The sequence below is a fragment of the Hymenobacter bucti genome, from assembly GCF_042681145.1.
GTDB lineage: Bacteria > Bacteroidota > Bacteroidia > Cytophagales > Hymenobacteraceae > Hymenobacter > Hymenobacter bucti.
The window spans coordinates 159,097-272,944 of record NZ_JBHUFD010000002.1; the positions used below are offsets into that span (position 1 = coordinate 159,097).

A 113,848-nucleotide genomic window follows, 5' to 3' on the forward strand; every position below is an offset into this window, starting at 1 on the left:
TGGTGGGGAATACCCGGCGAACGCGAACTACAAAGTTCGCGCTACTGCGCGCTACCCGCGGCGGGCGGTTGTAATTTGGCCGCTCCGGCGGCGCATTAATTCGCCACTTTTCTCGTTTGGATTGCTATGAAAGCCGTTCTTTTTGCCAGCCTATTCGCACTTACGGCGCTGCCCATGTGCAAGCCCGACACCGCCAAAACCGCCACCGACACCGCCGCCGCTGTTAGCCCAGCCTCGCCCGCTGAGGTACGGGCCCAGTTCGACATCCTGCGCGACTCGGCCGATGCCAACTGGCAGCGCATGATGGGCAGCGACGACCAGAAGCTAGCCGAGGTGCGCGGCCTGGTGCAAGACCTCAAAAAACAGCCGCGCCTCAACACCGCCCAGCTCCGCGCCCTAGGTGAGCAGGCGGGCCGCCTCAAGCCGCAGCGCTACGACCGCCAAAGCATGGCCTCGTCCGAAAGCATCGACCAGTACGACGCCGCCCAAGACTCGGTGCTGAAGCCGCTGGTGCGGCTGGCCGCCCCCGAGGGCAACGCGCCCACGGCTCGCATCCGCGATTACGTCGAGCACATTATGCTGGCCGACGCCAACGTGGTGAGCTACCGCGCCCACTACGACGCCGCCGCCAAAGCCTACAACAACTACCTGCGCCTGCACCAAGCCGAGCTGGCCCAGATGGGCGACCAGTACGCTCGCCTGCGCCCATTGCCCCTATTCGAGCTAAGCCATTAGGTAGTGTTTAGTGGTTAATTATTAGTGAGTAGTGATTGGGTGTTAATCACTACTCACTAATAATTAACCACTAAACACTAGCATCGCCGGGATTCAGCTCGCGCACGTCGGGGTGCTGGTAGTTGATGATGATGACCGAGAAAGCGTGGGGCTCGCCTTCGCGTTTTTCGAGGCGTAGGGCGCCGGCATCGCGCAAGTGGCTCAGCAGCTGGCGGCGTTCCCAGTCGGGCAGCTCGGGCAGCACATCGGTGAGGCGGCGCAGAAAAGGGCTAGCCCAAATTTCGGGCGTGCCCTGGTTGCCGGCGTAGCGCTGGCCCTGCTCCAGCAAAAACTCGAGGCAGCGGCGCTCGTCCGAGCGCGTGATGCGCTGCGTGGGCGCGAACGTGGGCGCCGGCTCTGGCACTTGCTCGGCTGGCCCGGTTGGGCGGGGGTAGGGCCGGGCGCCCTCCTCGCCGGCAGCGGGCGCGGCGGCTTCGCTGGCGGCCGGCGCTGCTTGCGTGGCGGCGTCCAGAGCCGCCTGGCGCGCGGCAGCCGACTGCACCGGCAGGCCTTGCTCGCGCAGGCGCCGCAGCTCGCGTAGCTCGCTGCCCTGCCTAATGCGGCCGGCCCGGTGGTCTTCTAGCGCCTGAAGGCGCTCGGCGGGCAGCAGCTGGCGGGCATCAATGTAGTGCTCCTGGCCTAGCATGAGCAGCAAATCGCCCGATACGCTCTCGCGGAAGCCCACCACCTTCACCTGCCGGGCCTGCCGGCGCAGGTGCTGCAATACCGGAATGTAGTCGCGGTCGCCGGCCACCAGCACGAAGGTGCCAATGTCGGGCCGGGTGTAGAGCACCTCCAGCGCATCGATGCAGAGCTGCATGTCGGCGGCGTTTTTGTGGTCGGTGCCGAGCACGTTGCGCGTGTCTACGCCCATGAGGTAGAGCGGGCCCTGCGGACCGCTGGGCAGCTTATCGAAGTCAGCGTAGGCGTAGAGCACCAGCGAATCGAGGCCCTGCTCGCGCTTGAGGGTATCGCGGAGGGCGCGTACCAGGTCCAGGGCGTAGTCGTGGGGGTCCTGGGGGTCGAGGTAATGATTTTTAAGAAAGTAATAGACGTTCTCAAAATCAATAAATACCGCGGCGTACGGAGAAGTAGCCGCCGGCGGGGTAGCCAACGAAGTAACCATGCTGTCTTACTTTAGAAAAAATAGGTAGAAAGGTGCTGCCCCAAAAGCGAAGTGGAGTAGGTAAGCATAGGAAAGAGCGACAAAGTAAAGGTCGTGGCTTTTACCCGTTAGCCATTACCTACGCTACGCCTTTCCTGGCGCAGCGCTCGGCTTAGCACCTTATAATTAGGCCACTTAGCATTCTGACGCCCGCAGCCGTGCCTCAAGCGCTGAACTACCCTAGGTCATCTGCACCCTCATTCTCTCCGGCTGTTCCACTGATAATGCTCAAGTTATAAGATAGCAGTGGGCTACAACGCAAAAGCGCCCACTGATAACTCAGCGGGCGCTTGCTCATTAGGGAAAAGCGGCTTATTAAGCAGCCGAAACTTCGGCCATCAGTGCGGCGAGGGCCGCTGCCTGATTGAGGTATTTGGAGGCGTAGCCCGCGTTCGACTTATTCAAGAACAGGCAGCTACCACCGTGTACCGCGTCGATAATCTGCGCGTACTGGTCTAGCGGCAGCGCGGGGCACCCTAGGCTGCGGCCCAGGCGACCGTTCTGCTTGATGAAAGCTTCGCTCACGTAATCGGCACCGTGCATCACCACCGAGCGGGAAGCGGCGTTGGTGTTAAAACCCTCATCCAAGCCTTGCAGACGCAGCGAGCGGCCGTGCTTGCCCTGGTACTCGTGCCCAGTCACATAAAAGCCGAGGCTACTCATGTTGCTTTGGTCGGTGTTGGAGAAGCTAGTGGCTTCGTTTTCACCCGAGTTATGCCCGTGAGCAACCAGGGTGTGAAACAATATCTTACGCTCCGACAAGTCCAGCACCCACAGGCGCTTTTCGGTCGAAGGCAAGTCAAAATCAATAACCGTGAGGCGCTGCTGGTGCTCGGAGAGGCGACCAGCTTGCTTGAGGTTGAGGTAGCCCGTCAGGGCCTTCTCAAACACCTCAAAGCGCAAGCCCTGCTGCTCGGCACCTATGCTGGTGTAGAGGTCGTGCGTCGTGCTTTCGAGGCGCGTAAGAGGCGCCACCATCACCTTGGGCATCGGTGCTGGTTGGGTTTTCGCCAACGAGCGGGCTACCGGGCCCGCCAGTGGCGTAGCCAGAAACAAGGAAGCCACAAACGGCAGCACCCGCCGCATGAGGCGCTGTGACCGCCGCGCGCCGCGCTGGCGCTGCACTACGCTAGGATGATGATGCGGGTGATGCGTTGTCATATCTTTTCTTGGGAAATAACCGACGGGCCAGGGGTTGAGGCCAACCCGTTGCTTAATAACTAAAGCAATATACGCAAAAGCTTGCGCCAAGGTCAATGAGAACACCGGGCGCCACAAAATAATTCCGAGCTGGCCTAGCGCCAGCCGCGCCGGGCAAAGCGCCGGCCCGCCGCCGGCCCATCGAGCCAGCGCGAGGCTAAACCGGGGCCGCTCAGCAGCAGCAAGCTACCCGTTTGCACGGTGCTAATAATCTGCTTGTACTGCTCGGGCGGCAGGGCGGGGCAGCCGCGGCTGTAGCCCAGGTGGCCGTGCTGGCGCACGTATTCGGGGCTGGCGTAGTCGGCGGCGTGCAGCACCACGTAGCGGTCAAAGGCATTCATGTTCTGGCCTTTATCGAGGCCCTGCAAGCGACGTGAGTAGCCATGGATACCGCCGTACGTGCCCGACGTGCGGTAGAAGCCCAGCGAGGTGCAGGCCGATTTTTCGGCATTAGAAAACCGCCGCGCCCGCAGGTGGCCCGAGCCCTGCCCGTGCGCTACCAAGCTGCGATGCAACACTCTGCGCTGTGCCAGGTCGATTACCCACAGGCGCTCGGTGGTGTTGGGCAGGTCCATGTCGGCCACGGCCAGCAGGCCGCCCCGCTCGATGCGGCCGGTGGGGTGCAGCGTGAGGTAGCCCACGCAGGCCTGCTCCAGCACGGCGGGCCGCAGGGCGGCCGCGGCCGGCCCTAGGTCGCGGTGCAATTGGCCGATGGCCTGGCGCAGGGTGTCGGGCAGCTCGGCCACGGCCGGCACCGGCGTGAGGCGCAGCGAATCGGGCAGCGGCGCAGGAGCCGGGGACCGGGCCGCCTGGTGCGGCGCCGCGTAGGCCAGCGGCGCCGACTGGCAGCCCGCCAGCCCCACCAGCGCGCCTACGCAGCAGGTCAAAAGAGTCAAAAACTGACGCATGGGCCAAATATAAGGGCTGCGGGCTACTTAAGAAAGCGCCGCTATGGCTGTAGCGCGGGCGTGGTAGCCCCGGTCACAGCCCCACAAAGGCTACTTTTGTGGGCCGTTTTGGCGGCAGCGTTGTTACTCTACTTTCGGCCGCACCGTTGCGGCCTTGCTTTTACTCTCTCATGGCTAAAGTCGCCATCAACCTCGCCACCGGCGCCGTTCAGCAGGAAGAACTCATTGTGGGCATCGACCTGGGCACCACCAACAGCCTCGTGGCCTACGTGCACCCCGAAACCCGCCAGCCGGCCGCCATCAACGACCTGGGGCGCGGCACCATTGTGCCCTCAGTAGTGCACTTTCCGGCCGATGGCAGCTCGCCGCTGGTGGGCAACGAAGCCCGCGATTTCCTGCTTTCTGACCCCGCTAACACCATTTATTCGGTGAAGCGCCTGCTGGGCAAAAGCTACCGCGACCTCGGCCAACACGCCGGGCAACTGGGCTACAAGGTCATCGACGATGACACCGAAGGCCTGGTGAAAGTGCGCGTGGGCGAGCGCTTCTATTCGCCCATCGAGCTGTCGGCCGACATCCTGAGCGAGCTGCGCCACCGCGCCGAGCACGCCCTCAAAACGCCGGTGCGCCGCGCCGTTATCACGGTGCCGGCCTACTTTAATGACTCGCAGCGCCAAGCCACCCGCGACGCCGGCCGCCTGGCCGGGCTGGAGGTTTTGCGCATCGTGAACGAGCCTACGGCGGCCGCGCTGGCCTACGGCATCGGCCTCGACCCCGAGGAGGAAAAAACCGTGGCCGTGTACGACCTAGGCGGTGGCACCTTCGATATTAGCATCCTGCGTCTGCACCAGGGCATCTTTGAGGTGTTAAGCACCCACGGCGATACCTGGCTGGGCGGCGACGACATGGACCGCGCTATCGTGGAGCACTGGCAAACCAAGTTTGGCCTGCCCGCGGCTTATGCTGAGGTGCCCGCCATGCAGCAGCAGCTGCGCCTGGCCGCCGAAATGGCCAAGCGCTACCTCAGCCAGCACGACGATTTTACGACCCAACTCATAGACAATGACGAGCAAGTACAGTCCGTCACGCTGACCAAAGCTGAGTTCGACGGCCTCATTCGCCCGCTCGTGGACCGCACGCTCGCCGCCTGCCGCCAGGCCCTAGGTGATGCCAAGCTGACTGCTAACGACATTGATGCCGTGCTGCTGGTAGGCGGCTCGACCCGGGTGCCGCTGGTATATAATGAAGTGAGTCAGTTCTTTGGCAAGCAAGCCAATAACTCGCTTAATCCCGATGAAGTAGTGGCCCTAGGCGCCGCCATTCAGGCCGACATCCTGGCCGGCAACCGGCGCGACGTACTGCTGCTCGATGTGACGCCGCTGACCCTGGGTATCGAAACCCTAGGGGGGCTGATGGACGCCATTATTCCGCGCAACTCGAAGATTCCGACCAAGGCCGGCCGCCAGTACACCACCAGCGTGGACGGGCAGGTGAACCTCAAAATCGGCGTGTACCAGGGCGAGCGCGACCTGGTGGGCGAGAACCGCAAGCTCGGCGAGTTTGTGCTGAGCGGCATCCCGGCCATGCCGGCGGGCTTGCCCAAAATCGACGTCAACTTCTTCCTCAACGCCGATGGCATCTTGCGCGTGGAGGCCGTGGAGCTGCGCTCGAACACGCGCCAGCAAGTCGATATCAAGCCCCAGTATGGCCTCACCGACGACCAGGTGGAGCAGATGCTAATGGACTCGCTCCTCAACGCCAAGCAGGACGTGAGCGCCCGCCTGCTCATCGAGGCCCGCACCGCCGCCGAGCAACTGCTGTATCAGGTCGAGCGCTTCCTGAAAAAGAACGCCGAGCACCTCGACGCCACCGAGGTTAGCACTACCACCGCCAAAACCGACGAGCTGCGCCAGGCCCTAGGTGGCAACGACCGCGACCTCATCCTCAAGCACATGGATGAACTGGATGAGCTGACCCGCCCCTTCGCCGAGCGCGTGATGAACATCTCCATCAAGCAGGCCATGAGCGGCAAAAAAATCGGGTAGCACCCTGGCGTAATCCAGACCTATCTCCTCTGGATTACGCCGGGGCACTACCCGACTAGACTACTAAGAACTGGTTACCTAGAAGGCTGGCTGCTTGGTGCGCGGCTGGCCTTTGTGCAGGCGCTTGGTGGGCTGGGCGCCGGGTATGGCCTGGCCGGCGCGGGGCTGGTCGGCGCGCTGGGTGCCACCGTCGATGTTTCTGTCGGGCAGGCCGTTGGGGTAGGTCGAGCCCGTGATGCCGGTGGGCCGGGTGCTGTTAGCGGGAGTTACCGTGGGCACCGTGCTGGTACTGCGGCCGGGCCGGCCCGGTATGGTAGCGGCCGGAATGCTCGGCACGCCCGCCGCGTTGGGTACGCTGCTGACGCTGGGAATATCGGCCTGGGCGAAGGCCGGGCCGCTGAGCACCAGTCCTAGTAGGGTGGCACCAAGTAACTGCTTAGTTTTCATAGGTAAGTAAAGCTGAAAAAACCGCTGCTTAGGGCTTGCCCATCGAGCGGACGTTCGGGCGTTTGGTAGTGGGTTTTTTGGCGGGCTCGGTGGTGGCGGGCGGGTACACGGTGCCGGGCGGCGTGGCCACGGGCGGCGGCGTGCCCGGCTGCCCCGGCGTGGTGGTGCCCGTGCCCACGGCCGGCGCGGTCGGGTTGCTGGGGTTAATGGGTGTGCCCGGCGTTACGGTGGTGCTGGCGGGGGTGGTTTGGGCCAGGGCCGGGCGGCCGAGCGCCGCGCTTAGCAGGGCGAGGCCCAGCAGATGATGAATTTTCATAACAACAAGTAGTAAATAAGTTGGACTAGTACATTCACCAGCTACGGCCATCCGCTAAGGATAGGCGGCGCGGGCAATTAGTTTACGTAACCCACGGGCTTAAAGACTGGCTTCTTGGCCGAACATGCCCAAATTTTTTCGGCTCTGGGAGCCTCGCCGCGCTGGCGCGGGTTTAGCCCCAGCCGGGCGGTACCTTTGAGTAGATTCTGTTTTCAGCCTTAATGCGCGTTTTACACACTGCCGACTGGCACCTAGGCCAGCATTTTCTAACTGGCCAAGAGCGCCTTACCGAGCAAAAAGCTTTTCTGAACTGGCTGCTGGCCACCGTGCAAACCGAGGGCGTAGAAGCCCTGGTATTAGCCGGCGACGTGTTCGACACCACCACGCCCTCACACGCCGCGCAGGAGCTGTACTACGACTTTTTGGTGCGCATGCAGGGCACCGGCTGCCGCGATATCGTGGTGGTGGGTGGCAACCACGACTCCCCCACCCTACTCAACGCCAGCCGCCGGCTGCTGCGGGCGCTGCGCATCCAAGTCATTGGCGGGGTGCCGGCCGAAGCCGAGGAGCAGATTGTGGCCTTAGGAGCCGCCGATGGCCGACCCAGCCTAGTAGTGTGCGCCGTACCCTTCTTGCGCGACCGCGACCTACGCCTAGCCGTGGCCGGCGAAACGCCCGACGAGCGCCAGCTGCGCATTCGCAACAGCATTGCGGGCCACTACCGCGGGCTGAGCGAGCACGACCTGGTACGCCGCCTGCGCGAGCAAGATGTGCCGGTGCTGGCCACCGGCCACCTCTACGCGGCGGGCGGCGAGGCCCGCGAGGGTGCCGAGCGCGACGTGCACATCGGCGGGCTCGGGGTCATTGGGGCCGAGCACTTCCCGGCGGCCTTCGACTACGTGGCCCTAGGGCACCTACACCGGCCGCAAATGGTGGGTGGGCAGGCGCGCATCCGCTACTCGGGCTCGCCGGTGCCACTCTCTTTTACTGAGGCCGATGACCGGCAGCAGGTGCTGCTGCTGGAGTTTGCCGGTGCCGGCGAGCCGACCATTACGGCGCTACCCGTACCCGTGACGCGGCGCTTGCAGCGCTTTCATGGCGAGCTGGAAGAGGTGGAGGCCGCCATTCTAGCTTTTGATAACGAAGCCTTTGAACTAGTGGCGTGGGCCGACGTGCTGGTGAAATCGGACGAAGCACCCACCGAGGTGCAGCGCCGCGTGCAGACTGCCCTCAAGGAGCGCCGCGCCGCCGTGCTGGCCCCGCGCGGCGTGCGCCACCAGCGCCTCACCGATGCGCCGGGCGTGGTGGCCGAGGCTAGCGCGCCCATCGAGCACCTGCACGAACTCACGGTGGAGGAGGTATTTCGGCGCCGCGTGGCCGGCCTGCCACCCGAGCGCACCGCCACCCTCACGGCCACCTTCCAGGAGCTGCGCCAGCTGCTGGCCGAAGCCGACCCGCAGGCCTGGAGCGGCGAGGGTACTGGCGATTGATACTGGTTATTTCGTAGAAATTTTTTGCAGCGTAGAATCGGCTAAGTAGCCCGCAACAAATGCCTCATACCAATACCCAAACGGATGCTCGGTATTATAGGCGGACGCCACTAACAGCAGCGCCACAATCAGCGAGAACAATCCGGTTGCTATATAAGGACGGGCAATTTCCCAAAAAGTCGGGCCGGCCATTAATCCGGCCTCTACTGCCGGCTTAGGCAACAAAGGCCGGATTAATGGCAACACTACACTGACAAATACACCACCGACGGTGGCAAAGTAGATGGTCGCAAGTGAGTCGGCTACGGAAGAAGGTCCTACCATGAGTCTGGGTATTTATATTCTTACAAATATATATTATTTATTATATATTTTAGTTCAACCCTTCGCATCCCCACTAGTAGTAGTTTGTTCAGGCTCTCAACGCCCGCACAGCCGTAATTTTAGGATATGAAGATTATCAGCCTGCGCTTTGCCAACCTCAACTCGCTGCCCGGCCCGTACCTCATCCGGTTCGATAGGGCGCCGCTGGCCGACACGGGGTTGTTTGCGATAACCGGACCCACCGGCGCGGGCAAAAGCACGCTGCTCGACGCCATTGCGGTGGGCCTGTACGGGCGGGTGCCGCGCCACGACCGCCAGGTGGGCGAGATGGTGAGCCGCCACGCGCCGTTTGCTTATTCGGAGGTCGAGTTTGAGGTGCACGAAACCAACGCCGACACCGGCCAAACGGCCCGCGTGCGCTACTGCGCGCGCTGGGAAGTAAAGCGCAAAACGCGGGGCGACGACAAGGGCAGCCTCGGGCAGGATGCCATGTCGCTGGCGCGGGTGCGCGGCGAAGCGCGGGAGGCCGTCATCAGCGGCAAAGAACTGGTGCCGACCAAAGTAAGCGAGCTATCGGGGCTGGACTTCGGGCAGTTTGAGCAGGCCGTGCTGCTGAGCCAGGGCAAGTTTGCGCGCTTCCTGCACGCCCCCGAAAAGGAGCGCAGCGCCCTGCTCGAAAAGATGACCAACGTGGGTATCTACTCGCGGCTGTCGGTGGCGGCATTTGACAAAGCCAAGCAGGAAAAGCAGAAAACCGAACTGCTGGCCGCCCGCCTTGACGCCACGCGCCTGCTGTCGGAGGAGGAGCGCGCCGCCCTAGGCAGCCAGCTCGACGCCCTGGGCGAGGCCGCCGAGCAGCACCACGAAGAGGCCCAGGACCTTAACGTGTGCCTGACCTGGCGTACCATCCTCGACCAACTAGACCGCCAGTTGCGCGACACTGCCCGCGAGGCGGAAGCTTTGCACCAGGTTAACGAAAAGCTACAACCCGATTTCGCCCGCTTGGCCGACCACCAGCGCGCCAATGCCAAGGAGCTGGCCACCCCCATGGCGCTGGCTGAAATGGCTTATAAAGCCCTGCAAACCAATGCTGCGCAGCTAGGCGAGCTTCAGCAAGCCTTGCCCAGCTTGGCCACTGCCACGCACACGGCCAAAGCCAACCTAGAAGCCGCCACCACGGCCCACTTGGCCGCCCAAACCAAAGAAAATGACTTGCGGCCTTTGCTAGACAAAGCCCGTACGCAGGATGCCGCCATTGCCACCACGCGCCAGCAGCTGTTCAGAAACCAGACGGCGCACGCCCAAAACCAGCGGGCGCATGACCAAGCGCAAGCCGCTTGGCACCAGCAGGCGCAGGCGCTGCAAGGCCTGGTAGCGCAGCAAACTACGCTGGATAACTGGCTGATTAGCCACAGCCACGAGGCCGACCTCAAAAGCCAGCTCAACGCCCTGAGCCGCGAAATCATCGACCTGCAAGCGGCCCAAAAGGAAGCCGGCACGCGAGCCGCCAGCCGCGCCGAGCTGCTCAAAAATCAGCAGGCCACGGTCGCCGACCTCAGCCGCCAGCACCAGCTCGAAGCCGACGCTCTAACCCAGCAGGAAGCTATTAAGGACGAAGGCCAGCCCTGCCGCACCGAGCGCAACGTGCTGCTGCAAGGCACCACGCCCGCCGAGCTGGCCCAGCGCGCCGACGACCTCACCGCCTACCTACACGGCCTCCAGCAGCTATTGCCCAAGGCGGAGGCCGCGCACGACTACCACGCCCGCGCCCAGCACTTGCAGGCCCAACTCGACCAGGAGGCCCCGGCGCTAGCCACCGCCGAAACCACGGCCCGCCACCTGGCCGACCAGCGCACTACCGGGCAGCAGCTGCTCGAAAGCCTGCGGCGCGAGCTGCGCACGCAACAGGCTATGGCCGACCTCAACACCCATCGCCAGCAGCTGCACGCGGGCCAACCCTGCCCGCTGTGCGGGGCGCTGGAGCACGCGTTTGCCGCCGACTTCGCGGCCGATGCCGACGCCCAGGAGCGGCGCGTGGCCACCCAGCAGCAGGCCCTGGCCGCGCTGGAAGAAGCCCTGCGCACCGCCGCCCACGACCTCACCCGCCGCCAAACCGAGCAGCAGCAGCGCCAGCGCCAGCGCCAGGAAGCCGCCGACGCGGCCGACGCCGCCCGCCGCCAGGCCCACGAGCTAGCCGCCGACCTGCGGCCCGCCCCGCCCCTACCCGCCGACCTAGCCGCCGTGCGGGCCCTGCTGGAAACTACGACCCTCGCCCAGGCCATCGCCCAGGCCAACCGCCGCCAACTGAGTATTTTGGATGACAAGCTGGCCACGCTGCGCGAAAAATACTTGGCCGCCGGCAACGCCGCCAGCACCGCCCAGGCCGAAATCCGGCTGCTGGTGCAGCGCCAAAATGCTACCACGCTCGAAATCGACAAGCTGAGCGCTGACTTAGCACATTGGCGCGAGCAGGCCGAAATTTACCAAGGCACCATCCAGGACCTCCTGCGCCCGCACCAGGTGGCGCTGCCCGCCCGGCCGCCCTACGACGGCCTGCTCGCCACGCTCGAAGGCCGCGCCACGCACTACGAAGCCCAGCGCACCGCCCTGACTACCGGCCAAAACCAGCTGCTGGAGCGCACCACCAAGCACAAAGCCCACGCCGACGAGCTAGCCCGCCAGCAAGGGCAGCTGGCCGCCGCGGGCGAAGCGCTCGCCGCCGAGCAGCTAGCCCTGGAGCAGCAGCAGGCCGCCCGCCTGACCTACTACGCCGGCCCCGACCCCGCCGCCGAGGCCGCGCAGCTGCGCCAGCACACCGAGCAGCTGGCCGCCGCCGCCCGCCAAGCCGACGGCCAGCACGCCCAGCAGCAGCAGGAGCTGGCCGTGAAGCAAAGCGCGCTCGATTCGCTGCAAGCCCAGCTGGCGGCCCACCGCACCGCCCACGACGAGCGCCAGGCTGAGCTAGGCGCCGCCCTAGGGGCCGCGGGCTTTGGCAGCGCGGCCGAGGCGCAGGCGCTGCTACTGCCCGCCGCCGAGGCCGAGCGCCTGCACCAGCAGCAGCAAACCCACCTCACGGCCACGGCTGCCACCGCCCGCCGCCTCACCGACCTCCTGGCCGAGCAGCAGCAGCACGCCGAGTTTGCCCTCACGCCGCTGAGCGCGGCCGACCTCACGGCCCAGCTCGGCGCGCTGTCAGCGGCCGACGATATTTTGCAGCAAAAGCTCGGCGCGGCCAGCAACCAGCTGGCCCAGGACGATGCCGCCCGGGAGCGCCTGGCCGAAGGCCGCCGCGAGCTGCAAGCGCGCCAGCTCGAAGAGCAGCGCTGGCAAGACCTGGCCGAGCAAATCGGCTCAGCCAAGGGCGACAAGTTCAGCCAATTTGCCCAAGGGCTGACGCTCAGCCACCTGGCGCGGCTGGCTAACCTGCGCCTCAAGCAACTCACCAACCGCTACTCCATCCTCAAAACGCCCAATCGCAACCTGGAGCTGCAAATAATCGACCACGACCAGGCCGATACCGTGCGGCCGATGGCTTCGCTTTCGGGTGGCGAAAGCTTCCTGGTAAGCCTGGCGCTGGCCCTAGGACTGAGCGAATTGGCGGGCTACAAGGCCCGCATCGAGTCGCTGTTTATCGATGAAGGCTTCGGCACGCTCGACCCCGACTCGCTCAACACCGCGCTCGACGCGCTGGAGCGCTTGCAGCACTCGGGCAAGATGATTGGCATCATCTCGCACGTGGCCGACCTCAAGGACCGCATTGGCACCCAGATTCGGGTGCAGCCGGTGGCCGGCGGCAATAGCACCGTGCACGTGGTGGATGTGGTGGGCACCGAAACTGAGTGCTGCGAGTGAAGGGTAATGAGCGTAATGGATAATTAGCGTAATGCTGAACAGTTATTACTCCAACTACCCATTACGCTCATTACCCTATACTCACCGCCCGCACCTCGGCCCAGGTCCAGTAGTGCCTGGGCTCGATACCGGCGTAGCCTTTTTGCAGGAAAGCGACTACCTCACTCTCCAAGGTGCCGGCTGCCAGTGATGAGGCGTAGATGGGGCGCCCGTCGGGGTCGGCGTAGCGCTCGGCTTTCGACAGGGGCCGGCCGGTGAGGCGCAGCAGCGGGCCGGTGTCGGTGAGCTGGTCGGCGGTCCAGCGGTAGTTGCTTTTTTCCAGCTCGTTGAGGCGGGCGGCGAGGGGCGCCAGCGGCAGGCGCGGCAGCGTGGGCCGGCTGGCTAGGTCTATCCAGGTGGTGTATTTGCACTCCAGCTCGTAGCGCTGGCCGTCGTAGAGGCTTAGTACCCAGTCGAAACCGGTCGTGGGGCCAAACAGCGCGTAGTATGGTACCGGCGCGGGCGTGCGCAGCACCACCAGCCCTAGGTCGGGGTAATTGGTGCGCTGGGTGAGTGGGCCGTGCAGGGCGGCCACGGCCAATTTCACCCGCTCGTACTCGGGCTCCCAGGCATCGCGGCTGGCCGCGGGGTCGAGCAGAACTTCGGCGAAGCGCGGCAGGAACCAGGCGAATTTCTCGGCCGAGGCCTCGTCTTCGCGCCGGCGGCGGGCGGGGGCGCCGAAGGGCTCGTAGAAGCGGGCTTTCTCCTCGGCATTGAGCCAGCACGCCAGCTGCAGGGCGTGGTCGGCCAGGGGGTTTTGCCAGTCGATTTCGCGGAAGTCGCCTAGGGTGGCTACCAGGCGCAACAGCTCCTCGTGGGCCAGCGCCAGGGCGGGGTTCAGCAGGGCCCACACGCCGATAAAGCCATCAATATCAAAGTGATTGGCCGTAACGGCCTCGGCCGCCAGGCCCGGCGTGGCGGGCGCGTGCAGGGCGCGCAGGCACGAGCCGGCGCTGGTGTCATCGCGCAGGGCCGCGGGGGTGGCGGCCCCGCGCCAGTGCGCCAGCGTGAGGGCGGCGCCCAGGCCAGTGCTATCGACCACAATAGTGGGCTGGCGCCGCAGCTGGGCAAAGGGCACGAAATAGCGATTCATGCCCCAAAGAAACCACGCAAAGGCGGCTGCCCGGCCCCGGCTGCTCTGGAGGGAGCAGGCCGGGGCGGACAGCCGCCTTTTCTTTAATTAAAAATTAGAAATTATGAATTAAAAATTGAAGCTAAGCTACTTGAGTGGCGATAAGCCATTCGTTGACATGGCCGAAAAACTGTTTTTCGAACGGCTCCTGGTTGAGGCTGCGCCAATCAATTTTTAATTCATAATTTTTAATTCTTCAGCTACTCCCGCGTCAGCCGTTTCACTACCGTGCCCTGCGGCGCAAACACCCGCACCGAGTACACGCCGGCGGCCAGGCCCGTGAGGTCGAGCTGCTCGCGCAGGATGCCGGCGCGGGGCTGGGCGGTGCGGCGCAGCACCACCTGGCCGAGGGCGTTGAGCAGCTCCAGGCGCACCTCGGCCGCGGCACCTAAGCCGGTCATTTCCAGCGTGGTGGTGCGGGTGGCGGGGTTGGGATAGAGGTGGGTGGCGGCTTGCAGTGCCCCGGTGGCCGTGGGTAGCACGCCGCTGGGTTGCAGCCAGAGGTAGAAGCGCTGGCCGGTGTAGCTGGGGCTCATGGCGAAGATGTAGCTGGGCGTGAGCGTCAGGTTGTGGCGCGTGCCCAGCTGCCGGTCTTCGAGCCAGACTTCGGTGCCGGGGGGCAGGTGGAGCAGCTCGGCGGCGGCGAGCGTGTGGGGGCCGGCCTGGCTCACCCGCACGCCCAGCGGAATGCTGGCTACGGCCGTGATGCTAGGCAAGGCATTGATGGACAAAGCCGTACCGCCCGCCGTGCTCCACAGCGACGGCCGGCCATTATCGTTGAGCTGCACCTTGCAGGCATCGTGCGCGAGGTCGAAGTCCGGCGTGGCGGCCGGGTCAAAGTAGACTACCGTTTCGTCGGCCAGGCCGCCGGCCCGCTGCACTTGCAGGCGCACCAGCGGTTGGGGCGCCGTGGGGGCGGCCGCCAGGCGGTTGAAGCCGGGGTTGAGGTAGGTGCCGGGGCGGGCGGCGGCGGGCAGGCTCAGCGTGGCCGGGCCGCTGGCCCGCACGAAGAAGCCCTGCATGGCGGCGAGGTCTTTACTGCCCCCGTTTTGCCCAATGCCATTCACGTAGGAGCGGTAGCTGCCGGTGTAGGGTCCCGAGGGCACGTACACGTACAGCGCCCGGTCGAGGCCCGGCGCGGCGGGCACCTGGTCCCAGTCGAGCGGCGAGGGGAACGGGTTACCGAGCAGGTGCCAGCCCGCCTCCGCGGCCGGGCCGCGGCTGAGGGCGTAGCTCACGTCGGCGCTGGCCAGCGTGCCGCTGATGTCAACCACCGTGCTGGCCGCGGTCTGCACCGAGTAGCCGCGGCCGGGCGTGAGGTCGGCGGTAGCCGCCGGCACCATCCAGCCCTGGTCGAAACCGGGTAGGGCGGCGGTCAGGCGGCTTTCGTCATACTGAAGCAGCGTCGGGAAAGGCGACGCGCTGGTGCCCTGCGTATTATAGGCCGGGTTCACGTTGAAGCCGGGTACGTCGTCGGCAAACTCCTGCACGGTGGCCGTGCCCGTCTGCATCGGCGATGCGTAGTGCCGGTAGCCCGGCGCGGTGCTCGTAATGAAGCGCTCCATAGTGGCGCGGCCCGTCACGACGCCGCCGCCGGCGGGGTTCACCACCATAGCCGTGCCGCTGGCATCGGAGAGCAGCGTGAGGCGGCCATCCGAGACCAGGTTGCCGGCCGTGAGCGTGAGCACGTGCCGCACGCCCAGCGCACTAGTCAGCGTGGCACCCGCTAGGTTATTGATTGTCAAATCATAGAGCCGCAGCGCGCTGGTGCCGCCCAGCAGCTGGGCGGCGCTGCCGGCGCAGACAAGGGCGCTGCTGCCGGGCGCGAGGGTACCGTCGGCAACAAGGTTGCCGGTGAGCACGAACTGCCCACCTAGGGTCAGCGAAGCGCCGCTGGCGATGGTGAGGTGGTGGGCGGTGCTGCCCGCGCCGGCCACCGGATAAGTGCCAAGGCCGGCCGGAATCACCACGTCGGCAGTCGCCGTGGGCACGGCGCCGCAGCTCCAGTTGGCGGGGGTGCTCCAGCTGGTGCTCACGGCCCCGGTCCAGGTATAGGCGTTGGCTGCGCCGATGAGAATATCCACGCCGTTATCGGTGCCCACGGTGGCCGGCTGGCTGCCCACCACCCGAATGCGGTAGCCGGTGCCCGGCGCCGTACTGGCCGGAATAACGGCCGCGATAGTGCCCGAACCAGTGCCACTCAAAGTTCCCATAATCACCGGATTAGCAAAGCTGCCGCCCGGCGCCGATAGCTGCGCCGTAAACACATTACCCGCCGCAAAGCCGCTGGCCGTGAAGGCTACATTGAGGGTTGTGCCCGCGCAGTAGCCCCCGGCCACGGCGCCGGTCTGGATGCTGGCCACCACCGGGGCGGTAGTTATCACCACGGCCACGCTCACGGTGGTCGAGCAGCCGTTCAGGGCTATCGTTACTGAGTAGGTGCCCGCATCGGTTAGCGCGGCGCTGCCGATGGTTTGGTTGGGGCCGGTGGCGGCGTAGCCGTTGGGGCCGGCCCAGGTGTAGGTAGCGCCGCTGATGCCAGTGGCCGTGAGCGTGAGGGGCGAACCCACCGCCACCGGCGAGTTGCTGCCCACCGAGGCGGTGCTCAGGTTCGTAATGGTCAGGGCTGAGCCGTTATCATTGCTGGTAATGGCTGGACTGCTGCTCACCAACCGGATGCGGTAGCCCGCCCCAGCCGTAGTGCTGGCCGGAATGACTACGCCTAGGGTGCCGTTGGTGGCCGCCGTCGTGCTCACCGAGCCGATACTAACCGGGGCCGCGAACGAGCCGCTGGCATCCGACAATTGGGCCGTGATGCTATTGCCCGCGCCGAAGCTCGGGCCGGCCGCCGCGTAGCTCAGCGAGTAGCCCTGGCTTGCGCACAGCGACCCGCCAAAGGCACCTAGGGCGATGGTCGTAACCGGCGCGGCCGGTGTCACAAATACGCGCACTGAAGCTGTGTCAGTGCAGCCGAAGGGCCCGGTTACCGTCAGGCGGTAGCGCCCCGCTTGCGAAGGTTGGGCGTTAGGTATGCTTGGATTCTGCGCATTGCTGAAAGCAACAGGATTTCCGCCCACTGGCGTAAAGGTCCAGGCAAAGGTTGCAGTAGACAGGCCCCCAGCACCACCTTGTAGCTGCAGCGTGTTGCCGGCCGTAATAGGCGAGTTGCTACTTGCCGTTACCGGAGGAAGCGGTGGAATGTCTACAAACACGCCAAACACGCCCGGAGGATTCGTATTACCCGATACGTAGGGAGTTGAAGCAACTAGCCGAACGCGGTAGTTGGTACCGAGGCGCTGGGGGAAACGGGGCACGGTAACCGGCAGCGAGCCATTTCCTACTCCGGCAAAGGTGACCGAGCCAATGGCAGTAGCGGATACAAAAGAGCCGGAGCTGAGCGAAAGCTCAGCCGTGATAGTAGTACCGGCTGGGAAAGGATTGCCCGTGACGGAGAACGATAATGCGTACGCAGTGCCCGAGCAAAAAGTCTCCGTAATCGGTGCTAGCGTCAGAATAGGAAGTGTCGAGGGCTGCACCGTGACATCGACGTAACTGCTGGACGTGCAGCTGCCCAGCGTCACGGTCACGAAGTAGCGGGCTACGCTGGGCGTGGTGGTGCTTGTACTCGGGCTTTGCAGCGTGGAGGCAAAGCCCCCCGGCCCGCTCCAGCTGTAGGTAGCGCCGGCGTAGGTTGGCGTGACACCTAGGTTGATGGTCGCGCCGTTGGCCACCGTGGCCGGCCCGGTGGCCTGGCTCACGGGGGCCGTGTTGATGCTGAGGTTCGCGCCGTTGGGCGTGCCCGTCACGGCGGGGTTAGAGGCTACCACGCGCACCCGGTAGCCGGTGCCGGCCGGCGTGCTCAGCGGGATGGTGCCCGTGACGGTGCCGCCGCTGGCGGTGACGCTAGCCGAAGTGCCCAGCAAGGGCGCATTGGCCGCAAACACGCCAGCAGCATCCGAAAGCTGGAAATTATAGGCGTTGCCCGCCCCAAAACGGGCGGTGTTGGTGCTAAACGGCACCGAGATAGTAGTGCCCGCGCAGAACGTGGCCGGCTGCACCGTGCCCGTGGCAATGGCCGGCGGGTAGAGGTAGCTGGCCCCCGAGCAGGCCGTGCCGCCCGAAGTGGTCACACAAATCTGGCCATCGGTGCCGCCGGCCGGGGCCGCTACCGTGAGGCTGGTGGTCGTGTTATCGGTAATCGGGCCGGCCGGCGTGCCGTTGAAGGTCACGGCCGTGGCCCCGTCGAGGTTGGTACCCGTGATGGTCACGGCCGTGCCAGCCGCCCCGCCCGCCGGCGTAAAGCTGGTAATCACCGGCACCGGGCAGGTATCGGTGAAGAAATACGCCCCCACCCTACTCACCTGGATGCCCTGCGCCAGCGTGGGCAGCAGCAGGCGCAGGCGCAGGCCGCGCACGTTGGCCTGCGGCGTGGCCAGCGTCCGCACGATGCTGGTGGGCGCGCTTTGGTTGGCGGGCAGCGTGGCCGCGTAGCTGTCGATAACGCTCCAGGTGCTCAGGTTGGTGGAGGCCTCCACTTGCAGGGTATAGCTGACGGGCGTGCCGTTCGTATTCTGCAAGCTCAGCTGCACCTCCGAGATGGTGCGCAGCGTAGCGGCGCCTAGGTCTGCCTGCGCGTAGTAGTTGTTGAAGAAGCCCGCCGAGGTGGCCGTCACGGCCGCGCCGTTGTAGAGCTGTTCGCTGGCCGCCGCCGAGATGCCGTTGCCCGAGTAGCTGGCGGCGGGCTGGCTGGCGGTGTAGTTGGGCGAGCTGCTGCAGCCGCGCTTGGCAAAGGGCCGGCTCAGCACCTGGCTCCAGCCGCCGTTGGCATCGCGCACCCGCACAAACAGCCGGTGCTGGCCCTCCGCCAGAGCGCTGGCGTCGGCCAGCAAGTTAAGGTTGAGCAGGTTGGGCGCCGGCGTGGCAATGGGCACGTTGGTAGCCAGCCCGTAGCCGGGGTCGGTATCGAAGTAATACTCCGCTTTATTTAGGTTCGGGATGGCGGCCACCGTGGGGTCGTCCACGTAAAAAATCCGGTCCTGGGTTTGGCTCCACTTGCCGGCCGCATCGCGCACCCGGTAGTAGAGGGTGTGAAAGCCCACCGATAAGGTACCTAGGCCCACCGAAAAGCTCACGCCCGCGGCATTGGTGCCGCCGCCCGTGATGGCCGCGCTGCTGCCCTGCCCGTAGCCGGGGTCGATGTCCACGAAGTATTCCACGGCCGCCAGGCTAGCGGGCGGCGCGGTAGTGGTGGGCGGCTCTTTGTAAAAAATCTGGCGGTAAGTCTGGCTCCAGGTGCCGCTCACCGTGCGCGAGCGCACGCTAAGCGAGTGAAAGCCCGGCGCCACATCGCCCAGGCTCACCGTGAAAGCCACGCCCGCCGCGTTGGTGCCGCCCCCGCCGATGGCGACGGCCGTGCCCGCCCCGTAGCCGGGGTCGGCATCGATGAAATACTCGGCGCCCGCCAGGTTAGGCGCGGCGCTGACGCTGGCCGTCGGCTCCTTGTAAAAAAGCTGGCGGTAGGTCTGGCTCCAGATGCTGCCGCCCGCCCGCGAGCGCACCCCTAGGGTATGAAAACCGGCCGGCAACGCCGCCAGCCCCACCGAGAAAGCCACGTTGCTGAGCACGTTGCTGGGCGTGGCGGGCAGGGCGATGGCCGTGCCCTGGCCCGTGCCGGGGTCAGCGTCAATAAAATACTCCACCCGCTCGAGAACGAGGGGAGTTTGGGCCCGCAGGGGCAGGGCAGCCCCGGCAGCCAAGAGCAGCAGCACCACCCGGCCTAGCCGGCAGTGGCGCATCAAGCGCAGCAAATCCATAGCAGTAACGCTGAGAGAACACCCGTGAGGGGCTTCTTCTGCTAGTTATTAGACCGCGTGCTGATGGTAGCGTTCAGGCTGTTGCCCGACACCGACTGCGAGTACTGGTATATCGTGGGCACGTTGGGAATGCCCGCGATACGGTAGGGCAGCACCCCGCCAAACGCACCCACGTCGATGCCACTCTCACCCTTATCAATGGCCAGGCTGCCCGCCCGCAGTTGAAAGGCCCCATCGGTAGAGGCCGTGCCACCCACAAAAAGGCTGGCCGGCGTGATATTCTGCTGGTTGCCATTGGCCGTGCCGAAAGCCGTGTTCCCGCTGATGTTGTAGGAGTAGGCGTTGTTGCGCGGCGTGAACACGGCATTCGTGCCGGTGTAGGTCAAAATGTTATTTTTGATAACGGCGTTATCAACCTGGAAGCCAGCACCGCTGGTACCAGCCAGATTACCAATTACGTTATTAGAAATCAGAATATTGCTGAGCGTGGTATAAACTCCTGATGCCGTAGTTATTCCGCCACCTAGGATATTGTTGGTGACATTCACATTACTTACCGTGGCCGTCGAGCTATTATAGAAGTAAACAGGATACCCGTTCTCTACATAGTTCTGCCGAAAGATGATGCCGCTCACTGCCACTGCCCCTATCGATGGGTTATAACCAATGTAGGCGGTGGCAGAGGAGAGGTAATTCCGCTCCACGGTGACGTTACTGGCCCCGATAGCTAAGGTGCTGGTGATGGTGCAGCCCGTGATACGCGACCCCGCGCTGCCATTCGCAAAGGTGATGCTGCCCGTTATTGCCTCGCGCGTATCTACTTGCAGCCCCGGGTTTTGCTGCAAGAAATACCCGTTGCCAATGATGGTGAGCGGGCGCACGCAGACGAGGTTGCCGTAGGAAATATTGGTCGGCTCCAGGTAAATGATGTCGCCGCTGCTGGCCGCGTCGTGGGCCGCCTGCAAGGTGCCGTACACGTTGACTCCGGCTACAAGGCCGGAGTTGTTTACGCGGCGAATGTTTTGAGCTTGGGCGGCGCAGGCGCACAGCAGCAATAAAGCGGCGAGGAGAGAAGTAAAGGTGTTTTTCATGGGGGTTGGGAGAATAGGGGTACCACACAGTACCGTTGCTTAGAGGACACAAATATTTATGTTATATTATATATAAAAAATACCCAATACTAGGTATTTTTTATTCCTCACCCAGCCGTAACTCTGAAGCCATACCTTACCCCCCAAAACGGCAGCGGCCTGACTATCACAGATAGTCAGGCCGCTGCCGTTTTGCTTGCGCGCTGCGCCAGCGCTAGTCCTTCCCCCGCCGGTTGCTGATTTTTTCCACCCGGTTTTTGCGAATCCAGCCTAGGTAGCCTTGCAGCTCGTCGGCGGCGCGCAGGGCCTCCACGGTGGCGTACTGCCGGGCCAACTCGCGGTTGGTGAGGAAGCGGTGCACGCTGCTGTGGCAGGGCTGGCACAGGTCCACGACCTCGCCGTGGCGGCCGCCCTCTTCGCGGGGCACGAGGTGGTGGCGCGAGGTCTGGGCCACCTCGCGCTCGCAGAGGCCGCAACGGGTATCAGCGGCGCGCTGGGCGCGGGCGGCGGCTTCGGCGGCGGCCTGAGCAGCCTGGTGGCGACGACGCATTGTTGAGTTAAGAGTTAAGAGTTGATACGGCACTGGCGCGTGTTGCAGTAGTACTACGCTGTATTGTACGCCGAAGTGGCTTCCAAAATTCCCAACTCTTACCTCTTAACTCTTAACTCACCCCCGCACGATGCGCATGAAGGGCACGTTGGTATCGGGCAGTGGCCCTAGGAGGTTGGCCAGGGCTTGCAGGAAGCGGCCGGTGGTATCGGGCCGGCCGGCGGGTGGGCCGGGGGTGTGGTGGTGATGGTGGTCGTCGCGCCACTCGCCCAGCACGGTGGGGGTGCCGGCCTCGTCGGGGGTGCGCCCTAGGGTGGCTTCGAGCATGAAGTAGCGGGGCCGGTCGTCGGGCAGGTCGAGGTCGGCCTCATCGTCGTCGGCGGGCTCCTCCAGGTCGTCTATCGGCGACGGCCGCCGCTGGTCGGCCAGCGGGTCGGCCTCTCCTTCGTACACAATGGCTACCAGGTGGGCCTCGCCGGTGGCCTGCGCAATGGGCAGCTGCACCAGCGCCGTGCTGCGGCCGGCCACTTGGTGCCAGCTCAAGTGCAGCCCGCGGGGCGCCACGCGCTCGCGGGGCGGCAGGCTTTCGGCGGCCTTGTCCCACGCGTAGAGCAGCAGCTCGCGGGCCAGCAGCGGGTCGGCCAGCTCGCGGCGCACGGCCGCCGGGCGCCGCCACACCAGCTGCGGCAGCAGCGTGTGCACAAAGTGAGAAGGGTGCGGACGAGCCATTTTTTCAATTAGTAATTAACAATGAGCAATTAACAGGGGCTGCGGAGGGGGGCGGCTGGCCCGCAACCATTGGGAGGGAATTAAAAATTATAAATGATAAATCAAAAATCGTAAGTCTCTAAAAAGAGTAAATTCTTAATTTATAATTTTTGATTCCCTCTTAGAAAGGGGCCGCAAAAATAGACCCTAGGTACCCGCCGGCGCTAGCGCGGCAGCAGGCGCCGCAGCTCGCGCCAGCTCACCAGCCCGGTACCAAACAGGATGGGCACGAAGGCCAGGGCCATGAGGCCGGCTTCGAGCCACCAGCTGAGCCCTAGGCCCCGGCGCAGCGCGTACCAGCCCCCGCACAGCAGCCCAAAGGCCAGCGCCAGCTGCGCCAAAATGCGCCACGGCACGGCCACCGGCGTGCGCCGGGCCACCAGCCACACGTAGGCCACCGACACGAACACCACGCTAATGAGCGTGTTGGCCGCGGCGGCCACGGCCCCGTAGCGCGGCAAAAACACCAGGTTCAGGCTTAGGTTGAGGGCAATGCTGAAGCCGATGAGCCAGCTCACCACCGTTTGGTGGCGCGTGCTGGTGAGCAGCGTGCTGTAGATGGCAAAGAAGGCGTGCACCAGCACGTTCAGAAATAAAATCTTGCTGCACAGCACCATGCGCGCCAACTCGGGCGCCTGGCTGTGGCTGAACTGCCAAAACAGCACCTCGCCTCGAAACAGCACGAACGCCACCGCAAACAGCAGCGGCACGCCCACCACCCGCTGCCCCAGCCACAAGAGCTGGCGCAGCTCGCGCGGGCGGGCCACGGCGTGGGCAAAGCGGGCAAAAAAGAGCGGCAGCACCGTCCAGGCATACATCATCACGGCGTCGAGCCAGCGGTAGGCGGCCGCGTAGTAGCCCGCCTCCTGGGCCGACGAGAGCCGCTCGAGTAGCACCATATCGACCCGCTCGTTGATGCCGTAGAGCAGCGCGATGAAGGCAAACGGCAGGCTGCCGCGCAGCAGCTGCCCGGCCGGCCCGCGCCGGGGCCAGCGGTGCGGCAGCTGCCCAAATAGCCGCCGCAGCAGCCCCAGAAACAGCACCGCCGTGAAGACCGCCGCCGCCAGTCGCGCCCCCACGTAGGTATTCAGCCCCAGGCCATTGCCCAGCAGCAGGCCCACCACCAGCCCCAGGGCCAGCAGCTTCTCAAACACCGACAGCAGGGCATCGGTGTTGAAGTGCTGGCGGGCCTGCACCGGCCCGCGCAAAAACAGCCCGTACTGCGTCAGCAGCAGGCTGCCGCCCACGGCCGCCAGCAGCCCCAGCTGCGGGCCGCGGTAGCCTAGCGCGGCCCCTAGGGCCAGCAGCGCCAGCAGCGCCGCCCCCGTGAGCCAAGCGCGCAGCGGCAGCAGCGTGGGAAAGTGCTCGTCGGCAAACTTTGGCTCGGCGGCCAGGCGCTGCACCGTGAACTGGGTCAGCCCTAGGTCGGTGAGGGTGGCCACTATCACGGCCAGGGCCGAGAAGGCCGCCACCAGCCCGAAGGTGGCGTGGCCCAGGCGGTTTTGCACCAGGTTTTCGACGAGTATCCAGCCCGGTTTCACGAGCAGATTGAGGCCGATGGCCAGGCCGATGCTGCCTAAAAACCGTTTAATAGCTAGAAAAAGTTAAATGTTTCTTATTCGAAAGCCCAAAGGTAGAGCGGCGGGCGGCGGGTTATCTTTGCCCGCCACTGCCCAGGCTGCCGCATTTTATGGGAGCTAGGCAAGTGGTTGCTCTTGTTTGCTGCTATGATGCACGCCCCCCAATCTCTTTTTTCGCTCGCGGGCTTGCGGGCTATTTTTAACCGCTGGAAATATTTGCTGGGCCTGGCTGCCGGGCTGGCATTGCTCATAAGCACGGCCGTGGCCCTGATAATGCCCGACATCTACAGCTCGGTCGCCATCTTCCTCCCTACTTCGCTGCAAAGCGCCGACCCCGACCGCCTGGCCGACGTAGCGGAGGGCCCCACCAAAAACACGCCCAAGCTGGAGCTCAGCACCAACCCCGCCGACCTCGACCGCGTGCTCTCCATCGGGCAGTCGCTGCCGGTGGCGCAGCTCATGATTCGCAAGTTTGACCTCTACCACCACTACAACACGGGCCAGCCCGGCGACGACGTGGCCGAGACCAAAACGCTGCGCGAATTTGCTAGTAACCTGAGCATCATTCACAATGAGCGCGACGCCATTGAGCTGACGGTGCAGGATAAGGACAAGCAGCTGGCCGCCCGCATTGCCAATGCGATGGTGACGACTATCGACTCCATCAACCAACAGCTGACGCTAGTGAACCGCCGCAACGTGCTGGAGCTGTACCGCCAAAGCTCGACCAGCCTGGGCCGCACCTACGAGCAAAGCCGGCAGGCGCTCATTCGGGCGCGCCGCCGCTATGGCGTGTTCGGCATCAAGGAGCAGGGCCGTTACCTGGCCAAGGCCATCATCGATACGGAGAAAGAGCTGCGCATCGCCGAAAACGGGGGGCCCGGCAACGCCACGGCTCTGCGCCGGGCCCTGCGCGGCCTCACGAGCGCCGACGGGGGCAACGTCATCAACCTGGAGGGCTGGACCGCTGGCAACGACTCCGTGACGCTAGCCAGCGAGCGCCTAACCGACCTGCAAACCCGCTTCATTGCGGCGCGCGGCGCCTACGAGCAGGCCGAAACCTCGCTGCGCAGCCGGGTATCGTCGCTGTACCTGGTGCAAAAAGCGCAGCCCGCTACGAAAGCCAGCAAGCCTCTGCGCGCGCTTATCGTCGTGGGCTCAGTGCTGCTGACGCTCGCTGTATCGGTGGTGCTTATTCTGCTGCTGGAGCTGTTTTGGCGGCGCCCGGCTACCGCTGGGTTATAAAGGGCAGGAGGGTGAGGGGAGGAGGAGGGTAAAGAGTCATTATTCACCCTCCTACCCCCTTACCCTCCTACCCCCTTACCCTCTTACCCCCTCACCCAGCCCCCATGCGCCAACTACTGCTCCGCTTTCGCCCGACCGATGTCTTGCAGTGGGTATTTCTGGGGTTTCTGGCGCTGCTGCTGCTGGGCGGCGCCCTGGCGGGGCTGCTCAACCAGCCAGCGCTGCTGCTACCGGCCCTGGCCGTAATAGCGGTGGTAATAGTGCTGGCCGAGTGGCGGTGGCTCTACTACGGCCTGTTTCTAACGCTGCCTTTCACGTTTGAGATTCCGCTCCTAGGTGGCTTTCAGATGGATGTAGCATCCGAGCCGTTTATGCTGGCGCTCACGGCGTGCGTGCCGCTGGTGCTGCTGCTGGGGCCGGGCCAGCTGCGCCAGTTGCGGCCCCGCGAGTGGCGGCACCCGCTGCTGCTGCTGCCGCTGCTGCTCATTATTTGGGCGGCGTTCGACATTACTTTTTCGGTTGATAAACTCAAGTCCGTCAAGTACGTGGCGGCCAAAATATGGTATTTCGTGCCATTCATGCTGGGCACGCTGTTACTAGTGCGGCGGCCCGCCGATTTTTGGCGCGTGGCCACGTGCTACGTGGGCGCCGCCACCGTCCAAATGCTGTTCTGGGTTATTCCGCGCCACGCGCCGCACGGCTTCAGCTTCGGCGCGGTGAATGGGGCGGTGCTGCCGTTTTTCCGCAACCACGTCATTTACGCGGCCATGCTGTCGCAGTTGCTGCCGCTGGCCCTAGGGCTGGCCAGCCAGGCTGCTAAGCGCTGGCAGCGGCAGGCGTGGTACTGGGCGGCGGGCATCCTGTTTTTTGGCTTGCTCACGTCCTACACGCGGGCCTCGTGGCTGGCCATCCCGGTGGCGGGCATCTACTACTTTGTGCTACGGTGGCGCCTCACGTGGCTGCTGCTGGTGGGCTTTGCGGTGGGTATATTGGGCACGGCCGTGTTCTTCGTGCAGGAAGACAATTTCATGCGCTTTGCGCCTGATTACGAGAAGACTATCTGGCACGGCGACGACTTTGGAGCGCACCTGGCCTCGACCTACAAGTTTCAGGACGTGTCGGGCATGGAGCGCGTGTACCGCTGGGTGGCCGCCGCCCAAATGATAGCCGACAAGCCCCTCACCGGCAGTGGGCCGTCCACGTTCTACCCCGAGTATAAGCGCCACACCATCACGGGCTTCCGCACCTACGTGAGCGACAACCCCGAGCATTCAACCACCCACAATTACTTCCTGCTGATACTGGCCGAGCAGGGCGTGCCGGGCTTCGTGCTGTTCTGCCTACTGCTGTCGGCGGCGCTGCTCACCGTGGAGCGCCTCTACCACCGCAGCACCGCCCGCCCCGACGTGCAGCGCATTGTGCTGGCCGTGGCGCTGTCGCTGGTTATCATCATCTTCCACCTGTTCCTCAACGAATTGATTGAGGTAGACAAAGTCGGCTCGGTGTTCCTAGTCGGCCTGGCCGTGCTCATCCGGGCCGGCTCCTGGCTGGAGGAGGACGAGTTGGTGAAGGAGTGAGTTGATGAAGGAGCGACTTCCATCGACTTCATTCACTCCTTCACCAACTCAATCATTCGCTCATTACTTAACCCGCAAGCTCAGCATGGTGATGTCGTCGGCAAACTTCTCGCCGCTGGTGTTGAAGTGGCGAATGTCGCTCAGCAACTCCTGGTGCAGGCGGGTGAGGGGCAGGTAGCGGTAGCGGTTCAGCACGCTCAGCACGCCCTCTTCGCCATACTCATTCTGCTGCTCGTCAAATACTTCGGTGAGGCCGTCGGTGTAGGTGAACAGCAGCGAGTGCGGGGGCACCCGCGCCAGGCCCACCTTCAGCATGGGCAGGTCGGGCATGATACCGAGCATCACGGTGCCCTCGTGCAGGCGCTGCACGGGGCCGCCGTCGTCGAGCAGTAGCAGCGGGTCGTTGTGGCCGGCGTTTACGTACTGGAGCACCTGCGTGCTGCGGTCGTAGAGCCCCAGGAAGGCCGTGATAAACTTCTCGCCGCCCGAGTTGCGAAAGAGCAAGTGGTTGAGCTCGTGCACGATGATGGCCAGGTTGGTGCCCTGGCGCAGCAGCGTGCGCAGGCCCGCCTGGAAGTTGGACATCAGCAGCGAGGCCGGTACGCCCTTGCCGCTCACGTCGGCCACGCACACGAGCAGGCGGTTGGCGTCCAGCTCCACCACGTCGTAGTAGTCGCCGCCTATCTCGGTGTGCGGCAGGTAAGTAGCCTGCACCACAAAATGCTCATTGTTGGGCAAATGCTGCGGAAAAAGGAGCTGCTGCACCTGCTGGGCAATCTCAATCTCGCGGCGCACGGCGGCTTCGGCCATCATGGAGGCTTCGCGCTGGCGGGCCAGGCGGCGGTTGGCCACCGCGCCGAGCAAGATGTTGCTGAGCGTTTCCAGAAACCCTAGGGCCTCGCGCGTCATGTAGTCGGCGTGCGTGGTGCCAATGAATACAAAGGCCTGCACGGTTTCCTGCTGCCGCACGGGCACCAGCAGCTCAAACCCCTGCCACTCGGGGCTGAGGCCCAGCGCCGACACTGGGCAGGGCCGCGCTTGGCAATGCGAGGGCAGGGCCGTGAGTGCGAACTGCGGCCCCGCCTGCAGCTTGGGCCCGAAGCTAGATTTTAGGCGAAACTGCTTGTCTTCCAGCACGTACAGAGCCAGCTGGCGCACGCCGAGCTGCCCCAGCAGGGTGAACTGGTAAATCTTGTAGAGGTCGGCCTCGTTGGCATCGTGGGTAATGGCCTGGGTAATCTCCAGCAGGGCCCGCAGCTCGCGCTCCTTAAAGAAGAGCTGCTTTTCGAGGCTAACTAGGGCGGCAGTTTGCGGCATAAGGGAGGAATATAACGAGAAGGACCGACGACTAGCTATAAATCAAATTAATCAAGAAATCCTAGGTAGAAACTACTATATAAGAACGCACAAAAATACGGCACAGCCGCCCGATAGCTACGGTTTAGCTAAGTTGGGTTTTGGGGTCAAAGGCATCGCGCAGGCCGTTGCCCAGCAGATTGAAGCTCAGCACCAGCAGGCTGATGGCCAGGCCCGGCAGCAGCGTGAGCCACAGGCCGGCCTCGGTACCGAGCAGGTCGTAGCCTTCCTTTACCATGAGGCCCCAGCTGGGGGCGGGCGGCTGCACCCCCAGGCCCAGAAAGCTCAGGCCGGCTTCGAGCAGAATAGCCGCCGCAAAGTTGCTGGTGGCCAGCACGATGAGCGGGCCGCGCAGATTGGGCAGCAGGTGCACAAAGATGAGTCGGCTGGTGGGCAGCCCCAGCACGCGCCCCGCCTCGATGAAGGTGGCCGAGCGCAGCCCCAGCACCTGCCCGCGCACCACGCGGGCCACATCGACCCACATGGTGAGGCCCACCGCCAGGAAGCTGACCCACACGCCTTTGCTGTCCAGGGCCAGCGAAATGGCGATGACCAGCATAATGCCCGGAATGCTCCACACCACGGTCATTAGGCCCAGCAGCACGCTATCGAGCCAGCCACCAAAGTAGCCGGCCAGCGCGCCCACCACCACCCCGAGGGCCAGCGAAATGAGCACCGCCACCAGCCCGATACCCAGCGAGATGCGCGTGCCCAGCAGCAGGCGGCTCAGCTCGTCGCGCCCGGCTTTGTCGGTGCCCAGCCAGTAGCGGCGAGTAATAAGGTGAGCTGGTGAGGTGGTGAGGTGGTGGGTAGTGGCCAGTTCATCCTTGACCTGGGGCGGCCGCCCGTGCAGCCACACTTGCAAAAAGTTGCCGGGCGCCGGGGCGTTGGCACCGGGCACCTGGCGGATGGTAGCCGTGAAGCCTGGCGGCTGCTTTTGCAGCTGCACAAGGCCATTATTCGCATCGGGCGAATTATCGGGCAAAATCCAGTAGCCCAGCAACGCCACCACCGCGCACACCACAATGAAGCCCAGCCCGGCCACAGCGGGGCGATTGGCCCGCAGGCGCTGGCGCACGTAGTAGCCCGGCGAGCGGGCCGGGGCGGGGGGCACCACCACGGCCGTATCGGGCGCGGCGGGCAGGGCGGCGGGCGCGGCCACGGGCTAGCGGGTGTTGTGTTGCAGCAGGCCTTCCTTGGAGGCCAGGTAGCTGGCATCGCGCCCTAGGGCGCCGAAGGAGGTCGGCTCGTAGGCCAGCTCGGTGTCGGGGTCGGGCCAGTAGTAGCGCACCAGGCCCTGCTCGAGCAGGTTGCCCAGCTGGGCCTGTAGGTCAGCGGCGGGCAGGCCGGTTTTTTCCAGTAATACCCGGAAGGGCGTCACGAAGTACAGCTCGTCGAGCAAGTCAAATTCAGCGTCGGTCATTGGTAGCAAGATGGGCGCAAGCGAAGTAAGCAAAGGTAGCGGCGGCCCGACGTTGGCCGCGCGCCCGGCGGCAAGGCGCGGGCTGAAACTACCTAGACCACCAGAAGCCCTTATGCTTGCGGCACCTGCTTAGAATGGGGCTTATCAAAATCTGAATGGGCTAGGCTAACTAGCCGAATATAAAGACCCTACCTCACTAGCGCGGCAGCTATGCGCTGACTACCTTAGCGGCCATGAAGGCTTACTTATTCTTCCTAAGCAGATTGCTGGCAGGTTGCGCCACGGTGAAAGACAATGCTGCATTGCAGGCCTTAGCCGACCAGGACCAGTACGACCGCACGCACAACGTGGCGGCCATGGGTAGCCACGATGCCGCGCACCAGCAAACGCTGCGGCAGCTTATAGCCACCGGGCAACTGCGCACGGGCACCGATTATCTTAATGCCGCCATCGTGTTGCAGCACGCCGACTCGGCCCAGCACTACCTTTTGGCCAACAAGTTTGCTAAAAAAGCCGTAGTGCTTAGCCCTCAAAACAAGGAGGCCAAAATTTTAGTGGCGCAGTCCTGGGACCGCTACCAGCGCAGCCTGGGTCAGCCGCAATGGTACGGCCTCCAGCATCATGTCATTAATGGCCAAGAATATTTACAGCCTATTGATACGGCTCGCGTAACGGATGCTGAGCGCGCAGCACTTTTTGTGAGCACGCTACCCCAGAAGCTGGCTTATTTCAACAAGCTTTATGGCAAGCACGAAACTTCGGTGCAGAAATACGTGCTGACGGACGCGCAACTCAATGCCTTACAGGAAGCCCAGCCCCGCGCCGAACTAGTAGGCACGTACGAAGACTTGTTCCACCAAGCAAAATATCCTGCCGTAGCGGCGGCCAAGCACATCAGGGGTTTCGTGCTGGTAGAAGCCACGATTGATGCGCAAGGCCACGTGAGCCGGGCCGACGTGGTGGAGGGCCTAGGCTACGGCTGCGACGAGGAAGCCACCCGCCTCCTCAAATCGGCCAGATACATCAATCCGACCGGAGCTCCGCACGATGTGCGGGTGCAGGTCCCATTCGGCCAGCCTGCCCCCAGGGGGTAGCTAGCCTAGCGCACCTGCCGGCCCTTCCAGCGGTAGCCACCGCGCTGCCCGGCCAGGCCCACGGCCAGCGCGTAGGGCGCGTAGAGTACTTGCAGCGGCAGCAGCCACCCCAGCCACCTAGGCCGCTGCAGCAGCGCCAGCACCGGCCACAGCAGCCAGGCATCGGCCCCCAGCTTGAGGGCCCAGGCGGCCGCCACCCACGGGCCCAGCGCCGGCCAGGCCAGGGCCAGCCCTAGGCCGAGCGCCAGGCTCACATTGGCCCCCAGCACCAGCAGCGCCAGTTGCTGCGGGGCGCTGGTACGGTAGTGCGGCCACTTGCTGGCCCAGCGCACGCGCTGCCGCAGCAACGTGCGCAGCGTGGCGGGCGCGGGCGTGTCGACCACGGCGCGGGCCTCGGCCAAAAAGCGCACGCCGGCCGGGTAGCGCTGGTGCATCTTGTGCAAAAGAAACTCGTCGTCGCCGCTGGCCAGCCCTAGGTTATCGGCGTAGCCCCCCACTTCGTGGAAGGTGCTCCGGCGAAACGCCAGGTTGGCCCCGTTGCACATGGTGGGCCGGCCGCGGGCGATGCAGGCGGCCCCTACCCCCACCAGTCCGGCAAACTCCAGCCCCAGCACGCCATCAAACCACGCCCCGCCCGGCGTGAGGCGCACCGGCCCGCTCACAAAGTGCAGGTCCGGCTGCCGGGCCAGCAGGTCGGCATAGGCCCGGAGCCAGCCGGGGCCGGGGCGGCAGTCGGCGTCGGTGCACACCACCCACGGGGCGCGGGCCTGCGCCACGGCGGCGGCCAGGGCGGCTTTTTTACCGGTGAGACCGGGCGGCAGGCGCACCAGACGCAGTATGGCCCTAGGTGCCGCGGCCGCGGCGGCCGTTACCAGGGCGGCCGTGTCATCAGTTGAGTGGTCGTCGGCAATCAGCACTTCGAAGCAGGCCGCGGGCAAGTGCTGCGTACGCAGCGCGTGCAGCAGGTGCGGCAGGCTGGCGGCTTCGTTGCGAGCCGCCACGAGCACGGAGAATACTAATTCCGGCTCTGCTCCGGCTAACTCGGGAGTGGTTGCTTGTACTGGCGGCAGTACCAATTCACTAGCCGTGGCCGCGTAGCTAGCCGCTGGCTGGCTGCTCTTTCCAGCGCTTTCCACCGAGATAGTTCCGCCTAGGTCGCTAGAAAGTCCAGCGTGAGTACAAACACCTTTTTTTATACCAAGTGGGGGTATGTTTTCGGCACATACGCCGGCCCTAGGTTCCTTTGGCAGCCCTTGGCGCAGCCAGGCCCAGGCCAGTGCGTATAGCATCGGTACGACGAGCAGCGCAATACCTAGGGCCGTTTCCATAGGCTAGCGGCCGCGCTGTTCGCGCAGCACCCGCAGCCCCGGCAGCCACAGCAGCCCCAGGGCACTGGGCAGCGCGATGTTGATGACCCACAGGCTGAGGCTGGCGCTCAGCACCGGCAGCGCCGGCTGGCCCAGCAGCCCAAACAGGTGCGTAGCCGATAGCTCGCGCACGCCCACGTCGGCCAGAGCGTTGAGCGAGGGCACCAGCGACTTGAATAGGAACGTGCCCGCCACGGCCGCCAGCGCCGACCCTAGGGGCGCCCGCGTGCCGTAGGCGTGCAGCAGCAGCAAAAACTGCCCGCAAAACACCGCGTAGCGCAGTCCCGAAATACCCAGTACCACGTGCAGCGTGCGGGCTGAATATGTGGGCATAATGGCCAGGTAGCGCCGAAAACGCCGCAGCGGTTTCACCAGTACCAGCAGGGCCAGCAGCAGCCGCGAGCGGTAGAGTGGCAGCAGCGCCAGCGCGCCGCCCAGCCCAAAGGCCAGCACTACGCCCACCTGCGCGGCTGGGTAGCCATTCAAGTAAAACCGCAGCAAAAAGTACAGCAGCCCTATCCCACCGGCTAGCACCGTGGCCACAAGCTGTGCGTAGCGACCTAGGAACACGGCCCCCACGGCATCGAGGCGGCGCCGAGCGTGCAGCTCCAAGATGCGGGCGGCGTAGTCGCCCATCCGGTTGGGGGTGGCAAAGCCTAGGGTGAGGCCCACCAGCACTGCCCGCAGGCTGCGCCAATACGAGTGCCGGGGCTCGAGGTGGCGGGCCAGGCGCTGCCACTTCCACGCCTCTAGGCCCCAGTTGAGCGGCACCAGCCCTAAGGCCAGTAGCACCGGGCCGCGCCCGGCCCCGCTGAGGGTGGCCGCCACTAGCCGCCGCCAGGCCGCCGCCGTGTCGGGCGCCGCAAAAACAGAGTGATACAGCAGCCCGAGGGTCAGCAGCGTAATGCCAATTTTGCCCAGCGTGACCCAGGTTTTGCCGCGGGCGGGGGGCCGGGGCGGGCCGCCGGGGGCGTAACTTTGGGAATGATGGCCATTTCCCGCACCCTTACTCCCGCCCCCTTGCAACGGCTGCCCCCGGCCGAGAAGGTCATCATGGGCGTCGACCCCGGCACCCAGATTATGGGCTACGCCGTCATTGAGGTGCGCGGGCAGCACGTGAAGGTGCTGCAATACGACGTTATCAATATGAAGGCGCTCGGGACGAACCATGCCGTAAAGCTAAAGCGGATTTTCACCCGCATGCTGGAGCTCATCGATGAGTTCCTGCCCGACGAGCTGGCCATTGAGGCGCCCTTCTACGGCGTAAACGTGCAGAGCATGCTCAAGCTGGGCCGGGCGCAGGGCGTGGCCATTGCGGCCTGCCTCTCGCGCGATATCCCGTTCGTGGAGTACGCGCCCACCAAGGTCAAGCAGGCCGTCACGGGCTCGGGCTCGGCCGATAAGGAGCAGGTGGCCCGCATGCTGCGCCAAACCCTGGAGCTACCGCCCATCGAGGAAGCGCCCAAGTTTCTGGACGCTACCGATGCCTTGGCCGTGGCCCTGTGCCACCACTACCAGCAGGGCAACAACGTGAAGGCGGGCTCCAAAAGCTGGGGCAAATTTCTGGAAGATAATCCCGGCCGCACCCTCGGCACCACTACCGTGAAGAAAGCCGCCCGCCCGAAGTAACCCGGCCCTATGGCCGCTAAGCGCCGTGGGTGCCCGCCCACGGCCGCGTACTGGCTTAGTAAAAGCAAATACTCAGCGAGAAAAATACCAGGTTGGCATAAGAGCCCCTTTAAGCAGAAGCGTGCCCAGGTAATTTTACAGCACTAAACACTACCTGCCTTCTCGCTATTTTTCTGCCGCTTACGCTCTGTTACTATGTTTGCCTTCACGCGCCCGCTCCTTACTCTTTTCAGCATTGTTTCCTTGTTAGCTGGCCCGGCCAGCGCGGCTAGCCTGCCAGGTGCCGCCGCCCCCGCTGCGCCCACCGAGGGCACTCAGCTTACCATGCTCACGGGCACTATCCTGGGGGCCGATGGCCAACCCCGGCCCGGGGTCTGCGTGTTTCTGATTGCGAACCGCCGGCTCATCGCGGTTACCGATGCGCACGGCACGTTTCAGCTGCAGGTGCCCGTCGCCCCTACCCAGCACTTGCAGGCCGAGTACGTGGGCCTCGGCAGCACCCGCTTCGACATCGACGGCCAGCACCCCGCGCCGGCCCGCATCGTGCTGGGTCAATAACTTTGCTCCTAGCTTATGCCCGCCTTCCGAATTTATTTTTAGTAAGTATAGTAGCCTCCTTCCCACCAGAAGGAGGCTATTGTGCTAGCAAATTGCGCTTAACCAGCCAGCGCTTTATATTCAAGCCATTATTTATCTATCGTCCTTTTCTACCAGTGACTTATGTTTAACAACGCCTCTGTTTCCGTCGGAGCAGCTGCGCCTCCTGAGCACGTGGAGCTAGCTGACCTCCGCCGCCAGGTGGCCGACCTGCAGTTTTTAGCCAGCCTGCCCGAGCACAACCCCAACCCCATCCTGCGCTACGACACGGCGGGCCGGCAGCTCTACGCCAACCCGGCCGCGCTGCACCTGCGCCAAGGCCTCAGCCGCGCCGAGCAGGTGCAGGTGCGCCAGGCCCTGCGCGCCGCCGCCATCGCGGGTTTAGAAGGGCGGCCCGCCACCCAGCTGCAAGTGGGCGCCCGGTATTTCCAAGTGGGCATTGTTGACACGCTCCCCCCCCCCGGCAGCGTCACGCTCTACCTGGCCGAAACCACGGGCCGCGTGCTGGCCGAGCAGCAGCTAACTGAGCAGCAAGATTTTATCAATGAAATTCTGGCCGCGATGCCCAATCCGGTGCACGTGCGCGACGCGGCCGGCAACCTCGTCTTCGAGAACCGGGCGTGCGCTGAGCTACGCGCCCAAACCAGCCACCTACACCCCACGGGCGCCCAGCCGCTTACTACCACGCAGGCCCAGCAGGTAGCTAGCTACTTGGCCACCCACGAGCGCGTGCTGGCCACGGGCGAGCAGCTCGAAACCGAAAGCCATGTGACGTTGCCCTCGGGCCAGGAGCTGTGCTTCCACACCGTGAAGCGGCTGCTGGTGCGCGCCGATGGCAGCCAGCAGGTACTGGGCGTGAGCACCGACATCACCGACCGCCTGCTGGCCGAGCACAAGATGGAGCAGGCCAAGCAGGCCGCCGAGGCGGCCGTGCTGGCCCGCGAAAACTTTCTGGCTAACATGAGCCACGAGATGCGCACGCCCCTCAACGGGGTGCTGGGCATGGCGGCCCAGCTGGCGCGCACGGCCCTCACGGCCCGCCAGCAGGAGTTTCTGCGCACCATCCGGCACTCGGGCCAGCACTTGCTGGGGGTTATCAACGACGTGCTCGACATGGCCAAAATCACGTCGGGCAAGCTAGAGCTGGAAGAAGCGCCCTTTAATCTGTGCGACTCGATGTACGAGGCCTTGCAGCCGCTCATGGCGCAGGCGCAGGACAAGGGCATCCGGTTTTCGGGCACGCGGCTCCAGACTACCTGCTTGCACCCCTGGGTGCTGGGCGACGCGCTGCGCCTGAACCAGATTCTGCTCAACCTGGTGGCCAACGCCATTAAGTTTACCGCGCCCGGCGGTGGCATCACAGTAGTGGGCGAGCAGCTGGCCGAAACCGATACGACTCTCACCGTGCGCTTCTGCGTAGAAGACACCGGCATTGGCATCGCCTCCGACAAGCAAGAGCTTATCTTCGACGGCTTTACCCAGGCCTACACCGACACCACCCGGCGCTACGGCGGCACGGGCCTGGGCCTCAGCATTTCGCGGGCCTTAGTGGCGCAGCTCGGCGGCGCCCTCACGCTGTGCAGCGTGCCGGGCCAGGGCAGCACGTTTGCCTTTGTGCTTACCCTGCCCAAGGCGCCCGCCGGGCTGACCGCCCCCGCGGCCGACGCCTACGACACGGGCGCCCTGCGCGGCTGCCGGGTGCTGGTGGTGGAAGACAACGAGATAAACCGCACCGTAGCCCGCCTGCTGCTCGAAGGCTGGGGCGTGGAGGTTGATGAAGCCGAAGATGGCCTGGCCGGGGTGGCCCGCGTGCTCGAAGCGGCGCCCTACGACCTGATACTGATGGACATCCAGATGCCGGGCCTCAACGGCCTCGATGCCACGGCCGCCATCCGGGCCCTGCCCGACCCGGTGCGGGCCAACTGCCCCATCGTGGCCCTTACGGCCAATGCCTTCCGGGCCGACTGTGAGCGCTACCTAGGCGCGGGCATGGCCGCCTGCCTGGCTAAGCCCTTCAACGAGGAAGAAGTGTACCACACGCTGGTGCGCGTGCTGCCCTCGCCGGCCCCAGCCTACGACCTCACTAAGCTGCGCGCGCTGGCGCGGGGCCGCGATGAGTTTGTGGTCAAAATCATCCGCTCCTTCCTGCACAACATGCCCGGCAGCATGGCCGAGCTGGTGGCCGCTACCGCCGCCGCCCAGTGGCCTGAAGCCGCCAAAATCGTGCACCACATCAAGCCCAGCCTGGAGTCGCTGGGCATCCGCGAGGTAGAAGCCGCCGTGCTACTGCTCGAGCAGGCCCAGCCCGCCGCCTACGCCCTGCTGCCAGCGGCCGTGATGCAGCTCACGGCCCAAGTGCAGCTCGCCCTCGAAACCCTACCCCAGGAGCTGGGCAATGGGCGTAAGGGGTAATTGGGGTAATGGGTAATGAGCGTAATTGGAGTAATGGGTAATTGGCGTAACCAGAATAGTATTACGCCAATTACCCATTACTCCAATTACGCTCATTACCCATTACCCTCACAGGCTCTGGAGATTACGCAAAAATTCTTCCTGGTACGACTTGCCGACCGGCACCTCGTGCTGGCCGAGCTTGAGCATGTAGTCTTCCACAGCTTCGATGCGCTGCATATTCACGATGTAGGAGCGGTGCACGCGCAGAAAATTATCGAAGGGCAGGCGCTCCGCCAGGCTCTTGAGCGTGAGGTACACAATGTGCTTGTGGGTGGGCATCACCAGCACCGAGTAGGTCGAGAGCGCCTCGATGTAGAGCACGTCGTTGAAATTCACCTTGATGGTGCGAGTGCCTACTTTCACAAATAGGTCGGCCGCGGCGAGAGGCTTGGGCTGCCTAGGTGGCGCGGGGCGGGGCGCCGCCGGGCGGGCGGCCAACACCTTGGCCACGGCTTGGCTGAAGCGGCCAAACTCAACGGGCTTCACCAGGTAGTCAGTTACTTGCAGCTCAAACGCGGCCACCGCGAAGGTGCGGTGCGTGGTAACCAGCACCACGGCCGGGGCGGGCGCGGGCAGCATTTTGGCCAGTTCCAGACCCGTGAGGTTGGGCATTTCCACGTCGAGCAGCAGCAAGTCGCACTGCCCGCCCTGCCGAAAAAAGTGCAGCGCCTCCACGCCGCCCGGCAGCGACGCCACCAGCGTCAGCTCGGGGGTGAGGTCGACGAGGTGCTCCAGGGTGAGGCGATTGATTTCGTTATCGTCGACAATAACGCAGGTGAGCGGAGTAATAGTAGCGGTAGCGGTCATAGCAGCGGATAATAGGGTCGAAAATCTCAGCCGTCAACTACGAGCCGCCTTGATAATCAGATTGACTTTGTAAGCTTAAACATAACGAGGGCCGCCGCACATTTGGAGCGCATGCGGATAGACCGGCCATTGCGCTGGCTCAACTACCCGGAATACGCGTTTAAAACCCGCCGTTAGCGCCTGCTTCTACACCACCAGCTCGCCGCGCAGGTAGGTCACGGCGTAACCCCCGATATCGACGCGGTCGCCGCGCAGGCGGCACCACAGCTCGCCGCCCCGCGCCGATTCCTGGCGGGCAAACAGCTCGGTTTTGCCCAGCTTGGCGGCCCAAAACGGGATGAGGGTGCTGTGGGCCGAGCCCGTGACCGGGTCTTCGGGCACGCCCACTTCGGGGGCAAAAAAGCGCGACACGAAATCGACCTCGCCGCTGCCCGGCGCGGTAGCAATGAGCCCGATGTAACCTAGGTCGATGAGGGCGGCGAAGTCGGGCCGCAGCGCCAGCACCTCATCGGCGTGGGCAAACTCGACCACCAAATCGCGGGAAGCCAGCACGGCCCGCGGCGTGGCCGCGCCCGGCCCTAGGGACTTCATTAGCACTTCGGGGTGCTGCTCAAGGGCCAGCAGCTGCGGCGGGCGGCTCGGAAAATCGAGCACCAGGCGGCCGTCGTCTTCGCGGCGCACGCGCAGCAAGCCGCTCTGGCTCAAGAAGGTAATTTCGGGCTTGGCGTAGCCGCGCTCGGTCCAGAGCACGTGGGCGGTAGCCAGCGTGGCGTGCCCGCAGAGGTCAATCTCGAAGGTGGGCGTGAACCAGCGCAGGTGAAAATCGGCTTCCTCGCCCGCGGGCAGCGGAATAAAAAAGGCGGTTTCGGCCAAGTTATTTTCGGCCGCAATCTGCTGCATTATAGGGGCCGGCAGCCACTCGGCGAGCGGGCACACGGCGGCCGGGTTGCCGGTGAACGGGCGGCGCGCAAACGCATCGACCTGATAAATGGGAATGGACATGAGAAGGAAAGCAGTTGATGGTAAAAATACGTGGGCTGGCAGCCCGCGCTAGTGCTGGGCTTGCGCCAGCACGATATCTAGGATGCGCGCCGCTTTAGCGCCTTGGAAAAGCTGGTCAAACTCGGGCGAATCCAAAATTGCTTGGGTTATAGCCGGCGAGGTCACAACAGTTTTTCCCAAAAGACCCGGATACGTAATAGCAAAGCCGCCGTCACGCAACTCTGTGTCAACCAACAATCTCACGGTAGTGGAGCGCAGCGCTTGAAGAATATCAGTCATGGGCTTTAGCTAATAAATCAGTTGCGTTTTAGGCCCGGCCACCAGCGTGCGGCCTAGGGCCGCACGCTGGTGGCCGGCGACGCAAAGGAAAGGCCACGCGGCCCGCCAAAACGCAAAAAAGCCTCGTTGGCGAACCAACGAGGCTTTTTTAGATGCTGAGACAGCTAATCGTTGAATTAAACCAACGATACTTTTACAGCGTTCGGGCCTTTTTTGCCCTGAGCGATTTCGAACTGCACCTTGTCATTCTCGCGGATTTCGCTGATGAGGTCGGTTACGTGTACGAACACGTCTTCGCCGGTCTGGTCTACTTTGATGAAGCCGAAGCCTTTGGTTTCGTTGAAGAATTTTACGGTTCCTGTTTGCATGATGCTAAGGATAAAAAGTGATAGAGCAAGCAGCAGCGAACCTACAGAAGCGATTTAGCGAGCTAAACCGATTGTACTTACACAAGTCGTTTGGTCTTTGACTCAAAGGTAGGGCAGATTTCTTAAACGAGCGGCGTGGCCGCTCCAATTTTACAGTACAACGGGTGCCCGATTCTGCGCACTCGCCGTACTGCTAGGCTGATAAGTAGCTTTTTGCTTACCAATACAGCTCGATTTATTTTTTTCAGAATTATGGAAATGAACTATGTGCGGCGCGGGGCCGGCAAGCCCCTTTTACTCCTGCACGGCATTGGGGGCAGCTGGCGCTCGTGGCAAACCGTCCTGGATGGGCTGGTGGCCGAGCGCGATGTAATAGCGGTGGACCTGCCCGGTTTTGGCGATACGCCGCCCCTGACGGGGCCCGTAACCATTGGCACGCTGGCCGACGCGGTAACGACTTTTTTGCTGCGGCACGACCTGCTGGGCATCGACGTGGTGGGCAGTTCGATGGGTGCGCGGCTAGTGCTGGAGCTGGCCCGGCGCGGCGGCGTGGTGGGCGCGGTGGTGTCGCTGGACCCCGGCGGGTTCTGGCAGGGCTGGCAGGTTCCGGTGTTTTACCACAGCGTGGGCATGTCGGTGAAGCTGCTGCGGGCCGTGCAGCCCATCATGCCCGCCCTCACGGGCAACGTTCTGACGCGCAGCCTGTTGCTGGCGCAATTCTCGGCCCACCCGTGGCGGGTGCCGGCCCAGGCCGCGCTCGATGAGTTGCGCGGCTACGCCAAATCGCCCTCCTTCGAGGAGCTGCTGACCGACCTGGTGTACGGCGCCGAGCAGCGGGGCGCCCCTAGGCACGCCATTAAGGCGCCGCTCGTCATTGGCTGGGGCCGGCAAGACCGCGTGTGCTGGCCCGGGCAGTCGGCGCGGGCGCTCGCGAAATTTCCGGACGCCCGGCTCTACTGGTTCGAGCAGTGCGGCCACCTGCCGCAGTGGGACCAGCCCGCCGAAACCATCCGTTTGATTTTGGCCGCCACCAGCGGCGACGGCTTCCGGGATGCCGACATCGCGCAGCGCCGCCCCGCTGCCCCTACCCAGCTGCCCAAGGCGGCCGTGGCCGCGGGCATCGTGGCCCTGGCCGCGGGTGGCCTGTGGCTGCTGCTAAAAAAGAAATAGTCAGGCGAACTACCCAGCGCATTTGCTGGCCCTAGGTAGCCGCGGCGGCACCTAGGGCCAGCAAACGCGCTGGGCCGGTAGCGTGGCATTTTAGTTTGTGGGGGGCGCAGACTTGCTTCTAAACTGTACCATTTAGCCCGTAGCGCGCAGGGCTTGTTTTGCAAGGTCCTGCTTAAAAAGCTTTACCAACACCTGCTGAGCCCTAATTTTGCTTCCTAGGTCCTGTTTATCGCCACCCACCCCGAAGGAAAGTTCGGGGTTCTCCCGCGCTGAAAACCGCAGCTTCACCTAGTGAGCGGCGCGGCGCTTTGCCGGCGCTCTCCCTGGTTTGCCCCCTAGCCGGCACACCGCGCGGGTAGCGCCCTTTCCTGGTAGCCCGTGCTGGCACACGATACAACTGGCACTGCCAAGCCCATCGGGCTGAGGCAGGAGCAGGTACCTACCTCAGCCTAGCACCTGCTCATGTCCTGCATCACTATGTTCTACCGTGCGTGCCTCTTGCTACGCCGCGCCCTGCCGGGCCCGTGGCTGGTCTTGCTCGCTTTCTTCGGCTTGCCGGGCCAGCTATGGGCTACCTCGGCGGGCGAGTGGCGCCTGGAAACTAGCAAGGAGGGCATCCGGGTGTACTCGCGCATGCCCGCCGGTACGCGCTTCAAAGAGATAAAGGTGCAGTGCGAAATGCCCGGCACCCTGGAGCAGTTCGTGGCGCTTTACTCGGATGTGGCCAACTACCGCACCGTGATTAGTAACACGCGCACGGCGTATCGGCTGCGCACGGTAAGCGAGACGGAGTTCTACTACTATATGGAAAGCCAGATGCCAGCCATGGTAGCCAACCGGGATTTGGTCATGCGGCTCCAGTTTGCCTACGCGCCCCAAACCCGTACCCTGCGCATCAACACGACGGGCGTGGACGGCCTGGTGCCCCCGAAACCAGGCATCGTGCGCGTGCCGTACTGGACGGGCGACTGGCAGGTGTGCGCCGTGGCGGCCAACCGCTTGCGCATCATCTACTACCTGCGGGTAGACCCGGGCGGCGCGCTGCCGGCCTGGCTGGTAAACCGCTTAGCGCCGGCAGCCCCTTACCAATCGTTTCGGCAGCTGCGCAGCAGCTTGCAGCTGCCGCGCTACCAAGGGCAGCACTTTGCCTTCCTCACGCCCGATAGCTAGCCAGCTACCAACCGGATGAGGAAGGGTTTTGGGTGACGGTAAGTAGGGGTAATCGACTGATTTTCTTGCTGGGCAACACGCTCAAACTTTGATAAACCTGCACTTAAACCTAGCTTCCCAAGCTGAAAGCCTTGTAAGCGAACGTCAACGTCGTACTGCGCGCAGTGCAGCAACTTAGCTGCTAGCTGCCACGCCGCGCTTCGCTGGAGTAGGGTGCGCAACCCGTTCGTATATTTTCCACAACTCAGAAACTAGCTCAGTACTCGCGGACTAAAAGTCCGCGCTACGGCACAGCGACGCCGCAATTCCCTAGCACCTACTTATGACTTCTAAAATAGAACCCTGGAAAACGCTGAAATCGGAATTGGTTTTTGACCACCCGTGGTACCAGCTGCGACGCGACCACGTGGAGCTGCCCAGCGGCCAGGTGCTCGACGACTACTTCGTGAGCGTGCGGCCGCACGTGGTGCTCACCTTCCCGCTCACGGCTGACGACCAGGTGGTTTTTGTGCGCCAGTACAAGCACGCAGCGGGCCAAATCCTGCTGGAGCTGCCCGGCGGCGTGGTCGATGCCGGCGAAACTTCCATCCTGGGAGCCGCCCGGCGCGAGCTGCGCGAAGAAACCGGCTACGACACCGATACGCCCCTGGAGCCACTGCTCGAAGTCATCGACAACCCGACCAAGGACACCAACAGCATCTCGTTTTTCCTGGCCCGCGGCGTGCGCCTGGTGGCCGAGCAGGACTTGGATGAAACCGAAAGCATCGAGGTAGTGCTGGTGCCGCTGGCCGAGGTAGAGCGGCTGATTATGCAGGGCGAGATTCGGGTATCGGGCTCGGTGGCGCTGTGCCTGCTGGCCCTGCGCCACCTAGGGCGCTAGCGCCAGGCGCGGCCTCAGGTGCACGCCGCCGCACCAACCTTTCGGGGCCGCGCCGGGTACACGCTAGCGCCCGCCCAGGTCATTTTGCCCGCGCGGCCCTGCTGACTATGGAAGATTTTTTTGCTAAGCTGCTGGCCGATTTCCCCGACGGCTTCGTGGTACTGGGCGTACTGCTGGGGGGCTTGGCCCTGGGGCTGGCGCTGAAATCGTTGCTGTTTGCCGGGCTGCGGGCCTACGACCGGCGCGAGGGCTCGGAGCTGGCCCGCTCGGTGATGCTGCACCTGCGCACCACCAGCACGCTTTTTTTCCCAGTGCTGGCCTGGTCGCTGCTGCTGCCCCTGCTGCCGCTCTCGCCCAAGCCCTTCGAGGTGCTGCGCCGGGTGGTCGAGTTTATGCTGATTTTGTCGTTTGCCTGGGGCCTCATCAAGACCCTGGACGTGGTGCAGGACGTTATTCAGCGCTACTACCAGGTTGAGGCGGGCGACAATCTGCGGGCGCGCAAGCTGTTCACGCAGCTCCAGTTTATCAAGAAAGTAGCCGTGGGGCTCATCGGCTTCGTGGCCGTGGGGCTGGTGCTGATGAGCTTCGAAACAGTGCGCCGCCTAGGTACCGGCCTACTCACCTCGGCGGGCATTGCCAGCGTTATTGTGGGTTTTGCGGCGCAGCGCTCGATTAGTAACCTGCTGGCGGGCTTTCAGATAGCCTTTACCCAACCCATCCGCCTCGACGATGTGCTGGTGGTGGAGGGCGAGTGGGGCCGGGTCGAGGAAATCACGTTTACCTACGTGGTGCTCAATATCTGGGACGAGCGCCGCCTGGTGCTCCCGCTCAACTACTTCATCGAAAAGCCTTTCCAAAACTGGACGCGCTCCAGCGCCCAGCTCACCGGCACGGTCTTTCTCCACGCCGACTACACCGTGCCCGTCGAGGCCCTGCGCGCCGAGTTGCGCCGCCTGCTCGAAGCCCATCCGCTCTGGGACGAGCGCGTGTGCGTGCTCCAGGTCACTGACTCGAAGGAGCGCACCCTAGAGCTCCGCTGCCTGGTGAGCGCCGCCAACGCCAGCGCGCTCTTCGACCTGCGCTGCTTCGTGCGCGAGCACCTAGTCGATTACCTGCAAGCCCATTACCCCGAGAGCCTGCCACGCACGCGGGCGCTGGTGCAGGAGGATGGCACTGGTAAGAATATCGTAGTAGGAATCCAGTGAGACCTAAAGCGTGAGTCTCGGCTGGCTGCACAAGTGCTGCTCTAATTTTCAACGCTCTCAATTGGGTGGCCTAGCTGGCTGAGCACCTCTCGAAGCGCCTCATACGTAGGCGGGTCTGCCTTGACCATGACCCCATCGCTAGCCTCCATGTATAGACATTCGAAGCAAATATTTAGCACTCGCAGTAACTGGCCTTGCTCGTTGTAAAAAGCAAGCGCATCACGGTAAACCGGTATACAGCCAGCAGCATAATCCGTTTCGCTGGGTAAGGCGCGAGCTATCGTTCCAAGCTGCTTGGCTTCTAACGAGTCACTTTTAATCAACGCTATTCGGTCGGCAGTGCTGTCGATAACTCCTTGCTTAGTTATCAGCCGCTTCTGATGGATGCCCATCTGTGCTTGCTGCTCCAGCGCGGCTAGTTGGCGTTTTAACTTAAACTGCTGCAAAAAATTGGCCAACGACACGGACTGCCCTAATTCCTTGATAGTTATATCAATAACCCGATGCAGAACAGCTAGGTTAGGTGCACGATTAAACGAATAAGTCGTTAGGTAACTGAATTTCTGGTTGTTCCAAAATTCGGCGATAGTCATGCTGCATTAACGCAAGGCTGATAGAGTGCGTAAACTACCCCCAAATTATTATTTCTGAGATATGCCTACCGACTATAAACCCGTAGCCTGCGACTTCTACGACGTGCTCGAAGCCGCTGCCACCCGCAAGCAGCAAGTGTACTTGCAGTATTTCAACGACTTGCACGAGCTCTGCCAGGGGCCCACTACGCTGCGCACCTTCATCACGCGCGAACACGCGGAGTACGCTGTACTGGCCTCGGGCGAGGAGGTGCGGCTCGACCGCATTCTGCGCCTCGACGACACGCCCGCCCCGGCTTACGCCGACGCGCCCGACTACCGCTGCGGCTGCTAGGACATTTTCAGTGGCCGACCGAGTAGCGCGGACTTTTAGTCCGCGAGTACCCACCGTATCAACTCGCGGACTGAAAGTCCGCGCTACTCGGCCGGCCACTGGCTATTTCACCGAGAGGTTATGCACGGCCAGCGGCTGGCTCAGCAGCCAGGCCTTGACCAGGGCGTCATCGGCGGAGAGCTTGCCGACCACGCGGTATTTGGAGGCCAGTGCGGGGCTGGAGTCGGCGGCTTCGCGCACCACCCGCGGCTTCGGCTGAATCCAGGAGGCGTGCACCATTTGCACGGCGCCGCCTTCGCTCACGCGCAGAAAGGCCACGTGAAAATCGAGCCCCACCAGGTACAAGCCCGGCCCTAGGGCGCGCACCTGCTGCACAAATTTGAGCTGGCTCATGCGCCGGTAGCGGCTGATGTTTTTCTCAGCCACCAGGTTTTTGATGAGCCGCTCGGAGCCCTGCCGCGCCAGCAGCGAGCGCTGGAGCCGCAGGCCGGTATCGAAGAGCGCCGTTGTGACGAAGTAGCCGCAGGCTACGCTGCCCTGCCTAGGGGCCCAGGTTTGGCCATAAAAGCTCCAGGGCGTGCTTTCCCAGGCCGGAAACACAGTGTTGTCGAGGGCGCTGAGCCACAGCTTGCGCGCCTCTACCAGGCAGGCGGCCTGGGCGGCGGGGGTAGTAGCTTTGGCGTAGCGCGCAGCCAGCGCGGTGCGGCGCTGCGTGAGCTGCTGCAGCGTAGCCTTGTAGGCCGGCGCCGAGTAGGCGGCCGGCCGCTGCGCCTCACAACTGCCACTGATAGCCAGCAGCACAACCAGATAGAGCAGGCTTCTCATAGCAACGGAACGCTGACAACGGCGGCGCAACGCTTGCACCACACTGCAAAGTACACTTTTTTGGTAACAAGTTGCAACGCGCCCACGCCCTAGGTCCAGTACTGAACCGGGGCGTGCGGAAAGCGCCGCTGCCACTCGGCGTAGAACCACGCTTTCAGCTCTTTCATGGTCGGCACGTCATAAACGTACTTGAGGCCGCCGAACTTATTGCGCTTCACGGCGCGGCTTTCCTCGCTGAGGTCAAGCGTGGTGTTGGGGTACCAGCCCAGCAGCACTTCCTTGGAGCCGGGCGTGAAGCGGTGCGTGACAAACTCCACCGTCAGGTCGCAATCAAAGTCGAAGGCCGCCTGCACGCGGTCGAGCAGCTCGCCGTAGTGCTGGCGCCAGTCGGGCAGCGGCATGATGGGGGCCATGAGCACACCTACCGGGTAGCCCCCGCCGCCCTGCGCCACTGGCAGCGCCAGCCGACGCAGCGCCTGAATGCGGGCCTCAATGCTGGCCGTGCCGCCCTCTAGCTGCCGGGCCAGCGGCTCGGCATTGAGCGAGGCACGGGCGCGGGTGTGGCCGTTGTGCGGCAAGCCGACTAAGCTTTCCACGTGGTCGTACTTGCTCACGAAGCGCAGCCGGGCACCCTCGCGGCCCGCGAAGTAGCGCACGGCCTCGCCCAGGGCGCCGGTGAGGTGCTCGATGCCCAGCACGTCGGTGTAGCAGCTGGCCTCGAAGCTCACGGGGCGGTCGGCGCGCTCGTATACCTGGGTGTTAGCCAGCAGCTTGGGCAGGTTGGCGAAGGCGCGCACCACGGGCGGGCCGCTGAGGCTGCCGGCCAGGTAGCAGTACTGGCAGTGGGCGGGGCAGCCCTCGGCCAGGTTGAGCTGAAAATCGGCCGACGGGGGCGTGGGCTGGAGGCGCAGCGCCCCGGCGGGGGCGTTTACCACGGCCAGCGTGGTCTTGGCGGTGCGGTAGGTGGCGCGCTCATCGTCGCCGCGCAGGCCGGTGATGCGGTTGCTTTTCAGCAGCTCAATATCGAGCCCTAGGGCCGTGGCGCTGGCCAACATCTGCTGACCGTACTCCTCCTGCAACGCGTCGGGCGTGAACAGTACGCGCTTGGGTAGCCACAGCTTGGCGCCGTGCGACCTGGGCGCCGCGCCTAGGTCGAGGGTCGGCCCAGCGGCCGGCGTAGGAGCGTTGAGAACGGGCAAAAAGAGGTCGGTCTGCATAGCTTAGTAAACGCTTGCGAGTCCGGAATAGGTCGTTTTGGATTAAGTTTACCCGTAATCATTACCCTTGAATAGTAGTCGCTTACCACGCGAGCCACGCCTTTTTTAATGCCCGACTCCCCTACCCCCACCGGCCCCGCGCCCGAGCTGCTGCACCCCGTGGGCGGGCACGAGCGGCTGGTTTTTCTGAAGAATAGCATCACCAATCCGCTTATCGAAGTGGGCGACTACACCTACTACGACGACTTCGAGGACGTGCGCAATTTTGAGCGCAACGTGCTCTACCACTTTCCATTCGTGGGCGACCGGCTGCGAATTGGGCGGTTTTGCCAGATAGCCTCGGGGGTGAAGTTTGTGATGAACGGCGGCAACCACCGCACCAACTTATTTACCACCTACCCATTTCCGGTATTTGGGCAGGGCTGGGAAACGGCCTTTGACCCGAGCACTTTTCCCAGCAAAGGCGACCTGGTGGTGGAAAACGACGTGTGGCTGGGCCACGACGCGCTGCTGATGCCCGGCGTGCGCGTGGGCAACGGTGCCATCGTGGCCACGCGGGCCGTGGTCACGCGCGATGTGCCGCCCTACGCCATTGTGGCCGGCAACCCCGCTGCTATCGTGCGCATGCGCTTCGATGAGGACACTGTGGCCCGGTTGCAAGCCGTGGCGTGGTGGCACTGGGACGCGGAGAAAATCACGCGGAACCAGCGCGCCATCTGCGGTCTCGACCTAGCGGCGCTGGAACGAGCGAAATAAGCCGCCTTTGCGTATGGCGGGTATGACTACCGCTCCCCTTATCGTTTCGCTCACCCTCGACGAGGCCAGCCAGGCGTTTTTCGACGACCTGCGCCGCCAGCATTTCCCGGCCAAGATTAATTACCTAGGCGCTCACCTCACGTTGTTTCACGCCCTGCCAGGCGCCGAGCAGGCCACCATCGCGGCCGACCTAGCGGCCGTGGCGGCCGTCCAGCCCGAGCCGCTGCCGCTGCAAGCCACGGGCGTAAAATTTATGGGCCGCGGCGTGATGTACACCCTCGACAACCCCGCCCTACCGGCCCTGCACAAACGCCTGCAGCGGCAGTGGCAGGCCTGGTTGAGCCCGCAGGACCAGCAGGGCCTACGCCCCCACATCACGGTGCAAAATAAGGTGGACCCCGCGGTGGCGCGCCAGCTGCACGAGGAGCTGGCGGCGGGCTTCCAGCCCTTTGAGGCCCTAGGTACGGGGCTGGCGCTGTGGGCTTACAAAGGCGGACCGTGGGAGCTGCTACAAAAATTTAGCTTCGGAGATTCACAACGTTCTAGCAAGCAGTAACTATTTGTTAAATAGCAGCTTATTAACCCTAGTAAGTTGTTATAATCCTGCATTCGTTTGCGGAGCTACTGTACCGCTTCCATACTTTCTTCATCAAATTTAGGGAAAGGGCTTTTGTACCTTTCGGCCGCTTTTGCGTAGGGGAGACTTCGCCCTACTGGTTGTTTAATCCGTGAATCTTACTACTCCTATCACTACCGCCAAGCCCCTCGACACCGATGTGGTGCTCATCGGGGCGGGCATTATGAGCGCGACCCTCGGCGTATTGCTCAAAGAATTAGACCCTAAGCTAACCATCGCCATTTACGAGCGCCTCGATGAGGTGGCCGCCGAAAGCTCGGACGCCTGGAACAATGCCGGCACCGGCCACTCGGCCTTTTGCGAGCTCAACTACACGCCGCAATTGCCCGACGGCTCGGTCGAAATCTCGAAGGCCGACAAGATTGCCGAGCAGTTTGAGCTGAGCAAGCAGTTCTGGGCCAGCTTGGTGCAGGAAGGCCGCCTGCCCGAGCCCGGGAATTTTATTCGCACCATTCCGCACATGAGCTTTGTGTGGGGCGAAGCCAATGTGGAGTACCTGCGCAAGCGCCACGCGGCGCTCATTGCTTCGCCGCTGTTCAAGGGGATGGAGTTTTCGACCGACCCGGCCCTGATTGAGGAGTGGATACCGCTGGTGATGGACGGGCGCGACCCCAGCCAGCCGGTGGCCGCCACCCGCATGGACATTGGCACCGACGTCAACTTCGGCTCGCTCACCCGCAGCCTGTTCGACTACCTGCGCCAGCAGCCGGGCGTCACGTTTGAGCTAGGGCAAGAAATCAAGGACCTCAACCGCAAGGACGGCGGTGCGTGGCAGGTCAAAATCAAGGACTTGGCCTCGGGCAACAGCCGCAAGGTGCGCACGCGCTTCGTGTTCATCGGGGCGGGCGGGGGCACGCTGCCGCTGCTCGAAAAGTCGGATATTCCGGAGGCCAACGGCTTCGGCGGCTTCCCCGTGAGCGGGCAGTGGCTCAAGTGCCTCAACCCCGAGGTCATTGCCTACCACGAGGCCAAGGTGTACGGCAAAGCTTCGGTGGGCTCGCCGCCCATGTCGGTGCCCCACCTCGACACGCGCCAGATAAATGGCCGCAAGGAGCTGCTGTTCGGCCCCTACGCCGGCTTCAGCACCAAATTCCTGAAGCAGGGCTCCTATGCCGACTTGTTCCGCTCCATCGAATTGGGCAATATCCGGCCGCTGCTGTATGCTGGGGCGCGCAACATTCCGCTCACCAAGTACCTCATCGGGCAGGTGATGCAAACGCCTGAGCAGCGCATCGAGGCCCTGCGCGAGTACTACCCCGGCGCTAAGCCGGAGGACTGGCAACTCGAAACGGCTGGCCAGCGCGTGCAGGTTATCAAAAAAGACAAGAAGCAGGGCGGCGTGCTGGAGTTCGGTACCGAGGTCGTAACCTCGGCTGACGGCTCCATTGCGGCGCTCCTAGGGGCCTCGCCGGGCGCCAGCACGGCCGTGAGCATCATGCTCGACCTGGTGCAGCGCTGCTTCCCCGAGCAGGCCGCCACCGAGGCGTGGCAAACGGTGTTTCACCGCCTGGTGCCCTCCTTTGGGCAGCCGCTGGCCGAAAGCCGCAGCCTCTGCGCCTCGGTGCGGGCGCATTCGGCCAAGGTCCTCAAGCTCGAAGAAGCTTAGTTTTCAGGTTTTTATACCTAACCAGCCGCCCAAACCGGCTGCCCGGCCCGTTGCTTAGCACGGATGGGCAGCCGGTTTGGGCGGCTGGTTTAGTTGGGTATTGAGCTAAAAACATGTCCGTCATGCAGCTTGTCGAAGCATCTCTACCGCATCGTTGGATGAAGTGGTAAAGATGCTTCGACAAGCTGCATGACGGACGTGTTTAGCTTCAGCTAACCCGCGAAAAAACTTGATACCTAGGGCGTAATAGTCACGATGCTGCCGTCGGGGTTGCGCTTGAGCTCGGTTACTTTTACGTTGCGCAGCCAGGTTTTGCCGCTGAGCTCAGTGTCGTGGTAGAAAATGTACCACTTGCTCTTCACCTCCACGATGGAGTGGTGGGTCGTCCAGCCCTCCACGGGCTTCATAATCACACCTTTATAGGTAAACGGGCCGGCCGGCGACGTGCCCACGGCGTACACCAGCAGGTGCGTATCGCCGGTCGAGTACGAGAAATAGTACTTACCCTGGTACTTGTGCATCCAGCCGCCCTCGAAGAAGCGGTGCTTATTGTCCTTGGCCAGCAAGGGCTTACCTAGGGAGTCGAGAATGGTAATTTCCTTGACCGGGCCGGCAAACTCCTTCATGTCGGGCGTGAGTTGGGCCACGCGGGCGCCCACGGCGGGCTCGTCGCCATCGGGCTTTTTCTCGGGCGCCTGGGCATTGTATTTGCCAGTGGCCCAGCGCTGGAGCTGGCCGCCCCAGAGGCCTCCAAAGTACATGTAGGCCTTGCCATCGGTATCGGTAAACACGGCCGGGTCGATGCTGAAGCTGCCCGCAATCGGCTTAGGCTCAGCCTTAAATGGGCCGGTGGGCGACTTGCTGGTGGCCACCCCCATGCGGAACACGTCCTGCTTGTCCTTCACCGGAAAGTAGAGGTAGTAGGTGCCGTTTTTGAAGGCCGCATCGGGTGCCCACAGCTGCCGGCCGGCCCACGGAATGTCCTTGGTATCGAGGGCCACGCCGTGGTCGGTGACCTTGCCGCCGATGCTGTCCATCGACAGAATGTGGTAGTCGCGCATGGCGAAGTGGTCGCCATTATCATTCTCCGCAATGCCCGCCTCCACGTCGTGCGAGGGGTAGATGTAGATTTTGCCGTTGAAAACGTGCGCCGACGGGTCGGCGGTGTAGATGCTGCTAATCAGCGGCTTGCTGAGGTATTTGGGCTTGGCGCCAGCCGAGTCGGCTTTGGCCTCAGCGGTAGCGGCGGCGGTGCCGGCTTGCTTGTCGGATTGGCCTTGGCAGGCGGCCAGCAGCAGGGGCGCGGCCAGCAGCAGGGCCGGGCGGGCAGGAGAGAATTTGCGGGACATGGTGGGAAAGCAAAAAACGTTTGATGCGCAATCTACACGCTAGTTTTTTGCCCTGCCTATCGGTTTCGTTATGATAGGCTGGCCCGGTTTAAAGCCCCCGCCGCGGGTTCGTTTGGCGGTTTTTTGGCTCGCGGCGGGGACCTAGGGCGGGCTGCGTTTGGCCGGGGCAGAGCCGCTAGCAAGCCGGATTACTTGGCTGGTACACTTATCCTTGAAATAGATTAAAACACGGTCGCCATGCTGATTTTGCCGAAGCATCTTGGTCGCTTCGGCAAAATCAGCATGACAACCGTGTTTTAATCTATAATGAGTGAAAATCTATTTATCAATTGCGCGGGGCATTCATTTGCTTAAACCGGGCATCGATATCAGCGCGCGAGCCCAGCCGAATGCTCTCCGAGGTGCCGTAGCCAACTTCCTCTTCGCCGGCCGCCAGGCGCGCCACGATGCTGTCGGCAAACTCATCGACGGGCACGGCCCAGGTGTGCAGGCCCGGCCCGCCGAGGTCGGTATTGACGCCGGGCGGCACTATTTCGAGCACCCGCACGCCGGTAGCGGCCAGTTGCTGGCGCAAAGACAGCGTGAACGAGTGCAGCGCCGCTTTGGTGGCGCTGTAGATGGGCGCCGCGGCCATCGGCGCAAACGCCAACCCCGACGACACGTTGATAATCGCGGCGCTGGCTTGCTGGCGCAGGTGCGGCAGCAGCAAGGCGCTCAGGTGAATGGGCGCCTCCAGGTTAATGGCGATTTCTTGGCGCTGCGCCTCCCAGGCGGCCAGGTCGGGGCCCAGGTCAGCTACCTGAAAGCGGTTTTGGATGCCGGCATTGTTGATGAGCACGTTGAGGGCCGGAAAGTCGGCCGCCACGCGCCGGGCCAGCTCGGCGCGGTCGGCGGCCTGCCCTAGGTCAGTTTCGTAAATGTGCAGGCCGGGCACCTGCTGCTGGGCTTCGCGCAGCTTGGCGGCCCGCCGCCCGCAGATGATGACTTCGCTGCCCGCTTGGCGCAGGCGCTGGGCCAGGGCCAGCCCGATGCCGGAGGCGCCGCCGGTGAGCAGCACGGTGTTGTTGCTGAGGTTCATGTGAAATTACTAGGTGAGATGAGCCGCCGCGCGGCCGGCTCTACAACGAGCGGCCGCCGCCTTGGTTGAGTGTTAGTGCGCCCCCACCCTATTTTTACCGCGTGTTTTCGACCCCTTCTCTCGGCCCGGCCACGGCGGCCGACGTGCCCGCGCTGGCCGCCCTCATCAACCGCGCCTACCGTGGCGAAGCCTCGCGCCAGGGCTGGACCACCGAGGACCACTTGCTCGACGGGCCGCGCATCGGCGAGGCGGCGCTGCGCGAGATGCTGAGCGCGCCCCCGGCCACGCTGCTTACCTACCGGGCGGCCAGCGGCAGCCTCACAGGCTGCGTGTATTTGCAGCCGCAGGGCGCCCAGCTCTACCTAGGTACGCTGGCCGTGGCCCCCGAGGCCCAGGCGCAGGGCGTGGGCCGCCAGCTGCTGGCCGCGGCCGAAAGCTACGCCCGCCAACACGGCTGCACCACCCTGAAAATTACCGTACTATCAGCCCGGCCCGAGCTGCTGGCCTGGTACGAGCGCCACGGCTACGTGCGCACCGGCACGGCCGAGCCGTTTCCGGCCACCACCGCTTTTGGCCAGCCCAAGCAGCCGCTCACGCTGCTTGAGCTGACCAAAATGGTAGCCTAGGGGCCGGTTCTTCTTTATCTAAAATTAGTTATCTCTGCGAGCAGGGTGCGCATCAAGCAAGAACTACGCTTTTCAACACAGCCTGGGTAGCTAGCGCAGGCCCTGCACCAGCGCCAGCAGCTCGGCCTGGGTGCTCTGGGTGCGGTCGTGGGCGTACCAGGTGTGCAGCTCCCGAATGAAGTCGTCGTGGGGCATGCCCTCGGCTTTGAGGCGCTGCACCAGCGCGCGGGCCAGCGCCGGGCGCGGGCCCCAGTGCGTGATTTCGGTTAGCGTAGCGGGGTCGAGCACCACCAGCTTGGGAATGGCGCGGCTACCGCCCGTAAGGTACTGGTCGATGAGGGCGGGGTGCTCGTCACGCAGCACGTAGCGCGTGCTGATGTGGCCCTGGCTGGCCTGCGCCACGGCCTCCAATACGGGCACGATTTGGGCGGCGTCGCCGCACCAGCCTTCAGTGATAACCAGCCAGCAATAGTTGCCCTGAAGGCCGGCCGCCGCGGCCGCTAGGTCGGGTTGCAGCTTCACCGTTTTGTCGAGGCGGTGCATACGCTGCACATTCAGGGCCGTGAACTCGGTGAGCTGGGCCGACTGCTCAGGGCCGGTGGTTTTGCCCTCGGCCAGCAGCTCGTCGATGAGCTGGCGGTAGGCGGCGTAGGTGTAGGCCGCCGCGAAGTGCTCGGGGCTCAGCACGGGGGTAGCAGGGAGAGTTGGCATAGCTAACGTAACAAGTTTTGGAGGTGCAACAACGAAATGGGCAGTTTGGATAACCGCTACCACGCCACGGCGGCCGCCGCTAGCTTTGCGGCATGACTAAATTTCTTTTTCCCCTGCTCGCCCTGGGTGCCGGGTTGCTGGCCAGCTGCCAGCCCACGGCCACTACCACCAGCACCCCGCCCCCGGCCGAGGCGACGGCCGCCCCGGCCCCTGGCCCCGCCCCCACCGAAGCCAGCGCCCGCGCGGCCGTGGCGCGCCACATCCAGACGCTGCCCAACGCCGCACTGTACGTGCCCGACTCGGCCCGCGTGAACGACAACGAGGCCAGCTGGCAAGTGCTGGTGCCCCGCACCGACTGGGCCGGCCGCATGCCCAACCGCGCCCGCTTCGAGGTAGACAAGCAGACCGGCCAGGTGAGCAGCCAGCCGGTAAAATAACCTTGGCCGCCCGGGGTGGCCGCCCCGAAAAAAGCGCCCCTAGGGCCGCTGCCCGGCCCCCACGCCAGCCCCAGGGGCCGTATACCGCGCAGCTAGCGGCCCCAGCCAGCCAGCTACTCAACTTCATCCGCTATTGATTATGAGCACGCAAAAAGACGTCAAACCAGCCTGGTACGGCCTCGCCGCCGTGGCCCTGGGCACGGGCATATTTTTTCTGGCCACCAACAAAGGCCGGCTTTTCAAGAAAGGTACCGCTAGCCTAAAAGCCCTCCTAGGCGGCGCAGCGGCCCCCGCAACCGCTGCCGAGCCTGGGCTCGTGCCCGGCGGCAGCCGCACGGCCGGCCGCACCCTCACCCCCGCCAATGGCCACGTGCGTGATGTGCAGGCCACCGACCCGGCCGAGCCCAAAACCAGCAGCAACACGCCCTAAGGCGGCGTGCACGGCCCGCAGTGGGTGAGAAGATGAGGCGGCAAGAAGGCGGCTGGATAGCGCGCAAACTGAGTACGCACCCCAGCTTGCAGTTATCACGTATGCCTGCTAATTCACCACTCACTATTTTACCATCTCACCAATGGACCAACTAGCCGCGGGCGTGCACCAGCTCCGCATCAAGCGCTTCGTAAACGTGTACTTTGTCGAGGCCGGCAACGACGACGAGTGGGTACTCATCGACACCGGCCTGCCGGGCTCGGAGAAGGAAATTCAGGCGGCCGCCGCCGAATTATTTGGCCCCGGCGCCCGGCCGCAGGCCATCATCCTGACCCACGGCCACCTCGACCACATGGGCTCGGCCAAGGAGCTGGCGGCGGCCTGGCAGGTGCCCGTTATCGTGCACCCGCTGGAGCTGCCCTACGTCACCAACAAGGCCAAGTACCCGCCCCGCGACCCCACTGTGGGCGGCACGCTGGCCTTTATGAGCCGGTTTTTCCCCACTGACCTGCCCGACCTGACCAGCGTGGTCGAAGCCCTGAACACCGACGACCCGAACCCGCCCTTCCTGGCCAGCTGGCGCTGGGTGCACGTGCCGGGCCACGCGCCGGGCCAAATCGCCTTCTTCCGCGAAGCCGACCACACGCTCATCGGCGCCGATGCTTTTGCTACCACCGACCACGAATCGGTACCGAGCGTACTGCTGGGCATCCCCAAAATCAGCGTGGCCGGCGCGCCCTTCAACTACGACTGGACGCAGTGCCGCGAGTCGGTGCAGAAGCTGGCCGACCTGGAGCCCCGCCACATCGGCTGCGGCCACGGCCCCGTGCTCACGGGCCTACAAGCCATGGTAGACCTGCGGCACCTGGCCAACGAATACCCGCTGCCCGCCCAGGGTCGCTACATACACGAGCCCGCCCGCGTCGATGCCAGCGGCGTCGAGCACCTGCCCCCACCCGCCGAGGACAAGCTGCCCAAGCAAGCCGCCGCCGTGGGCCTGGGCCTGCTGCTGGCCGGCGCCGGCTGGCTGCTGGTGGGCGGCCGCCGCAAAAAGCGCCGCGCCAAAACCTACGCGACGGCGCAAGGCAATCAGGAGTGGTAAATGGGACAGAGCGTTTGTCCTTGCGAACGCAGCGCAGCAACCGCACCCGTTGAGCGTGGTCGTTCTGGTGCGATTGCTGCGCTGCGCTCGCAAGGACAAACGCTCCGTCCCTAGCTGCTCACCTTAGTTAAGAATCGACCTAGGTGCGCCGCGGCCCCATCTTTGTGATGCGGGCGGCGGCGTACTTATTTTTTGTCCTCATGACTACTCGATTGCTGGCGCTGGCCCTGCTGGTGCCGCCGGGGCCCAAGCTGCCCGCCACCTTCTACACCACCTACAGCTACACGGCCTATACCGTGTACGACCACACTACCGACGAGCCGCCCACCGAGGTGCAGGGCGTAGGCGGCACGCTGGCCCTACGTGCCGATGGCACCTACGACAAGCGCCTGAGCCTGCTGGTGGGCAGCAGCGGCCCGCGCTACTTTACCCAGCGCGGCCGCTTCTCAACCAAAGGCGATAGCATTTATTTCAAATTCAGCGACCTGAAGGGGCCCGACGTGCAGCGCGGCACCTTCCGCTACGTGCCCCAAACGCGGCGGCTCACCATCAGCATCGCGGGCTACCCGCCCGGCAACCAGGGCATATACGAGCTGGTGGCGGCCCCTAGGGCGGCCGCAGGCAAGTAGCGCGCACTTTATAATGCGCGCTTGGCCGCAGGCACCCAAGTAAAGGCGAACTGCAAGAGTCGCGCTATGGTGCGGTGGCAAGCGCAGCTACGCCCTTTGCCCACCCCCAAGCGGCGGTTGTAACTTGCGCTCACAATCAGCCTCGCCTACCCACCCGCCCCGCGAGCTGATAATTGCTCATTGTTAATTGATAATTGAAAAGATGGGACGCGCATTTGAATTTCGGAAAGGCCGCAAAATGAAGCGGTGGGACCGGATGTCGAAAGACTTTACCCGCATTGGCAAGGAAATCGTGATGGCCGTGAAAGAAGGCGGCCCCAACCCCGACTCCAACGCCCGCCTGCGCACCGCCATCCAAAACGGCAAGGGCGTGAACATGCCCAAGGACCGCGTGGACGCCGCCATTAAGCGCGCCAGCAGCCGCGAAGAGAAAGATTACCAAGAGGTGGTGTACGAAGGCTACGGCCCCCACGGCGTGGCCATCGTGGTCGAAACCGCCACCGACAACCCCACCCGCACCGTGAGCAACGTGCGCCTCTACTTCAACCGCAACAGCGGCGCCCTAGGCACGGCCGGCAGCTCCGACTACACCTTCACCCGCAAGGGCGTATTTAAGCTGGCGGCCGAAGGCCTCGACCGCGACGAGCTGGAGCTGGAGCTCATCGACGTGGGCGCCGAGGACGTGTACGAAACCACTGAGGAAGACGAGCACGGCGGCGAGCACCACTACATCGTGGTCGAAACGGCCTTCACCGACTTTGGCCAGATGCAGCAGGCCCTAGGTACCAAAGGCGCCAACGTGGTGAGCGCCACCCTCCAGCGCGTGCCCAACACCACCGTGTCGCTCAACGATGAGCAGGCCGAGGAAGTCGAAAAACTCATCGACAAGCTAGAGGAGGACGAAGACGTGCAGGCCGTGTACCACACCATGGGCTAAAGCTGCGCGGACTTTGTAGTCCGCGACCCCGCCAGAACAGACGCGGACTACAAAGTCCGCGCAACGACAAACGCCGCCAGCCTTTTTTGACTGGCGGCGTTTGTCGTTTGGGTGTAATTAGCTGAGAATATTCGCTATATATGCGCTAAAATAACCCCACCGCTTCGCGTAAACCCTCTTTGCTCATGGCTGCCAACTTCTTAGACCCTAGCGAGAACAAGGCCCTCATCAGCCGTTTCTTCCTTCTAATGCCCGACGCCCCGCGCCGCTGGGGCACCATGACGGCCGGCCAAATGCTGGTGCACTGCGCCGACCAGCTGCGCGTGAGCCGCGGCGAAAAGCGCGTGACCTCGCTGTGGATACCGGGCTTTCTTAAATCCCTGCTGAAGAAGCGGTTTATCACCCAGTTCAAAGGGTTTAAGCCGGGCATGAAAACGCTGCGCGAGCTCGACGCCCGCCGCGGCATGACCGCGCCCGTGGGCTTTGCCGCCGACCACGCCACGCTTATTCGCCTTTTGTCGCCGGCTGGCTATGGCCCCGGCGGCCTCGACCACCCGCTGTTTGGGCATTTGTCGGCGCAGGAATTTGGGGAAATAACCTGGCAGCACCTCGACCACCACCTGCGGCAGTTTGGCGTCTGACCACTAGCGATTGAAAAACCACGCGTGGCTCCGGCGCAACTTCCCTAGGTTGCTTCACGCCATTAATAATGCCGCTAGTCTAATCGGACTAGCGGCATTTGTTGTTTCTTGCGATTACTTATGAAAATTCTACCACTACTTTCCTGCCTGCTCCCGTTTGCGGCGCTGGCTCAGCCTTCCGCCCCGCAGCCGGCCACCGACGCTAACATTCAGCGCCTAGTCAACGAGATTTCGGCCAAAAACCTGGAGGCCGACGTGCGCAAGATGGTGAGCTTCGGCACCCGCCACACGCTCAGCGATACGCAGAGCAAAACCAAGGGTATCGGCGCGGCGCGGGTTTGGGTGTTTAATGAGTTCAAGAAGTACAGCAAGGCCGGCGGCGGGCGCATGGTCGTCGAGATGGACACTTTCCTGATGAAGCCCGACGGCAAGCGCGTGGACAAGCTCACGCCGATGGCCAACGTGCTGGCCACCATCCCCGGCACCGACCCTACCGACAAGCGCGTGCTGCTGATGAGCGGCCACCTCGACTCTAGGGTCACCGACGTGATGAACCGCACCGCCGACGCGCCCGGCGCCAACGACGACGCTTCGGGCGTGGCCGCCGTGATGGAAGTAGCCCGCGTGCTGGCCGGCCAGAAGTTTCCGTGCACCATCAAGCTCGTGGCCGTGCAGGGCGAAGAGCAGGGCCTCCTAGGGGCCGCCCACCTGGCCCAGCGCGCCAAGCGCGAGGGCTGGAACATCGTGGGCGTGCTCAACAACGACATCGTGGGCAACTCGAAGGGCTACGACCCCGAAATCACGGATACGCTGCACCTGCGCGTGTTCAGCGAGGGCGTGCCGGCCAACGAGACGCCCGAGCAGGCGCGCGCCCGCCGCCAGCTCAGCAACGAAAATGACGCGCCCAGCCGCCAGCTCGCCCGCTACGCCCAAACCACCGCCCAGCGCTACGTGGGCGCCAACGGCTACACCGTGCTGCTCGAATACCGCCCCGACCGCTTCCTACGCGGCGGCGACCACACGCCCTTCAACCAGCTGGGCTACGCAGCCGTGCGCTTCACCGAAACCAACGAAAACTTCAACCACCAGCACCAGGACCTACGCACCGAAAACGGCATCGTATACGGCGACCTGCCCGAGTTTGTGGACTACCGCTACCTGCGCCGCACCGCTCAGGTCAACCTCGCCACGCTGGCCAACCTGGCCCTAGCCCCCGCCGCCCCGGTGAAGGTAGAAGTCCTCACCGCCAAGCTCACCAACCGCACCGAGCTGCGCTGGCAGGCCCCGCAGGGCGGCCCCGCCCCCGCCGGCTACGTTGTGCTGGTGCGCGAAACCAGCGCCCCGCAGTGGCAGCAGCGCTTCCCCGTTTCGGGCACCACCGCCGACCTAGGCATTAGCAAAGACAACTACATCTTCGGCGTGGTGAGCGTGGATGCGGCGGGGCACGAAAGCACGCCCGTACTGCCGGTAGTGGGGCGGTAAAATTGCGCTACTACCGGCAAGCGTTTTATCTTTACCAAGCTATGCAAAGCCCCACCCCGCTCCTCGACCGCATCACTACCGACCCCCGTATTCTGGCTGGCAAGCCGGTGGTGCGGGGTCTGCGCATTTCGGTAGAGCAACTGCTGAAAGCCCTCGCGGCGGGCCAGACCGAAGCCGACCTATTAGCCGAATATCCCGAATTAGAGTTGGCCGATTTTCGGGCCGTTCTACTATTTGCGGCCGATGCTGTGCAAGGGCAACGGGTATATCGCTTGGGCGTCGGATGAAATTTATCATCGACGTAGGGGTAGGCCGCAGCGTAGAAGTGCAGTTAGCCGCCGATGGCTACGAAGTGCTGCCCGTGCGCGACCGCGACCCGCACATGGCCGACCGGGAAATTCTGAGTTGGGCCGTGCAGGAGCAGGCGATTGTGGTGACGATGGACAAAGACTTTGGCGACCTCATCTGGAAGGAGCGCCTGCCCCACGCTGGGGTAGTTTTGCTGCGAATGGAAGACGCTACCGGCCCAGAACGGGCCGACGCTATGCGTCGTATCGCGCGCGATTTTAGCTCGGAGTTGCCTCATCATTTTACTGTTTTCAAAAACGACCGGCTGCGCATTAGCCGCTAGGCTAGTTCAACTATTATGAGCAACCTCCAGCGCTTTCTCGACGCGCAAGCCACTGACTACGCCCAGGCGCTGGCCGAAATAAAAGCCGGCCGCAAGCGCAGCCACTGGATGTGGTACGTTTTTCCACAAATTCAGGGCCTGGGGTTTAGCGAAACGGCGCGGTTCTACGGCATCCAGGACCTGGCCGAGGCCACGGCTTACCTCCAGCACCCGGTGCTGGGCACGCGGCTGGTGGCCATCTGCGAGGCGCTGCTGCCGCTGCCAGGCAGCAATGCCACCAGCATTATGGGCAGCCCCGACGATATGAAGCTTCGCTCGTCGATGACGCTGTTTGCGGCGGTGCCGGGGGCGGCGCCGGTTTTTCAGGCGGTGCTGGCAAAGTTTTTTGGGGGCGGGCAGGATGACAAAACGCTGCGGCTGCTCGGCCAGTAGCCCTGACGCGCTGAGCATTCTCGTTTTTCGCACAACCCGTTGCTGCCCCACTCTATGCTCCCGCTCTACCTGGTGGCCGTGCTGCCGCCCGAGCCCGTACTGGCCGAAACCTGGGCCCTGAAGCAGGAAGTGCACCGCCTCACTGGCAGCCGCAATGCCGTGCGCCTGCCGCCGCACATTACGCTGCTGCCGCCCTTCCGAGCGCCCGTGGCCTTCGAAGCGGAGTGCCTGGCGGCGCTGGCCGCATTTGCCGCCACCGAGCCGGCTTTCGAGGTGGCGCTGGATGGCTTTGCGTGGTTTGGCGACCGCACGCTGTTTGTGCGCGTGGCGGGGGCCGAGGCCTTGCAGGCCTTCCACGCGCGGCTGCGCGGCTGGTGCGCCACCCACCTGCCGCAGGTGCCAGCTGAGAACCGCCCGTACACGCCCCACCTCACGCTGGCCACCCGCGACTTGCCGCCAACGCAGGTGCCCGAACTGCGCCAGCTTTTTGCCGGGCGCGCCTACGCGGCGGCGTTTGCCGTGGCCGGGCTCACGCTGTTTCGGCACGATGGGCAGCAGTGGCAGCCCCGGCCCACTTTGGCCCTAGGTGGGACCGCGCCGGTTAACTAACTACTGAGTAAATAGCCCCTAAACGACAGCGAGCTTCCCCGCAATGGAGAAGCTCGCTGTCGTTTAGGGTGTTTGGTTGAGAGGTTGGGCTTACTTAAGCAGGTCGGCCTGGGCGCGCACTACTTCGCGGGCAATGGCGAGGTTGGTGTCGCGGGAGTTCACCACGAGGTAGATAAACTTCTTGCCATCGTTCACAATCTTCAGCAGGTGCAGCTGGCTGTTGAGGGTGATGAGAATGTCGTCGATGGTTTCGCCTTGCAGCTTCAGGGCCTGAATGGCTTTCTGCTTCTGCTTCACCACTTCGGTGTTGTAGGCAGCGGCGGTGTCGGGGTTAATCGACGAGTTGGAGTGCGAGGCCAGGCTCATGCCCGAGCTGATGTCAACCACGGCTATGGCCAGCAGGCCGGGCAGGTCGTTGATGATGTTTTGGACGGCTTGGCCGGCGGGAATAGAAACGTTGTAAGCCATGAGTACGAAGAATAAAAAAGCTGTGGTGAGGCGAATTGAGTCAGCAACCCGCCGATGATAAAAAGTATAGTTTATTTCGTTATTTACTAGCAACCAATAGGATATGCAGTCTTAACTTATAGCAACCTAGGGTCAATTAATTGAGCAGCTCGGCGCCCTGGCGCATCACGTCGCGGGCAATGGCGAGGTTGGTATCGCGGGAGCTAGCCACGAGGTAGATGAACTTCTTACCGTCGGCCGAGAGCTTGATGAGGTGCATCTGGTTGGTGAGCGTCATCAGAATATCCTCGATTTTTTCGTCCTGCAGCTTGAGGGCCGTCATGGCCTTTTGCTTTTGCTTCACCACCTCAGTGTTGTAGGCTGCGGCGGTTTCGGGATTGAGGCTGGCCACGTTGGAGTGCGAAGCCAGGGCCATACCCGACTGAATGTCTACCACGGCCACGGCCATCAGGGTAGGCAGCGAATCAATGATTTCTTGGACAGCTTTGCCAGCCGGTGAGTTAATAGAGTAAGCCATTTTTTGCAGAAAAAAGATGAGAATTCAGGTAATATAAAACTCTGTAATTTAAAAATATAGCTCGATAATTCACCTAGTAGAAACCCTTTGAGCTACCGAGGCTATTAAGCCGCCCCGTTTGATGATACAATGTTAGGGCAGCGCCCCGGCAGCCGGCCGGGGTTTCCGCCGGATGGGAGCTTTAATGATGCGAGTGGACGTATTTTTACAGTGAGTGAATTGGCGCCCTAGGTGGTAGCTGGCCCCGCGGCTCGCCCTAGGTCGGCCGGCGGCGATTTTTGCGGCTGCGCGGCCGGACGCGCCCGCGGTGGCCGGGCCGGCGCCTCCCTCCTTGTTTTTCCAGATGCCGTTCGATTCTGCCTCTCCATCAGCTTCTCCCGATGCCGCCGCGCAACTAGCGGCGCTCGAAAGCGCCCTGCACGCCGCCACCGAGCGCGCCGCCGCCGCCGAGCGCCGCCTGGCCGAGCTGCTGGAACCAGCCGAACCGGGCCGCCTACTGCTGGCCCCCACCGGCACGATAATCCGCGTAAACGAGGCGCTGTGCCACCTGCTGGGCAGCCCCGAAACCCCCGAGTTTTGGGCGGGCCAGCCGGCCAATGCGCTGTTTGCCCGCTTGCAGCACCTGGCCGCGCAGCCCACACAGTTTGCCCAGCAGCTGCGGGCGCAGCGGGCGGCCCAGCTGCCCGTGCTGGGCGAGGCCGTGCCCCTGCGCGATGGCCGGGTGCTCACCCAAGATTACCTGCTGCTGCCCGCGCCCAGCGGCGCGGCGCGCGCCGAGCTGTTTAGCTACCGCCTAGCCCCGGCGCCCGGCGTGGCCAGGCCCCTAGGTGCCGAGTCGTTGGCCGAAACCTTACAGGCACAGTTACTTGACAACCTGCCGCTGCCCGCCGCCACGCACTCTATGCAGGGTGTGCTGCTGGCGTGCAACCAGGCCTTTGCGCAGCTGCTGCAATGGCCGGCCCAGCACCTGCCCGGCGGCCGCCTCAGCGAGGTGCTGCCCAGCGCCGACCCGGCCCTGCCGTGGCCGGCCTACCTGGCCCAATTCGCCACGGAAAGCCAGGCGGCGGGGCAGCTAGCCGTGCTGCCCCGCGATGGGCAGCCCCGCCAACTGGCCTACCGGGCCCAGCGCCTCGAGCAGCCGGGGCAGCCGCCCTACGTGCTGCTCTGCGCCCTCGACCTTACCGAGCGTGCGCAGGCTGAGGCCGAGCTGCGGCGCGGCAAGGAGCTGGCCGAGGCTTCGGCTAGGGCCAAGGAATCGTTTTTGGCCAACCTCAGCCACGAGATTCGCACGCCCATGAACGGCGTACTGGGCATGGCTCGCCAACTCACCAAAACCGACCTAGGGCCCGACCAGCGCGAGCTGCTGCGCATCATCCAAGCCTCGGGCGAGCACCTGCTGTCGGTGCTGAACGAGGTGCTGGACATGACCAAAATCAGCGCCGCCCGGCTCGAAATGGAGCAGGTGTCGTTCGACTTGCGCGAGTCGGTGGAAGAAGCCTTGCAGCCGCTGGTCGTGCAGGCCGAAGAGAAGGGCCTGGCTTTTCACCTGGCCCTGTTGCAGCAGCCCGAGCCGCTGCCGCGCGTAATTGGCGACGCCTACCGCCTCAACCAAGTGCTGCTCAACCTGGTGAGCAACGCCATCAAGTTTACGGCGGCGCCGGGCAGCATTGCGGTGGGCGCCTACGTGCTGGGCGAAACCGAAACCCACCTCACGGCCGGTTTCCGCATCACGGACACCGGCATGGGCATCGCGGCCGATAAGCTGGACCTCATTTTTGAGGATTTCGTGCAGGCCGATACCGATACCACGCGGCGCTTTGGCGGCACCGGGCTGGGCCTGGGCATCGCGCGGGCGCTGGTCGAGCAGATGGGCGGCACCATCGCTGTGAATAGCCAGCCCGGCAGCGGTAGCACGTTTCAGTTCAGCGTAACCTTGCCGCGGGCCCAGGGCATCGAAACGGCGCCTAGGCCGGTGCTGGCCGACACGGGCGCGCTGCGCGGCCGCCGGGTGCTGGTGGTCGAAGACAACGGCATCAACCGCGAGGTGGTGCGCCGGGTGCTGCACGGCTGGGGCGTGGTGGTAGACGAGGCCGCCGACGGCCCCACCGCGCTGGCCCTGCACGCCGAGCGCCCTTACGACGCCGTGCTGATGGACATCCAGATGCCCGGCATGAGCGGCGTGGAGGCCACCCGCCAGCTGCGCCTGCACCCCGAGCCCGCGCGGGCGCAAGTGCCGGTGCTGGCCCTCACCGCCAACGCGTTTCGGGCCGACCTCGACCGCTACCTCAAGGCGGGTATCAACGACTGCCTCACCAAGCCTTTTAAGGAAGACGAGTTTTACCGCAAGCTGGTGGCGCTGGTGCAGGCCCCCGCCCCGCCGCTCTACGACCTAGAGCAGGTGCACGAGCTGGCCGATGGCGAAGCCGAGTTTGTGGAGCGCGTGGTGCGCTCGTTTTTGCTGCACGTGCCGCCCGTGCTGCAACAGGCGCAGGCGGCCGCGGCCGTCGGGCAGTGGGCGCAGGTGGCCAAGCTGGTGCACCACATCAAACCCAACCTGGTGCAGTTTGGCATCACGGGCATCGCGGCGCCCCTGCAGCTACTGATGGAGCCGCCCCGCCCCGGCACCAAAACCCACAAGGCCCGCGAAGGCGCCGTGCAGCAGCTGGTGAGCCAGCTCACGCGTGTGCTGGAGGCTTTGCCTAGGGAAGTTGAGAGTTAAGAATACAAAGCTCTTCTTAACTCTTAACTCTTAACTCTTAACTCTTAACTTACTACAGCGATTGCAAGCGCTGCATCAGCTCGTCTTGGTAGCCGCGGCTCACGGGCACTTCGTGCTGGCCGAGCTTGAGCATGTTGTCCTCCAGGGCTTCGACGCGGTGCAGGTTGACGATGTAGGAGCGGTGCACGCGCACGAAGTGGCGGAAGGGCAGCCGCTCCTCAATATTCTTGAGCGTGCCGCCCACAATGTGCTTTTGCTTTTCGGTCACGAGCAGCACGTAGGTCGAGAGCGCCTCAATGTAAAGCACATCTTCGAAGTTGATGCGCAGCAGCTTACCCCCGGTTTTCACGAATAAGTCGGTGCCCGTGGTCGAAATATCGGTGGGCGCGGGCACCGGCGCCGCTGGGGCGGGCGCAGGCACCAGCGGCAGCTCCATGACGCGGGCAATGGCCTGGCAAAAGCGGGCGTAGTTTACCGGCTTCACCAGGTAGTCGAGCACCTGCAACTCAAAGGCATCGACGGCGAAGGCCGCGTGGGTGGTTACCAGAATCACGGCCGGCCGGGGCTCGGGCAGCAGCTTCACCAGCTCGAGGCCCGTGATGTGGGGCATCTCAATGTCGAGCAGCAGCACATCCACCACTCCGCCCGCGTGGAGGTAGCTCAGCGCCTCCACCGCGTCCGGAAACGAGGCGGCCAGCACCAGCTGGTCGTGGCGCTGCACGGCGCGCTCCAGGGTAAGGCGGTTAATCTCGTTGTCGTCGATGATGACGCAGGCGAGTGGGGCGGCGGGTGAAGGCATGGCAAAAGCACGCGCGGCAAGGCGGCCACTGCGCCGCTCCGTGGGCGGCGTCCGCACGTAATTCTATCTGCCGCTTGATTTCAAAGGTAAGACCAGCCGCCGCAACCCGCGCCCTGCCCGGCGGCGAGCCGGCCCTACCTTGCGCCCCGCTCCTATCCTAGCTCGCTCCTTCGCCATGCGCACCTTCAACTGGGCCATTCTGGGCCCCGGCCACATCGCCCACAAGTTTGCCCAAGACCTGGCCTTCGCGCCCCATGCCAAGCTGCACGCCGTGGCCTCGCGCAGCCTACCCAAGGCCCAGGAATTTGCCGCTACCTACGGCGCGCCCCACGCCGTGGGCAGTTACGAGGCCCTGCTGACCGTGCCCGACATCGACGCCGTGTACATTGCCACGCCGCACTCCGAGCACCACGCGCACGCCCTGCTATGCCTGCGGGCGGGCCTGCCGGTGCTCTGCGAAAAAGCCTTTACCCAGAACGCCGCCCAGGCGCAGGAACTGCTCGCCACGGCCCGCCAGCACGGCGTTTTCCTGATGGAAGCCTTCTGGACGCGCTTCTTCCCGGCCATTATAAAAGCGTTGGAACTGGTGCAGGCCGGCACCATCGGTGAGGTGCGGCACCTGGTGGCCGACTTCGGTTTCCGCACCGACGTGCAGCCCGAAGGCCGGCTCTTTAACCCCGCGCTGGCCGGCGGCTCGCTGCTCGACATTGGGGTGTATCCGCTCTTCCTCAGTCAGTTATTTCTGGGCCAGCCGGCCGAGGTACGCGCCGTGGCCACGCCCACCGGCACCGGCGTAGACCAAAATTGCGCCATGGCGCTGGCCTACGCTAGCGGGGCCACGGCCACCCTGTTTTCGACCATTGCCGCCATCACCGAAAACCGCGGTGTACTCTACGGCACCCTCGGGAGCTTGCAGCTCCTAGGTCGCTTTCACGCGCCCCACGGCGTGCGGGTGCAGCTCACCGGCGAGGAGCCCCACGATATTGCCTGCGAAAAATTAGGCCTAGGCTACCACTACGAGGCGGCGCACGTGCAGGAGTGCCTGGCCCAGGGCCTGCTCGAAAGCCCACTGCTGCCCCTAGCTTTTAGCCTGGAGCTAATGCAGCTGCTCGACGCTGTGCGGGCGCAAATCGGGCTGCGCTATCTCGGCGAATAGCCGGCCTTAGGCTGGTTCCAGCCACTTCGCAACCACTTTGTTGTCCTTCGCCCGCGAAGGACAACAAAGTGGTTATGCCCGTGACGACCAGAGCCAAAACGTAGTGTAGCGTTTAGTCCGCCAGCCGACCTAGTGCCCGGCCAGCGCCACCTGCCGAATGCCGCGTAGCTCCAGCTCAATGCCGCGGGCCGGCGCAGCCTGCCGAAACGCCTCAATGGCTTCAAGCACGTCGTGGTCGATAACGTCGGAGCGGGAGCCGTCGAGCAGCACGCGGCTGCCGGTGGGCAACTGCTCAAGGGTGGTCACGATGCTGGCTTTATTGAGGAAGGAAACGTGCTCGGGCAGGCGCAGGTGCAGGCGGTCGTCGGTGTCGGCATCGGGGCTCGTGTCGGGGCGCAGGTAGGAGCCGGCCTTGGCGTTATCCTTGAGAATGAAGAAGAACCCGAGCACCAGCCCGATGCTCACGCCCTTGAGCAAATCGGTGAACAGCACCGCCACAATGGTGAAGATGAAGGGTCCGAACTGCGCCCAGCCTAGCTGCCACTGCCCGCGGTAGAGCGCCGGCTTGGTGAGCTTATAGCCCACCAGCAGCAGCACCGCCGCCAGCGCCGCCAGCGGAATAAGGTTGAGAACGCGACCTAGAAACAGCAAGCTGGCCAGCAGCAGCATCCCGTGAATGAAAGCGGCCATCCGGGAGCGTGCGCCCGCCGCAATATTGGCCGATGAGCGCACGATAACCGCCGTGAGAGGCAGCCCGCCGAGCAGCGCGCTCACGATGTTGCCGGCACCCTGGGCCAGCAGCTCGCGGTTGGGCGGCGTGTGGCGCTTCTGGGGGTCGAGGTTGTCCACGGCCTCGATGCTAAGCAGCGTTTCGAGCGAGGCCACGATGGCGATGGTAAAGGCCACGCCGTAGGTGGCCGGGCGTTGCAGGGCCGACCAGTCGGGCCACGTAATGGCGCCGGCCAGCTGGCCGAGCGAGGTCACCACCGGCAGGCGCACCAGGTGCTCGGGCCGCACCTGCCAGGCCGGCGCCAGCGCGTGCAGCACCTGGTTGAGCCCCACCGCCGTAACCACCGCCACCAGCGCGCCCGGCACCAGCCGGGCCCAGGCCTGGCGCCGCACCACGGGGCGGTCCCAAGCCAAAAGCAGCGCCAGCGACACCGCCCCCACCAGCACCGAGCCGGGGCTGATGGCCCGCGTAGCCGCCCGCAGGGCCGAAAAGGTGTTCAGGCCATCAAACTGCAAGAACTCCATGTCCTCGAAGTAGTCTCTGTCGGCCCCAAAAAAGTGAGGTATCTGCTTCAGAATTAAGATAATGCCAATGGCCGCCAGCATGCCCCGAATCACGGCCGCCGGAAAGTACAGCGCGATAATGCCCGCCCGCGCCACGCCCAGCACCAGCTGCAACGCCCCCGCCACCACCGTGGCCGTGAGCACCGCCGAAAACGACCCTAGGGTGGCAATGGCCGATAGCATAATAATGGTGAGGCCCGCCGCCGGGCCGCTCACGCTCACGTGCGAGCCGCTGAGCAGGCTCACCACCACGCCCCCCACTATGCCCGACACCACGCCCGCCAGCAGCGGCGCCCCCGAGGCCAGCGAGATGCCCAGGCACAGCGGCAGTGCCACCAGAAACACCACCAGCCCGGCCGGCGCATCTTGCCCCAGCGTGCTAAAAACGGAGGGCGAAGGCCCCGCCGACGGCGCCGTGGGAGGCGCAACCGCGCGGGAGGCCGGGGAAATAACGTGCGTCATACAAAAGTGGGTTGGTCGGTTAGAGCCAGCCCACACGGACCGGCTTCACAACTCCTTCACAATAATACGCCGCCGCTTTCAGGATGAAGTTAGCGTGAAAGCTAATTGAATCAAATAATTTCTTTAGAAAGAACCGCCGCCTAGGTATCTGCACAAATAAACCGGGCTTCAGAAGCTATTTTTACTTACATTTTACTGATTTTCAGTATTTTATATTTTTACTATCGCAGCAGGCAGCTCATTACGCTTCACAGAAAAGGATTGCGGACGAAATACCTGAGCCGCAGAACTGATGGACAACGCATTGGCCACGACGCAAACAGCCCCGAGCTTCGGACGAAACTCGGGGCTGCGGGCCTAGGGCGGCGCGCTAGGTCACGGCTGCTTAGTGGCGGTGGTAGTCGCGGTTATCGCGGCGGTCGTCGTGGCGGTGCTGGGCCTCCCAGCGGGCGCGCTCGCGGGCCATCTGGCGGTCGTGCTCACGCTGGGCTTGCTCGTAGCGAGCGCGTTCGCGGGGCGACATCCGGCGCAGGTCGCGGTCGTGGTCGAGGGGGGCAGCCGAAGCGGCGGTGGCAACAAACAGCGTGAGGGCCGTAGCGAACGAAAGCAGGGCAGTTTTCATGGTAAAAGCTCAGAAAGTGGTTGGAGGAAGGTGGCGGCGCGCCGGGCAAACCGGGTAGCGCTGAAAGAAGAAAAACGATAGACGCGTCTGCCCTTCCTAAGACAAGCGCTGTGCCACTCCGGCCAACCGGCCCTTCACGCACTTTTCAACAATTTATTCACAATCAGGATTTTACCTAATTATTCACCCAAAACACCTCGATGAAGCCGCCAAGTGTCCCGACCAAGCCTAGGGTAATTACTCGTCACGAAGTAGGGTGCGGGACTGGCCCCCGCCCGGCGTCATTTGGCAACGCCGCCTGAACAATGATGGGCGGGGTCCAGCCCCGTACCCTACTTGTCGCCCACCAAGTTTGTGAGCGAGATGCTGCTTTGCGCCTACTGTTTGGTCAGCTTGCGTATCAGGTCGGTTTCGTCCTGGTGATAGGGCGTGCCATCGCGGCGGAATACCTCGTGAAACCACTCGCTGGGCTCGCTGCCATCGGCCAGGGGCGTGTCCCAGGCGTACTTAGTGTTGGTTTTGCCATCGACCAAGCCCCAGTTGAGGGCGGCCACGCGGTTCTTTTTCAGCACCGGCAAGATGTTGACAAAGCGCGAGTTGCGCGGGCGGGCCATGTACTCGGTGCAGAGGAGCGGCCGGCCGTGGGTCACCAGCAGGTCAATCACGCGCTGGTGCGTCGCGGCATCGTCGTAGTTGTGGTAGGTAATAACGTCGGAGTGCAGTGCCTGAAAGGTATTCAGGGTCTGCAAATCCCAGTTCCAGAGGCCCACGCTCAGGGGCTGGTCGGGGCGCACGGCCTCGGCCCAGGCAAAGACGTTGCGCAGCAGCGGCAGCGAGGCGTTGCCCTTGCCACCGTTGCCGGGCTCGTTGTACAAGTCCCAGAGCACGATGCGCTTGTCGTGGGCAAAGCTGGTGAGCACATCCGTGACGTAGGGCCGCAGCTGCCCGAACGTGGCCGAATCGCGCGAGGCGGGGTCGCCGGGGTCCTGGGCCCAGCCCGAGTTGTGGATGCCGGGCTTGGGCGCGGGCTGCGTGCCGGCCCTAGGGTCCTTATTCCAGCAATCGTCGAAGAACACGAAAATGGTACCGATGTGGTGCTTGTCGGCCAGGGCGAGGTAGTCGTTCACCCGCTTCTTGAAGCCCGCGGGGTCCTGCTGCCAGGCCAGGCTGTGCAAAAACACGCGCATGGTATTGAAGCCGATGCCCGCGGCCCAGCCCAGCTCCTTGTCGATGGTAGGCGCGTCGAAAGTGGCGGCCTGCCACATTTCGAGCTGGTTGATGGCGGTGCTGGGCGTGAAGTTGGCGCCCGTCATCCAGGGGCGGGCCTGGTACCAAGCGTTGGCCTTAGCGGCCGGCCAGCGGGTAGCGGCGCGGGCGGGCAGCGCCGCGCTGCCCTTTACCTTGGTTTTAGCTTTTTGAGCCTGGGCGGCCGGCGTGCCGAGCAGCGCCAGGCCCAGCAGCAACCACGAAAATTTCTTCATGCGGGGGTGGGAAAAGGAGACTAGAAAAGGTGCTACCATGCTGCCTGGAAGCAGCGGCGGCCGGCCACCCACGCCAGGCAAATGACGCCTGGCCAGCCAGTGAGCGGGGTGGAAAAAGCACGGCGAAGGTAGCCACCCCCGGTACAACCCAGTGGCAACTAAGCGCCGCCCTGAACGCCCCGCCCGCGCCCCAGAGTGCCCCCCCGCCCCGCGTGGGCAAAACCCGCGACTCGCTTTACCTTGCGCCGCAGCAGGGCGGCTACCTAGGGCGGTAGCTGGCCCTTATCTATCTCATTCTCTTTTCCCTTCTCCATGTCCCACCCCACCCGCCGCCGGCTGCTGGCCCGCGGCCTGGCCGGCCTGCTAGCAGCCGCCAGCACCCTAGGCGCCAGCGGAGCCCAGGCCCAAACCCTGCGCCCACCGGCTTATCCGCTCCTCACCCACGACCCGTATTTCAGCGTGTGGGCGTTTCAGGAGGAGCTGGCCGCCGCCCCCACCCGGCACTGGACCGGCGAGCCGCAGAGCCTGGAGGGCGTGGTGCGGGTCGATGGCCAAGCGTACCAGTTTATGGGCCGCGCCGCGGCGCAGGACCGGGCCCTCATCCCGACCGTGCGCGAGCAGCCGTACCGGGCGCGCTACACCTTTAAGCAGCCCGCGGCGGGCTGGGAGAAACCTGGCTTCGCGGCCGCCAGCAGCTGGCCGGAGGGCCCGGCGCCCTTCACCGACAACCAGGGCGAGCACGGCACGGCCTGGACGGAAGGCGACATCTGGGTGCGGCGCACGGTGCGCGTGCCCAACCCCAACACCACCGGCGAGCTGCGCCTGCTGATGGAGCACGACGACGACGTAGAAGTGTACCTCAACGGCGTGCTGCTGACCAAGCAAACCGGCTTCAACAGCAAGTACGACTACTTCGCCATTCCGCCCGCCGCCCGCCAGGCGCTGCACGCCGGCGACAACGTACTGGCCCTGCACGCGCGCAGCCCGCAGGGCGGCGAGTACCTCGACGCGGGCCTCTACGAAACCGTGGCCGCGCCCGCGCCCCTGCCGCTGGCCCGCCAAACGGGCGTCACGGTCACGGCTACCCAAACCACCTACACCTTCGTGGCCGGGGCGGTAACGCTGAAGGTCAATTTCTTATCGCCGCTTTTATTAGATGAACTCGAAACCGTAGCCCGCCCCGTGAGCTACGTTACGTGCACGGCCACCGCCACCGATGGCCAGCCCCACGCCACCCAGGTGCTGCTCAGCGAGGCCGGCACCCTGGCCACCAACACGCCCTACCAAACGGTGGCCACCAAGCCCGGCCAGGCCGCCAGCCTGCGCTGGCAGGCCCTGGGCACCACCGCGCAGCCCACGCTGGCCAAGACTGGCGACAACCAGCGCATCGACTGGGGCTATGCTTACCTGGCCGCGCCGGGCCGGGCACTGCTGGGCACCGGCAACCCGCAGGCGCTCAAGGCCAGCTTCGCCAAAACCGGGACCCTGGGCACTGCTACTACTACCGCCACCGGCCAGGCGCAGCGCGTGGCCCAGGCGGCCGTGCTCGACCTAGGCCGCGTGGCCGCTGCACCCGCCGAGCAGCACCTGCTACTGGGCTACGACGAGCAATTATCGGTGCAGTACTTTGGCCAAAACCTGCGGCCCTGGTGGCGACGCGACGCGGCCATGACCATGGACAAAGCCCTAGGTGCCGCCGAGGCCGACTATACCCGCCTGCGCCGCAAGGCCACCGAGTTTGACCAGCAGCTATTGGCCGACGCCCAGCGGGTGGGCGGCCGGCAGTACGCCGACCTGTGCCAGCTGGCGTATCGCCAATCTATTGCGGCCCACAGCATTGTGGCCGGGCCCAAGGGCGAGCTGCTCTTTTTTTCGAAAGAGAATTTTTCGGGCGGCTTCATCGGCACGGTGGACGTGACGTACCCGTCGGAGCCTTTATTCTTGCTCTACAACAACGAGTTGGCCAAGGGCATGCTGCGTTTCATCTTTGAGTACTCGGAGTCGGGGCGCTGGCAAAAGGACTTTCCGGCCCACGACTTGGGCACCTACCCGCAGGCCAACGGCCAGCAATACGGCGAGGACATGCCAGTGGAAGAAGCCGGCAATATGCTCATTCTCACGGCCGCCGCGGTGAAGATGGACGGCAAGCCCGACTTTGCCCGCGCGCACTGGCCCACGCTCACCAAGTGGGTGGGCTTTTTGAAGCGCGATGGCTTTGACCCAGCCAACCAGCTCAGCACCGACGACTTTGCCGGCCACCTAGCCCGCAACACCAACCTCTCAGTGAAGGCCATCATGGGCATCGCCTGCTACGGCCAGTTGGCCCGCCAGCTCGGCGACGCCAAAACCGCCGACGAGTACCAAACTCTGGCCCGCGACCTGGCCAAAAAGTGGATGCAGATGGCCCAGGACGGCGACCACTACGCGCTCACCTTCGACAAGCCCGCCGGCTCGTGGAGCCAGAAATACAATTTGGTTTGGGACAAAATACTCGGCCTGAACGTGTTTCCGCCCGAGGTAGCCCAGCAAGAGCTAGCGTTCTACCTCAAGCACCAGCAGAAATACGGCCTGCCGCTCGACAGCCGCAAAACCTACACCAAATCGGACTGGATAATCTGGACCGCCACGCTGGCCACCAACCAGGCTGATTTTGAAGCCCTAGTGGCCCCCATCTGGCAGTTTGCCAACGACACGCCCAGCCGCGTGCCCCTCACCGACTGGCACGAAACCACCGATGCCAAGCAGCAGGGCTTCCAGGCCCGCTCGGTGGTGGGCGGCTACTTCATGAAGCTGCTGGCCGACAAGCTAAAATAATTCAGCAATAGTAGCTTGGACTTTGTAGTCCGAGCGCGAGCGGAGCTTGCATCCACGTCTGAGCGGTTATGGCATGCAAACCCAATGCGGATGCTCGCTGCGCTCGCGCTCGGACTACAAAGTCCAAGCTACTATTGCTGAATTACTTATTAACCAGCTCAAAGCGCTCGAACACCGCCGTGGCACTGGCGGGCCCCAGGGCCACTACGCCGATGCGCACGCCGCGGTCCCAGGGCGGCAGGAAGCTGCCGTCGGCGGTGGCGCCGGCGAGCAGCAGCTCGGTCCAGGTGCGGCCATCGGGGCTGGAAGCGAAGCGGTAGTGGCTGCCGCCCTGGGCCTGCACGCGCAGGTGCAGGGCGGGGCTGGCGGCGGGCAGCGCGGCCTCGGCCAGGGTGCGGGTTTTGCCGTCGCGCAGCTCCTGCACGCGCAACTGGCCAGCGCTGGCCACGATGGTCAGCGCGTTGTTGGGGTCGCCGAGGGCACCTAGGCCGGCGGTGGTGCCGGCGGGCAAGGCGCCGGGGTTCAGCAGAATAGTAGTGGCCGTGTAGTTGGCATCCAGCGTAGTGCGACCCAGGGCCGTGCCGCCCTTATCGGGCCGGGCCGTGAGGTGCAGTTGCCCATCGCGCAGCGCAAACTGGGGCTTGTCCTCGACCGGCCACTGCCAGCTGACCCCTAGGCGGGCGCCGGTAAACTCATCGGCCACCACGTTGGGCACCGACGGGGCGGTGGCCGCGGGCGTGTCGTAGCTGGTGATGAACTGGGGCCAGCCCGCGGCGGTCCAGGTAAATTCGCTGAGTACGCCCTGGCGGCCTACGTACTGAAAACTACCGACTTGGTAGGCGTGGTGCAGCAGGTACCAGCGGCCGTTGCGCTCGAGGGCCGTGCCGTGGCCGGGGCAAGTCCAGGCGTCGCCTTTGGTCAGGATGGGGTTGCGGTCGTACTTCTCCCAGGGGCCGAGCAGGCTCTTGGCCCGGGCCACGCCGGTGCCGTAGGTGCAGCTGCCGCCGCAGCAGCCATTGGCAGCGTAAAACATATAGAAATAACCGCCGTGGCGCACCAGGCTGGGGCCTTCCACGAGGTTGCCTTCCCAGGGCGCGGTGTTGCGAAACAGCTCTTTTTTCTCGCCTACCAGCTTGGTGCGGTCGGCGCTCAGGCGCTGCGCCCAGATGGGGGTAGGCTTTTGCACGCTGTTGCCATCTTCCTTCCAGATGAGGTAGGGCTGGCCTTTTTCATCGAGCATCGGAAAGCCGTCGATGGAGCCGTCGGGCTGGCCCACCAGGGGGCCGTGGTCTTGGTAGGGGCCCTCGGGGCGGTCGGCGCTGGCCACGCCCACGGCCAGGTTGCCGCCGCGCTGGTGGGCGGTGTAGAAGACGTAGGTTTTGCCGTTGGTGCCCTGGCTGATTTCGGGCGCCCAGAAGTAGTAGTCGGCCCAGGCCGGCCGCTCGCCGGGGAAGACGTGCCCCACCAAGCTCCAGTGTTGCAAATCAGTCGATTTCAGCAGCGGAAACGTCGGCCCCCAGTTCGAGGAAGTGGCGCTGGCCCAGTACGTGTTGCCCACCTTGGTCACCGAGGGGTCGGGGTAGTCGCCGGCCAGCACGGGGTTAGCAATAGGCGTGGGCACGAGCTTACGAGCCACTGAGGCACCAGACTGGGGCTGGGGCTTTTTGGCTTTGGCGGGGGCTTGGCCGGCGGCGAGCAGCGGCGCGGCACCTAGGAGCGCCAGCGCGGCGAGCGAGCGATAGCAGGAATAAAAACGCATAGAAGAAAGAATATAGCGCAAAGCTCGGCTTCGCGTTTTGGTGAAGGGCTGGGTGCCGGCCTGGCAATACGCGAAGCCAAGCTTCGCACTACCGCTGCTTACTCGCCCGACGGCCGCGGCAGAGCCGCACCCACGGCAGCGGGCGCGCCAAAGTGCGGCGAGCCATCAGCGTTCCAGGTAAACTTTTGCATGCGCGGGTTGCGCAGGTCGCCGCAGCCCTGGTTGGGCTGGTTGTTGGCGTGATAAATCAGCCAGTCCTCGCGGCCGTCTTTCGACTTAAAAAAGCCGTTGTGGCCCGGCCCGTAGGCGCCGGCGCCCTGCACAAATACGGGCGTGGCCGACTTGGTCCAGTTGCTGGCCACCAGTGGGTCGGCGGTGCCGCGCAGGCGCAGCTGCCCTAGGCCGTAGTAATCGGTGCCGCAGTGGCTGGCCGAGTACAGCAGAAAAGTATCGCCGCCGTGCTGAATGATTTCGGGGCCTTCGTTGACGGGCACCGCGCCGTATTTTTCCCAGGCGTATTGCGGCTCACTCAGCTCCACGCGCGCCCCGGTCAGGGTCCAGGGGTTGCGCATTTCGGCAATGAAAATGCGCTGCGTATTATCGCCTGCGCGCTGGCCCGACCACAGCAAATACCGCTTGCCGCCCTGCTCAAACACGGTGCCGTCGATGGCCCAATAGTCGTCGGCCTGGGTGTAGAGGCGGCCCTTCTCGGTCCAGGTGCCCTGGGTGGGGTCGGGACTGGCGTTTTCGAGCACCCACAGGCGCTGGCCGCCGCAGCAGTTGCCGGGCCCAGCCGTGAAATAGATGTACCACTTGCCATCCAAAAAGTGCAGCTCGGGCGCCCAAATATCGCGGGCGTTGGGGGCGTTGGGCGCGGGTTTCCAAACCACGGTGACGGGCGCCGCCGCCAGCTCCGACATCTTCGCCGTTTTGCGAATGCGCACGTCGCCGCCCGTCGTTATCAGGAAGTAGTAGGTGCCGTCTTTCTGGTACACCCACGGGTCAGGCCCCGAGGGCAGCAGCGGATTGGTGAAGGTAGCGAGCGCCGGTGGCGCACCTAGGGGCCGGCGGCTCCCGCCTGTGGCGCAGCCACCCAGCGCCAGCGCGAGCGCGAGCAGGGCCGGCGTCAGTTGGCGCGGCAAAGAAGAAAAGAGCATGAGAGCGGGTAGGAATGCCGGGTTAAAGCTAGTGCTGCCAGCGGGGGCAGGGCGCAGGCAGCTCTTGCGCGGCCTGGGCAGCCCGCGGCTCCGCACGCCCCGGCACGGACTACAAACCTAGGCTGCGGAGTACAGCGCGCTAGTCGGCCCGCGCCGTTACCACGGCTTACTAATTCCGGACAGGGCGCAGCAATCCGCCCTGGGTTACGAAGCCCGCGCAACACTGTCCATCAACTGCCAACCCGCGCTCAGCCCTACCTTACGGCCTCCTACCCCATCGCTTCTCTTGCCCCCGTACTCATGCGTTTTCGGTTTTTTCCCGCCTCCATCCGCCGCTGGGCAGGATTTTTAAGTGGGGCCATCGCCCTAGGTACGCCTAGTCAGGCGCAGCCCACGGCCGCGGCACCGGTGCCCATCACCGTCGATTTTGCCAAGCCCCAGGGCGCCATGCAGCCGCTGTGGGCCTACTTCGGCTACGACGAGCCCAACTACACCACCATGAAGGACGGCCAGCAGCTCCTCACCGAGCTGGCCGCCCTGAGTCCGGCCCCGGTGTACGTGCGCGTCCACAACATGCTAACCACCGGCGACGGCACCGCCGCCTTTAAGTGGGGCTCGACCAACGCCTACACCGAGGACAAGAAGGGCCGGCCGGTGTACGACTGGAAAATCGTGGACCAGATTTTCGACAGCTACATCCAGCGCGGCATGAAGCCCATTGCGCAGCTGGGTTTTATGCCCGAAGCGCTGTCCTCGCACCCCACGCCCTACCGCCACCACTGGAAGCCCGGCGACAACTACAACGACATCTATACCGGCTGGGCCTACCCGCCCAAAGACTACGCGAAGTGGGGCGAGCTGGTGTACCAGTGGGTGAAGCACAGCGTGGCCCGCTACGGCGAGGCCGAGGTGAAAACCTGGCGCTGGGAGCTCTGGAACGAGCCCAACATCGGCTACTGGAAAGGCACGCCCGAGGAGTATCAGAAGCTGTTTGACTACTCGGAGGCCGCCGTGCACCGCGCCCTGCCCGCCGCCAGCCTAGGTGGCCCCGAAACCACCGGCCCCGGCTGGGACAAGGCCGCCGAGGTTTTGAAAGGCTTCCTGGAGCACTGCGTGCGCGGCACCAACTACGCCACTGGCAAAAAGGGCACGCGGCTCGACTTCGTGACCTTCCACGCCAAGGGCGCGCCCAAGCTGGTGGATGGCCACGTGCGCATGAACATGGCCACCCAAATGAAGGACATCCAGACGGGCCTCGCCATCGTGGCCTCGTTCCCGGAGCTGCGCCAACTGCCCATCATCCTGGGCGAAAACGACCCCGAGGGCTGCGCCGCCTGCGGCGTGCAAACCAACCCCGACAACGCCTACCGCAACGGCACCATGTTTTCGAGCTACACCGCCGCCGCCTACGCCCGCCTTTACACCTTGGCCGACCAAAACCAAGTGAACCTGCTGGGCGCCGTGAGCTGGTCGTTTGAGTTTGAAAACCAGCCCTGGTTTGCCGGCTTCCGCGACCTGGCCACCAACGGCGTGGACAAGCCGGTGCTGAACGTGTTTCGGATGCTGGGCATGATGGGCGGCCAGCGCGTGGCCGTGACCAACCCGCAGGCCCTGAGCGTGGCCGACATCCTCAACCAAGCCCAAAACCAGCGCCCCGACATCGGCGCCCTGGCCTCGGTGGCAGCCGATGGCCACTCGGCCGCCGTGCTGCTCTGGAACTACCACAACGACGACCTGCCCGCCCCGGCGGCCGACCTAGAAGTTGCGCTGCAAGGTTTGCCCGCCAGCCAAGCCCTGCTCCAGCACTACCGCATCGACCAGGAGCACAGCAATTCCTACACGACGTGGCAGGGCCTGGGCTCGCCGCAGTCGCCTTCGGCGGCTCAGCGCGCCACGCTGGCGCAGGCCGGGCAGCTGGCGCTGCTCACTTCGCCGGCCTGGATTAGCACGCAACAGGGCCGGGCGGTGTTGCATGTGTCGCTGCCGCGCCAGGGCGTGTCGCTGCTGCGCCTGAGCTGGTAACCGGTAGGTGTAATGATTGACCCCGCCGGGCGATATACTTCACATACTTTTTAACTCCCTAGGTCATGGCGCTTCTCGTGCTGCTTTTTATTGTTTTTCTGCTGCTGGTTAGCAGCTTGCGCATTGCGCAGGAATACCAGCGGGCCATCGTGTTTCGGCTGGGGCGCTACACCGGCACGCGCGGGCCGGGCATCTACTGGCTCATTCCGCTCATGGAGCGCCAGCAAACCATAGACATGCGCACCAAAACGGTGGAGCTGGAGCAGCAGGAAACCATCACCAAGGACAGCGTGACCATCAAGGTCAATGCCGTGCTGTGGTTTAAGGTGCTGAACCCGGCCGATGCCGTAATCAAGGTGGCCGACTACAACAAGGCGGTGTACCAGCTCTCGGTCACGGCCTTGCGCAATATCATCGGCCAAAATCAGCTCGATGAGGTGCTGCGCGAGCGCGCCCAGATAAACAACGCGCTGCTGCAAATAGTGGACACCGCCACCGAGGCCTGGGGCGTCAAAATTGAGTTGGTCGAAATCAAGGACGTGGAGATACCCGAGTCGATGCAGCGGGCGATGGCCCGCGAGGCCGAGGCCATCCGCGAGAAGCGCGCCCGCATCATCAAGGCCGAGGCCGAGCTGGAGGCCAGCCTCAAGCTCACGCAGGGCGCGCTGGAGATGGAGAAAAGCCCCATCGCCCTGGAGCTGCGCCGCATGCAGATGCTGTCCGAAATCGGTATCGACAATAACACGACTACCGTGGTGCTTATCCCATCCGAGTTCACGCAGGCCGCCAAGAGCTTTTCGCAGATGGTGAGCCAGGGCGAAAAGCCGGCCGCCTAGGTCGTTTTTCTGAACGGATTTGACAAAGAGGGAGCGCAGCCTAGCGGGGTTGCGCTCCTTTTTCTTTGATAACCTAAGGATAACCGGGCGTTAACTAGTTTTCCTGAAAAATACAATCATCCCCGAAAAGGTCAATTCATTATTTCTTAAAGGTAACGCCCTACCGTTTTAGCCGTGACAATGCCGTAATACGCCCCACCAACCTTTGCGCCCTCATTCAAACCTCATGAATATGGGCCAACGTTTTCTTCTTTTAGTCCTCTTCTGGATAACGAGTATTTATTCCGGTTTCGGCCAGTCTACCGACGCCTCCATTGCGGGGCGCGTGGTCGATGACAAGGGCGAGACGCTGCCGGGCGTGGTCGTGGTGGTACGCAACGAAGCCACCGGTTTCCAGACCTCGACCGTGACCGGCGTGGATGGGCGCTACCGGCTGCGGCAGCTGCCGCTGGGCAAGCCCTACACCGTGCGGGCCAGCTTCGTGGGCTCGGGCACACAGGTCAAAAACGAGCTCTCGCTGAACCTAGGCGACCAGCTGGCGGTGGACTTCACCCTGGGGCCCGCCAGCGTGGGCCTCGAAGAAGTGGTGGTGCGCGGCAACGCCCTCAACAGCCGCATCGACCGGCTAGGCAGCAGCACAGCCATCACGGACCAGACCATCCGGCAGATTCCGGTGCTCAACCGCAGCTTTACCAACCTGGCGGCGCTGGCCCCGACCTCCAACGGCGGCAGCCTGAGCGGGCAGCTGGCTTCTTCGACTAACTACCTCATCGACGGGGTGAGCGCCCGTAACAACCTGACCTCCGGGGCGGTGGGCAACGGGCCGTTTTCGCTGTCGCTGGAAGCCATCCGCGAGTTTGAGGTGGCCACCAACGTGTACGACGTGACCCAAGGCCGGCAGGGCGGCGGCACCATCAGCGCTGTGACCAAGTCGGGCACCAACACCTTTACGGGGTCGATTTTTGACTACTACCGGGCCGATTTTCTGGCCAGCCCCTACGATATTCGGGGCAACAAGCGCACCCAGAATTTCACGACCAATCAGTACGGTTTTAGCCTGGGCGGGCCGATTATCAAGGACAAGCTGCACTTCTTCACCGCCCTCGACCGGCAGGACCAGTCGGCGCCATTCTTCATTGCCGACATTAAGTCAGATGCCGATGCCAACGCGCTGGGCATCAGCCGGGCGGTGCTCGACTCGGTAGTCACTATCGGGCGTACCAAGTACGGCCTAGGTAGCGGCGCCCAAACCGGCGAGTTCGGCCGCAAGACGCTGGCCAACACCTTTTTTGCCCGCCTCGACTGGCAGATTAACGACCGCCACCGCCTGACGCTGCGCAACAACTACAGCGACTGGAACAACCCCAACAGCACCGACGACAACTCGGCCATCAACCTTTACGAGGTGTACGGCAACTTTAAGTCGCGCGAGAACAGCACGTTGCTTTCGCTGCGCTCGCAGCTCAGCCCCACCTTCGTGAACGAGCTGAAGGTGCAGTACCAGACCGTGAAGCGCGAGTACGATGCCAGCGACGAGCTGCCGGCGGCCAACATCCCGCGGGCCATCGTGACGGTGCGCTCGCTGCTGCCCAACGGCAAGCAGGGCAGCACGTCGGTGCAGCTGGGTGGCCAGCGCTTCACGCCCGAGCGCAACCTCGAAAACCAGGTGCAGCTCGTGAACACCAGCTACTGGACTAAGGGCCGCTACAACTTCACCTTCGGCACCGACAACACGCTGACCTACCTCGACACCTACATTTCGAGCGAGCAGAACGGGCGCTTCGTGTTCAACAGCCTCAAGGAATTTAATGACCTCAATCCCTCGCGCTACGCCCGGGAGGCGCCGCTGCAAGGTATTCCGTCGGTGCAACAGTACGTGCTCAACGCCTCACTCTTTGGGCAGATGCAGTACAACCCGCTGCCCAACGTGGAGGCCATTGTGGGCCTGCGCTGGGACCTGACCAGCTACCTCACGGCGGGCGCCTACAACCCCGTGGTGCAGGAAACCCTAGGGCTGCGCACCGACAACAACCCCACCGACTGGAACAACATTCAGCCCCGCGTGCAGCTGACCTGGGACGTGAAGGGTGAGCGCAAAAGCATCATCCGGCTGGGCGGCGGCGTGTTCTCGGCCAACCCCGTGAACTACGCGCAGGTCAACAACATCCAGAACAGCGGTACGCTGGTGGGCTCCGTGGACGTGACGCGGCCCTCGACGGGCGCCAACCCGGTGCCTAGGCCCAACTTCCCGGCCTACCGCGCCGACCCCAGCACCGCGCCCGGCCTGCTGCCCGGCGTGCCTTACGTGTCCACCATCAACTTGAACGACAAAAACTTGCAGGTGCCCAGCATCTACAAGGCCAACCTGAGTTTGAACCGCGTGGTGAGCGACTGGCTGCGGGTGGGGGCCAATTTCCTATACTCGTACACCAAAAACAACTACGTGTACCTGGACCGCAATTTAGTGGACCAGCCCTACTTCACGCTTGACAACGAGGGCGGCCGCGGCGTGTTCGTGCCGGCCAATACCATCACGACGGGCGGCATCACCAACAACGTGCTGGGCCGCAAAACGCAGGCCGTGGGCCGCACCCTGGAGTTTACCAACGGCGCCAAAGTGCAGCAGCTGACGATGGTGGCCGATGCTGAGCTACGCTACGCCAAGGACGGCTTTTTCAACGCCAGCTACACCTGGAACTCGACCCGCGACAACACCTCCTACAACGGCAATGTGGCTAATACGTCCACGTTCCGCCCCATCAAGTCGGACCCGCGCGATTTGAGCGAGCTCAATTATTCCGACAACCAGTTTCGGCACAAGGTAGTGTTTTTCGGCGCCTCGCCGAGCTACAAGGGCTTCGTGCTGAGCGGGCGCTTCACGGGCCTCGGGGGCACGCGCTACTCGCTCACTGTGGACTCGGACATCAACGGCGACTTCGTGGGTGGGCCGGGTACCGACAACGACCTGGCCTTCGTGTTTGACCCCAGCAACCCAAATACGGCTCCCGCCGTGGCTGCCTCCATGCAGAAGGTGCTCGACAACCCCGACAACCGCGCCGTGGACTACATCCGCCGCAGCCTGGGCGGTATCGCCGAACGCAACGGCGGCGTGAACCCCTTCTCGGGCACCTTCGACGTGCGCCTACAAAAGACCTTCAAAACCTACAAAAACCAGGGTTTCACGCTTAGCGCCGACGTCTTCAACCTCGCCAACCTGCTCAACAAAGGCTGGGGCGTGAACTACAACCTGGGCCAGCAAAGCCTGCTCACGGCCACCGGCTTCAACCAAGCCACCCGCCGCTACACCTACCGCGTGAACGAGAACGTGGGCACCACCAACCAGAACGGCACGCCTTACCAGATTCAGCTGGGCGCCCGGTATTCTTTCTAACTGTTGAGCGGCTGCTCTAGCATGGGCGCCTCACCCCCGACCCCTCTCCGAAAAGGAGAGGGGAGCCGACCGCAAGCCAACATTAGCGAACGCTAGAAGTCGTCAAGCTCCCCCCCTCCTTTTCGGAGAGTGGGCCGGGGGGTGAGGCGCCACGCTCGCTTACAGCCAACCAACTCCTTTCTACTCTCTTCAACATGAAATCCTTGCTCTCCACCCTAGCCCTAGCCCTTACTCTAGGTACCCCCACCCTGGCCCAGCCGGCCAAGCACGTGGTACTCATCAGCATCGACGGGTTTCGGGCTGACTTCTACCGCGAGGCCAAGTGGCCGACGCCCAACTTGCAGCGCATGGCCGCGCAGGGCACCTCGGCCGATGGCGTGCGCGGCGTGTTTCCGAGCGTGACCTACCCCTCGCACACCACCATTATTACGGGCGTGGCGCCGGCCCAGCACGGCATTTACTACAACTCGCCCTTCGAGCCCGACGGCGCCACCGGGCGCTGGTACTGGGAGGAAAGCCTGATTAAAACCCCTACCCTCTGGGACGCCGTGCGCCAGGCCGGCGGCAAAACGGCCTCCGTGTCGTGGCCCGTGACGGCGGGCGCGCCTATCGACTACAACGTGCCCGAAGTGTGGTCTTTGACCAACAAGGACCGCCTGATGCCGGTGCGCGAGCAAACCACGCCCAAGGGCTTGTTTGAGGAAATCGAGCAGAAGGCTACCGGCCCGCTCACCGCCCGCGACATGAGCAGCGACTACGTGAGCGGCGACGAAAACGGCAGCCGCATCGCCGCCTACCTCCTCCAAACCTACAAGCCCACGCTGCTGACCCTGCACGTATTCGGCGTAGACCACGCCGAGCACCAGGACGGCCGCGACGGCGAGCACGTGCGCCGCGCCCTGGCCACCGCCGACTGGGTCGTGGGCAACCTGGTAGAAGCCCTGGCCAAGGCCGGCATCGACAAGGAAACCGCCGTCATCGTGACCGGCGACCACGGCTTCGTGGACATCAACACCACCCTGGCGCCCAACGTGTGGCTGGCCCAAAATGGCCTCTACCCAGCCGAAAAAGGCAACTGGAAAGCGCAGTTTCACACCTCGGGCGCGGCGGCGTTCCTTATGCTAAAGGACCCCAAGGACAAGAAAACCGTGGCCCAGGTGCGCCAGCTGCTGGCCACCGCGCCCGCCGAGCAGCGCAAGCTGTTCCGGGTAGTGGAGCGCGCCGAACTCGACCAGATTGGGGCCGACCCGCACGCCGCGCTGGCCCTGGCGCCCGCCCTAGGCGTGTCGATGAGCGGTGCCCGCGACGGCGCCGTGGTGCGCCCCGGCAAAGGCGGCACTCACGGCTTCTTCCCCGACAACCAGCAGATTCAGACCGGCTTCGTGGGCTACGGCCCCGGTTTTGCGGCCGGCAAAGTAGTGCCCCAAATGGCGTTGCTGGACGTGGCTCCCATCGCGGCCCAGCTGCTGGGCCTACCGTTTAACCCCGGCAAGAGCACGCTGCCCGCGCAGGTGGTGCAGTAGCTCACTTAGTGTACTGTTTTCGCAAGGACTTGCTCAAAACACGTTGGTCATGCTGAGCTTGTCGAAGCATCTCTACCGCTTCCTTCAACGGTGCGGTAGAGATGCTTCGACAAGCTCAGCATGACAGAACGCGTTTTTATAGATTTTCTGAGACAGGTCAAATTCAAAAAGGCTCCGTGCACTACTGCACGGAGCCTTTTTGCTGCTCTATTGCCACCACCTAGGTCAAGTCCACGCCGCTTTATTTGGAAGCGCAAGCGCGAAGGCTAACCAGCTCATCAGGCGCGCAGAAAAGCCGAACAACTACGTCATTCCTACGTTCTTACTAGCACTACCATCCTAGGCCCGCGCGGGCGCCACCCGCTACGTATTTCCCCTCCCACCCTATGAAAATCCTGCTTACCGGGGCCACCGGCTACATTGGCCAGCGCCTGCTGCCCGCGTTGGCCGAGGCCGGCCACGAGGTGGTGTGCCTCGTGCGCGACGCCCGCCGCTTTGCCCTACCCGACACGCTGACCGAGGCTCTGCGCCCGCGGGTAAGCGTGGCCCAGGGCGACTTGCTGAAGCCCGACACGCTCACCGACCTGCCGCTGGATATCGACGTGGCCTATTACCTCGTGCACTCGATGAGCGGGGGCGGCAAGAACTTTTATGAGCTGGAGCAGCAGTCGGCGCACAACTTCACGCAGTACCTCGACCGCACGGCGGCGCGGCAGGTCATCTACCTCTCGGGCATCGCCAACGATGCGGGCCTAAGCGTGCACCTGCGCTCGCGCAGCGCCGTGGAGCACGTGCTGGACAAGGCGCAAAAAGCGCAGCTCACGGTGCTGCGGGCCAGCATTATCATCGGGTCGGGCTCGGCGTCGTTCGAGATTATCCGCGACATCGTGGAAAAGCTGCCCGTGATGGTGACGCCGCGCTGGCTCAACTCGCGCTGCCAGCCCCTAGGTATCCGCGACGTGGTGTTTTACCTCCAAGCGGTGCTCGACAACCCGGCGTGCTTCGGCGAGAGCTTCGACCTGGGCGGGCCGGATGTGCTGACCTACAAGCAGATGCTGATGGGCCTGGCCGCCGAGCGCGGCTACCGGCGCTGGATTGTCACGGTGCCGGTGCTCACGCCCCGGCTGTCGTCGTGGTGGTTGTACCTGGTCACGAGCACCTCGTTTTCGCTGGCGCAAAGCCTGGTCGAAAGCCTCAAGAACGACACCGTGGCCGACCCGGCGCGTAGCATCGAGCGCGTCATTCCGCACCAGTGCATGAGCTACCGGGCTGCGCTGGCGCTGGCCTTCCAGCGCATCGAGCAAAACGAGGTGGTGAGCAGCTGGAGCGACGCCATGAGCAGCGGCACCCTGCGCCAGAACTACATGGACGCCATTCAGATACCACGGCACGGCATGTTTTTCGATAAGCAAAAGCGCCGCTTCACCCGCCCCGTGGCCGAAGTGCTCGACAATATCTGGCGCATCGGCGGCGACCGCGGCTGGTACAAAACCGACTGGCTCTGGCGCATCCGTGGGCTCATGGACAAGCTGGTGGGGGGTGTGGGCCTGCGCCGCGGCCGCCGCTCGCCCAGCCGCCTGCGCGCCGGCGACCCGCTCGACTTCTGGCGGGTGCTGGTGGCCGACCGCACCGCCAAGCGCCTCCTCTTATATGCCGAAATGAAGCTGCCCGGCGAGGCGTGGCTCCAGTTTCGCATCGTGGACAACGCCGATGGCACGCACACCCTGGAGCAGCTGGCCGCCTACCGCCCGCAGGGCCTGCTGGGCCGGCTGTACTGGTACTCGGTGTTGCCGTTTCACGGCATCATTTTCAAAGGAATGGTGGAGAATTTGATTAGCTACGAGGAGTAGCGCAGTAACCGGACTACTTGGCTAGGTGGAAACCCCACTGCCTACCCCTTTGCTCGTGCGAAGGGGGTAGGCAGTGGGGTTTCTATTTTACTGTATATTTCTAGGCAACCTTTTTCCAACGAGCCGCATCTAGCCAGCAACCCCGGGTAGAAAGGCAAATTTTTCTTTTGCTAGTTCGTAACGTTTGGCCCTGGCCTAGGTACTCGTGGTTGAAAAAGGCTGAAAGTTCCCGCCGAGAGAACGAACCCAAAAAATATTTCAGGTTAAAAAATGTGTTTCCAGCCCACCAAAGCAGGTTTTGATAAATACTTTGAAACAGTACTATGTGAAACAAAGTACCTGTCGTAAGTTTGTTCTATCAAAAGCCTAGTACTCCTCTAAGACCTACAACCTGGCGCCACCCGGTTGTGCTTAGCCGGCCACCCTAGCAGCCGCCAATCGGGCGGCAGCCCCCTGCCGAAAGCCTTCGTCGCTGCCGGCCCCCGCTAGCCAACCCGCCCCTGGCGGGCCGGCTCCCACTCTTTTCTCGCCTGCCTTTTCAGGCACTGACGCTTTCACCCCCCGGAACCGCGGCCGGTTGGGAATGGAATCGCCATGCCCATTCCGAACGCCTTTTTCACGTCGCTTATCATGGATTACTCGCTGAAAATCAACTCGCTCGTTCTCGCCGCTAGTTTCAGCACCTGGCTCGCCCTGCCCCAGGCCGCGCAGGCCCAACCGAAGGAAGGCGTTAGCCAAACCGCGCCGCCCGCCAGCGCCGCCATCCTCAGCGGCACCGCCGTGGCGGGCGGCGCCCAGGCCGAACCCCTCGCCTTTGCCACAGTGCTGCTGCGCCGCGCCGAGGTGGCCGATACTAGCCTGGTAACCAGCAGCCAAACTTCGCTGACCGGGGCTTTTGAGCTGAGCAAAGTGCCTGCTGGCACCTACCGGCTGCGCATTCAGGCCCTCGGATACCAGGGGCTGGTGCAGGCCGTGCGGGTGGCCCCCGGCCAAACGACAGTAGTCCTGGGTACCCTGAAGCTGCGCGCCGCTACCCAGCAGCTGGCCGAAGTGAAGGTGACCGCCGAAAAGGCCGTGGTGCAGCAAGAGTTGGGCAAAACGATAATCAACGTAGAAAAAGACCTGAGCAGCGTGGGCGGCACCGCCGTGAACGTACTCGAAAACGTGCCCGCCGTGGCCGTGGATGCCAGCGGCACGGTGAGCCTGCGCGGCTCCTCGAACCTGACCATCCTCATCGACGGCAAGCCCGCCGGCACTAGCAACGGCGGCCCCGGCCCGCGCCTCGACCAGATTCCGGCCTCCCAGATTGCGCAGGTGGAGGTCATGACGAACCCCTCGGCCAAGTATGACGCTAGCGGCGCGGGCGTCATCAACATCATCACGAAGAAGAACAAGAAAGAGGGCTGGAACGGCCAAGCAGCGCTGGTAGTGGGCAACCGCGACAAGTACTCGCCGAGCCTCAGCCTGAGCCGCCACCACGGCAAAGCGACTTGGAACCTGGGCTATGATGGCCAGGACCAGCAGTACCGCAGCACCAACCGCAACGCCCAAACGGCGCTGCTGCCAGATGGCGGCGGCCTCTACACCACCCAGGAAGGCCTCGGCAACCAGCACAACCGCAACCACAGCCTAAACCTGGGCCTGAACTACGACCTGACCAAGGAGCAGACCCTGAGCCTGAGCGTGCAGCCCCACTGGGAGCACCAAACCGAAGTCACGAACAACACCCTGACCCAGCAGACGGTGGGCTCGCCCACCATCACCACGCAGGTGGGCCAGGAAATCAGCAATGTGAAAGTGCGCGTGCTGGAAACCTCGGCCGACTACCGCCACACCTGGGAAGCCCACAAGGGCCGCGAGCTGACCGGCAACGCCGGCATGGTGGACATCGACGCCACCATTCCGGTGAGCCAGCTGCTGACGGGCGGCACCGCGCCGGCCGGCTTCAAGCAGCAGCAGGAGGTGAAAGCTCAGATTTATTTCGGGCAGCTCGACTACACGCTGCCCAGCGCCGACAACAAAAGCAAGCTCGAAACCGGCGTGCGGATGCAAGCCCTGCGCAACACCGGCAGCACGGCCCTCTTCACACCCACCGCTAACCCCGAGGACGAGTTTGTGCGCGACAACAACCGCTCGTTCGACTACAGCTTTACGCAGCTGATGCCCGCGGCCTACGCCACCTACCAGCGCACCTTAGCCCACGGCTGGAGCGCCCAGGGCGGCTTGCGCAGCGAGGCTACCTTCCTGAACGGCGGCGTAGGCGACGGCCGGGCCAACGTCAACCGCAACTACGTGAGCCTGTTTCCGAGCGCCACGGTGGCCCGCGAACTGGGCAAGGAGCCGGGCCAAAACCGCCTCCAGTTCAGCTACGCCCGCCGCCTGAATCGGCCCGACTTCATGCAGCAGCTGCCCATCCAGCTCTACCAAGACCCGCGCAACTACCGCCAGGGCAACCCCAACCTGCTCCCCGAGTTCAGCCACAACCTGGAGCTGGGCCACCAGCTCAACCTGGCCAATGGCGCCAACATCACGACCACCGTCTTTGCGCGCTTCACGCAGAGCGCCATCCAGCGCATCCGCACCATCGACACCCTGGCCACCCGCATCAGCAACGTGGGCGTGGTAACCCAGGAGACCTTCCAGAACCTGGGCAACACCACCAACCTAGGCCTCGAAATGACCTGGGCCCAGCCCCTGGCTAAGTGGTGGCGCGTGTCGGCCAGCGGCTCGCTCTACCGCTCCGAAATTGCCGCCAACGCCCTGAATACCGCCAACCGCGCCGCCCTCGCCGGCACCGCCCGCCTGGCCAACAACTTCACGCCCCGCAAGGGCCTCGACGTGCAGCTCACCGGCAACATCCGCTCCACGGTGCTCACGGCCCAGGGCCGGCAGCTGCCCACCGGCGGCCTCGACCTGGCCCTGCGCCAGCGCATGTTTGGCGACCGCGCCGCCCTCACGCTCCGCGTCTCCGACCTGCTCAACACCCAAGTACGCCGCACCGAGCTGGCCACCCCCGAGCTTCAAACCAGCCTCTACAGCAAGTACGAGACCCGCGTGGGCTGGCTGGGCTTCACCTGGTACATCGGCGCCACCAAGGCCAAGGCCGGCCGCATCGACGCGGCCCCCAACGGCGGCGGCGGGTTCGGGGGCTAGCCAACCTTCCTCTCTCAAGTAGGGCATACCGGGCCCGCCAAGGCGGCTCGGGTGAATTATCCGGTTCATGGCGCGAGCGAGTCGCGGCAGCGGGTTTGGTATGACCTATTTGAACCGAATGTGACCGCAATTTTACGCTCACAAGATGTTATTTATCAACACACTAGGTTAACAATCCCTCAATGTCTGGCGCCTTGCTTTGCACCGGGTTAGCCACAGTTGATTTCTCCCTTTTCTCCCTCATTTTTTCTTTCTGAGTCATGAACGCTTCTTCGATTTTGCTTGCTGCCGCCCTCTTCCTCCCAACCCTCCGCGCCACGGCCCAAACCCTGGTAGCCGTGCCCGACGAGCAGGAGCTCACGGGCGTTTACGCCGCCCCCACCGCCCCCGCCCAGCCCGCCGCCGCCCGCCTGCTGTACTTCGGCGTGGTGAACTCGCCCGATGCGCAGCACGAGCAGTACGCCCAGCTGCGCCGGGTGTTTGAAACGTACCAACCCACGCTGGTGGTGGTCGAAAAACCCGACCTAGGCACCGCCGGCACCGCGGCCGCCACCATCGAGCAAAAAGGCGCCGCCGGCTACGCCCGCCTGCTGGCCCAGCAGCAGCAGGTGCCCACCGAACGCCTCGACGACCCCACCGCCGAGTACAACTACCTGCGTACCAAGGTCGATGCTGAGCAGCTCAAGCTCTACTACCTGCTGCGCGCCTCACATGGCTTCAAGCAGCGCACAGGCGCCTCAAAAGCCCTGACCGTGAAGGCCATGAAACAGCTCATCGAGCAAAGCGCCTACTTCGTGCCCGGCACCGAGCACGTCATCCGCAACGTGGCCGAGCTGTCCGCCGCCTTCCATAAATACTGCCCCGATGGCGGCCAGTGGTGGGAAGCCCACAGCGCTTATTTCTGCCCCCAGGCTGCCGTGGGCCTCTACCCCGCTGGCTCCTTCGCGCACACCCTAGGCAGCGCCATCGAGGACTACCGCGCGCAGTACGTGTATGGCAAGCTGGCTGCCCGCGCCGAAGCTGGCGAGCGCATCTTGGTGGTAATGAGCTGCGACCAGCTGCCCGCCGCCCCGGCCGCCGCCGGCGAGGTAGCCGTGAAGTAACTGCCCCTAGGGTAGCCTGCACTCTTCTTTTTTCGTCATGCTCCCCGGGCGTTCGCCTGGGGAGCATGACGTTTTTTATTGTCAATACTGGCCCTTTTCCGGCACCCACGCGCCTACGCACACAAGGACATGCAGTTTCGGCAAGCCTGGGTAGCGCCCTCGCCGTGGTTCCCGCTTTACTTTGCTTTCCCCTATTTTTCCCGCTGTATGTCCAAACCCCTTCTCCTGGCTACTGCCCTGCTGCTGGCGGGCGCCGCGGTAGCCCAGCCGACCGTGCCCGGCGCCCCGGCCGGCGCCAAAGTAAAAACCAAAATCAAGCGCGGCCAAACCAATGCGGCTACTGGCACCGCGACCACCACCGCGGCCACCGACTGGTCGGTGCCCTACGCGGCCAGCATCACGCCCGACGGGCTCAGGGCCGACTTGTCGGTGCTGGCCTCGGACGAGTACGAGGGCCGCGCCACCGGCCAGAAAGGCCAGAAAATGGCCGCCGACTACCTTGTCAAAGCCTTTGCGAGCTACGGGTTAGCCGGCCCGGTACCGGGCTCCGACAGTCCTTACCTCCAGCACTTTGACCTGAACCGCGCCGACCCGGCCGCGTCGATAAAGATTGGGGAGCAGACATTTGTAGTCAATAAGGATTACTACCTGCTACTGCGCGATGCCGCCGCGCTAGCCGCCCCGATGCAGCCCGCTTTCGTGGGCTACGGCATCAGCACCGCCAGCTACGCCGACTTCACGGCCGCTACCCCCAGTCTAAAAGGCAAAGACTTGGTGATGCTACTCGGCGAGCCGTTGACCAAGGCGGGCCAGCCGCTGCTGGGTAAAGCCGGTCAGGCCAGCCCCTACGGCGGCCCCGGCTTCACGGAAATGGAGGCGCGCTCGCCAGCCATTTTCGCCACGAAGCCCCGCAGCACCATTCGCATTGCGCCGAGCGCGGCGGCGTTTGCTCGGGTGCCCCAGGAGTACCAGCACTTGCTTGACCACCACGAGCACATCGCTTTTCCCGATGAGCCCGCGCCGGCTAGTTCGGGCCCCAACGTGTTTATCGTCTCGCCCGAAATGGGCGCCGCACTGCTCGGCACTACCCCCGCCGGCCTGGCCACGTACCGGCAGGCGGTGGCCAAAGCCGGCCGACCCATTGCGTCGCCCTTCCGGCCGGTAGCCATGCAGGCAGTGGCAAAAAAAGAGTTGTTCACTACCGAAAACGTGCTGGGCTATCTCGAAGGCAGCGATAAAAAGGAGGAGGTAGTGGTGGTGTCGGCGCACTACGACCACGTGGGCGTGCAAAACGGCGTAGTGTTCAACGGGGCCGACGACGATGGCTCGGGCACGGTAAGCGTGCTGGCCATGGCACGGGCCTTTGCCCAAGCCAAGAAAGACGGCCACGGGCCGCGCCGCAGCATCCTGTTTCTGGCCAACGTGGGTGAGGAAATCGGCCTGCTAGGCTCGAAGTATTATACCGACCACCCGGTTTTTCCGCTTGCCAATACGGTCACCGACCTCAACATCGATATGGTGGGCCGCGTGGACAGCCTGCACCAGGGCCGGGGCGACTACCTCTACCTAGTAGGCGACGACCGCCTCTCGACGGAACTGCACACGCTGAGCGAGGCCACCAACCAGCAGTACAACCCCGTGGCGCTCGACTATAAGTACAATGCCCCCGACGACCCGCAGCACCTCTACGTGCGCTCCGACCACTACAACTTTGCCAAGCGCGGCGTACCGGTCATTTTCTACACCAGCGGCCTGCACCCCGACTACCACCAGCCCACCGACGACGTGGCCCTGATTGATTTCCCGGCCATGGCCCGGCGCGACCAGCTCATCTTCCACACCGCCTGGGCCGTGGCCAACCGCGACCAGCGCATCCTGGTCGATGAGAAATACCGCGCCACCGGCTTCGTGCCCGCCGCCGCTGACCTCGACCGCTACGCTGGCACCTACGCCAGCGCGCAGATTCCGCTCCAAATCACGTTTGCTAAGGAGGGCAATACGCTGAAGGCGCAGGCCACCGGCCAGCCCGCCTTTCCGCTCGAGCCCGTGAGCCAGGGCGTGTTCAAGTTCGACCAGGCCGGCATTCAGGTTGAGTTCGACCCAGCCAAGCCCACGTTCACGCTCAAGCAGAGCGGCGGCACCTTCGTGTTTACAAAAGGGTAAGTAGCGCGGACTTTCAGTCCGCGAGTGATAATAAAGTGCCGCGTGGCGGTGCCAGAAAACATTCAACTGTTCTGGCACCGCTACGCGGCACTTTGCGTATCCAAGTTGTTGGTTTGCAAGTAATACACGTTGCCACTTGCGGACTGAAAGTCCGCGCTACCGCCGAAAGCTGATACCTAGGAAATACTCCCTATCGACGGAGTGCGTGAGGGGCAGGTGGGTGCCAAAATCCAGCTGCACGTTGTCGCTGATATCAATTTGCGGCCCTAGGTTCACGGAGCTGCGCCAGGTGGCTTGGCGCGTGTCCCAGTAGCCCACCAGCTCCACGAAGGCCTGCACGAACTTGCTGAACTGGTAGTCGGTGGTGAAGGTGGGCGTGAGTTGGTAGAAATGCTGGCTGGCCTCGGGGTCGTAGAAGAAGTTGCTGGCTACCTGGCCGCCCACGCTCCAGGTTTTGGTGACCTGAAACACGCCGGTGAGGGTGAGGCCGGGCTCGTAGCCGCCATCGCCCACGGCGCCGCCGGTGGGCAGCTGCACGTAGCCCACCAGCCCGAGGGCGCCGCGGCTGTCGTCGTCGCCCACCAGGGTGTGCTTGAGGCGCAGCGTGATGTCGCCCACGCCCCGGTGCAGCTGGTTTTGGTTGAACGGGTCCTGGCCCACCTGGCTGTCGTCGAAGTTGTGCGAATACGTGTACGTGTCCAGCGCCACCTGAAAATCGGTGCGGTCGGTGAGGCCGATTTTAGCTAAAAAGTGGTTCACGTACCAATCGTGGCCGTGCGCGGGCCCCTCGCGCCGCGTGAGCAGGCGCAGCACGTCGGTTTCGTATTGAAAGTGGCCCGCATCTACCGAATACGGGCTTTCGGTGATGCCGGGGCGGTCGGGTACCAGGGGGCGCATGTACTGGCGCGGCGTGGGGCGAAAGAGGTTATACTTGGTTTTATCGACCTTGATGGTGTCGTTGAGCAGCTTACCAGACTGGGCGGCCGCCGGGCCCGCCAGCGCCAGGGCCAGCAGCAGAGCCGAGTAAAAAGAGCGCATAGAGCAGAAAAAAACGAGACAGTGCCCCGCATACGCAGCCCGTGCGCCCGTGGCCGGGCGCCCCGCCGCCGCCCCCGTGCTTATCCTAATGGCCGGCCACCCGTATAAGGCAGCTATTCATCAGTTGTTCATGCGCCGCCCACCCCTCACCCCCACCCTCCTTGCCACGGGCCTGCTAGCAATTTTGCTCACGGCCTGCGGCAAAAAGCCCGACGGCACCCCCTACGGCGTAGACCCCGCCCGGCTGCCCGAAGGCCGCCGCAAAGTGCAAACCACAACGAGCATTTACAAGCAGGACGTGCCCAAAGGGGCCGAAATGAACGCGGTTACCAGCGGGGCCAGGGTGGGCCAGCCCGCCGCCGCGCCGCTGCCGGGCGCACCTGCCCGCTAGCCCCGCAGCGGGTAGTGGGCCCCAAAACCTACCTTTGCGCCGTAATGGAAAAACCCAGCATCCCGCAAGGCACCCGCGATTTTGGCCCGGCCCAAGTGGCGCGCCGCCAGTATATTTTTAATGTTATCCGGCGGACGTTCGAGACCTTTGGCTACGCGCCGCTCGAAACGCCGACCCTCGAAAACCTCTCGGTGCTCACCGGCAAATACGGCGACGAGGGCGACCAGCTCTTGTTTAAAGTCCTGAACTCGGGCAACTTCCTGGTAAAAGAGCGCCGCGGCGAAATCACGCCGCTCGTGACGGCCGAAGACCTGGACGCTGGCCCTAGGGCTGTGCTGCCCAAGATTGCCGAGAAGGGCCTGCGCTACGACCTCACCGTGCCCTTTGCCCGCTACGTGGCCATGAATAGGGGTAAATTAATCTTTCCTTTTCGCCGCTATCAGATGCAGCCGGTATGGCGCGCTGACAAGCCGCAGCGCGGCCGCTACCGCGAGTTTTACCAGTGTGACGCCGACGTGGTGGGCACCGACTCGCTGCTCTGCGAAGCCGAAATAGTACTGATGATGGCGCAGGTGCTCAACGGGTTGGGGCTCGATGACTTTACCATTAAAATCAACCACCGTGGGGTGCTGCGCAACATTTACCAAGCCCTAGGTGGCGAGGGCACCGAAACCGACCTGTTCGTGGCCATCGACAAGCTCGACAAAATCGGGCGCGATGGCGTGAGCAAAGAGCTGCTGGAGAAGGGCTTCGCGGCGCCCACCATCGACACGCTGTTTGAGCTGCTGGGCGTGGCCGGCAGCTACCCCGAAAAGCTCTCGCGCCTGCTGGCCGGCTTCGCCACGGCCGGCGTGGAGCCCGACGGCCTGCGCCCCGCCCCCGACAGCGAGGACGACGAAACGGCCTTCTACAAAGGCCTGAACGAGCTGGCCGAGGTGCGCGACATTTTGCAGGCCTCGGGCTTTGCGCAGTTCGATAGGCTGGAATTTGACCCCACCCTGGCCCGCGGGCTGAGCTACTACACGGGCTGCATCTTCGAGGTTAAAATCAACAACGTGCAGATGGGCAGCGTGAGCGGCGGCGGGCGCTACGACAACCTCACCGGCTCGTTTGGCCTGCCCGGCGTGTCGGGCGTGGGCTTCTCGTTTGGCGTCGACCGCCTCTACGACTGCCTCGAAAGCCTCGACCTCTTCACCGAAACCGGCGAAACGCCCACCCGGGTGCTGCTCACGCATTTCGACCTGGCCAGCGGCCGGGCCGCTCTGCCGCTGCTAGCCGAGCTGCGCGCGGCGGGCATTCCGGCCGAGCTTTACCCCGATGCCAGCAAGCTGCAAAAGCAGTTTAAGTACGCCGATGCCAAAGGTATTCCGCTGGTCGTCATCCTAGGTCCGGAGGAGCTGGCGGCGGGCGTGGCCAAGATTAAAATCCTGAAAACCGGCGAGGAGCGGACCCTGCCGCTGGGCGAAATAGTGGGGGCGCTGACGGTGTAGCCAACGGGCAGCGTTAAAGATTAAAAACTAACTAGTTATACTCGTCACGAAGTAGTAGGGTGCGGGGCTTGCCCCCGCCCGGCGTTGCTGAGAATTACGTAATTCTCAACAACGCCGGGCGGGGGCAAGCCCCGCACCCTACTCGAATCTTTACAAGCCAATTTGTGACCGGCATACCTCTCAACTCCTTCTGGTTTTTATGCCCCACCTCTCTCCCCACGAGCCACTTACGCTTGCCGAATTAGCGTCTTTGCTGCGCAGCAAGGAGGCCGTGCGCCTCTCGCCCACGGCCGAGCAGTACCTAGGCGCTCAGCCGACACCGAGGGCTTCGGCGGCCGAAGAAGCGCCTGCTACCAAAGACCTAGGCGCATCGCAGGAGGCCGCCAGTTTGCTGACAGCCCTGGCGGTGGGCACCGGTCCTGAGCTGCCCGCGGCGCTGGTGCGGCGGCTACTGCTGCTGGCGGCCTACCGCCTCGGCCGCACCGACGCCACCGCAGGCCCCGTAGTGCGGCGCCTGCTCGATTTCTACAGCCGCGAGGTGTGGCCGCTCGTTTACGAGCAGGGCTCATTGGGCGCCGGCCACGACCAGGTGCCGCTGGCGCACCTGGCCTTGCCGCTGCTGGGCCTGGGCGAGGTCAACTACCAGGGCTACCGCTTGGCCACCGCCGATGTGCTGGAGCTTTTTGGCTGGGCGCCGCCGCTGGTGTCACCCGCACTGGCCCTAGGCCTACTCAGCGGCAGCGACTTCACCCTGGCCTACGCCACTGAGGCGCTGGAGCGCGCCGAGCACCTACTGCGGGCGGCGGCGGTCATTGGGGTGGCTCCCACCGCCGACTTAGCCGTGAGCCTAGCCGACGTGCGGCCGGTATTGGAGGCGGCGTGCAACGCGCCCGGCGAGCCAGCGCCTACCTCTGCGGAGCTGCTAACATCTCCGAGCACCTCTGCTTCGGACCTGGATAACGCCCTCAACCACCTGGCGCACACGGCGGCACAGGCGGGCACCCAATCGGCGCAGCGCCTGGCGGGGCTGGTGGCGCAGCCGGGTCACTTGGCGGCCGAGCCAGCGCAGCAGCTGGGCTTCTTGGCCCTACCTAGGGCCGCGGCCAGCTTGGTACACTTGCTGAACGCCGGCAGCTCGCCCCTGATTTTGAGCGGCGCGGCCGCCGCCCTGGGCGCCCGCCGCACCGTTGAGCTAACCGAGCAGCTGCTGGGCTTGGAGTTGCTGGCCGCCGCGCAGGCGCTCGACCTGCGCGCGCCCGCCGCACCCGACCTAGGGCCCGCGCCTGCCGCCGCTTTGGCGCGGGCGGTGGCGGCCTTCCGCGAACACGTTACCTTCGCGGCGCACGACCGGGTGCTGGCCCCCGACCTGCACCGGGCCGCGCGCTTTGTGCGCGAGTATGCCTGGGCATAAGAATGGGCTTGCCTGCGCGTTGTGCTGCTGGTTATGAAAAAACTCTCCGCTCCTTCGGCGCTGCCGCGCTTGGGCCTGCTGCTGCTGCTGTGGCTGGCGGCCCTGGCCGCGCGCAGCCAAAACGCCTGCCCCACCCCGCCCCCGGCCGCCTGCCCCGAGCCCTTTCGGGTGGTGGATGCGGGCACCGGCCAGGAGGTGCGCACCCTCACCGTGGGCTGCCCGGTGCGCTTTGTGCAAGCAGCCTGCCGCCCGGCCACCCTGCCCACGCTGCTTTATTACCAGGTGGTGCAGGGCACCAACGCCATTCCGCCTAACTGCCTGCCCACTACCACGGCGGGCGCGACGACCTACACCCCCACTGCCGCCGACGTGGGGCCGGTAACGGTCTTCGAGCTTTCGAACCCCGACCCTAGCTCGGGCGCGGGCGGGGCGGGCGTGGCCTACATCCGCAATTACCAGGTGGTGGCGCCTACGCCGCCGGCCTTCACGGTGGCCCCCTGCGCGGGCAATACGGCGCTGCTCACGCTCACCAACTCGGGCTACTCGCAGTACACCGTGCAGGTAAATGGCGGCGCCCCGCAGCTGCTGACTTCCCAGCCGGTAAACATCGCGCCGGGCGTAGCCAATACGTTTGTAGTCACGGGCAGCATCGCGGGCAGCTCGTGCCTGCAAAGCACTACCCAAACCCTGACGCTGCCCGTGGCCCAGGCGCCGATGCTGGCGCGCCTCACGCGCCTTGGCACGGCGGCCAGCGGCGGCCCCGCGCAGTTCGACCTGGCCCAGGTGCCGGCGGGCTTCACCTACACGCTGCAAGCCCAGACCACCGGCCAGCCCTACCAAACCGTGCCGGGCACCCCAGCCAGCGGGGGCACCAATACCGCTACCCTCACCCTGGGCCAGGTGCCGCCGGGCCGCTACCGCATCGCGCGCACCGATGCCTGCGGCAATACTGCTTTCTCCAACGAAGTGCCGACCCTAGGCCTCAGCGGCACGGCCGACAACGGGCGCAACGTCCTCACCTTCGACCTGTACGGCGGGGCCGCCGTGGCGAGCTACTCGCTCGCCCGCAGCGATGGCGCGGTGATTACCCTCGGCGGCTCAGTTTCAACTTACGTGGATGCCAGCGTGCAGTGCGGCCGCGCCTATGATTACCGCCTCACGGCCACGCTCGTAGGCAGCGGCATCATTGGCACCCGCCAAACCGTGTCGAACACGCTGAGCCTCACCGCTCAATCGACGACGCCGCCGCCCGCCCCGCTGGTGGTGGCGTCGTTCGACCTGCGCAACCGGGTGGTGGTAACGGCCTCGCCCGGCGCGGGCGCCGCAACGTTTGGAGCAGGCGGCCAGGTAATTATCAGCCGGCAGGCGAGCGGCGCAGCGCCGGTAGCCTACGCGCCGCTGCGCACCGGGAGCGCAGCAGTACCCAGGCTGGTACTGCGCGATTCGACCGCCCTAGGTACGCTGCTGGCCGCGCCGCCCTGCTACGCAGCCACCCTGCGCGATACCTGCGGCAATGTCTCCAGCGTAAGCCCATCCTCGTGCCCCGCGCTGCTGACGGTAGAGGCCGCCGACCCCGAAGGACAGTCGGCCCAGCTGCGCTGGTCGGCGTTCCAGGGACCGGGCGGGCCGGCGGCCGGGGCCACTTATCAGGTGCTTACCCTAGGTGCCGATGGCGCGGTGCTGGCCATTAGCGCGCCCCTCACTGGCCTCACTTACCTCGACCCAGCCCCGCCCCTCGACCGCCAGATTGTGCGCTACCGCGTGCTGGCCAGCGGCGCGGGCCTGCCCACGGGCACTGTTAGCTATTCCAACGTGGGCACTCTCACGCGCCGCCCGCGGCTGGTGCTGCCCACGGCCTTCACGCCCAACGGCGACGGCCTCAACGATGTATTGGAGCTCAAGGGCAGATATTTGCAAAGCTTTACCTTTATCGTCGTCGACCGCAACGGGCAGGAAGTATTCCGCACCACCGACCGCGCCCAAACCTGGGATGGCTCCATAAACGGCCGCCCCCCAGTGAACGCGGCCTACGTGTGGCGCCTCGACCTACGGGGCGAAGACGGCCAGCCGTTGCGCCAAACTGGCACCATTACCATTCTTAAATAATCCTCCTTCAAACCAACCCTCCTTTCATGTCCGACCAAGACACCTCCAAATCCGCGCGCTTCCAGGAAATCGCCGCCACGCTCGCCGAGCAGGGCTTCACCATCGCGCAGCAGGACCAGACGCGCCCCTGGGGCGGTTTTTTCGTGATTGACGAAAGCCAGGCCCAAGCCTTTGCCGACAAGTACTTCGACGGCCGCTCGGTGGACGAGCTGCGCATTTCGGGCAAGCTGAGCCCCAAAGTGCTGCTCGTGGCCCCCAACCAGCGCCTGAGCTGGCAGTACCACTTCCGCCGCGCCGAAATCTGGAAGGTAGTGCAGGGCCCCGTGGGCGTGGCCACCAGCCCCACCGACGAGGAAGGCGAGGTGAAATCGTACCAGCCGGGCGCGCTTATCGTGCTCAAGCAGGGCGAGCGCCACCGCCTGGTGGGCCTCGACGGCTGGGGCGTGATTGCCGAAATCTGGCAGCACACCGACGCCTCGCAGCCCTCGGACGAGGACGATATCGTGCGCGTGCAGGACGATTTTGGCCGCTAGGCGCTAGTTTTCGTACTACTCTTCAATCAACGATAAAACGAATGTCATGCTGAGCGCAGCGAAGCATCTTGGTAGGTTACGTTAAGACTATTAGTCTAACGAAGCGCCCAAGATGCTTCGCTGCGCTCAGCATGACATTCGTTTTGTGGTGTTTTAAGGTTCGCTTTACCATTCAAAACCGCATTTCTCTCCCATGTCATCCCCCCGCATTTCCCCGGCTACCTACCACCTAGGCCAGTACCAGGAAGCCATCACGGCTGAAATCAACGACCTGAACGTCAAAAATTTTACTGCCGGCTTTTGGCAGAAAGAAGCGCCCCTGTGGACCGACAGCGCCGAGGGCCAGGAAAGCATCCGCAGCTTTATGGGCTGGCTGCGCGTGGCCGAAACCATGCAGAAAGCCGTGCCCGAAATCGACGCTTTTGTGCAAGAGGTGAAGGCGGCGGGCTTCGAGCACGTAGTGGTGATGGGCATGGGCGGCAGCACAATGGCCCCGATTGTGTTCGAAAAGTCGTTTGAGCGCGCCAACGGCGGCCTGCCCATTTCGGTGCTCGACACCACCGACCCCGGCACCGTGCAGCAGATTGAGCAGTCGGTACCGCTCGAAAAGACGCTGTTTATCGTGGCCAGCAAGTCGGGCACCACGGCCGAGCCGCTGGCGTTCGGCGATTATTTCTACGCCAAGCTGAAAGAAATTAAGGGTGACAAGGCCGGCGAAAACTTCGTGGCCATCACCGACCCCGGCTCCAAGTTCGTAACCAACGCCACCAACGAGGGCTACCGCAAAATCTTCCTGAACTTCGCCGAGGTGGGCGGCCGCTTCTCGGCCCTCACCTACTTTGGCCTAGTGCCGGCCGCGCTCTACGGCATCAACATTGCCGAGCTGCTCGACCGCGCCGTGGCCATGATGCGCGCCTGCGGTAGCGAAGGCGACGTGCAAGACAACCCCGGCCTAAAACTAGGCGCCACGATGGGCGTGCTTTCGAAGGAAGGCCGCGACAAGCTGACCCTGGTAGTACCCGACAAGCTGCACGACCTAGGCCTATGGCTGGAGCAGCTGCTGGCCGAAAGCACCGGCAAAGAAGGCAAGGGCGTGCTGCCCGTAGCTGGCGAGCCCCTAGGCACGCCCGAGGTTTACGGCCACGACCGCCTGTTCGTGTACGTGGGTTACGAAGACACCCCCGACACCGAAAATCGCAACAAGCTGAAGGCGTTGGAAGAAGCCGGCCACCCGGTCGTGACCATCCTCATGCAGGAGCCGCTGGACCTAGGCGCCGAGTTTTTCCGCTGGGAAGTGGGCACGGCCGTGGCCGGCGCCGCGCTGCGCATCAACCCCTTCGACCAGCCCAACGTGCAGGAAAGCAAAAACGCGACCGACCGCGTGATGAAGGTGGTGCAGGAGCAAGGCCACCTGCCCGCCGGCCCCGCTGCCGCCGCCGAAGCCGATGGCGTTTCGTACTTCACCGACGCTAAGGGCGACGGCGCCGTGGGTACGCTCAAGGCATTCTTCGGCCAGTCCAAAGCTGGCGACTTCGTAAACCTGCAAGCTTACCTCACCGAGTCGGACACTATTAGCGCCGAACTCCAGGCGTTCCGCAAGCTGGTGCAGGAGAATTTGCATATCGCAACCACGTCGGGCTACGGCCCGCGCTTCCTGCACTCGACCGGCCAGTTCCACAAGGGCGGCCCCAACACCGGCTTGTTCGTGCAGTTCACGCACCACAGCCCGGTGGAGCTGCCGCTGCCCGACCGCTCCTACTCGTTCGGCACCTTCGAGAACGCCCAGGCCCAGGGCGACCTAGAAACCTTGCAGCAGTACAAGCGCCGCACCCTGCACATCGACCTAGGCGGCAACGCTGAGCAGACGCTGCCCAAAGTGGTAGCCGCGCTGAAAGAGGCGTTGGCTAAGTAAGCGCCGTGTCGTAGCGCGGGCTTTTAGTCCGCGCTACTTGCCTTTCGCTGGCCTAAAAACCGCGTCACATGCTAAAGAAGCCGCTGCAGCCCCTGGTGATACTGGGTGGCGGCAGCGGCTTTTTTCATGTCAAGCGCTACCAAACTGGCCGTTGCTGGCGCGAGTTTAGACGAAGCCGTAACTCGTGCCAGCAACGGCCAGCAACAGGCCAGCAACAGGCCAGCAGTGTAACCAGAGCAGTAGCAGAACTGCACTTTTTGACAAAAGCATAACCCTAAGCTAATCAAGCCGTCACAGACTACGCTGAATTTTGAGCTAGTGCTACCGCGTATTCTTTCCGGGGCGGTGCTAGCGGCTATGCGTATTCTCGCGGCTTGGAAAAAAGAGGTGAAATGCGACCTCCTCTACGCGGCGCTCCAGCTGGCCTGGTGGCTGGCGGAGGGCAGCTCGGTGCTGGGGTCGGCTTTTCGGGGAAATGCCCGCCGGGCGGGCGGGCGCGCCGTGCGGCCCCGCCGCATCAAAGCCACGCCTAATACCAGCGCCGCATGAAGGCCACTCCCGTACTAGCGGCGCGGCGGCCCCGGCGCCGCCGGGTGCAGGTGGCCGTCATCAGCGACGTGCACCTCGGCACCTACGGCTGCCACGCGCCCGAGCTGCTGCGCTACCTCAAGAGCATCCGGCCCGAGGTGCTGGTGCTCAATGGCGACATCGTGGACATCTGGCAGTTCAGCAAAAACTACTGGCCGCCGTCGCACATGCGGGTGGTGCGCCACCTGGCCGCCCGAGCCGCCAAGGGCACCAAAATCCACTACCTCACCGGCAACCACGACGAGCTGCTGCGCAAGTTCGCGGGCCTCAAGCTGGGCAATTTTCACCTCGATAACAAGCTGGTGCTCGACCTGCCCCACGGCCGCACCTGGCTGTTTCACGGCGATGTCTTCGACGTGACCATGCGCCACGCCCGCTGGCTAGCCAAGCTCGGCGGCCAGGGCTACGACTTACTCATTTTACTCAATCGCTTCGCTAACTTCTTGTTGGCCAAGGTAGGTCGCCCTAGGGTGGCGCTGTCGAAGCTGGTGAAGGAGCGCGTGAAAACGGCCGTGGCCGCCATCACCAACTTTGAGCAAACCGCCGCCGATATTGCCGCCGACGAAGGCTACCAGTACGTGGCCTGCGGCCACATTCACCAGCCCGAAATCAAAACCCTACCCACCGAAAAAGGCCCTGTCACCTACCTCAACTCCGGCGACTGGGTCGAAAACCTAACTGCTCTGGAATACACCGCCGAAGCCGGCTGGCAGCTCTACCACTACCACCAAGACGCCGCCATGCGCGAGCCCCTTGAGGCCCTGCCCGACCCCACCGACCAAGCTGCCGACGCCGACGTAGCTACCTTGCTACAAGGGCTGCTGACTGAGTTTAAGCTGAAGTAGATACAACAGTCAACTATAATAATACCCGTCATGCTCATCCAGCGTCCGCGCAGCGTAGCGGAGTCGACGCTGGATGAGCATGACAAGCGGTTTTACTGCCAATTAAGACTTATAAGTTGCGCATTCTCTACGCCATCCAGGGCACCGGCAACGGCCACCTCAGCCGGGCCCTCGACATTATTCCGCTGCTCCAGAGCCGCTGCGACCAGCTTGATTTGTTGGTGAGCGGGCCGCCCGCCGACCTCACGCTGCCCTTCGCGGTGCGCTACCAGGCGCGGGGCATGGGGTTTTTATTTGGCAAGAAGGGTGGTATCAATTTTGTCAAGACTTTCCAGCAGTTCAACTCGGCGCGCTTTGTGCACGAGATACGGCACCTGCCCGTGCGCGACTACGATTTGGTTATCAGCGATTTTGAGCCCGTGTCGAGCTGGGCGTGCCGGCTGCGGGGCGTGCCCTGCGTGGCCCTGAGCCACCAGAGCGCCGTGCTGCACCCCGCCGCCCCGCGCCCCAAAGCTGAAAACCCCGCCGGCCGGGCCGTGCTGCGCCACTACGCGCCCAGCACGGCGCAGTACGGCTTTCACTTCCAGGCCTACGCGCCGGGCATTGCCACGCCCGTCATTCGGCAGCAGGTGCGCTCCCTCACGCCCACCAACGACGGCCACTATACCGTGTACCTGCCGGCTTTTGAGGAAGCCATGCTGGTGCAACAGCTGCGCTACCTAAGCCGCCGCACGCGCTGGGAGGTGTTCAGCAAGCACAGCCAGGCGCCCGCCACCCACGGCAACGTGCGCGTGTGGCCCGTGAGCGGGCCGGCCTTTCTCGATAGCCTGGCGCGGGCCGAGGGCGTGCTCTGCGGGGCGGGCTTCGAAACGCCCGCCGAGGCGCTGTTCCTGGGTAAAAAGCTGCTGGCCGTGCCCATGAAGCAGCAGTACGAGCAGCAGTGCAACGCCGCCGCGCTGGCCAAAATGGGCGTACCCGTCATCAAAAACCTCAAGCACAAAAGCCTGGCCGTGGTCGACGACTGGCTGTGGCAGGGTAAACCCGTGCCCGTGAATTACCCCGACCAAACTGCTACCATCATAGACCGGCTGCTGCACGAGCAGCGGCCGGCCGCTGTTCCTTCTCAGGCTACCCTCGCGTAGTCTGCCGTTGCCCATGTCCGATTTTTCTGCCGTTGCCTCTTCGCCCGCTGGCTCGCTGCCCGCGGCGTTTTTTCCACCCACCACGCCCGCCGATTTTACCCGCGCCGACTTCGGCCCTAGGTTCTACTGGGGCGCTTCCACGGCCGCGTACCAGACCGAGGGCGCCTGGCAGCACCAGGGCAAGGAGGCCAGCATCTGGGATGATTTTACGCGCCGCAAGGGCGTCATTCAGCGCGGCGAGCACGGGCGGGTGGCTACCGATTTTTACCACCGCTACGAGCAGGACCTCGACCTGGCCCAGGCCATGGGACTCACCGATTTTCGGTTCTCCGTGTCGTGGCCCAGGGTGCTGCCCAAAGGCGTGGGCGCCACCAACCGCCGGGGTCTCGACTTCTACGACCGTCTAGTCGATGCCTGCCTCGAGCGCGACCTGCGCCCCTGGCTCACGCTCTACCACTGGGATTTGCCCAGCGCCCTGCAAGCCCGCGGCGGCTGGACCAACCGCAGCATCGTGGGCTGGTTCGCGGACTATGCCGCCACCATGGCCCACCACCTCGGCGACCGCGTGAACCACTGGTTGGTGCTGAATGAGCCGATGGCCTTCGTGGGCGCCGGGCACCTGCTGGGCGTGCACGCGCCGGGGCGGCGGCACCTAGGGGCGTTTTTGGCGGCGGCCCACCACGCCACGCTGGCCCAGGCCGAGGGCGGCCGGGCGCTGCGGGCGGCCCTGCCCGCCACCGCCCAGATTGGCACCACCTTTTCGTGTTCCTACCTCACGCCGCACCGGCCCGACTCGGCCCGCGACGTGGCCGCCACCCGCCGCGCCGACGCCGTGCTCAACCGCTTTTTTGTGGAGCCCACCCTTGGCCTAGGGTACCCCACTGAGGAGCTACCCGCCCTGCGTTGGCTGCTGGCCCGCTACCAGCAGCCCGGCGACGAGGCGCGCCTAGCATTTGATTTCGACTTTTGGGGGGTGCAGAACTACACCCGCGAGGTGGTGCGCTTTTCGCCCTGGCTGCCGCCGCAGTGGGCCAGCCTGGTGCCCGCCCGCCAGCGCGGGGTGGCCTGCTCCGATATGGATTGGGAGGTCTATCCCGAATCCATCTACCACATGCTCAAGCAGTTTTCGGCCTACGAAAACGCGCCGCCGCTCGTCATTACCGAAGCCGGCGCGGCTTTCCCCGACGTCTGCCAAGACGGCCGCGTGGCCGACCACGCCCGCCGCGCCTACTTGCAGGCGGCCATCGGCCAAACGCTGCGCGCCCAGCGCGAGGGCGTGCCGGTGGAGGGCTTTTTTGCGTGGTCGCTCACTGATAATTTTGAGTGGGCCGCCGGCTACGCACCGCGCTTTGGCCTAGTGCACATCGACTACGAAACCCAACAGCGCACATTAAAAGACTCGGGTCACTGGTACCGGCAGTTTCTGACTGCTCCGCACCTGGCGCGGCGCAACTAGCGGCGGGCCACCACCGTTTCAGGGGCAGTTCACTCCTTTTTCATAGCGCCAGTGAAAGCCAACGAAATCATTTTTCGCCAGAATCGCGTCGTGTACACGCTCATGATACTGCTGGCCGCCCTAGGGCTGCTGTGGGGCTTCTGGGACCGCCAGCACAAGGCCGAGTTGGCGTCGCCGGCCTCGGCCAAGCACGTGGCACCGACGCCCCCCGCGGCAACTACCGCCATTCTTTCGCGGTGAACTTCTATCCGCAACGCGTGTTTTTGGGGCGTGATTAACCTCTGGCGTTCATCGCCGGGGGTTCAGTTTACCTTTGTCTCCTGGCACCCGGGGCACCCTAGGTTGCCTTTTCTATTTCTTACCAGCGCACCGTAGCAGAGGTTTATCGCCATTTTCGGCTTGCGCACTAGTACTACAAGCATATGGCATTTGACATGATGGGCATGATGGGCAAGGTGAAAGAGCTGCAGGACAAGATGCAACAGGCCCAGACGCAGCTCCAACACATTACCGCCACCGGCGAGGCGGGCGGCGGCCTCGTAAAAGCCACGGCCAACGGCCATCGCCACCTCGTAAAGCTCGACATCGACCCCTCGCTGCTGACTCCGGAAGACCGCGAAATGCTGCCCGACCTCGTAGTAGCCGCCGCTAATAAGGCCTTGGATGCGGCTGCCGAGCTGGCCAAGCAGGAAATGCAGCGCCAGACCAGCGGCCTGCTTCCCAACATCCCCGGCCTCGACCTAAGCAACTTTGGCGGCTAGTCCCTTGGAGCAGCCGACGACCAAAGGGGCCGCCACCGTAGCAGATGTTATGGCGGCGGCCCCTTCGCCAGTTAGCGACCTGTCGGAGGTTGCCATCGTTGTTCTCAACTACAACGGCGCGCACTTTCTGCGCCAGTTTTTGCCCGGCGTGCTGGCGCACGCCGGCGGGGCCCGCGTGGTGGTGGCTGATAATGCCTCAACCGATGATTCTCTAGGGCTGCTGCGCGCCGATTTTCCGGCCGTAGAGGTCTTGGCCTTCACCGGGAACCTAGGGTTCTGCGAAGGCTATAATCAGGCGCTGGCCCGGCTCGACAGCCCGTATTTCGTGCTGCTCAACTCCGACGTGGCGGTGCAGCCCGGCTGGCTGCCGCCGCTCTACGAGCTGCTGCGCGATAACCCGCGCATCGCCGCCGCGCAGCCCAAAATCTTGGCCCACGACAACCCCACGCTCTTTGAGTACGCCGGGGCGGGCGGCGGCTACCTCGACGAGCTGGGGTATCCGTTCTGCCGGGGCCGCCTCTTCGACACCCTCGAAACCGACCGCGGCCAGTACGACGACCCGCGCCCCGTGGCCTGGGCCAGCGGCGCTTGCTGCTTGGTGCGCGCCGCCGCCTGGCGCGCCCTAGGGGGCTTCGAGCCCGCCTTTTTTGCTCACATGGAGGAAATCGACTTCTGCTGGCGGGCCCAGAATGCGGGTTACGAAATCTGGTACCACGGCGGCGGCACGGTGCACCACGTGGGCGGCGGCACCCTCCCCAAAACCAACCCGCACAAGACCTACCTCAACTTCCGCAACGGCCTGGCGCTGCTCTTCAAAAACACCGCCCCGGGCGAGTTGGCCGGCTTTTTCATCCTACGGGTACTTCTAGATTGGGTGGCGGGCCTACGTTTCTTAGTAGCCGGCAGCTGGCCGGAAGCGCGGGCCGTGGGCCAGGCGCACCTGCATTTTGTGCTGCGCCTGGGGTACTGGCGCCGCCGCCGCAAGCTGGCGCGGCCTCGGCTATTGGCCAGCCAGCGGCCAGGCACCTACCGGGGCAGTATTGTGTGGGCGTATTTCGGGCAGGGCAAAAAGCGGTTTCTTCAATTATCAGATATCAATTAACAGCTCGGCAAACGAGTCTATCTGACTATCCTGCCGAGCTGTTAAATGTTAATTGATATCTGTTAAATGTCTAAAGGTCCCACACGGTGCTGCGCTGCTGGCGCATGGCGTGGCGAATATTCATCCAGAATACCCCTGCGAAATAGAGCACGACGGGCGAGCCGAACGTGAAAAATGAAGCGTACACGAACGACAGCCGGACACTGCGCGTGCTGAACCCCCAGCGCTGCCCCAGCGCCGAGCACAGCCCGAAGGACTGCGTTTCGATAAAGTCGGTGACGCGTTTCATAGGTGAGTTTCGAAGAGGGTGGTGCAACTTTGCCAGCCCAAGATACAATGCCCGGCGGCTGCCCGCAATTTGTATCGCGCTTATTACCGGCAGATTACCCCGCTAAAATAGCAATTGGTATACCTGCCTAGGTCGCTTTCTACGTTTAAGCTGCCGTAAAAGACGAGTCCGTTGCAACAAAAAAAACATTTATTTTTCGCCGGCCGCTTCGCTAGTAAGCTGAGTCGCTGGGTTTTGGTATTGGCCCTGCCCACGGCCTGCTCGCCCTTACCTAAGATGCTGAAGCAGGCCGAGGCCGGCCGGCGCGTGCAAGTATCACCCGCGCCCCTCACGGCGGTGGGTGACGCGGTGCCTTTCGAGGCGACGGCCAAAACTGCCGCCGCCCACCTGCACAAAGGCGCCGTGTACGAGGTGGTGCTCACCTACCGCTACGACCACGACCTGCGCCTCGACACCGTGGGCCGGCTGTCATTTGCGCCGGGCGAGTTTACTTACGACGACTCGGTGAAGGGCCGCTTGGTGAGCCGCAACCGGTTTACCATTCGCAATACGCCGCGCCACTCGCCGGGCCAGCTCATGGCCCGCGGCCAGGTGCGCGAAACCAAGCCCCACGGCAAAATACTGCGCGCCAGCACCGAAACGCTGGTGGCCCGCGGTATCTCGGACCCCGCCCGCCGTGTAGTGGTCGAAGACTCGGCCCTGGCGCTGCTGCCTGAGCACGCCAGCAACGTCATGAGCGGCACCCGCCTGCTGCCGCTGTATTTCGACCAGGGCAAGTGGTTTATTCGCTCGCACCTAGGTACCAATATCGCCGCGCTCGAAGACCTCATTGACCAGAACCAGCACACCCAGCGGGTACTCATCGCGGCCGGCCACTCGCCCGACTCGCTCGATGCGCACCAGCCGGCCCTGGCCAGCAAGCGCGTAAAAATGCTGCTCTACTACTACAAGCAGCGGGTGAAAGGCTTTTCCTACCTCAATAAGGTCGAGAATATTAAGTTCGACACCGTTGCCTACCGCCGCAGCTGGGAGCTGTTCCTGAACCAGGTCCAGAACTCAGTGCTCAAGCCCGCGCAGCAGGATTCGGTTATCTCCATCATCAACGACACGCGGGGCACCTTTGCCCAGAAGGAAAAGGCGCTGCACGGCCTCAGCTACTTTGATTACCTCGAAGAATACATTTATCCGGTGCTGCGCTGGGGCACGGTGGCCGTCACCTACACCGCCCCGCCGCGCTACGACTCGGAGGTGTACCTGCTGAGCAAAAAGATGGTGGAAAAGCAGGCCGACATTGAGGCGCTCACGCCCGAGGAGCTGCGCTACTCGGCCACCCTCACGCCATTACTGGCCGAAAAGCAGCGCATCTACGAGCTGTCGGCCGCCAACACCGCCAGTTGGGAAGCATTTTACAACCTAGGTACCGTGCTGGCCATGCGCGCGGCCAAGGAGCCCACTGAGCGCGTGCAGCGCGCCTACTACCACCGCGCGGCCGTCAACTTTACCCTGGCGGCCCACCGCCACCCCACGGCCGAATTATTTTACCGGGCCGCCACCGCCCACCGCCAGGCTCAGGAAACCCTGGAGGCTTTGCAGGACTACGACTACGCCATCAAGCTCGGCGGCTCGCGGCCCATGCTGCGTAAAATATTTTCGGACCGGGCGGCGCTCGAAATCCAGATTGGCCAGCCCGACCAGGCCTTGGCCAGCCTGCGCTTAGCCGGCCCCAGCTACCAGAACTACATGAACGAGGCCCTGCTTCTGGTGCAGCGCGGGGGCTATGATGCCGCCGCCGCCCAGTACACCCTGGCCCTCGACCTGCGCCCGCAGGCCGCCGCCCCGCACTACGGCCTGGCCGTAGCCGCCGCCCGCCGCCACGACGAAAGCACGATGGGCCAGGAGCTGCGCCGCGCCGTGCAGCTCGACCGCAACCTCTCGACCCAAGCTGTGGAGGACCTAGAGTTTCAGGAATACGCCCAGCGGCCCGCGTTTCGGGAGGCGCTGAAGTAGCTCTTTTCGGCTATCAGCCATCAGCTGCTAGCGGTTGGCTTTCCATTTGGCAGAAGCTAGCCACCAGCAGCTAATGACTTACCGTTAAAAGACGCTTAACTTTACCCCATAAATTATTCAACCAGATGCGTACTATTCAATTCCGCGAGGCCCTGCGTGAGGCCATGAGCGAAGAAATGCGCCGCGACCCGTCCGTCTTTTTGATGGGCGAGGAAGTAGCCGAATACAACGGAGCTTACAAGGTGAGCCAGGGCATGCTCGACGAGTTCGGGCCTGAACGCGTGATTGATACGCCGATTGCTGAGCTGGGCTTTGCCGGCATCGGCGTGGGCGCGGCGGCCAACGGGCTGAAGCCGATTATCGAGTTTATGACCTTCAACTTCTCGTTGGTGGCCATTGACCAAATCATCAACTCGGCCGCTAAAATCTACTCGATGTCGGGTGGGCAGTACTCGTGCCCCATCGTGTTCCGCGGGCCTACCGGCAACGCCGGCATGCTGAGCAGCCAGCACTCGCAGAACTTCGAGAACTGGTTTGCCAACACGCCCGGCCTCAAAGTAGTGGTGCCTTCTAACCCCTACGACGCCAAGGGCCTGATGAAGGCTGCCATCCGCGACCCCGACCCCGTTATTTTCATGGAGTCGGAGCTGATGTACGGCGACAAGGGCGAAGTACCCGAAGAAGAATATATCCTCGAAATCGGCAAGGCCAACGTGGCCCGCGAAGGCAAGGACGTAACCCTCGTGAGCTTCGGTAAAATGATGAAAATAGCCTTCGCCGCCGCCGATGAGCTGGCTAAGGAAGGCATTCAGGCCGAGGTAATTGACCTTCGTTCGGTGCGGCCGATTGACTACGACACGCTCGTGGCTTCGGTGAAGAAAACCAACCGCATGGTGGTGGTAGAAGAAGCCTGGCCGCTGGCCAGCCTCTCGAGCGAGTTGGCCTATATCGTGCAGCGTCGCGCCTTCGACTACCTCGACGCGCCGGTTATCCGCATCACCTGCGCCGACGTGCCCCTACCCTACGCACCCACACTCATCGAAGCCTCGCTGCCCAACGTGGCCCGCGTGGTGAAAGCTGTGAAGGAAGTAACCTACTCGGCCGCTTCCTAGGTATCTGCCTAGCAGTAGTCATAAAAAAAGCCCGCTAACGCGGGCTTTTTTTTATGGCCGTTGCGCCAGGGTACGGGCAAATACTTAACCCAAGTAGTAACCTAGCCCTCGCAGGGCGCCATTTAGGTTAAGTAGGAAGAAAGGCGGCCGCGCTTACGCGCGCCGCAAGCATTTGCGGCTGCTCAGTCGCCAGCCAAAGAAGTTTGCTTCGCCGCGCGCACATGAATAGGCCGAGGCAACGACTACCCGCGTAATCTAAAGTATGGGGTGCCCTAGGGGAGATATCTGGATTGAGGATATAGCGAGTGGCAGAACCCAAAAGTGCAACCTAGCAACAAGTAGCCAGTCGTATAAAAAAATTGATATTTAATTTCAAAAAATCTATAACACTCTATTAGTTAGTATATAGTGCTTTACTTTAGGGTAGTGTTACATCCAGCGTACAGCATAAGCCCAACTATCGTTTACCCTATCCCACTCACGTAATGCACTTACCTTCTTCCTCCCCACGCAGTACTTGGCCGGGGGCGTTTTCTCCCCCCCGCGAGGTCCAGCAGGCAGTTACCGTGGCCGTCGCGCCGGAGTGCGAAGCCATCATCCGCCGCAACAATGTGCGGGTTATTGGCGAGGGCCCGCAGACGCTGCTGTTTTGCAATGGCTTTGGCTGTAACCACCAAATCTGGCGCTACCTCAGCACTCCACTTTCCAAGCGGTACCGGGTGGTGCTGTTCGACTACGTAGGCACCGGCGAATCGGACCTAGGCGCCTACGACTGGCAGGCCTACAGCACCCTGGACCGGTACGCCCAGGACATAGTCGAGATTTGCCAGGTGCTGAGCCTGCGCGAGGTTGTGCTCATTGGGCACTCGGTGGGGGCCACTATCGCGATGCTGGCCGCCAGCCAGGCGCCCGAATATATTGCTAGGTGCGTGCTGCTCACGGCTTCGCCCTGCTACCTCAACAAGCCGGGCTACTACGGCGGCCTCGCGCTGGAGGACATCAACCAAATGCTGGCCCTGCTGGATGTAGACCAGCACAGCTGGGCCAATCTGCTGATGGGCCTGCTCATCGCGCCTGAGCACGCCACCTCCATTGGCGAAGAGCTAGCCGGCTACTTCTGCAACCTCGACGCGCGGGTGGCTCGGCACTTTGCCCGCATTACTTTTCTGGCCGATAACCGGGCCAGCGTGGCGCAGCTGCAGCAGCCTACCTTGCTGCTACAGTGCGCCGACGATGCCATCGCGCCTACCGAGGTGGGGGCCTTTTGGATGGCGCACCTCCCGCAGGCTACCCTCACCACGCTGCCCATTGCTGGCCACTGCCCGCACCTGAGCGCGCCGCTCGAAACGATGGCCGCCATCGAGGCTTTTCTGGCCCAGTCCGGCGGCGCCAGGGCTACTCCTGGTCGGGGCTAGGAGTAGTTTTTTTGGCTTTGGCAGGCTTGGCCACCGGCGTTTTTTTGGCCGCGGGGGCATTGGCCGGGGCGGGGGCCGCCGCTTTTTTAGGTGCCGCTTTAGCCTTGGCTTTGGGGGCGGGCGCGGCGGCTTCGCTGCTCTTGCTCACCCGGTCTTTGAGGCTGCCGGCGAGGGTTTGGAGCTGCTTTTCGAGGTCCTTGCGCTTAGATTCGCCGCTTTTTAGCAGGTCGTCCATTATTTTTTTGCCCTCCTGCTCGGAGATTTTGCTATCCTGCACCAGCTTGTCGAGGACCGTTTGCACGCGCTTGTTACCCTGCGAGAGAAAGCCTACGCCGGTATTGATGAATTTCTTGAACAGGTCGTCCATGAGCGAAAAAATAGAGGTGAGTGATGCAAGAATTTGGCTGACTGCCAGCCGGTTGCTAAGCTACTAAGCTGGCCGCAATAACCTAGGGCTGCTGCCCGCGGCGGCCCAACCGGTGCCCGCGATAGCCCTTGATAGCCAGCGGTATCCAGCCCAGCAACGGAATAAAATAAGCCAGTACCAGGGGGTTGCGCCATAGTATTTGCCAGAACGCGCCGGGCCGGTCGAGGTGCAGGTTGAAGTTGCGCTCGCCGTTCTTCACAAAGCGCCGCTCGAACTCGGTGAAGGCCGCCGGCCAGGCAAAAGGTAGGAAGAACGGGAAGTAGCGCCGGTTTTCCTTAATGCGCTGCCACAGCTCGCGCCAGCGATAGGGCTGCTGGCCGTGGGCCTGCACGGCGGCATCGAGTTCGGCCTGCATGCGCACCCGAATGGTTTCACTCAGGGCCAGGTACTCGTCGCGGGTTAGCTCGTCGTGCTTTTTGGGGGTGAGCTCGGTGGGCCGGATGCGGGTGCCCATCACGTAGGTGAGCTGGGCGGGCAGCGCCAGGTAAAACGCCCAGGGCTGCACCAGCACCAGCAGCAGCAGCAAGGTGAGGGGCAAAAACGGAATCCCGATTTTTTTGGTGAGGCGGTTTATTGGCTCGAAGCTGTAGGCGTAGGGATTAAGGTACTCGGCATTAATCGTGTAAAACGGCATGATGTCGGTGCCGTGCTCCAGGCTCATGCGCAGCATGCTAGTGGCCAGGCGCTGCAACTGGTACTTGCGGTTGAAACCCTTGCCAATGCCCGGCACGCCCTCGGGGTACACCATGAGGTTGTGGCTGGGGTTGTGCATCATGGTTTCGAAATTGAGCGTCGTGGCTTCTACGCAGCCGCATTTCTTCCAGAAGTGCTGCACCAGGTACGGGTTCATGAGCACCGTTTTAGAAAGCAGCGGAGCCGACATGGGCCGCGGCATGGTGTGGTAGTGGTCGGGTAGCTTCCGAAACAAGTGCGCCAGCACCACAATGGCATCCCAGGGGAAAGCCATGCCCGAGTGGTTGGAGGCAAAAATCAAGGGCCGGGCGGGGTTGTTGCGCGCTGGAAACGGCTCGAAGCCCACCAGCCGCGAGCGAAACCACACCCGGTCGAGCAATTGCAGAATATTCTCGTCAATAGCCTGCGTAAACTCCTCATCGAAGTAGTCGCGGTAAATGTGCTGATTAGCGTGAATAGCAGGCGGGAGCTTTTCCAAGTAACAACTGGCAAGGGGCGAGGGCGGGACACGAAGCAAAGCACGGGCGCCGGCGCACCCTAGGCACCAGCGGCGGCCCAAAGCTAAAGCCAGCCCGGACATTGTGCGGAATGCGGCGGCCACCCGGCCCGCGAGCCGCAGCGCGAACCTTGGTAGTTTGCAGCTAACTGGCGGCGCGCTAGCGAGCGCGCACTATCAAGGCGCGCGCTACCACACTACCCAAGCCGCGCACTACAGGCGCCGGCGCAGCTGCAGGCTCACGGAGTGCAGCTCGCCGTCGGGGCGGCGTAGCACCAGCAGCAGGCGCTGGCCATCCTTGGCTCGCAGCAGCCGCGTAATCTCGGTGAGGGCCAGCATGCCGGTGGGCAGCAGGTTAATGGCCAGCAGCTCCTCATCGGGCACGATGCCCGCGGCTTCGGCCGGAGAGCCCGCCTCCACGCTCTGCACCTGGTAGTAGCGGTAGCCGGGGCCGGCCGCCACGATGCTTAGGCCGCTCATATCGTGCTCGAAGGGCTGGCGGTTTTGGGCGTTGGGGCGCAGCAGCAGGCGCTGGTGCGGGTAGTCGATAATGCAGTTGAAGCGCTTCAGCAGCTCAAACCCTAGGTTGCCCTGGCGGGGTGCATCGTGCGCGCGCAGCCGCTGGTGCACCTGCCCCGAATCGGGGAAGGACGTGAGCACCCGCGGCAGCCGGTAGCGCCCCAGCCGAATGGCTCCCACCCGCCCGATGCTGCCCCGCACGATGCCCCCCAGGCCCCGGCCCAGGTCGGCGCGCACGTGCCCGGGGGGCAGGCGCAGGCGCCGGTCGGCGTTGGTTTCGAGGCTGAGGGCGTGGCCGGCGCCCGTGTCAAGCACCAGGCGCAGCGGCAAGGGAGCGAGTGCGGTGCCTTCCGCCTCAGCCAGCGGCAGCTGCTCCACCCCGGCTTCCACGTAGGCTTTGTCTTTGTAGAGGTGCAGGGGTAGCGTGGCCCAGCCCCGGCGCGGGGCGCGGTAGGTGGCAGGCGCGTAGCACTCCAGCAGCCCGCGCATGGGCCAAATGGCAACTACCATCGACTGAAAAAGCTCGGCGCCCAGGATGCCGTCGATGCGGGTGCCCGCGAAGCCCGATAGGTTGAGGGCATCTTCGGAGAGCAGCAGCCAGCTCATGCCCGGCGCCACCAGGCCGGGCAGCTCCACGCGCACCTGGCT

97 protein-coding genes (1 of these 97 cut by a window edge) are annotated in these 113,848 nt (G+C 63.8%); 57 read left to right on the top strand and 40 right to left on the bottom strand.

Features of this window, described 5'->3' with window-relative positions; genetic code table 11:
• Window positions 1-126: 126 nt before the first annotated feature.
• Window positions 127-735, top strand: a complete 609-nt coding sequence (locus tag ACFSDX_RS06635) for a hypothetical protein (protein ID WP_382312467.1) — start codon at window positions 127-129, stop codon at window positions 733-735.
• Window positions 736-805: 70 nt separating this feature from the next.
• On the opposite strand, the gene ACFSDX_RS06640 is transcribed toward ACFSDX_RS06635, so the two are convergent.
• The 3 genes from ACFSDX_RS06640 to ACFSDX_RS06650 form a co-directional block, all read right to left on the bottom strand.
• Window positions 806-1,900, bottom strand: coding sequence for an NYN domain-containing protein (locus ACFSDX_RS06640; protein ID WP_382312468.1), 1,095 nt, complete (start codon window positions 1,898-1,900; stop codon window positions 806-808).
• A 354-nt stretch (window positions 1,901-2,254) separates the two neighbouring features.
• Window positions 2,255-3,100 carry a murein L,D-transpeptidase catalytic domain family protein gene (locus tag ACFSDX_RS06645; RefSeq protein ID WP_382312469.1) on the bottom strand — a complete coding sequence of 282 codons (846 nt, stop codon included), beginning with the start codon at window positions 3,098-3,100 and terminating at the stop codon, window positions 2,255-2,257.
• Between the two features lie 134 nt (window positions 3,101-3,234).
• The gene (locus ACFSDX_RS06650) at window positions 3,235-4,047 is read right to left on the bottom strand and encodes a murein L,D-transpeptidase catalytic domain family protein (RefSeq protein ID WP_382312470.1); all 813 of its coding nucleotides are present in this window, start codon (window positions 4,045-4,047) and stop codon (window positions 3,235-3,237) included.
• 170 nt (window positions 4,048-4,217) lie between these two features.
• On the opposite strand from ACFSDX_RS06650, the gene hscA reads away from it, so the two are divergent.
• Window positions 4,218-6,092, top strand: coding sequence for a Fe-S protein assembly chaperone HscA (hscA, locus tag ACFSDX_RS06655; protein ID WP_382312472.1), 1,875 nt, complete (start codon window positions 4,218-4,220; stop codon window positions 6,090-6,092).
• 78 nt (window positions 6,093-6,170) lie between these two features.
• On the opposite strand, the gene ACFSDX_RS06660 is transcribed toward hscA, so the two are convergent.
• Entirely contained in the window at window positions 6,171-6,539 is a 369-nt protein-coding gene (locus ACFSDX_RS06660; RefSeq protein WP_382312473.1) for a hypothetical protein, read from the bottom strand.
• 28 nt (window positions 6,540-6,567) lie between these two features.
• Window positions 6,568-6,855 (bottom strand): hypothetical protein, encoded by a 288-nt coding sequence (locus tag ACFSDX_RS06665; protein ID WP_382312474.1) that lies wholly within the window; start codon window positions 6,853-6,855, stop codon window positions 6,568-6,570.
• 221 nt (window positions 6,856-7,076) lie between these two features.
• Between ACFSDX_RS06665 and ACFSDX_RS06670 the strand changes: the two genes are divergently transcribed.
• Complete coding sequence (locus tag ACFSDX_RS06670; protein WP_382312475.1) at window positions 7,077-8,345, top strand: exonuclease SbcCD subunit D C-terminal domain-containing protein; 1,269 nt, start codon at window positions 7,077-7,079, stop codon at window positions 8,343-8,345.
• A 6-nt stretch (window positions 8,346-8,351) separates the two neighbouring features.
• Here ACFSDX_RS06670 and ACFSDX_RS06675 read toward each other — a convergent pair whose 3' ends face one another.
• Entirely contained in the window at window positions 8,352-8,669 is a 318-nt protein-coding gene (locus ACFSDX_RS06675; protein ID WP_382312476.1) for a hypothetical protein, read from the bottom strand.
• A 126-nt stretch (window positions 8,670-8,795) separates the two neighbouring features.
• Between ACFSDX_RS06675 and ACFSDX_RS06680 the strand changes: the two genes are divergently transcribed.
• A complete protein-coding gene (locus tag ACFSDX_RS06680; protein WP_382312477.1) occupies window positions 8,796-12,521 on the top strand; it encodes an AAA family ATPase in 3,726 nt (1,241 codons plus the stop codon).
• A 70-nt stretch (window positions 12,522-12,591) separates the two neighbouring features.
• On the opposite strand, the gene ACFSDX_RS06685 is transcribed toward ACFSDX_RS06680, so the two are convergent.
• The 6 genes from ACFSDX_RS06685 to ACFSDX_RS06710 all read right to left on the bottom strand — a co-directional run bounded on the left by ACFSDX_RS06685 (window position 12,592) and on the right by ACFSDX_RS06710 (window position 23,455).
• On the bottom strand, window positions 12,592-13,653 hold the full coding sequence (locus tag ACFSDX_RS06685; RefSeq protein ID WP_382312479.1) for a DUF6687 family protein: 1,062 nt from the start codon (window positions 13,651-13,653) through the stop codon (window positions 12,592-12,594).
• 239 nt (window positions 13,654-13,892) lie between these two features.
• Window positions 13,893-19,505, bottom strand: coding sequence for a T9SS type A sorting domain-containing protein (locus tag ACFSDX_RS06690; RefSeq protein WP_382312480.1), 5,613 nt, complete (start codon window positions 19,503-19,505; stop codon window positions 13,893-13,895).
• Window positions 19,506-19,546: 41 nt separating this feature from the next.
• Window positions 19,547-20,596, bottom strand: a complete 1,050-nt coding sequence (locus tag ACFSDX_RS06695; protein ID WP_382312481.1) for a right-handed parallel beta-helix repeat-containing protein — start codon at window positions 20,594-20,596, stop codon at window positions 19,547-19,549.
• Window positions 20,597-20,810: 214 nt separating this feature from the next.
• Window positions 20,811-21,146, bottom strand: a complete 336-nt coding sequence (locus ACFSDX_RS06700; protein ID WP_382312482.1) for an HNH endonuclease — start codon at window positions 21,144-21,146, stop codon at window positions 20,811-20,813.
• A gap of 117 nt (window positions 21,147-21,263) precedes the next feature.
• Window positions 21,264-21,875, bottom strand: coding sequence for a hypothetical protein (locus tag ACFSDX_RS06705; protein ID WP_382312483.1), 612 nt, complete (start codon window positions 21,873-21,875; stop codon window positions 21,264-21,266).
• Window positions 21,876-22,078: 203 nt separating this feature from the next.
• Window positions 22,079-23,455, bottom strand: coding sequence for an oligosaccharide flippase family protein (locus ACFSDX_RS06710; protein ID WP_382312484.1), 1,377 nt, complete (start codon window positions 23,453-23,455; stop codon window positions 22,079-22,081).
• A gap of 186 nt (window positions 23,456-23,641) precedes the next feature.
• On the opposite strand from ACFSDX_RS06710, the gene ACFSDX_RS06715 reads away from it, so the two are divergent.
• Window positions 23,642-24,739, top strand: coding sequence for a GumC domain-containing protein (locus tag ACFSDX_RS06715; protein WP_382312485.1), 1,098 nt, complete (start codon window positions 23,642-23,644; stop codon window positions 24,737-24,739).
• 104 nt (window positions 24,740-24,843) lie between these two features.
• On the top strand, window positions 24,844-26,316 hold the full coding sequence (locus ACFSDX_RS06720; RefSeq protein WP_382312486.1) for an O-antigen ligase family protein: 1,473 nt from the start codon (window positions 24,844-24,846) through the stop codon (window positions 26,314-26,316).
• Window positions 26,317-26,379: 63 nt separating this feature from the next.
• On the opposite strand, the gene ACFSDX_RS06725 is transcribed toward ACFSDX_RS06720, so the two are convergent.
• The 3 genes from ACFSDX_RS06725 to ACFSDX_RS06735 all read right to left on the bottom strand — a co-directional run bounded on the left by ACFSDX_RS06725 (window position 26,380) and on the right by ACFSDX_RS06735 (window position 29,128).
• On the bottom strand, window positions 26,380-27,633 hold the full coding sequence (locus tag ACFSDX_RS06725) for a PP2C family protein-serine/threonine phosphatase (protein ID WP_382312487.1): 1,254 nt from the start codon (window positions 27,631-27,633) through the stop codon (window positions 26,380-26,382).
• A gap of 124 nt (window positions 27,634-27,757) precedes the next feature.
• A complete protein-coding gene (locus ACFSDX_RS06730) occupies window positions 27,758-28,834 on the bottom strand; it encodes an ABC transporter permease (RefSeq protein ID WP_382312488.1) in 1,077 nt (358 codons plus the stop codon).
• Between the two features lie 3 nt (window positions 28,835-28,837).
• The gene (locus ACFSDX_RS06735) at window positions 28,838-29,128 is read right to left on the bottom strand and encodes a hypothetical protein (protein ID WP_382312489.1); all 291 of its coding nucleotides are present in this window, start codon (window positions 29,126-29,128) and stop codon (window positions 28,838-28,840) included.
• Between the two features lie 200 nt (window positions 29,129-29,328).
• Between ACFSDX_RS06735 and ACFSDX_RS06740 the strand changes: the two genes are divergently transcribed.
• On the top strand, window positions 29,329-30,189 hold the full coding sequence (locus ACFSDX_RS06740) for an energy transducer TonB (RefSeq protein ID WP_382312490.1): 861 nt from the start codon (window positions 29,329-29,331) through the stop codon (window positions 30,187-30,189).
• Between the two features lie 5 nt (window positions 30,190-30,194).
• Here ACFSDX_RS06740 and ACFSDX_RS06745 read toward each other — a convergent pair whose 3' ends face one another.
• Window positions 30,195-31,190: a glycosyltransferase gene (locus tag ACFSDX_RS06745; protein WP_382312492.1), complete on the bottom strand. Its 996-nt coding sequence runs from the start codon at window positions 31,188-31,190 to the stop codon at window positions 30,195-30,197.
• A gap of 330 nt (window positions 31,191-31,520) precedes the next feature.
• Entirely contained in the window at window positions 31,521-32,582 is a 1,062-nt protein-coding gene (locus ACFSDX_RS06750) for a lysylphosphatidylglycerol synthase transmembrane domain-containing protein (RefSeq protein ID WP_382312493.1), read from the bottom strand.
• Between the two features lie 27 nt (window positions 32,583-32,609).
• Between ACFSDX_RS06750 and ruvC the strand changes: the two genes are divergently transcribed.
• The 3 genes from ruvC to ACFSDX_RS06765 all read left to right on the top strand — a co-directional run bounded on the left by ruvC (window position 32,610) and on the right by ACFSDX_RS06765 (window position 36,194).
• Window positions 32,610-33,185 carry a crossover junction endodeoxyribonuclease RuvC gene (ruvC, locus tag ACFSDX_RS06755; protein WP_382312708.1) on the top strand — a complete coding sequence of 192 codons (576 nt, stop codon included), beginning with the start codon at window positions 32,610-32,612 and terminating at the stop codon, window positions 33,183-33,185.
• A 195-nt stretch (window positions 33,186-33,380) separates the two neighbouring features.
• Window positions 33,381-33,743, top strand: coding sequence for a peptidase associated/transthyretin-like domain-containing protein (locus tag ACFSDX_RS06760; RefSeq protein WP_382312494.1), 363 nt, complete (start codon window positions 33,381-33,383; stop codon window positions 33,741-33,743).
• 162 nt (window positions 33,744-33,905) lie between these two features.
• Complete coding sequence (locus ACFSDX_RS06765) at window positions 33,906-36,194, top strand: ATP-binding protein (RefSeq protein WP_382312496.1); 2,289 nt, start codon at window positions 33,906-33,908, stop codon at window positions 36,192-36,194.
• 108 nt (window positions 36,195-36,302) lie between these two features.
• Here the strand turns inward: ACFSDX_RS06765 and ACFSDX_RS06770 are convergent, their stop codons facing one another.
• The 4 genes from ACFSDX_RS06770 to ACFSDX_RS06785 form a co-directional block, all read right to left on the bottom strand.
• Entirely contained in the window at window positions 36,303-37,043 is a 741-nt protein-coding gene (locus tag ACFSDX_RS06770; RefSeq protein ID WP_382312497.1) for a LytR/AlgR family response regulator transcription factor, read from the bottom strand.
• A 186-nt stretch (window positions 37,044-37,229) separates the two neighbouring features.
• A complete protein-coding gene (locus ACFSDX_RS06775; protein ID WP_382312498.1) occupies window positions 37,230-38,045 on the bottom strand; it encodes a PhzF family phenazine biosynthesis protein in 816 nt (271 codons plus the stop codon).
• A gap of 48 nt (window positions 38,046-38,093) precedes the next feature.
• A complete protein-coding gene (locus tag ACFSDX_RS06780; protein WP_382312500.1) occupies window positions 38,094-38,324 on the bottom strand; it encodes a hypothetical protein in 231 nt (76 codons plus the stop codon).
• A 176-nt stretch (window positions 38,325-38,500) separates the two neighbouring features.
• Window positions 38,501-38,692, bottom strand: a complete 192-nt coding sequence (locus tag ACFSDX_RS06785) for a cold-shock protein (RefSeq protein ID WP_382312501.1) — start codon at window positions 38,690-38,692, stop codon at window positions 38,501-38,503.
• Window positions 38,693-38,944: 252 nt separating this feature from the next.
• On the opposite strand from ACFSDX_RS06785, the gene ACFSDX_RS06790 reads away from it, so the two are divergent.
• The 4 genes from ACFSDX_RS06790 (at window position 38,945) to ACFSDX_RS06805 (ending at window position 43,117) form a co-directional block, all read left to right on the top strand.
• On the top strand, window positions 38,945-39,862 hold the full coding sequence (locus ACFSDX_RS06790; protein WP_382312502.1) for an alpha/beta fold hydrolase: 918 nt from the start codon (window positions 38,945-38,947) through the stop codon (window positions 39,860-39,862).
• 462 nt (window positions 39,863-40,324) lie between these two features.
• Window positions 40,325-41,032 carry an START domain-containing protein gene (locus ACFSDX_RS06795; RefSeq protein WP_382312504.1) on the top strand — a complete coding sequence of 236 codons (708 nt, stop codon included), beginning with the start codon at window positions 40,325-40,327 and terminating at the stop codon, window positions 41,030-41,032.
• A 322-nt stretch (window positions 41,033-41,354) separates the two neighbouring features.
• Window positions 41,355-41,912, top strand: coding sequence for an NUDIX hydrolase (locus ACFSDX_RS06800; RefSeq protein ID WP_382312505.1), 558 nt, complete (start codon window positions 41,355-41,357; stop codon window positions 41,910-41,912).
• A gap of 107 nt (window positions 41,913-42,019) precedes the next feature.
• The gene (locus ACFSDX_RS06805) at window positions 42,020-43,117 is read left to right on the top strand and encodes a mechanosensitive ion channel family protein (RefSeq protein WP_382312506.1); all 1,098 of its coding nucleotides are present in this window, start codon (window positions 42,020-42,022) and stop codon (window positions 43,115-43,117) included.
• Window positions 43,118-43,158: 41 nt separating this feature from the next.
• Here ACFSDX_RS06805 and ACFSDX_RS06810 read toward each other — a convergent pair whose 3' ends face one another.
• Complete coding sequence (locus ACFSDX_RS06810) at window positions 43,159-43,710, bottom strand: hypothetical protein (RefSeq protein WP_382312507.1); 552 nt, start codon at window positions 43,708-43,710, stop codon at window positions 43,159-43,161.
• 61 nt (window positions 43,711-43,771) lie between these two features.
• Between ACFSDX_RS06810 and ACFSDX_RS06815 the strand changes: the two genes are divergently transcribed.
• Window positions 43,772-44,044, top strand: coding sequence for a hypothetical protein (locus tag ACFSDX_RS06815; protein ID WP_382312509.1), 273 nt, complete (start codon window positions 43,772-43,774; stop codon window positions 44,042-44,044).
• Between the two features lie 102 nt (window positions 44,045-44,146).
• Here the strand turns inward: ACFSDX_RS06815 and ACFSDX_RS06820 are convergent, their stop codons facing one another.
• Together ACFSDX_RS06820 and ACFSDX_RS06825 are read right to left on the bottom strand one after the other, a co-directional pair.
• Window positions 44,147-44,869, bottom strand: coding sequence for a hypothetical protein (locus ACFSDX_RS06820; RefSeq protein ID WP_382312510.1), 723 nt, complete (start codon window positions 44,867-44,869; stop codon window positions 44,147-44,149).
• Between the two features lie 89 nt (window positions 44,870-44,958).
• On the bottom strand, window positions 44,959-46,086 hold the full coding sequence (locus tag ACFSDX_RS06825) for a spore photoproduct lyase family protein (protein WP_382312512.1): 1,128 nt from the start codon (window positions 46,084-46,086) through the stop codon (window positions 44,959-44,961).
• Window positions 46,087-46,194: 108 nt separating this feature from the next.
• On the opposite strand from ACFSDX_RS06825, the gene ACFSDX_RS06830 reads away from it, so the two are divergent.
• From ACFSDX_RS06830 to ACFSDX_RS06840, 3 genes are all read left to right on the top strand, one after another.
• Window positions 46,195-46,842: a CatB-related O-acetyltransferase gene (locus ACFSDX_RS06830; protein WP_382312513.1), complete on the top strand. Its 648-nt coding sequence runs from the start codon at window positions 46,195-46,197 to the stop codon at window positions 46,840-46,842.
• Window positions 46,843-46,864: 22 nt separating this feature from the next.
• Complete coding sequence (locus ACFSDX_RS06835) at window positions 46,865-47,398, top strand: 2'-5' RNA ligase family protein (protein ID WP_382312514.1); 534 nt, start codon at window positions 46,865-46,867, stop codon at window positions 47,396-47,398.
• A 172-nt stretch (window positions 47,399-47,570) separates the two neighbouring features.
• The gene (locus ACFSDX_RS06840) at window positions 47,571-49,085 is read left to right on the top strand and encodes a malate:quinone oxidoreductase (protein WP_382312515.1); all 1,515 of its coding nucleotides are present in this window, start codon (window positions 47,571-47,573) and stop codon (window positions 49,083-49,085) included.
• A gap of 236 nt (window positions 49,086-49,321) precedes the next feature.
• Here ACFSDX_RS06840 and ACFSDX_RS06845 read toward each other — a convergent pair whose 3' ends face one another.
• Window positions 49,322-50,434, bottom strand: coding sequence for a glycoside hydrolase family 43 protein (locus ACFSDX_RS06845; protein ID WP_382312516.1), 1,113 nt, complete (start codon window positions 50,432-50,434; stop codon window positions 49,322-49,324).
• A gap of 325 nt (window positions 50,435-50,759) precedes the next feature.
• Window positions 50,760-51,512, bottom strand: a complete 753-nt coding sequence (locus ACFSDX_RS06850) for an SDR family oxidoreductase (RefSeq protein ID WP_382312517.1) — start codon at window positions 51,510-51,512, stop codon at window positions 50,760-50,762.
• A 101-nt stretch (window positions 51,513-51,613) separates the two neighbouring features.
• On the opposite strand from ACFSDX_RS06850, the gene ACFSDX_RS06855 reads away from it, so the two are divergent.
• The gene (locus ACFSDX_RS06855; RefSeq protein ID WP_382312518.1) at window positions 51,614-52,138 is read left to right on the top strand and encodes a GNAT family N-acetyltransferase; all 525 of its coding nucleotides are present in this window, start codon (window positions 51,614-51,616) and stop codon (window positions 52,136-52,138) included.
• 90 nt (window positions 52,139-52,228) lie between these two features.
• Here ACFSDX_RS06855 and ACFSDX_RS06860 read toward each other — a convergent pair whose 3' ends face one another.
• The gene (locus ACFSDX_RS06860) at window positions 52,229-52,849 is read right to left on the bottom strand and encodes a thioredoxin family protein (RefSeq protein ID WP_382312519.1); all 621 of its coding nucleotides are present in this window, start codon (window positions 52,847-52,849) and stop codon (window positions 52,229-52,231) included.
• 92 nt (window positions 52,850-52,941) lie between these two features.
• Here ACFSDX_RS06860 and ACFSDX_RS06865 point away from each other — a divergent pair, with 92 nt between their 5' ends.
• The 11 genes from ACFSDX_RS06865 to ACFSDX_RS06915 all read left to right on the top strand — a co-directional run bounded on the left by ACFSDX_RS06865 (window position 52,942) and on the right by ACFSDX_RS06915 (window position 60,179).
• Window positions 52,942-53,286 (top strand): hypothetical protein, encoded by a 345-nt coding sequence (locus ACFSDX_RS06865; protein WP_382312520.1) that lies wholly within the window; start codon window positions 52,942-52,944, stop codon window positions 53,284-53,286.
• A gap of 139 nt (window positions 53,287-53,425) precedes the next feature.
• Window positions 53,426-53,716: a hypothetical protein gene (locus ACFSDX_RS06870; protein ID WP_382312521.1), complete on the top strand. Its 291-nt coding sequence runs from the start codon at window positions 53,426-53,428 to the stop codon at window positions 53,714-53,716.
• A gap of 142 nt (window positions 53,717-53,858) precedes the next feature.
• Entirely contained in the window at window positions 53,859-54,818 is a 960-nt protein-coding gene (locus tag ACFSDX_RS06875; RefSeq protein ID WP_382312522.1) for an MBL fold metallo-hydrolase, read from the top strand.
• A 200-nt stretch (window positions 54,819-55,018) separates the two neighbouring features.
• Window positions 55,019-55,447, top strand: a complete 429-nt coding sequence (locus ACFSDX_RS06880) for a hypothetical protein (RefSeq protein WP_382312523.1) — start codon at window positions 55,019-55,021, stop codon at window positions 55,445-55,447.
• A 202-nt stretch (window positions 55,448-55,649) separates the two neighbouring features.
• The gene (locus tag ACFSDX_RS06885) at window positions 55,650-56,384 is read left to right on the top strand and encodes a YebC/PmpR family DNA-binding transcriptional regulator (protein ID WP_382312524.1); all 735 of its coding nucleotides are present in this window, start codon (window positions 55,650-55,652) and stop codon (window positions 56,382-56,384) included.
• A gap of 185 nt (window positions 56,385-56,569) precedes the next feature.
• On the top strand, window positions 56,570-57,025 hold the full coding sequence (locus tag ACFSDX_RS06890; protein WP_382312525.1) for a hypothetical protein: 456 nt from the start codon (window positions 56,570-56,572) through the stop codon (window positions 57,023-57,025).
• A 120-nt stretch (window positions 57,026-57,145) separates the two neighbouring features.
• Window positions 57,146-58,507 carry a M20/M25/M40 family metallo-hydrolase gene (locus tag ACFSDX_RS06895; RefSeq protein ID WP_382312526.1) on the top strand — a complete coding sequence of 454 codons (1,362 nt, stop codon included), beginning with the start codon at window positions 57,146-57,148 and terminating at the stop codon, window positions 58,505-58,507.
• A 41-nt stretch (window positions 58,508-58,548) separates the two neighbouring features.
• Window positions 58,549-58,794, top strand: a complete 246-nt coding sequence (locus tag ACFSDX_RS06900; protein WP_382312527.1) for a DUF433 domain-containing protein — start codon at window positions 58,549-58,551, stop codon at window positions 58,792-58,794.
• Complete coding sequence (locus tag ACFSDX_RS06905) at window positions 58,791-59,138, top strand: DUF5615 family PIN-like protein (protein WP_382312528.1); 348 nt, start codon at window positions 58,791-58,793, stop codon at window positions 59,136-59,138. Before ACFSDX_RS06900 ends, ACFSDX_RS06905 begins: the two co-directional genes overlap by 4 nt.
• Before the next feature lie 15 nt (window positions 59,139-59,153).
• Window positions 59,154-59,570: a DUF1810 domain-containing protein gene (locus ACFSDX_RS06910; RefSeq protein WP_382312529.1), complete on the top strand. Its 417-nt coding sequence runs from the start codon at window positions 59,154-59,156 to the stop codon at window positions 59,568-59,570.
• A gap of 54 nt (window positions 59,571-59,624) precedes the next feature.
• Window positions 59,625-60,179, top strand: a complete 555-nt coding sequence (locus tag ACFSDX_RS06915) for a 2'-5' RNA ligase family protein (protein WP_382312530.1) — start codon at window positions 59,625-59,627, stop codon at window positions 60,177-60,179.
• A gap of 90 nt (window positions 60,180-60,269) precedes the next feature.
• Here ACFSDX_RS06915 and ACFSDX_RS06920 read toward each other — a convergent pair whose 3' ends face one another.
• Together ACFSDX_RS06920 and ACFSDX_RS06925 are read right to left on the bottom strand one after the other, a co-directional pair.
• Complete coding sequence (locus ACFSDX_RS06920; protein WP_382312531.1) at window positions 60,270-60,647, bottom strand: hypothetical protein; 378 nt, start codon at window positions 60,645-60,647, stop codon at window positions 60,270-60,272.
• A 136-nt stretch (window positions 60,648-60,783) separates the two neighbouring features.
• Window positions 60,784-61,164 (bottom strand): hypothetical protein, encoded by a 381-nt coding sequence (locus ACFSDX_RS06925; RefSeq protein ID WP_382312533.1) that lies wholly within the window; start codon window positions 61,162-61,164, stop codon window positions 60,784-60,786.
• A gap of 343 nt (window positions 61,165-61,507) precedes the next feature.
• Here ACFSDX_RS06925 and ACFSDX_RS06930 point away from each other — a divergent pair, with 343 nt between their 5' ends.
• The gene (locus ACFSDX_RS06930) at window positions 61,508-63,883 is read left to right on the top strand and encodes a response regulator (RefSeq protein ID WP_382312534.1); all 2,376 of its coding nucleotides are present in this window, start codon (window positions 61,508-61,510) and stop codon (window positions 63,881-63,883) included.
• A 52-nt stretch (window positions 63,884-63,935) separates the two neighbouring features.
• Here ACFSDX_RS06930 and ACFSDX_RS06935 read toward each other — a convergent pair whose 3' ends face one another.
• Window positions 63,936-64,682: a LytR/AlgR family response regulator transcription factor gene (locus ACFSDX_RS06935; protein WP_382312535.1), complete on the bottom strand. Its 747-nt coding sequence runs from the start codon at window positions 64,680-64,682 to the stop codon at window positions 63,936-63,938.
• 175 nt (window positions 64,683-64,857) lie between these two features.
• Here ACFSDX_RS06935 and ACFSDX_RS06940 point away from each other — a divergent pair, with 175 nt between their 5' ends.
• On the top strand, window positions 64,858-65,838 hold the full coding sequence (locus tag ACFSDX_RS06940) for a Gfo/Idh/MocA family protein (protein ID WP_382312536.1): 981 nt from the start codon (window positions 64,858-64,860) through the stop codon (window positions 65,836-65,838).
• A gap of 129 nt (window positions 65,839-65,967) precedes the next feature.
• On the opposite strand, the gene ACFSDX_RS06945 is transcribed toward ACFSDX_RS06940, so the two are convergent.
• The 3 genes from ACFSDX_RS06945 to ACFSDX_RS06955 form a co-directional block, all read right to left on the bottom strand.
• Window positions 65,968-67,593: a SulP family inorganic anion transporter gene (locus ACFSDX_RS06945; RefSeq protein ID WP_382312537.1), complete on the bottom strand. Its 1,626-nt coding sequence runs from the start codon at window positions 67,591-67,593 to the stop codon at window positions 65,968-65,970.
• 385 nt (window positions 67,594-67,978) lie between these two features.
• A complete protein-coding gene (locus tag ACFSDX_RS06950) occupies window positions 67,979-68,215 on the bottom strand; it encodes a hypothetical protein (RefSeq protein WP_382312538.1) in 237 nt (78 codons plus the stop codon).
• A 377-nt stretch (window positions 68,216-68,592) separates the two neighbouring features.
• Window positions 68,593-69,696 (bottom strand): glycoside hydrolase 5 family protein, encoded by a 1,104-nt coding sequence (locus ACFSDX_RS06955; RefSeq protein ID WP_382312540.1) that lies wholly within the window; start codon window positions 69,694-69,696, stop codon window positions 68,593-68,595.
• A gap of 312 nt (window positions 69,697-70,008) precedes the next feature.
• Here ACFSDX_RS06955 and ACFSDX_RS06960 point away from each other — a divergent pair, with 312 nt between their 5' ends.
• Window positions 70,009-72,510: a glutaminase family protein gene (locus tag ACFSDX_RS06960; protein WP_382312541.1), complete on the top strand. Its 2,502-nt coding sequence runs from the start codon at window positions 70,009-70,011 to the stop codon at window positions 72,508-72,510.
• 142 nt (window positions 72,511-72,652) lie between these two features.
• On the opposite strand, the gene ACFSDX_RS06965 is transcribed toward ACFSDX_RS06960, so the two are convergent.
• Together ACFSDX_RS06965 and ACFSDX_RS06970 are read right to left on the bottom strand one after the other, a co-directional pair.
• Window positions 72,653-74,269: a family 43 glycosylhydrolase gene (locus ACFSDX_RS06965; protein WP_382312542.1), complete on the bottom strand. Its 1,617-nt coding sequence runs from the start codon at window positions 74,267-74,269 to the stop codon at window positions 72,653-72,655.
• A 98-nt stretch (window positions 74,270-74,367) separates the two neighbouring features.
• Window positions 74,368-75,426, bottom strand: coding sequence for a glycoside hydrolase family 43 protein (locus ACFSDX_RS06970; protein ID WP_382312543.1), 1,059 nt, complete (start codon window positions 75,424-75,426; stop codon window positions 74,368-74,370).
• Window positions 75,427-75,726: 300 nt separating this feature from the next.
• Here ACFSDX_RS06970 and ACFSDX_RS06975 point away from each other — a divergent pair, with 300 nt between their 5' ends.
• The 8 genes from ACFSDX_RS06975 (at window position 75,727) to ACFSDX_RS07010 (ending at window position 91,467) form a co-directional block, all read left to right on the top strand.
• Window positions 75,727-77,448, top strand: a complete 1,722-nt coding sequence (locus ACFSDX_RS06975; protein WP_382312544.1) for a GH39 family glycosyl hydrolase — start codon at window positions 75,727-75,729, stop codon at window positions 77,446-77,448.
• 65 nt (window positions 77,449-77,513) lie between these two features.
• Window positions 77,514-78,284: a slipin family protein gene (locus ACFSDX_RS06980; protein WP_382312545.1), complete on the top strand. Its 771-nt coding sequence runs from the start codon at window positions 77,514-77,516 to the stop codon at window positions 78,282-78,284.
• A gap of 232 nt (window positions 78,285-78,516) precedes the next feature.
• Window positions 78,517-81,675, top strand: a complete 3,159-nt coding sequence (locus tag ACFSDX_RS06985; RefSeq protein ID WP_382312546.1) for a TonB-dependent receptor — start codon at window positions 78,517-78,519, stop codon at window positions 81,673-81,675.
• Window positions 81,676-81,869: 194 nt separating this feature from the next.
• A complete protein-coding gene (locus ACFSDX_RS06990) occupies window positions 81,870-83,198 on the top strand; it encodes an alkaline phosphatase family protein (RefSeq protein WP_382312547.1) in 1,329 nt (442 codons plus the stop codon).
• Window positions 83,199-83,584: 386 nt separating this feature from the next.
• Complete coding sequence (locus ACFSDX_RS06995) at window positions 83,585-85,048, top strand: SDR family oxidoreductase (protein ID WP_382312548.1); 1,464 nt, start codon at window positions 83,585-83,587, stop codon at window positions 85,046-85,048.
• Window positions 85,049-85,642: 594 nt separating this feature from the next.
• Window positions 85,643-88,201: a TonB-dependent receptor gene (locus ACFSDX_RS07000; protein WP_382312549.1), complete on the top strand. Its 2,559-nt coding sequence runs from the start codon at window positions 85,643-85,645 to the stop codon at window positions 88,199-88,201.
• A gap of 260 nt (window positions 88,202-88,461) precedes the next feature.
• Entirely contained in the window at window positions 88,462-89,304 is an 843-nt protein-coding gene (locus ACFSDX_RS07005; RefSeq protein WP_382312550.1) for a hypothetical protein, read from the top strand.
• A gap of 207 nt (window positions 89,305-89,511) precedes the next feature.
• Entirely contained in the window at window positions 89,512-91,467 is a 1,956-nt protein-coding gene (locus tag ACFSDX_RS07010; protein WP_382312551.1) for a M28 family peptidase, read from the top strand.
• Window positions 91,468-91,623: 156 nt separating this feature from the next.
• Here ACFSDX_RS07010 and ACFSDX_RS07015 read toward each other — a convergent pair whose 3' ends face one another.
• Entirely contained in the window at window positions 91,624-92,505 is an 882-nt protein-coding gene (locus tag ACFSDX_RS07015; protein ID WP_382312553.1) for a transporter, read from the bottom strand.
• A 130-nt stretch (window positions 92,506-92,635) separates the two neighbouring features.
• On the opposite strand from ACFSDX_RS07015, the gene ACFSDX_RS07020 reads away from it, so the two are divergent.
• From ACFSDX_RS07020 to ACFSDX_RS07080, 13 genes are all read left to right on the top strand, one after another.
• Entirely contained in the window at window positions 92,636-92,896 is a 261-nt protein-coding gene (locus tag ACFSDX_RS07020) for a hypothetical protein (RefSeq protein WP_382312554.1), read from the top strand.
• Window positions 92,897-92,940: 44 nt separating this feature from the next.
• Window positions 92,941-94,386 (top strand): histidine--tRNA ligase, encoded by a 1,446-nt coding sequence (hisS, locus tag ACFSDX_RS07025; protein ID WP_382312556.1) that lies wholly within the window; start codon window positions 92,941-92,943, stop codon window positions 94,384-94,386.
• 199 nt (window positions 94,387-94,585) lie between these two features.
• Window positions 94,586-95,797 carry an aromatic amino acid lyase gene (locus ACFSDX_RS07030; RefSeq protein ID WP_382312557.1) on the top strand — a complete coding sequence of 404 codons (1,212 nt, stop codon included), beginning with the start codon at window positions 94,586-94,588 and terminating at the stop codon, window positions 95,795-95,797.
• A 33-nt stretch (window positions 95,798-95,830) separates the two neighbouring features.
• On the top strand, window positions 95,831-97,903 hold the full coding sequence (locus ACFSDX_RS07035; RefSeq protein WP_382312559.1) for a T9SS type B sorting domain-containing protein: 2,073 nt from the start codon (window positions 95,831-95,833) through the stop codon (window positions 97,901-97,903).
• A 26-nt stretch (window positions 97,904-97,929) separates the two neighbouring features.
• Entirely contained in the window at window positions 97,930-98,436 is a 507-nt protein-coding gene (locus ACFSDX_RS07040; protein ID WP_382312560.1) for a cupin domain-containing protein, read from the top strand.
• Window positions 98,437-98,629: 193 nt separating this feature from the next.
• Window positions 98,630-100,348, top strand: coding sequence for a hypothetical protein (locus tag ACFSDX_RS07045; protein WP_382312562.1), 1,719 nt, complete (start codon window positions 98,630-98,632; stop codon window positions 100,346-100,348).
• A gap of 357 nt (window positions 100,349-100,705) precedes the next feature.
• Window positions 100,706-100,897, top strand: coding sequence for a hypothetical protein (locus tag ACFSDX_RS07050; protein ID WP_382312563.1), 192 nt, complete (start codon window positions 100,706-100,708; stop codon window positions 100,895-100,897).
• Window positions 100,894-101,781, top strand: a complete 888-nt coding sequence (locus ACFSDX_RS07055; protein WP_382312564.1) for a UDP-2,3-diacylglucosamine diphosphatase — start codon at window positions 100,894-100,896, stop codon at window positions 101,779-101,781. Before ACFSDX_RS07050 ends, ACFSDX_RS07055 begins: the two co-directional genes overlap by 4 nt.
• Before the next feature lie 116 nt (window positions 101,782-101,897).
• Window positions 101,898-102,923, top strand: coding sequence for a glycosyltransferase family protein (locus ACFSDX_RS07060; RefSeq protein ID WP_382312565.1), 1,026 nt, complete (start codon window positions 101,898-101,900; stop codon window positions 102,921-102,923).
• Window positions 102,924-102,936: 13 nt separating this feature from the next.
• Window positions 102,937-104,379, top strand: a complete 1,443-nt coding sequence (locus tag ACFSDX_RS07065) for a GH1 family beta-glucosidase (protein WP_382312566.1) — start codon at window positions 102,937-102,939, stop codon at window positions 104,377-104,379.
• Window positions 104,380-104,430: 51 nt separating this feature from the next.
• Window positions 104,431-104,619, top strand: coding sequence for a hypothetical protein (locus ACFSDX_RS07070; protein WP_382312567.1), 189 nt, complete (start codon window positions 104,431-104,433; stop codon window positions 104,617-104,619).
• Window positions 104,620-104,801: 182 nt separating this feature from the next.
• Window positions 104,802-105,140 carry a YbaB/EbfC family nucleoid-associated protein gene (locus ACFSDX_RS07075; protein WP_382312568.1) on the top strand — a complete coding sequence of 113 codons (339 nt, stop codon included), beginning with the start codon at window positions 104,802-104,804 and terminating at the stop codon, window positions 105,138-105,140.
• A gap of 4 nt (window positions 105,141-105,144) precedes the next feature.
• Window positions 105,145-106,242: a glycosyltransferase family 2 protein gene (locus ACFSDX_RS07080; protein WP_382312569.1), complete on the top strand. Its 1,098-nt coding sequence runs from the start codon at window positions 105,145-105,147 to the stop codon at window positions 106,240-106,242.
• A gap of 70 nt (window positions 106,243-106,312) precedes the next feature.
• Here the strand turns inward: ACFSDX_RS07080 and ACFSDX_RS07085 are convergent, their stop codons facing one another.
• Window positions 106,313-106,531, bottom strand: coding sequence for a PspC domain-containing protein (locus ACFSDX_RS07085; RefSeq protein ID WP_198988391.1), 219 nt, complete (start codon window positions 106,529-106,531; stop codon window positions 106,313-106,315).
• A gap of 234 nt (window positions 106,532-106,765) precedes the next feature.
• Between ACFSDX_RS07085 and ACFSDX_RS07090 the strand changes: the two genes are divergently transcribed.
• The 3 genes from ACFSDX_RS07090 (at window position 106,766) to ACFSDX_RS07100 (ending at window position 111,065) form a co-directional block, all read left to right on the top strand.
• On the top strand, window positions 106,766-108,538 hold the full coding sequence (locus ACFSDX_RS07090) for a tetratricopeptide repeat protein (RefSeq protein WP_382312570.1): 1,773 nt from the start codon (window positions 106,766-106,768) through the stop codon (window positions 108,536-108,538).
• A 125-nt stretch (window positions 108,539-108,663) separates the two neighbouring features.
• The gene (locus tag ACFSDX_RS07095) at window positions 108,664-109,650 is read left to right on the top strand and encodes a pyruvate dehydrogenase complex E1 component subunit beta (RefSeq protein WP_382312571.1); all 987 of its coding nucleotides are present in this window, start codon (window positions 108,664-108,666) and stop codon (window positions 109,648-109,650) included.
• A 485-nt stretch (window positions 109,651-110,135) separates the two neighbouring features.
• Window positions 110,136-111,065: an alpha/beta fold hydrolase gene (locus tag ACFSDX_RS07100; protein ID WP_382312572.1), complete on the top strand. Its 930-nt coding sequence runs from the start codon at window positions 110,136-110,138 to the stop codon at window positions 111,063-111,065.
• On the opposite strand, the gene ACFSDX_RS07105 is transcribed toward ACFSDX_RS07100, so the two are convergent.
• The 3 genes from ACFSDX_RS07105 to ACFSDX_RS07115 form a co-directional block, all read right to left on the bottom strand.
• On the bottom strand, window positions 111,046-111,432 hold the full coding sequence (locus ACFSDX_RS07105; RefSeq protein ID WP_382312573.1) for a phasin family protein: 387 nt from the start codon (window positions 111,430-111,432) through the stop codon (window positions 111,046-111,048). The genes ACFSDX_RS07100 and ACFSDX_RS07105 overlap by 20 nt on opposite strands.
• A gap of 82 nt (window positions 111,433-111,514) precedes the next feature.
• Entirely contained in the window at window positions 111,515-112,663 is a 1,149-nt protein-coding gene (locus ACFSDX_RS07110; RefSeq protein WP_382312575.1) for a lysophospholipid acyltransferase family protein, read from the bottom strand.
• A gap of 231 nt (window positions 112,664-112,894) precedes the next feature.
• Window positions 112,895-113,848, bottom strand: partial view of an aspartyl protease family protein gene (locus ACFSDX_RS07115; RefSeq protein ID WP_382312576.1) — the 3' portion only. The gene runs 369 nt beyond the window's last position; 954 of the gene's 1,323 nt are visible here — the last part of the coding sequence; its start codon lies off the right edge, out of view; the stop codon is at window positions 112,895-112,897.

What these genes read in the sequence shown, in the direction of transcription:
- ACFSDX_RS06660 (WP_382312473.1), bottom strand. Translation starts at nt 6,539, where the DNA reads ATGAAAACTAAGCAGTTACTTGGTGCCACCCTACTAGGACTGGTGCTC.
- ACFSDX_RS07055 (WP_382312564.1), top strand. Translation starts at nt 100,894, where the DNA reads ATGAAGGCCACTCCCGTACTAGCGGCGCGGCGGCCCCGGCGCCGCCGG.
- ACFSDX_RS06865 (WP_382312520.1), top strand. Translation starts at nt 52,942, where the DNA reads ATGACTAAATTTCTTTTTCCCCTGCTCGCCCTGGGTGCCGGGTTGCTG.
- ACFSDX_RS06895 (WP_382312526.1), top strand. Translation starts at nt 57,146, where the DNA reads ATGAAAATTCTACCACTACTTTCCTGCCTGCTCCCGTTTGCGGCGCTG.
- ACFSDX_RS06930 (WP_382312534.1), top strand. Translation starts at nt 61,508, where the DNA reads ATGCCGTTCGATTCTGCCTCTCCATCAGCTTCTCCCGATGCCGCCGCG.
- ACFSDX_RS06825 (WP_382312512.1), bottom strand. Translation starts at nt 46,086, where the DNA reads ATGCAGACCGACCTCTTTTTGCCCGTTCTCAACGCTCCTACGCCGGCC.
- ACFSDX_RS07005 (WP_382312550.1), top strand. Translation starts at nt 88,462, where the DNA reads ATGAACGCTTCTTCGATTTTGCTTGCTGCCGCCCTCTTCCTCCCAACC.
- ACFSDX_RS07050 (WP_382312563.1), top strand. Translation starts at nt 100,706, where the DNA reads ATGCGTATTCTCGCGGCTTGGAAAAAAGAGGTGAAATGCGACCTCCTC.
- ACFSDX_RS06815 (WP_382312509.1), top strand. Translation starts at nt 43,772, where the DNA reads ATGCCTACCGACTATAAACCCGTAGCCTGCGACTTCTACGACGTGCTC.
- ACFSDX_RS07030 (WP_382312557.1), top strand. Translation starts at nt 94,586, where the DNA reads ATGCCCCACCTCTCTCCCCACGAGCCACTTACGCTTGCCGAATTAGCG.
- ACFSDX_RS06640 (WP_382312468.1), bottom strand. Translation starts at nt 1,900, where the DNA reads ATGGTTACTTCGTTGGCTACCCCGCCGGCGGCTACTTCTCCGTACGCC.
- ACFSDX_RS07105 (WP_382312573.1), bottom strand. Translation starts at nt 111,432, where the DNA reads ATGGACGACCTGTTCAAGAAATTCATCAATACCGGCGTAGGCTTTCTC.
- ACFSDX_RS06980 (WP_382312545.1), top strand. Translation starts at nt 77,514, where the DNA reads ATGGCGCTTCTCGTGCTGCTTTTTATTGTTTTTCTGCTGCTGGTTAGC.
- ACFSDX_RS06860 (WP_382312519.1), bottom strand. Translation starts at nt 52,849, where the DNA reads ATGCCAACTCTCCCTGCTACCCCCGTGCTGAGCCCCGAGCACTTCGCG.
- ACFSDX_RS06720 (WP_382312486.1), top strand. Translation starts at nt 24,844, where the DNA reads ATGCGCCAACTACTGCTCCGCTTTCGCCCGACCGATGTCTTGCAGTGG.
- ACFSDX_RS06715 (WP_382312485.1), top strand. Translation starts at nt 23,642, where the DNA reads ATGATGCACGCCCCCCAATCTCTTTTTTCGCTCGCGGGCTTGCGGGCT.
- ACFSDX_RS06945 (WP_382312537.1), bottom strand. Translation starts at nt 67,593, where the DNA reads ATGACGCACGTTATTTCCCCGGCCTCCCGCGCGGTTGCGCCTCCCACG.
- ACFSDX_RS06900 (WP_382312527.1), top strand. Translation starts at nt 58,549, where the DNA reads ATGCAAAGCCCCACCCCGCTCCTCGACCGCATCACTACCGACCCCCGT.
- ACFSDX_RS06975 (WP_382312544.1), top strand. Translation starts at nt 75,727, where the DNA reads ATGCGTTTTCGGTTTTTTCCCGCCTCCATCCGCCGCTGGGCAGGATTT.
- ACFSDX_RS06685 (WP_382312479.1), bottom strand. Translation starts at nt 13,653, where the DNA reads ATGAATCGCTATTTCGTGCCCTTTGCCCAGCTGCGGCGCCAGCCCACT.
- ACFSDX_RS06780 (WP_382312500.1), bottom strand. Translation starts at nt 38,324, where the DNA reads ATGACTGATATTCTTCAAGCGCTGCGCTCCACTACCGTGAGATTGTTG.
- ACFSDX_RS07065 (WP_382312566.1), top strand. Translation starts at nt 102,937, where the DNA reads ATGTCCGATTTTTCTGCCGTTGCCTCTTCGCCCGCTGGCTCGCTGCCC.
- ACFSDX_RS06985 (WP_382312546.1), top strand. Translation starts at nt 78,517, where the DNA reads ATGGGCCAACGTTTTCTTCTTTTAGTCCTCTTCTGGATAACGAGTATT.
- ACFSDX_RS06970 (WP_382312543.1), bottom strand. Translation starts at nt 75,426, where the DNA reads ATGCTCTTTTCTTCTTTGCCGCGCCAACTGACGCCGGCCCTGCTCGCG.
- ACFSDX_RS06850 (WP_382312517.1), bottom strand. Translation starts at nt 51,512, where the DNA reads ATGAACCTCAGCAACAACACCGTGCTGCTCACCGGCGGCGCCTCCGGC.
- ACFSDX_RS06765 (WP_382312496.1), top strand. Translation starts at nt 33,906, where the DNA reads ATGTTTAACAACGCCTCTGTTTCCGTCGGAGCAGCTGCGCCTCCTGAG.
- ACFSDX_RS07100 (WP_382312572.1), top strand. Translation starts at nt 110,136, where the DNA reads ATGCACTTACCTTCTTCCTCCCCACGCAGTACTTGGCCGGGGGCGTTT.
- ACFSDX_RS07020 (WP_382312554.1), top strand. Translation starts at nt 92,636, where the DNA reads ATGCGCCGCCCACCCCTCACCCCCACCCTCCTTGCCACGGGCCTGCTA.
- hscA (WP_382312472.1), top strand. Translation starts at nt 4,218, where the DNA reads ATGGCTAAAGTCGCCATCAACCTCGCCACCGGCGCCGTTCAGCAGGAA.
- ACFSDX_RS06880 (WP_382312523.1), top strand. Translation starts at nt 55,019, where the DNA reads ATGACTACTCGATTGCTGGCGCTGGCCCTGCTGGTGCCGCCGGGGCCC.
- ACFSDX_RS07095 (WP_382312571.1), top strand. Translation starts at nt 108,664, where the DNA reads ATGCGTACTATTCAATTCCGCGAGGCCCTGCGTGAGGCCATGAGCGAA.
- ACFSDX_RS06995 (WP_382312548.1), top strand. Translation starts at nt 83,585, where the DNA reads ATGAAAATCCTGCTTACCGGGGCCACCGGCTACATTGGCCAGCGCCTG.
- ACFSDX_RS06920 (WP_382312531.1), bottom strand. Translation starts at nt 60,647, where the DNA reads ATGGCTTACAACGTTTCTATTCCCGCCGGCCAAGCCGTCCAAAACATC.
- ACFSDX_RS06795 (WP_382312504.1), top strand. Translation starts at nt 40,325, where the DNA reads ATGTCCTGCATCACTATGTTCTACCGTGCGTGCCTCTTGCTACGCCGC.
- ACFSDX_RS06955 (WP_382312540.1), bottom strand. Translation starts at nt 69,696, where the DNA reads ATGAAGAAATTTTCGTGGTTGCTGCTGGGCCTGGCGCTGCTCGGCACG.
- ACFSDX_RS06680 (WP_382312477.1), top strand. Translation starts at nt 8,796, where the DNA reads ATGAAGATTATCAGCCTGCGCTTTGCCAACCTCAACTCGCTGCCCGGC.
- ACFSDX_RS07015 (WP_382312553.1), bottom strand. Translation starts at nt 92,505, where the DNA reads ATGCGCTCTTTTTACTCGGCTCTGCTGCTGGCCCTGGCGCTGGCGGGC.
- ACFSDX_RS07035 (WP_382312559.1), top strand. Translation starts at nt 95,831, where the DNA reads ATGAAAAAACTCTCCGCTCCTTCGGCGCTGCCGCGCTTGGGCCTGCTG.
- ACFSDX_RS07085 (WP_198988391.1), bottom strand. Translation starts at nt 106,531, where the DNA reads ATGAAACGCGTCACCGACTTTATCGAAACGCAGTCCTTCGGGCTGTGC.
- ACFSDX_RS06915 (WP_382312530.1), top strand. Translation starts at nt 59,625, where the DNA reads ATGCTCCCGCTCTACCTGGTGGCCGTGCTGCCGCCCGAGCCCGTACTG.
- ACFSDX_RS06690 (WP_382312480.1), bottom strand. Translation starts at nt 19,505, where the DNA reads ATGGATTTGCTGCGCTTGATGCGCCACTGCCGGCTAGGCCGGGTGGTG.
- ACFSDX_RS06705 (WP_382312483.1), bottom strand. Translation starts at nt 21,875, where the DNA reads ATGGCTCGTCCGCACCCTTCTCACTTTGTGCACACGCTGCTGCCGCAG.
- ACFSDX_RS06950 (WP_382312538.1), bottom strand. Translation starts at nt 68,215, where the DNA reads ATGAAAACTGCCCTGCTTTCGTTCGCTACGGCCCTCACGCTGTTTGTT.
- ACFSDX_RS06695 (WP_382312481.1), bottom strand. Translation starts at nt 20,596, where the DNA reads ATGAAAAACACCTTTACTTCTCTCCTCGCCGCTTTATTGCTGCTGTGC.
- ACFSDX_RS06740 (WP_382312490.1), top strand. Translation starts at nt 29,329, where the DNA reads ATGAAGGCTTACTTATTCTTCCTAAGCAGATTGCTGGCAGGTTGCGCC.
- ACFSDX_RS07010 (WP_382312551.1), top strand. Translation starts at nt 89,512, where the DNA reads ATGTCCAAACCCCTTCTCCTGGCTACTGCCCTGCTGCTGGCGGGCGCC.
- ACFSDX_RS06700 (WP_382312482.1), bottom strand. Translation starts at nt 21,146, where the DNA reads ATGCGTCGTCGCCACCAGGCTGCTCAGGCCGCCGCCGAAGCCGCCGCC.
- ACFSDX_RS06805 (WP_382312506.1), top strand. Translation starts at nt 42,020, where the DNA reads ATGGAAGATTTTTTTGCTAAGCTGCTGGCCGATTTCCCCGACGGCTTC.
- ACFSDX_RS06785 (WP_382312501.1), bottom strand. Translation starts at nt 38,692, where the DNA reads ATGCAAACAGGAACCGTAAAATTCTTCAACGAAACCAAAGGCTTCGGC.
- ACFSDX_RS06910 (WP_382312529.1), top strand. Translation starts at nt 59,154, where the DNA reads ATGAGCAACCTCCAGCGCTTTCTCGACGCGCAAGCCACTGACTACGCC.
- ACFSDX_RS06965 (WP_382312542.1), bottom strand. Translation starts at nt 74,269, where the DNA reads ATGCGTTTTTATTCCTGCTATCGCTCGCTCGCCGCGCTGGCGCTCCTA.
- ACFSDX_RS06770 (WP_382312497.1), bottom strand. Translation starts at nt 37,043, where the DNA reads ATGACCGCTACCGCTACTATTACTCCGCTCACCTGCGTTATTGTCGAC.
- ACFSDX_RS06935 (WP_382312535.1), bottom strand. Translation starts at nt 64,682, where the DNA reads ATGCCTTCACCCGCCGCCCCACTCGCCTGCGTCATCATCGACGACAAC.
- ACFSDX_RS06725 (WP_382312487.1), bottom strand. Translation starts at nt 27,633, where the DNA reads ATGCCGCAAACTGCCGCCCTAGTTAGCCTCGAAAAGCAGCTCTTCTTT.
- ACFSDX_RS06885 (WP_382312524.1), top strand. Translation starts at nt 55,650, where the DNA reads ATGGGACGCGCATTTGAATTTCGGAAAGGCCGCAAAATGAAGCGGTGG.
- ACFSDX_RS06835 (WP_382312514.1), top strand. Translation starts at nt 46,865, where the DNA reads ATGACTACCGCTCCCCTTATCGTTTCGCTCACCCTCGACGAGGCCAGC.
- ACFSDX_RS06845 (WP_382312516.1), bottom strand. Translation starts at nt 50,434, where the DNA reads ATGTCCCGCAAATTCTCTCCTGCCCGCCCGGCCCTGCTGCTGGCCGCG.
- ACFSDX_RS06635 (WP_382312467.1), top strand. Translation starts at nt 127, where the DNA reads ATGAAAGCCGTTCTTTTTGCCAGCCTATTCGCACTTACGGCGCTGCCC.
- ACFSDX_RS06800 (WP_382312505.1), top strand. Translation starts at nt 41,355, where the DNA reads ATGACTTCTAAAATAGAACCCTGGAAAACGCTGAAATCGGAATTGGTT.
- ACFSDX_RS06760 (WP_382312494.1), top strand. Translation starts at nt 33,381, where the DNA reads ATGTTTGCCTTCACGCGCCCGCTCCTTACTCTTTTCAGCATTGTTTCC.
- ACFSDX_RS06875 (WP_382312522.1), top strand. Translation starts at nt 53,859, where the DNA reads ATGGACCAACTAGCCGCGGGCGTGCACCAGCTCCGCATCAAGCGCTTC.
- ACFSDX_RS06775 (WP_382312498.1), bottom strand. Translation starts at nt 38,045, where the DNA reads ATGTCCATTCCCATTTATCAGGTCGATGCGTTTGCGCGCCGCCCGTTC.
- ACFSDX_RS06940 (WP_382312536.1), top strand. Translation starts at nt 64,858, where the DNA reads ATGCGCACCTTCAACTGGGCCATTCTGGGCCCCGGCCACATCGCCCAC.
- ACFSDX_RS06810 (WP_382312507.1), bottom strand. Translation starts at nt 43,710, where the DNA reads ATGACTATCGCCGAATTTTGGAACAACCAGAAATTCAGTTACCTAACG.
- ACFSDX_RS06645 (WP_382312469.1), bottom strand. Translation starts at nt 3,100, where the DNA reads ATGACAACGCATCACCCGCATCATCATCCTAGCGTAGTGCAGCGCCAG.
- ACFSDX_RS06990 (WP_382312547.1), top strand. Translation starts at nt 81,870, where the DNA reads ATGAAATCCTTGCTCTCCACCCTAGCCCTAGCCCTTACTCTAGGTACC.
- ruvC (WP_382312708.1), top strand. Translation starts at nt 32,610, where the DNA reads ATGGGCGTCGACCCCGGCACCCAGATTATGGGCTACGCCGTCATTGAG.
- ACFSDX_RS07045 (WP_382312562.1), top strand. Translation starts at nt 98,630, where the DNA reads ATGTCATCCCCCCGCATTTCCCCGGCTACCTACCACCTAGGCCAGTAC.
- ACFSDX_RS07040 (WP_382312560.1), top strand. Translation starts at nt 97,930, where the DNA reads ATGTCCGACCAAGACACCTCCAAATCCGCGCGCTTCCAGGAAATCGCC.
- ACFSDX_RS07075 (WP_382312568.1), top strand. Translation starts at nt 104,802, where the DNA reads ATGGCATTTGACATGATGGGCATGATGGGCAAGGTGAAAGAGCTGCAG.
- ACFSDX_RS06675 (WP_382312476.1), bottom strand. Translation starts at nt 8,669, where the DNA reads ATGGTAGGACCTTCTTCCGTAGCCGACTCACTTGCGACCATCTACTTT.
- ACFSDX_RS06790 (WP_382312502.1), top strand. Translation starts at nt 38,945, where the DNA reads ATGGAAATGAACTATGTGCGGCGCGGGGCCGGCAAGCCCCTTTTACTC.
- ACFSDX_RS06870 (WP_382312521.1), top strand. Translation starts at nt 53,426, where the DNA reads ATGAGCACGCAAAAAGACGTCAAACCAGCCTGGTACGGCCTCGCCGCC.
- hisS (WP_382312556.1), top strand. Translation starts at nt 92,941, where the DNA reads ATGGAAAAACCCAGCATCCCGCAAGGCACCCGCGATTTTGGCCCGGCC.
- ACFSDX_RS06650 (WP_382312470.1), bottom strand. Translation starts at nt 4,047, where the DNA reads ATGCGTCAGTTTTTGACTCTTTTGACCTGCTGCGTAGGCGCGCTGGTG.
- ACFSDX_RS06830 (WP_382312513.1), top strand. Translation starts at nt 46,195, where the DNA reads ATGCCCGACTCCCCTACCCCCACCGGCCCCGCGCCCGAGCTGCTGCAC.
- ACFSDX_RS06665 (WP_382312474.1), bottom strand. Translation starts at nt 6,855, where the DNA reads ATGAAAATTCATCATCTGCTGGGCCTCGCCCTGCTAAGCGCGGCGCTC.
- ACFSDX_RS06960 (WP_382312541.1), top strand. Translation starts at nt 70,009, where the DNA reads ATGTCCCACCCCACCCGCCGCCGGCTGCTGGCCCGCGGCCTGGCCGGC.
- ACFSDX_RS07000 (WP_382312549.1), top strand. Translation starts at nt 85,643, where the DNA reads ATGCCCATTCCGAACGCCTTTTTCACGTCGCTTATCATGGATTACTCG.
- ACFSDX_RS06905 (WP_382312528.1), top strand. Translation starts at nt 58,791, where the DNA reads ATGAAATTTATCATCGACGTAGGGGTAGGCCGCAGCGTAGAAGTGCAG.
- ACFSDX_RS06670 (WP_382312475.1), top strand. Translation starts at nt 7,077, where the DNA reads ATGCGCGTTTTACACACTGCCGACTGGCACCTAGGCCAGCATTTTCTA.
- ACFSDX_RS06925 (WP_382312533.1), bottom strand. Translation starts at nt 61,164, where the DNA reads ATGGCTTACTCTATTAACTCACCGGCTGGCAAAGCTGTCCAAGAAATC.
- ACFSDX_RS06890 (WP_382312525.1), top strand. Translation starts at nt 56,570, where the DNA reads ATGGCTGCCAACTTCTTAGACCCTAGCGAGAACAAGGCCCTCATCAGC.
- ACFSDX_RS06820 (WP_382312510.1), bottom strand. Translation starts at nt 44,869, where the DNA reads ATGAGAAGCCTGCTCTATCTGGTTGTGCTGCTGGCTATCAGTGGCAGT.